102 protein-coding genes and 12 pseudogenes (1 of these 114 cut by a window edge) are annotated in these 113,713 nt (G+C 69.5%); 73 read left to right on the top strand and 41 right to left on the bottom strand.

Features of this window, described 5'->3' with window-relative positions; genetic code table 11:
• Both IE277_RS29500 and IE277_RS29495 read left to right on the top strand, forming a co-directional pair.
• On the top strand, positions 1-47 hold the 3' end of the coding sequence (locus IE277_RS29500) for an NADP-dependent oxidoreductase (protein WP_189956744.1). 853 nt of this gene lie to the left of the window's left edge; the window shows 47 of its 900 coding nt (coding positions 854-900); the start codon falls outside the window, past its left edge; the stop codon is at positions 45-47.
• 320 nt (positions 48-367) lie between these two features.
• Positions 368-661, top strand: a complete 294-nt coding sequence (locus IE277_RS29495; RefSeq protein WP_189956743.1) for a hypothetical protein — start codon at positions 368-370, stop codon at positions 659-661.
• Between the two features lie 8 nt (positions 662-669).
• Here the strand turns inward: IE277_RS29495 and IE277_RS29490 are convergent, their stop codons facing one another.
• On the bottom strand, positions 670-1,362 hold the full coding sequence (locus tag IE277_RS29490) for an NADPH-dependent F420 reductase (protein ID WP_189956742.1): 693 nt from the start codon (positions 1,360-1,362) through the stop codon (positions 670-672).
• 74 nt (positions 1,363-1,436) lie between these two features.
• On the opposite strand from IE277_RS29490, the pseudogene IE277_RS29485 reads away from it, so the two are divergent.
• Positions 1,437-1,787: pseudogene (locus tag IE277_RS29485) on the top strand (winged helix-turn-helix transcriptional regulator); the annotation flags it as partial.
• Positions 1,788-1,897: 110 nt separating this feature from the next.
• On the opposite strand, the gene IE277_RS50130 reads toward IE277_RS29485, so the two are convergent.
• Both IE277_RS50130 and IE277_RS29475 read right to left on the bottom strand, forming a co-directional pair.
• Positions 1,898-2,398 (bottom strand): hypothetical protein, encoded by a 501-nt coding sequence (locus tag IE277_RS50130; RefSeq protein ID WP_189956787.1) that lies wholly within the window; start codon positions 2,396-2,398, stop codon positions 1,898-1,900.
• Between the two features lie 570 nt (positions 2,399-2,968).
• A complete protein-coding gene (locus IE277_RS29475) occupies positions 2,969-3,511 on the bottom strand; it encodes a hypothetical protein (protein ID WP_229882042.1) in 543 nt (180 codons plus the stop codon).
• 523 nt (positions 3,512-4,034) lie between these two features.
• On the opposite strand from IE277_RS29475, the gene IE277_RS29470 reads away from it, so the two are divergent.
• Complete coding sequence (locus IE277_RS29470) at positions 4,035-4,346, top strand: hypothetical protein (protein WP_189956741.1); 312 nt, start codon at positions 4,035-4,037, stop codon at positions 4,344-4,346.
• A gap of 409 nt (positions 4,347-4,755) precedes the next feature.
• Here the strand turns inward: IE277_RS29470 and IE277_RS29465 are convergent, their stop codons facing one another.
• The 3 genes and pseudogenes from IE277_RS29465 to IE277_RS50125 form a co-directional block, all read right to left on the bottom strand.
• A complete protein-coding gene (locus IE277_RS29465) occupies positions 4,756-5,907 on the bottom strand; it encodes a glycoside hydrolase family 16 protein (protein WP_189956740.1) in 1,152 nt (383 codons plus the stop codon).
• A 442-nt stretch (positions 5,908-6,349) separates the two neighbouring features.
• Positions 6,350-6,610 (bottom strand): type II toxin-antitoxin system prevent-host-death family antitoxin, encoded by a 261-nt coding sequence (locus IE277_RS29460; RefSeq protein WP_189956739.1) that lies wholly within the window; start codon positions 6,608-6,610, stop codon positions 6,350-6,352.
• Positions 6,611-6,674: 64 nt separating this feature from the next.
• Positions 6,675-7,659 (bottom strand): annotated as a pseudogene (locus IE277_RS50125) (IS3 family transposase); the annotation flags it as partial.
• Between the two features lie 538 nt (positions 7,660-8,197).
• Here IE277_RS50125 and IE277_RS47670 point away from each other — a divergent pair.
• The 3 genes from IE277_RS47670 (at position 8,198) to IE277_RS49685 (ending at position 10,960) form a co-directional block, all read left to right on the top strand.
• A complete protein-coding gene (locus IE277_RS47670; protein ID WP_229882057.1) occupies positions 8,198-8,344 on the top strand; it encodes a hypothetical protein in 147 nt (48 codons plus the stop codon).
• A gap of 239 nt (positions 8,345-8,583) precedes the next feature.
• Complete coding sequence (locus IE277_RS29445) at positions 8,584-10,149, top strand: cellulase family glycosylhydrolase (RefSeq protein WP_268252667.1); 1,566 nt, start codon at positions 8,584-8,586, stop codon at positions 10,147-10,149.
• Between the two features lie 235 nt (positions 10,150-10,384).
• A complete protein-coding gene (locus IE277_RS49685; protein ID WP_373310914.1) occupies positions 10,385-10,960 on the top strand; it encodes a LacI family DNA-binding transcriptional regulator in 576 nt (191 codons plus the stop codon).
• A gap of 17 nt (positions 10,961-10,977) precedes the next feature.
• On the opposite strand, the gene IE277_RS29435 is transcribed toward IE277_RS49685, so the two are convergent.
• On the bottom strand, positions 10,978-11,805 hold the full coding sequence (locus IE277_RS29435; RefSeq protein ID WP_189956736.1) for an RICIN domain-containing protein: 828 nt from the start codon (positions 11,803-11,805) through the stop codon (positions 10,978-10,980).
• 315 nt (positions 11,806-12,120) lie between these two features.
• On the opposite strand from IE277_RS29435, the gene IE277_RS47660 reads away from it, so the two are divergent.
• The 3 genes and pseudogenes from IE277_RS47660 to IE277_RS29425 all read left to right on the top strand — a co-directional run bounded on the left by IE277_RS47660 (position 12,121) and on the right by IE277_RS29425 (position 14,025).
• Entirely contained in the window at positions 12,121-12,270 is a 150-nt protein-coding gene (locus IE277_RS47660; protein WP_229882056.1) for a hypothetical protein, read from the top strand.
• A gap of 64 nt (positions 12,271-12,334) precedes the next feature.
• A pseudogene (locus tag IE277_RS29430) lies at positions 12,335-12,922 on the top strand (SOS response-associated peptidase); the annotation flags it as partial.
• A gap of 137 nt (positions 12,923-13,059) precedes the next feature.
• Complete coding sequence (locus IE277_RS29425; RefSeq protein ID WP_189956734.1) at positions 13,060-14,025, top strand: hypothetical protein; 966 nt, start codon at positions 13,060-13,062, stop codon at positions 14,023-14,025.
• Positions 14,026-14,170: 145 nt separating this feature from the next.
• On the opposite strand, the gene IE277_RS29420 is transcribed toward IE277_RS29425, so the two are convergent.
• On the bottom strand, positions 14,171-14,626 hold the full coding sequence (locus IE277_RS29420) for a winged helix-turn-helix transcriptional regulator (protein WP_189956733.1): 456 nt from the start codon (positions 14,624-14,626) through the stop codon (positions 14,171-14,173).
• A 76-nt stretch (positions 14,627-14,702) separates the two neighbouring features.
• Here IE277_RS29420 and IE277_RS29415 point away from each other — a divergent pair, with 76 nt between their 5' ends.
• Together IE277_RS29415 and IE277_RS29410 are read left to right on the top strand one after the other, a co-directional pair.
• Positions 14,703-15,671, top strand: coding sequence for a zinc-binding dehydrogenase (locus IE277_RS29415; protein ID WP_189956732.1), 969 nt, complete (start codon positions 14,703-14,705; stop codon positions 15,669-15,671).
• A gap of 72 nt (positions 15,672-15,743) precedes the next feature.
• A pseudogene (locus IE277_RS29410) lies at positions 15,744-16,123 on the top strand (helix-turn-helix domain-containing protein); the annotation flags it as partial.
• Positions 16,124-16,420: 297 nt separating this feature from the next.
• Here the strand turns inward: IE277_RS29410 and IE277_RS29405 are convergent.
• Entirely contained in the window at positions 16,421-16,879 is a 459-nt protein-coding gene (locus IE277_RS29405) for a PPOX class F420-dependent oxidoreductase (protein WP_189956731.1), read from the bottom strand.
• A gap of 177 nt (positions 16,880-17,056) precedes the next feature.
• Here IE277_RS29405 and IE277_RS29400 point away from each other — a divergent pair, with 177 nt between their 5' ends.
• Positions 17,057-18,331: a hypothetical protein gene (locus IE277_RS29400; RefSeq protein ID WP_189956730.1), complete on the top strand. Its 1,275-nt coding sequence runs from the start codon at positions 17,057-17,059 to the stop codon at positions 18,329-18,331.
• 711 nt (positions 18,332-19,042) lie between these two features.
• Positions 19,043-19,747: a hypothetical protein gene (locus IE277_RS29395; protein ID WP_189956729.1), complete on the top strand. Its 705-nt coding sequence runs from the start codon at positions 19,043-19,045 to the stop codon at positions 19,745-19,747.
• Between the two features lie 1,023 nt (positions 19,748-20,770).
• Here the strand turns inward: IE277_RS29395 and IE277_RS29390 are convergent.
• Together IE277_RS29390 and IE277_RS29385 are read right to left on the bottom strand one after the other, a co-directional pair.
• On the bottom strand, positions 20,771-21,466 hold the full coding sequence (locus IE277_RS29390) for a hypothetical protein (RefSeq protein ID WP_189956728.1): 696 nt from the start codon (positions 21,464-21,466) through the stop codon (positions 20,771-20,773).
• A 282-nt stretch (positions 21,467-21,748) separates the two neighbouring features.
• Positions 21,749-22,165 (bottom strand): annotated as a pseudogene (locus IE277_RS29385) (transposase); the annotation flags it as partial.
• Positions 22,166-22,364: 199 nt separating this feature from the next.
• On the opposite strand from IE277_RS29385, the gene IE277_RS29380 reads away from it, so the two are divergent.
• Together IE277_RS29380 and IE277_RS29375 are read left to right on the top strand one after the other, a co-directional pair.
• A complete protein-coding gene (locus tag IE277_RS29380; RefSeq protein ID WP_229882054.1) occupies positions 22,365-23,366 on the top strand; it encodes an IS256 family transposase in 1,002 nt (333 codons plus the stop codon).
• A 425-nt stretch (positions 23,367-23,791) separates the two neighbouring features.
• Positions 23,792-24,301, top strand: a complete 510-nt coding sequence (locus IE277_RS29375) for a transposase family protein (protein WP_189956726.1) — start codon at positions 23,792-23,794, stop codon at positions 24,299-24,301.
• Positions 24,302-24,409: 108 nt separating this feature from the next.
• On the opposite strand, the gene IE277_RS29370 is transcribed toward IE277_RS29375, so the two are convergent.
• Positions 24,410-25,792: a serine hydrolase domain-containing protein gene (locus IE277_RS29370; protein ID WP_189956725.1), complete on the bottom strand. Its 1,383-nt coding sequence runs from the start codon at positions 25,790-25,792 to the stop codon at positions 24,410-24,412.
• A 138-nt stretch (positions 25,793-25,930) separates the two neighbouring features.
• On the opposite strand from IE277_RS29370, the gene IE277_RS29365 reads away from it, so the two are divergent.
• Positions 25,931-26,626 carry a TetR/AcrR family transcriptional regulator C-terminal domain-containing protein gene (locus IE277_RS29365; RefSeq protein WP_189956724.1) on the top strand — a complete coding sequence of 232 codons (696 nt, stop codon included), beginning with the start codon at positions 25,931-25,933 and terminating at the stop codon, positions 26,624-26,626.
• 360 nt (positions 26,627-26,986) lie between these two features.
• Here the strand turns inward: IE277_RS29365 and IE277_RS29360 are convergent, their stop codons facing one another.
• On the bottom strand, positions 26,987-27,553 hold the full coding sequence (locus IE277_RS29360) for an RBBP9/YdeN family alpha/beta hydrolase (protein ID WP_229882040.1): 567 nt from the start codon (positions 27,551-27,553) through the stop codon (positions 26,987-26,989).
• 105 nt (positions 27,554-27,658) lie between these two features.
• On the opposite strand from IE277_RS29360, the gene IE277_RS29355 reads away from it, so the two are divergent.
• The 4 genes from IE277_RS29355 to IE277_RS29345 all read left to right on the top strand — a co-directional run bounded on the left by IE277_RS29355 (position 27,659) and on the right by IE277_RS29345 (position 29,908).
• Complete coding sequence (locus IE277_RS29355) at positions 27,659-28,108, top strand: Lrp/AsnC family transcriptional regulator (protein ID WP_189956776.1); 450 nt, start codon at positions 27,659-27,661, stop codon at positions 28,106-28,108.
• 164 nt (positions 28,109-28,272) lie between these two features.
• Positions 28,273-28,407: a hypothetical protein gene (locus IE277_RS48935; protein ID WP_268252666.1), complete on the top strand. Its 135-nt coding sequence runs from the start codon at positions 28,273-28,275 to the stop codon at positions 28,405-28,407.
• A gap of 25 nt (positions 28,408-28,432) precedes the next feature.
• Positions 28,433-28,963 carry a GNAT family N-acetyltransferase gene (locus IE277_RS29350; protein ID WP_189956723.1) on the top strand — a complete coding sequence of 177 codons (531 nt, stop codon included), beginning with the start codon at positions 28,433-28,435 and terminating at the stop codon, positions 28,961-28,963.
• A 279-nt stretch (positions 28,964-29,242) separates the two neighbouring features.
• On the top strand, positions 29,243-29,908 hold the full coding sequence (locus tag IE277_RS29345) for a nitroreductase (RefSeq protein ID WP_189956722.1): 666 nt from the start codon (positions 29,243-29,245) through the stop codon (positions 29,906-29,908).
• A gap of 178 nt (positions 29,909-30,086) precedes the next feature.
• Here IE277_RS29345 and IE277_RS29340 read toward each other — a convergent pair whose 3' ends face one another.
• The 3 genes from IE277_RS29340 to IE277_RS29330 form a co-directional block, all read right to left on the bottom strand.
• Positions 30,087-32,540 (bottom strand): SpoIIE family protein phosphatase, encoded by a 2,454-nt coding sequence (locus IE277_RS29340; protein WP_189956721.1) that lies wholly within the window; start codon positions 32,538-32,540, stop codon positions 30,087-30,089.
• 235 nt (positions 32,541-32,775) lie between these two features.
• Complete coding sequence (locus IE277_RS29335) at positions 32,776-34,326, bottom strand: RICIN domain-containing protein (protein WP_189956775.1); 1,551 nt, start codon at positions 34,324-34,326, stop codon at positions 32,776-32,778.
• 105 nt (positions 34,327-34,431) lie between these two features.
• Complete coding sequence (locus IE277_RS29330) at positions 34,432-36,663, bottom strand: alpha-L-fucosidase (protein WP_189956720.1); 2,232 nt, start codon at positions 36,661-36,663, stop codon at positions 34,432-34,434.
• A gap of 468 nt (positions 36,664-37,131) precedes the next feature.
• On the opposite strand from IE277_RS29330, the gene IE277_RS29325 reads away from it, so the two are divergent.
• From IE277_RS29325 to IE277_RS29265, 13 genes are all read left to right on the top strand, one after another.
• Positions 37,132-38,196: a sugar ABC transporter substrate-binding protein gene (locus IE277_RS29325; protein WP_189956719.1), complete on the top strand. Its 1,065-nt coding sequence runs from the start codon at positions 37,132-37,134 to the stop codon at positions 38,194-38,196.
• Between the two features lie 43 nt (positions 38,197-38,239).
• Complete coding sequence (locus IE277_RS29320) at positions 38,240-39,802, top strand: sugar ABC transporter ATP-binding protein (protein WP_189956718.1); 1,563 nt, start codon at positions 38,240-38,242, stop codon at positions 39,800-39,802.
• Positions 39,803-39,806: 4 nt separating this feature from the next.
• Entirely contained in the window at positions 39,807-40,841 is a 1,035-nt protein-coding gene (locus IE277_RS29315) for an ABC transporter permease (protein ID WP_189956774.1), read from the top strand.
• A gap of 95 nt (positions 40,842-40,936) precedes the next feature.
• A complete protein-coding gene (locus tag IE277_RS29310; protein WP_189956717.1) occupies positions 40,937-42,271 on the top strand; it encodes an L-fuconate dehydratase in 1,335 nt (444 codons plus the stop codon).
• A gap of 33 nt (positions 42,272-42,304) precedes the next feature.
• The gene (locus tag IE277_RS29305) at positions 42,305-42,742 is read left to right on the top strand and encodes an RbsD/FucU domain-containing protein (protein WP_189956716.1); all 438 of its coding nucleotides are present in this window, start codon (positions 42,305-42,307) and stop codon (positions 42,740-42,742) included.
• Positions 42,739-43,782 (top strand): zinc-dependent alcohol dehydrogenase, encoded by a 1,044-nt coding sequence (locus tag IE277_RS29300; RefSeq protein WP_189956715.1) that lies wholly within the window; start codon positions 42,739-42,741, stop codon positions 43,780-43,782. Before IE277_RS29305 ends, IE277_RS29300 begins: the two co-directional genes overlap by 4 nt.
• Positions 43,779-44,540 (top strand): SDR family oxidoreductase, encoded by a 762-nt coding sequence (locus IE277_RS29295; protein WP_189956714.1) that lies wholly within the window; start codon positions 43,779-43,781, stop codon positions 44,538-44,540. Before IE277_RS29300 ends, IE277_RS29295 begins: the two co-directional genes overlap by 4 nt.
• Positions 44,537-45,178: a bifunctional 4-hydroxy-2-oxoglutarate aldolase/2-dehydro-3-deoxy-phosphogluconate aldolase gene (locus IE277_RS29290; RefSeq protein ID WP_189956713.1), complete on the top strand. Its 642-nt coding sequence runs from the start codon at positions 44,537-44,539 to the stop codon at positions 45,176-45,178. Before IE277_RS29295 ends, IE277_RS29290 begins: the two co-directional genes overlap by 4 nt.
• Positions 45,175-46,212, top strand: coding sequence for a sugar kinase (locus IE277_RS29285; protein ID WP_189956712.1), 1,038 nt, complete (start codon positions 45,175-45,177; stop codon positions 46,210-46,212). Before IE277_RS29290 ends, IE277_RS29285 begins: the two co-directional genes overlap by 4 nt.
• Positions 46,213-46,246: 34 nt before the next feature.
• On the top strand, positions 46,247-47,260 hold the full coding sequence (locus IE277_RS29280; protein ID WP_189956711.1) for an aldo/keto reductase: 1,014 nt from the start codon (positions 46,247-46,249) through the stop codon (positions 47,258-47,260).
• The gene (locus IE277_RS29275; RefSeq protein ID WP_189956710.1) at positions 47,251-47,946 is read left to right on the top strand and encodes a FadR/GntR family transcriptional regulator; all 696 of its coding nucleotides are present in this window, start codon (positions 47,251-47,253) and stop codon (positions 47,944-47,946) included. Before IE277_RS29280 ends, IE277_RS29275 begins: the two co-directional genes overlap by 10 nt.
• A gap of 96 nt (positions 47,947-48,042) precedes the next feature.
• On the top strand, positions 48,043-48,924 hold the full coding sequence (locus tag IE277_RS29270) for an amidohydrolase family protein (protein ID WP_189956709.1): 882 nt from the start codon (positions 48,043-48,045) through the stop codon (positions 48,922-48,924).
• Between the two features lie 213 nt (positions 48,925-49,137).
• On the top strand, positions 49,138-49,701 hold the full coding sequence (locus IE277_RS29265) for an MBL fold metallo-hydrolase (protein ID WP_189956708.1): 564 nt from the start codon (positions 49,138-49,140) through the stop codon (positions 49,699-49,701).
• Between the two features lie 73 nt (positions 49,702-49,774).
• On the opposite strand, the gene IE277_RS29260 is transcribed toward IE277_RS29265, so the two are convergent.
• Positions 49,775-51,667, bottom strand: a complete 1,893-nt coding sequence (locus IE277_RS29260) for an amidohydrolase (protein WP_189956707.1) — start codon at positions 51,665-51,667, stop codon at positions 49,775-49,777.
• Between the two features lie 144 nt (positions 51,668-51,811).
• Here IE277_RS29260 and IE277_RS29255 point away from each other — a divergent pair, with 144 nt between their 5' ends.
• The 4 genes from IE277_RS29255 (at position 51,812) to IE277_RS29240 (ending at position 56,625) form a co-directional block, all read left to right on the top strand.
• Positions 51,812-52,822, top strand: coding sequence for a LacI family DNA-binding transcriptional regulator (locus IE277_RS29255; RefSeq protein WP_229882038.1), 1,011 nt, complete (start codon positions 51,812-51,814; stop codon positions 52,820-52,822).
• A gap of 127 nt (positions 52,823-52,949) precedes the next feature.
• Positions 52,950-54,296: a flavin-containing monooxygenase gene (locus IE277_RS29250; RefSeq protein WP_189956705.1), complete on the top strand. Its 1,347-nt coding sequence runs from the start codon at positions 52,950-52,952 to the stop codon at positions 54,294-54,296.
• Positions 54,293-55,171 (top strand): SDR family NAD(P)-dependent oxidoreductase, encoded by an 879-nt coding sequence (locus IE277_RS29245; RefSeq protein WP_189956704.1) that lies wholly within the window; start codon positions 54,293-54,295, stop codon positions 55,169-55,171. Before IE277_RS29250 ends, IE277_RS29245 begins: the two co-directional genes overlap by 4 nt.
• Entirely contained in the window at positions 55,168-56,625 is a 1,458-nt protein-coding gene (locus IE277_RS29240; RefSeq protein ID WP_189956703.1) for an aldehyde dehydrogenase family protein, read from the top strand. Before IE277_RS29245 ends, IE277_RS29240 begins: the two co-directional genes overlap by 4 nt.
• A 43-nt stretch (positions 56,626-56,668) precedes the next feature.
• Here the strand turns inward: IE277_RS29240 and IE277_RS29235 are convergent, their stop codons facing one another.
• On the bottom strand, positions 56,669-57,730 hold the full coding sequence (locus IE277_RS29235) for an AraC family transcriptional regulator ligand-binding domain-containing protein (protein ID WP_189956702.1): 1,062 nt from the start codon (positions 57,728-57,730) through the stop codon (positions 56,669-56,671).
• Between the two features lie 170 nt (positions 57,731-57,900).
• Positions 57,901-59,862, bottom strand: coding sequence for an RICIN domain-containing protein (locus IE277_RS29230; RefSeq protein ID WP_229882037.1), 1,962 nt, complete (start codon positions 59,860-59,862; stop codon positions 57,901-57,903).
• A gap of 367 nt (positions 59,863-60,229) precedes the next feature.
• Here IE277_RS29230 and IE277_RS29225 point away from each other — a divergent pair.
• The 6 genes and pseudogenes from IE277_RS29225 (at position 60,230) to IE277_RS29200 (ending at position 66,321) form a co-directional block, all read left to right on the top strand.
• Positions 60,230-61,449, top strand: a pseudogene (locus tag IE277_RS29225) (RICIN domain-containing protein).
• A gap of 180 nt (positions 61,450-61,629) precedes the next feature.
• Positions 61,630-62,905: pseudogene (locus IE277_RS29220) on the top strand (non-reducing end alpha-L-arabinofuranosidase family hydrolase).
• Positions 62,906-63,120: 215 nt separating this feature from the next.
• The gene (locus IE277_RS29215; protein WP_189956701.1) at positions 63,121-63,567 is read left to right on the top strand and encodes a hypothetical protein; all 447 of its coding nucleotides are present in this window, start codon (positions 63,121-63,123) and stop codon (positions 63,565-63,567) included.
• Positions 63,568-63,605: 38 nt separating this feature from the next.
• Positions 63,606-64,277, top strand: a complete 672-nt coding sequence (gene cseB / locus IE277_RS29210; RefSeq protein WP_189956700.1) for a two-component system response regulator CseB — start codon at positions 63,606-63,608, stop codon at positions 64,275-64,277.
• Between the two features lie 11 nt (positions 64,278-64,288).
• Positions 64,289-65,524 carry an ATP-binding protein gene (locus IE277_RS48930; protein WP_268252665.1) on the top strand — a complete coding sequence of 412 codons (1,236 nt, stop codon included), beginning with the start codon at positions 64,289-64,291 and terminating at the stop codon, positions 65,522-65,524.
• 173 nt (positions 65,525-65,697) lie between these two features.
• Positions 65,698-66,321, top strand: coding sequence for a TetR/AcrR family transcriptional regulator (locus tag IE277_RS29200; RefSeq protein ID WP_189956699.1), 624 nt, complete (start codon positions 65,698-65,700; stop codon positions 66,319-66,321).
• 69 nt (positions 66,322-66,390) lie between these two features.
• On the opposite strand, the gene IE277_RS29195 is transcribed toward IE277_RS29200, so the two are convergent.
• A complete protein-coding gene (locus tag IE277_RS29195) occupies positions 66,391-67,596 on the bottom strand; it encodes an MFS transporter (RefSeq protein ID WP_189956698.1) in 1,206 nt (401 codons plus the stop codon).
• 180 nt (positions 67,597-67,776) lie between these two features.
• Positions 67,777-71,025 (bottom strand): bifunctional cytochrome P450/NADPH--P450 reductase, encoded by a 3,249-nt coding sequence (locus IE277_RS29190; protein WP_189956697.1) that lies wholly within the window; start codon positions 71,023-71,025, stop codon positions 67,777-67,779.
• 251 nt (positions 71,026-71,276) lie between these two features.
• On the opposite strand from IE277_RS29190, the gene IE277_RS29185 reads away from it, so the two are divergent.
• Both IE277_RS29185 and IE277_RS29180 read left to right on the top strand, forming a co-directional pair.
• Positions 71,277-71,426 carry a hypothetical protein gene (locus IE277_RS29185; RefSeq protein ID WP_189956696.1) on the top strand — a complete coding sequence of 50 codons (150 nt, stop codon included), beginning with the start codon at positions 71,277-71,279 and terminating at the stop codon, positions 71,424-71,426.
• Positions 71,427-71,504: 78 nt separating this feature from the next.
• The gene (locus IE277_RS29180) at positions 71,505-71,912 is read left to right on the top strand and encodes a hypothetical protein (protein ID WP_189956695.1); all 408 of its coding nucleotides are present in this window, start codon (positions 71,505-71,507) and stop codon (positions 71,910-71,912) included.
• Here the strand turns inward: IE277_RS29180 and IE277_RS29175 are convergent.
• Both IE277_RS29175 and IE277_RS47635 read right to left on the bottom strand, forming a co-directional pair.
• On the bottom strand, positions 71,890-75,603 hold the full coding sequence (locus IE277_RS29175; protein WP_444544846.1) for an nSTAND1 domain-containing NTPase: 3,714 nt from the start codon (positions 75,601-75,603) through the stop codon (positions 71,890-71,892). The genes IE277_RS29180 and IE277_RS29175 overlap by 23 nt on opposite strands.
• Positions 75,489-76,073 (bottom strand): hypothetical protein, encoded by a 585-nt coding sequence (locus IE277_RS47635; RefSeq protein ID WP_229882036.1) that lies wholly within the window; start codon positions 76,071-76,073, stop codon positions 75,489-75,491. The genes IE277_RS29175 and IE277_RS47635 overlap by 115 nt, the downstream gene beginning before the upstream one ends.
• Positions 76,074-76,443: 370 nt before the next feature.
• On the opposite strand from IE277_RS47635, the gene IE277_RS29170 reads away from it, so the two are divergent.
• Positions 76,444-77,178 (top strand): glycoside hydrolase family 16 protein, encoded by a 735-nt coding sequence (locus IE277_RS29170; protein WP_229882035.1) that lies wholly within the window; start codon positions 76,444-76,446, stop codon positions 77,176-77,178.
• A 188-nt stretch (positions 77,179-77,366) separates the two neighbouring features.
• Here IE277_RS29170 and IE277_RS29165 read toward each other — a convergent pair whose 3' ends face one another.
• On the bottom strand, positions 77,367-77,558 hold the full coding sequence (locus tag IE277_RS29165; protein ID WP_189956693.1) for a hypothetical protein: 192 nt from the start codon (positions 77,556-77,558) through the stop codon (positions 77,367-77,369).
• A gap of 29 nt (positions 77,559-77,587) precedes the next feature.
• Here IE277_RS29165 and IE277_RS29160 point away from each other — a divergent pair, with 29 nt between their 5' ends.
• The 4 genes and pseudogenes from IE277_RS29160 to IE277_RS47625 all read left to right on the top strand — a co-directional run bounded on the left by IE277_RS29160 (position 77,588) and on the right by IE277_RS47625 (position 79,890).
• Positions 77,588-77,749, top strand: coding sequence for a hypothetical protein (locus IE277_RS29160; RefSeq protein ID WP_189956692.1), 162 nt, complete (start codon positions 77,588-77,590; stop codon positions 77,747-77,749).
• A 103-nt stretch (positions 77,750-77,852) separates the two neighbouring features.
• A complete protein-coding gene (pip, locus tag IE277_RS29155; RefSeq protein ID WP_189956691.1) occupies positions 77,853-78,818 on the top strand; it encodes a prolyl aminopeptidase in 966 nt (321 codons plus the stop codon).
• A gap of 47 nt (positions 78,819-78,865) precedes the next feature.
• A pseudogene (locus IE277_RS49680) lies at positions 78,866-79,060 on the top strand (beta-ketoacyl synthase N-terminal-like domain-containing protein); the annotation flags it as partial.
• A gap of 239 nt (positions 79,061-79,299) precedes the next feature.
• Positions 79,300-79,890 (top strand): X2-like carbohydrate binding domain-containing protein, encoded by a 591-nt coding sequence (locus tag IE277_RS47625; protein WP_373310911.1) that lies wholly within the window; start codon positions 79,300-79,302, stop codon positions 79,888-79,890.
• Here IE277_RS47625 and IE277_RS29145 read toward each other — a convergent pair.
• Entirely contained in the window at positions 79,832-80,815 is a 984-nt protein-coding gene (locus IE277_RS29145) for an acetylxylan esterase (protein WP_189956690.1), read from the bottom strand. The two genes, IE277_RS47625 and IE277_RS29145, sit on opposite strands and share 59 nt — an antisense overlap.
• Before the next feature lie 184 nt (positions 80,816-80,999).
• Between IE277_RS29145 and IE277_RS50120 the strand changes: the two are divergent.
• Positions 81,000-81,246: pseudogene (locus IE277_RS50120) on the top strand (beta-galactosidase); the annotation flags it as partial.
• 524 nt (positions 81,247-81,770) lie between these two features.
• Here the strand turns inward: IE277_RS50120 and IE277_RS29135 are convergent.
• Complete coding sequence (locus IE277_RS29135) at positions 81,771-83,657, bottom strand: alpha-L-fucosidase (protein ID WP_189956689.1); 1,887 nt, start codon at positions 83,655-83,657, stop codon at positions 81,771-81,773.
• Positions 83,658-84,164: 507 nt separating this feature from the next.
• Here IE277_RS29135 and IE277_RS29130 point away from each other — a divergent pair.
• A pseudogene (locus tag IE277_RS29130) lies at positions 84,165-84,518 on the top strand (substrate-binding domain-containing protein); the annotation flags it as partial.
• Here the strand turns inward: IE277_RS29130 and IE277_RS29125 are convergent.
• Positions 84,499-84,588 (bottom strand): hypothetical protein, encoded by a 90-nt coding sequence (locus IE277_RS29125; RefSeq protein ID WP_373310921.1) that lies wholly within the window; start codon positions 84,586-84,588, stop codon positions 84,499-84,501. The pseudogene IE277_RS29130 and the gene IE277_RS29125 sit on opposite strands and share 20 nt — an antisense overlap.
• A gap of 335 nt (positions 84,589-84,923) precedes the next feature.
• Here IE277_RS29125 and IE277_RS29120 point away from each other — a divergent pair, with 335 nt between their 5' ends.
• A complete protein-coding gene (locus tag IE277_RS29120) occupies positions 84,924-85,127 on the top strand; it encodes a hypothetical protein (protein ID WP_189956786.1) in 204 nt (67 codons plus the stop codon).
• Positions 85,128-85,192: 65 nt separating this feature from the next.
• Here IE277_RS29120 and IE277_RS47620 read toward each other — a convergent pair whose 3' ends face one another.
• Entirely contained in the window at positions 85,193-85,792 is a 600-nt protein-coding gene (locus IE277_RS47620; RefSeq protein WP_229882033.1) for a hypothetical protein, read from the bottom strand.
• A 401-nt stretch (positions 85,793-86,193) separates the two neighbouring features.
• Here IE277_RS47620 and IE277_RS29105 point away from each other — a divergent pair, with 401 nt between their 5' ends.
• The 7 genes from IE277_RS29105 to IE277_RS29075 all read left to right on the top strand — a co-directional run bounded on the left by IE277_RS29105 (position 86,194) and on the right by IE277_RS29075 (position 94,381).
• Positions 86,194-87,216: a LacI family DNA-binding transcriptional regulator gene (locus IE277_RS29105; RefSeq protein WP_189956687.1), complete on the top strand. Its 1,023-nt coding sequence runs from the start codon at positions 86,194-86,196 to the stop codon at positions 87,214-87,216.
• Positions 87,217-87,382: 166 nt separating this feature from the next.
• Positions 87,383-88,621 carry a sugar ABC transporter substrate-binding protein gene (locus tag IE277_RS29100; protein ID WP_189956686.1) on the top strand — a complete coding sequence of 413 codons (1,239 nt, stop codon included), beginning with the start codon at positions 87,383-87,385 and terminating at the stop codon, positions 88,619-88,621.
• A 10-nt stretch (positions 88,622-88,631) separates the two neighbouring features.
• Positions 88,632-89,615, top strand: a complete 984-nt coding sequence (locus IE277_RS29095) for a carbohydrate ABC transporter permease (protein WP_189956685.1) — start codon at positions 88,632-88,634, stop codon at positions 89,613-89,615.
• Positions 89,612-90,436 carry a carbohydrate ABC transporter permease gene (locus IE277_RS29090; protein ID WP_189956684.1) on the top strand — a complete coding sequence of 275 codons (825 nt, stop codon included), beginning with the start codon at positions 89,612-89,614 and terminating at the stop codon, positions 90,434-90,436. The genes IE277_RS29095 and IE277_RS29090 overlap by 4 nt, the downstream gene beginning before the upstream one ends.
• Positions 90,437-90,516: 80 nt before the next feature.
• The gene (locus IE277_RS29085; protein WP_189956683.1) at positions 90,517-92,253 is read left to right on the top strand and encodes an amylo-alpha-1,6-glucosidase; all 1,737 of its coding nucleotides are present in this window, start codon (positions 90,517-90,519) and stop codon (positions 92,251-92,253) included.
• 68 nt (positions 92,254-92,321) lie between these two features.
• Entirely contained in the window at positions 92,322-94,175 is a 1,854-nt protein-coding gene (locus tag IE277_RS29080) for an RICIN domain-containing protein (RefSeq protein WP_229882032.1), read from the top strand.
• Between the two features lie 35 nt (positions 94,176-94,210).
• Positions 94,211-94,381: a hypothetical protein gene (locus IE277_RS29075; RefSeq protein WP_189956682.1), complete on the top strand. Its 171-nt coding sequence runs from the start codon at positions 94,211-94,213 to the stop codon at positions 94,379-94,381.
• Between the two features lie 179 nt (positions 94,382-94,560).
• Here IE277_RS29075 and IE277_RS47615 read toward each other — a convergent pair whose 3' ends face one another.
• Positions 94,561-95,109 carry a Rossmann-fold NAD(P)-binding domain-containing protein gene (locus IE277_RS47615; RefSeq protein ID WP_229882031.1) on the bottom strand — a complete coding sequence of 183 codons (549 nt, stop codon included), beginning with the start codon at positions 95,107-95,109 and terminating at the stop codon, positions 94,561-94,563.
• On the bottom strand, positions 95,088-95,801 hold the full coding sequence (locus IE277_RS47610; RefSeq protein WP_229882030.1) for an FAD-dependent monooxygenase: 714 nt from the start codon (positions 95,799-95,801) through the stop codon (positions 95,088-95,090). Before IE277_RS47610 ends, IE277_RS47615 begins: the two co-directional genes overlap by 22 nt.
• Before the next feature lie 124 nt (positions 95,802-95,925).
• Between IE277_RS47610 and IE277_RS29065 the strand changes: the two genes are divergently transcribed.
• Complete coding sequence (locus tag IE277_RS29065; protein WP_189956681.1) at positions 95,926-96,630, top strand: TetR/AcrR family transcriptional regulator C-terminal domain-containing protein; 705 nt, start codon at positions 95,926-95,928, stop codon at positions 96,628-96,630.
• 98 nt (positions 96,631-96,728) lie between these two features.
• Here IE277_RS29065 and IE277_RS29060 read toward each other — a convergent pair whose 3' ends face one another.
• Entirely contained in the window at positions 96,729-97,853 is a 1,125-nt protein-coding gene (locus IE277_RS29060) for an FAD-dependent oxidoreductase (protein WP_189956770.1), read from the bottom strand.
• Between the two features lie 53 nt (positions 97,854-97,906).
• Positions 97,907-98,878 (bottom strand): Clp protease N-terminal domain-containing protein, encoded by a 972-nt coding sequence (locus IE277_RS29055; protein ID WP_189956680.1) that lies wholly within the window; start codon positions 98,876-98,878, stop codon positions 97,907-97,909.
• Positions 98,879-98,946: 68 nt separating this feature from the next.
• Between IE277_RS29055 and IE277_RS29050 the strand changes: the two genes are divergently transcribed.
• Both IE277_RS29050 and IE277_RS29045 read left to right on the top strand, forming a co-directional pair.
• Entirely contained in the window at positions 98,947-99,306 is a 360-nt protein-coding gene (locus tag IE277_RS29050) for an excisionase (protein ID WP_189956679.1), read from the top strand.
• A 697-nt stretch (positions 99,307-100,003) separates the two neighbouring features.
• Positions 100,004-100,609 carry an O-methyltransferase gene (locus IE277_RS29045; RefSeq protein ID WP_189956678.1) on the top strand — a complete coding sequence of 202 codons (606 nt, stop codon included), beginning with the start codon at positions 100,004-100,006 and terminating at the stop codon, positions 100,607-100,609.
• Positions 100,610-100,665: 56 nt separating this feature from the next.
• Here the strand turns inward: IE277_RS29045 and IE277_RS47605 are convergent.
• The 3 genes and pseudogenes from IE277_RS47605 to IE277_RS29040 form a co-directional block, all read right to left on the bottom strand.
• Positions 100,666-101,196, bottom strand: a pseudogene (locus IE277_RS47605) (site-specific integrase); the annotation flags it as partial.
• A 65-nt stretch (positions 101,197-101,261) separates the two neighbouring features.
• Positions 101,262-101,648, bottom strand: coding sequence for a DinB/UmuC family translesion DNA polymerase (locus tag IE277_RS49670; RefSeq protein WP_373310909.1), 387 nt, complete (start codon positions 101,646-101,648; stop codon positions 101,262-101,264).
• A 75-nt stretch (positions 101,649-101,723) separates the two neighbouring features.
• Positions 101,724-102,944 carry a metal-dependent hydrolase family protein gene (locus IE277_RS29040; RefSeq protein ID WP_189956677.1) on the bottom strand — a complete coding sequence of 407 codons (1,221 nt, stop codon included), beginning with the start codon at positions 102,942-102,944 and terminating at the stop codon, positions 101,724-101,726.
• Between the two features lie 68 nt (positions 102,945-103,012).
• Between IE277_RS29040 and IE277_RS29035 the strand changes: the two genes are divergently transcribed.
• Positions 103,013-103,633, top strand: coding sequence for a TetR/AcrR family transcriptional regulator (locus IE277_RS29035; RefSeq protein ID WP_189956676.1), 621 nt, complete (start codon positions 103,013-103,015; stop codon positions 103,631-103,633).
• Between the two features lie 215 nt (positions 103,634-103,848).
• On the opposite strand, the gene IE277_RS29030 is transcribed toward IE277_RS29035, so the two are convergent.
• The 3 genes from IE277_RS29030 to IE277_RS29020 form a co-directional block, all read right to left on the bottom strand.
• The gene (locus tag IE277_RS29030; protein ID WP_229882029.1) at positions 103,849-104,085 is read right to left on the bottom strand and encodes a hypothetical protein; all 237 of its coding nucleotides are present in this window, start codon (positions 104,083-104,085) and stop codon (positions 103,849-103,851) included.
• A gap of 277 nt (positions 104,086-104,362) precedes the next feature.
• Positions 104,363-105,793: a tetratricopeptide repeat protein gene (locus IE277_RS29025; protein WP_189956675.1), complete on the bottom strand. Its 1,431-nt coding sequence runs from the start codon at positions 105,791-105,793 to the stop codon at positions 104,363-104,365.
• A gap of 29 nt (positions 105,794-105,822) precedes the next feature.
• Positions 105,823-106,176 (bottom strand): hypothetical protein, encoded by a 354-nt coding sequence (locus tag IE277_RS29020; RefSeq protein WP_189956674.1) that lies wholly within the window; start codon positions 106,174-106,176, stop codon positions 105,823-105,825.
• Positions 106,177-106,192: 16 nt separating this feature from the next.
• Here IE277_RS29020 and IE277_RS29015 point away from each other — a divergent pair, with 16 nt between their 5' ends.
• Positions 106,193-106,567 carry a hypothetical protein gene (locus IE277_RS29015; RefSeq protein WP_189956673.1) on the top strand — a complete coding sequence of 125 codons (375 nt, stop codon included), beginning with the start codon at positions 106,193-106,195 and terminating at the stop codon, positions 106,565-106,567.
• A gap of 799 nt (positions 106,568-107,366) precedes the next feature.
• Here IE277_RS29015 and IE277_RS29010 read toward each other — a convergent pair.
• Positions 107,367-108,068, bottom strand: a pseudogene (locus IE277_RS29010) (IS630 family transposase); the annotation flags it as partial.
• Positions 108,069-108,289: 221 nt separating this feature from the next.
• Between IE277_RS29010 and IE277_RS29005 the strand changes: the two are divergent.
• From IE277_RS29005 to IE277_RS28980, 6 genes are all read left to right on the top strand, one after another.
• Entirely contained in the window at positions 108,290-108,499 is a 210-nt protein-coding gene (locus tag IE277_RS29005) for a hypothetical protein (RefSeq protein WP_189956672.1), read from the top strand.
• Positions 108,500-109,255: 756 nt separating this feature from the next.
• A complete protein-coding gene (locus IE277_RS29000) occupies positions 109,256-109,474 on the top strand; it encodes a hypothetical protein (RefSeq protein WP_189956671.1) in 219 nt (72 codons plus the stop codon).
• 154 nt (positions 109,475-109,628) lie between these two features.
• Positions 109,629-109,970 carry an ArsR/SmtB family transcription factor gene (locus IE277_RS28995; protein ID WP_189956670.1) on the top strand — a complete coding sequence of 114 codons (342 nt, stop codon included), beginning with the start codon at positions 109,629-109,631 and terminating at the stop codon, positions 109,968-109,970.
• Positions 109,971-109,972: 2 nt separating this feature from the next.
• Complete coding sequence (locus tag IE277_RS28990) at positions 109,973-111,703, top strand: SulP family inorganic anion transporter (protein WP_373310920.1); 1,731 nt, start codon at positions 109,973-109,975, stop codon at positions 111,701-111,703.
• On the top strand, positions 111,700-112,113 hold the full coding sequence (locus IE277_RS28985) for a pyridoxamine 5'-phosphate oxidase family protein (protein WP_189956668.1): 414 nt from the start codon (positions 111,700-111,702) through the stop codon (positions 112,111-112,113). The genes IE277_RS28990 and IE277_RS28985 overlap by 4 nt, the downstream gene beginning before the upstream one ends.
• The gene (locus IE277_RS28980; RefSeq protein WP_189956667.1) at positions 112,110-112,535 is read left to right on the top strand and encodes an ATP-binding protein; all 426 of its coding nucleotides are present in this window, start codon (positions 112,110-112,112) and stop codon (positions 112,533-112,535) included. The genes IE277_RS28985 and IE277_RS28980 overlap by 4 nt, the downstream gene beginning before the upstream one ends.
• Positions 112,536-112,638: 103 nt before the next feature.
• Here the strand turns inward: IE277_RS28980 and IE277_RS49280 are convergent, their stop codons facing one another.
• Positions 112,639-112,977 carry a hypothetical protein gene (locus tag IE277_RS49280; RefSeq protein WP_189956666.1) on the bottom strand — a complete coding sequence of 113 codons (339 nt, stop codon included), beginning with the start codon at positions 112,975-112,977 and terminating at the stop codon, positions 112,639-112,641.
• 46 nt (positions 112,978-113,023) lie between these two features.
• On the opposite strand from IE277_RS49280, the gene IE277_RS28970 reads away from it, so the two are divergent.
• Positions 113,024-113,374 carry a zinc ribbon domain-containing protein YjdM gene (locus tag IE277_RS28970; RefSeq protein WP_189956665.1) on the top strand — a complete coding sequence of 117 codons (351 nt, stop codon included), beginning with the start codon at positions 113,024-113,026 and terminating at the stop codon, positions 113,372-113,374.
• Between the two features lie 123 nt (positions 113,375-113,497).
• On the opposite strand, the gene IE277_RS47590 is transcribed toward IE277_RS28970, so the two are convergent.
• On the bottom strand, positions 113,498-113,713 hold a 216-nt coding region (locus IE277_RS47590), incomplete at its 5' end, for a hypothetical protein (RefSeq protein ID WP_229882028.1).

Below are 113,713 nucleotides of genomic sequence, written 5' to 3'. Positions count from 1 at the left end.
TTGCCGGACGGGCCGGCGGCAAGAAGATCGTGCTCACCCGAGCATGACCCGACCGCGGCACCGCCGGGTCCCGATGTTGGGCCATGGTGCCTGCCAGGCGCGATGGAGAAGACACCTGGCTGAGACAGGAAGGTTTACCAAGCCGCAGCCGGTGGAGCGGTCGCGATGCGCGCCCCATTGCCGAATACTGCCGAACGATCTCCTGTTCGGCGCGGTCCGCGCTGTACGCCGGTCACCGGTGCCGTCCGAGCTTTTCCGGGTCTGCTCGCTCGGCTCACCGAAGGCCGTTGCCGGTGAGTCTCATGGGTTCCACGTACTCGGATGTTCCCATCACCGGGAGCTGAACCTCAGGGAGACCGCGACACCAATGGCGCTCACGCAACAGATGGATCTTGCTGCTGCCATGCCCGCCTACGTCCTGCTCGCCGTGCTCGCGATCGTCGTGGTGCTGCTCACCGTGGTCGCCATCGTGACGCGGGCGGTGATGGCGAAGGCGCCAGCGGAGGATTTACAGCACATCCTTCCCGGCCTGAGCCAGGTTCTGGCTGCGCTGGCCCTGTTCCTCCCCTGGGGACGAGGGACGCGGGGCCCGACCGTGACCCCGCCGGTCTCCGTACGGCCCCCGCGTAGAGGAGGGGGCCGTCGGCATACGCGTGGCTGAGGCCAGGCTCAGAACTCCTGACGAAAAGCCTTTTCGGCGTCTTCTGGTTCCTCGTGTCTCTGTCCGGCGGCATAGGCCAGCGGGGGTGCGACTGCTTGGGCATCGGCTCCCTCGCCGACCCATAGCCCGATGAAGAGCGCGGCGGTCGCTTCCAGGAGTCCGGCTCGTTCGAGACCGCCGCCGGACACGGGTTCGCAGCCGGCATGCCGCACCAACTGGTGTACAAGCGCGAGGGCCGTTTCGTCGTCTCCGGAGACCGGAACGGCCAGTCGCCGTCCGTCGAAGATGGGTGGCGACATGCGCCACACGTCCTCGTGGCAGAGGTTGAACGCCTTGACCACATGAGCTTCCGGAGCCGCCGCGGCCAGTTGCTGTGCGGCCGAGAGGCCGCTCTGTGTCAGAAGCCGGAAGCCCGGACCGACCGGATTGGAACAGTCGATCAGCACCTTGCCGTCCAGGACCGCTCGCAGTTCCCGCACCACGCTGGTCCCTGCGCCGAAGGGCAGTGCAGCCAGCACCACCTGACCGAACTCGGCCGCCGCACGCAGACTGACATGCTTCGTGCTGCCTCCGAGGAGCGCCGCGAGCCGCTCCGCCTTGTGCATGTCCCGTCCTCCGACGGCCACGTCGTGCCCGGCGCGGACCCAGTGCGTGGCGAGCGCGTCCGCCATGTTGCCCGTGCCCAGTACGCCGATTCTCATCACGCATTCCCTCCCAGGACCTTCTTGGACCGTTCGCAACGACGCTAGAGGGCCTGTCAGGCACCATTTGGTACGTGACGACCGACGCCTTCCTCGCCGACTGCCGTGCACGCCTGGCCTTCGACCTGCTGTCCAACACCTGGAACGCCGTCGTACTCTGGGCCCTGCGCGACGGCCCCAGACGCCCGGTCGAACTGCGCGAGCAGATCGGGGGAATCAGCTCCAAGGTCCTCACCGAGACGCTGCGGCGCTTGCGGTCCAACGGATTGGTGGACCGGCAGGCACACCCGGGAGCGCCACCGCGCGTTGAGTACCAACTCACCGCCCTGGGCCGGACTTTGCTGGCGCCCATCGACGCTGTCGGAGCGTGGGCCTTCGAGCATGGGGATGAGGTCATGGCGGCCCGGGAAGCCGAATGCACAGCGGATCCGCAGGCAGCGGAACCAGTGCAGATGGGCGAACGCGCGCTCGACGACCCAGCGTTGGGTGCCGAGCCTGCAGCCGTGCTCGGTACCCCGGTGGGCGATCAGAGGCTTCACACCGAGATCCCAGACGAGGCGGCGGTACTTGTCGTGGTCGTAGCCGCGGTCGGCCAGCACCACATCCGGGCGGCGCCGGGGCCGACAGGCGGGGTGCCGTGTTCGTAGCGGCGGAGGAGTTCGGGTGCGCCGGCGAGGTCCTGGGTGACCCGACCGTGCGCGTGGGCACGGGTGAGGGCATCCGCCATGAACCGGTCGCCGCCTCGGGCAAGGTCGTAGGCAGCATGGAGCGCTTCCTCGTCGAAAGCGTCGGAGACAGTGAAGGTGCGCCCGGTCAACAGTTCACGAACCCGGCTGTGGAGGTCAGGCTCCTGGGAGCCGGGCAGGACCGTGCAGGAGTCGGCGTATTCGGGCCACAAGGTGCCCGGGACGAGGACCGGCCCGTGGTGCGCGTGGGTGAGCAGAGTGTGGAGGGCTGCCGCGATGCGCTCGCCGGTCTGAGGGTGGCCGAGGTGGTGCTGGGCCTCGTTGAGCCACACCACTGTGCGGGGCGCCACGCGATCGAGGCCGGCGAGCGCAGCCTCGGCCCGGGGCGGCGTGGAGGCCGGCGAGCGGCGGCCGAAGGTCAACGCAGCCTGATCGACTCCGCCGGGAGCGCCTCGGCGGAGTCGACACAGCAAAGGGGCTGGCCCGCACTCAGAGGGCTGGCCCTTTGCCAGGCCAGGTCTGGCCCACGCCGGGCAAGGACGTCATGGGTGTCACCCCGGCGCCAGATGGCGCGCGGATCTGGGGGGACTCCCTGCGGGCTCCTGATCAATGGTGCGGCAGGCAATGCGCGCCCTGGTCGGACGCGGGCTTCTCACTCGTTCGGCGGTTGGGAAACGCCGGGGGAGGAGCCACTGGCGAGGCCGGGGGCAGAGGTGTTCGCTGGGCGCCCTCGGGGCGGAAATCCCCAGGTGGATCGGCGAGTGGGCGAGAGGACGCCGGCCTGGGCACCAGGGTGTGACGCCTGGTGTCCGGGCCTGGTGGTGCGTGCATGACGCATTGGTTGTCGGACAATGGTGGGGAATGGTGTCCCCGGCCCGATTCCGGCAGGCCGGGGCCCCATATTGCAGGGTCGGTTTGGATCAGTCGTCCCCGCCGCCGTTGTCCCCGTCTCGGCCGCCGTCTCGGCCGTCTTCGTCGTCGCAGATCACGCGGAAGCTGGCCACGACGCCGTCCTCGACGTGGATGGCCTTGGTGTGGAGGTGGTCGACGCCGAAGCTGGAGCTGTGCGCGCCGACGGTGGCGACGGGGGCTCCGTTGTCGCAGACCGCACCGCGGAAGACCTCCACGCGCCGGTGGCTGTCGTTGCGGACATTGAGGGTCTTGGCGCCGAGGCCGCTGACGACCGTGATGCAGTCACCCGGGTGAGCGGAGTAGGACCGCTCGTTGATCAGGATCCGGCCTTCCTCCCGGCGCCGGCCTTCGTTGCCCTTGCCCTGCCCTTCGTTGCCCTTGCCGGAAGTGGTGCCGGAGGGGGCGGCCGAGGGGGCGGCCGAGGCGGCTGCGACCGGGGCCTGCTGAGGCGCGGGGGCGGAGGCTGCCGAGGCGTAGGTGATGCCGGTCACGGCGAGTGCCGCGGCGGCTCCGGCAGTGGCGGTCACCATGGTGGAACGAGCGAGTTTCATGTCGCTTCTCCCGTCTTGTCTCTCGGAGATGCCGACTCGTCAGCCGGCTGCGATCAAACGTACTCATGGCTGTCATATCGGTCATATCGGGAGGCTCGAGGTAGGGGGCCGATCGGGGTATGTGTGGTCCCAGCTGTTCCTTGGCTGGGGTGTGAAGTGACCGGAGGAAAAGGCAGATTGAATGACTATTAGCCCTTCTGGATGATCTGCTGACGCCTGCTCACCCCATGCCGACCGCGTGTCGCTGCGAAATCCATGAGCTGACCCGTGTTACGGGGCGGGCTACGCCGACGTCGGCTCGCCGGGAGAGCGCAACCGGACGCGGCTGATCGAGATCGACTCGAAGCAGGCAGATCCGCCCGGGTTCACGCTCCCTGAGCTGTGCACCACGGTCCGCCTCAAGAACACCCCCGACGAGGTCAAAGCCGTTCTCCACGGGGACTTCAAGGCTCCCAACCAGGACCAGGTCAATCAGAACCAGACCAACGTTCCCCCGAAGGCGAAGTCCTACGCCGACGGCGACATGTCCCAGGACGACTTCGACGACGCCCTCGACAACCAAGCCAACGACAACAAAAACCAGTTCGATGACACGCAGAACGATTCCGTAGACAAGCTCAAGGAACTCGGCCGGCAACATCCCGACTGGCGGGCACAGATCGTCGCCGCGTTCAAAGCAGCCAGCGACTTCCTCACCAACCAGATCTGGGCCAAGGTGGTGTCCTTCTTCGACGACCTGGTCGCCGACATCGGGAAGTGGCTTGATCAGGTGGGCCAGTGGTTCGTGGACCGGTGGAACGACATCAAGGACTGGTGGGACCAGACCTTCGGGTGATCAACCGGTGATCAGTCGCGGCCGGGCGCGACGCGCTCGGCCAGACCAGCCACACCGATAGCCACAGACCCACCCTCACCGGGCCAAGGAGGAGAAGAGCTATCGGAGCCCGAACTCGGGGGCACGTCGAGGCCGTGGCGATCGACGCGGACACCGGCCGCCTGGGCCTTGTCCCCATGTGACCCTCCGACGGATCGATGAGGACGTCCTCTCCTGCATCCTGGCCCACCGGGTCTGGCGGTTGTGCCCCCTCGCAGGGGCGATGAGGACTCTCGACACCGGACGGCCCCGAAGTGACGGCCGTCAGGAAGAGGTGACGGACCTTCTCGCCCTGGCCGCAAGGTTGTCACGCGCAGTCGGTGTCAGGCTCGCGCAGGGAGAACCGTTCGCGCTGTCCGTCGGTTGCTGATCAGCGGTACACCTTCACGTAGTCCGCCTGCATGGTGATCGGCGTCGAGTCGGTGGGCGCGGGGTGGTATTGGCCGGCGCTGATCGACAGGTTGAGGATCAGGTACGCGGAGAAGTTGCCCCCCACGCCGTGGCCGTCGGAGTAGACCTTCTTGCCGTTGACGTACCAGTCCACCGAGTCGGCGCCGTAGTGGGTGCCGATGGTGACCCACTGGTCGGGGGTGACCGCGCCGGGGTCGGTGTGGTAGTCGGAGCCGGAGGTGACGTGGTTGGTCAGCTCCAGCAGGTTCGGGTTGTCGGTGTGGTACTCGAAGGAGTCGATCTCACTGTTGCCGTCCTTCCAGGTCCACAGGGCCGGCCAGGCTCCGGTCCCGGAGGGCAGCTTGACCCGGGTCTCGGCGTAGTCTCCGGACTTCACCCGGAAGCCCTCGCTGGAGCCCTCGGTGGTGAGCAGGCCGGTGGTCCACGCCTTCTTGCCGTTCTCCAGAGTGTGCGAGGAGGGCTTGGCGGTGAAAGTCGCGACGCCGTTCGAGGTCGTGACGGCGCTCGGGTCCAGCCAGTCGAGTTTGTTGTCGTCCGGGTTGTGGTCGCCGTACCGGTAGGACGTGCTCTTGTCGCCGACCCACTTCGAGTTCCAGGCGATGCCGCCGGAGAAGTCGTCCGACCAGACCAGGGACTGGCCGGATATGGGTGAGCCGCCGCTGTCGGACGAGGGCGTGGTCGTGGCGGACGAGGGCGTGGTGGACGAGGCGTTGCTCACCGTCAGCTTGCGGGACGGCAGGTTCTGCCAGGCCCCGCCCGATTTCTGCCAGAAGCCGAAGATCGTGTACGTGCCGGCCGGCAGCGTGCGCGGGGCGCTGGTGAAGTGCACGCCGCTCGGACATATGCGGACATTTGAGGCATTGCCCGGGAAATCCATATTCTTGCCGGAAGCGTCACGGACGCCGACACCAAGCGTCTTGGCCGTGAAGCAGCTGGAGGAGTGCACGGTCAGCTGGGCCGAGCCGGCGACGCCCGCGGTCATCGCGGTCGGGGTCAGCTTGTCCTGGGTGACGGAGGTGGCGGCGGAGGCCTGAGTGGCGAACGGCAGGAGCAGCAGCGCGGCGGCTGCGCCGACCACGCCGAGGCGGGCAGGAGATATGGAGTGGCGCATGGTGGAGCTTCCTCAACGGCGCCTGCGAGGGGAGTGTGTGGTGGGGACCAGGGCCCCGTCCCCGCAGGACTCGGCGATCCGGCGGCTGAGGCCACCCGGGGCGGACTCCCGAAGGCTAGGCAGATGTACCGTGCGCGTACAACGAGATGTGACCCACACCGACTGATCGACACTGATGGCCGGCGGGTGAGCTGGTGGAGCATCTGATGCGGTTGCTCGGCGCACGCGTCCGAGGCGGATGATGCTGACGCGGTTCTGCTGGTCGCTGATCGCGTACATCACGCGGTAGCGGTCGATGTGGATGCGAAGCAGGTCGGCGCTGCCGAACGCGCAGTCGGCGTGGCGGTCGACGGGGGTGAACACCCGACGTACCCTGTCGGGGTCGCCTTCTGCGAACTTCTCCGCCTGGGTGAGGGTCTCGGCTCGCAGATGACTTCGTAGGTCAATGCCCAGTTCCGCCGAAGACGTGCCGGTACGTCTCGTCATGGGAGACGCCGGCGTCTTCGCTGCGGGCCCGGCGGTTCCGGTGGGCGGCCAGGGCGCGCAGCCCCTGCAGTCCCAGGGAGTCGGCGGGGCTGACCAGTATGGCGACGGTCCGCCCGTGGTCGGTGCTGGCGACCGGTTCCCGGATGGCGCTGCCCTCGCGTGCGATGGCGCCCAGGCAGGCGCAGGCTTGCATGATCGAGCACGTCGTCTCTGTCATGCACACCACCTTGCAGAAGTGTGCAAGGGCCTTCCCTCGAGGAAGTGGACACGCGTTCGGGTGATCATGTGGCCAGCGTGACCTTACCGGACTCCTGCTGGTGCTGGTTTTCGTAGGCCACGGGGCTGAGGTGTCCGTTGGCGGAGTGCCTGCGGCGGGTCTTGTAGCGGGTGAGTCACCGGAAGACGGTGCGTCGGAGGAGTTCCGCGCCCGGGTAGTGGTGGGCGCCGCGTGGTGTCTTCCGTTTGAGTTCGGCATGCAAGCTCTCGCAGGCGGCGTTGTCGGCGGAGGTGCCGACCGCGCCCATGGACTGGGTGACGCCCAACTCACCGCACAGATCGGCGAATTCACGTGATGTGTACTGGGTGCCGTGATCGGAGTGGAAGACCGTGCCGTCCAGACCGCCGCGGGTGGCGGCTGCCATTCGCAGGGCGTCGGCGACGAGTTCGGTGCGCATGCGTCCGGCGATGGACCAGCCGACCACCCGGCGGCTGAAGCAGTCCAGGACCGTGGCCAGACAGAGGGACTGGCCGTCTCCGGTGGGGAGACAGGTGATGTCACCCATGTACGTGACCCCGGGCACCGGGGCGGTGAAGTCCCGCTGGAACAGGTCCGGGACCGGTGTCGCCGACGGCTCGGAGATCGTGGTGCGGACCCGTCCGCACAGGCGTATGCCCTGGATGGAGAACTTGCGCATCACGCGAGCCACCCGTTCTCTCGTTGATCTTCCGGCCGTCGGCGCGAAGCTCGGCGGTGATCCGCGGAGAGCCGTAGGCGCCGCCGGAGTCGGCGTGGACGGCGCGGATCCGTTCGGCCAGGGCCGGTCGGCGGCCTGCCGTGCGGTCCGCGCGTCGGCCCCGCCCTGCCACTTGTAGGAGCTGGAACGGTTCACGCCCAGCACCTGGCGCAACCGCTTCACGCCGAGGTGTCCCGGTGATCATGGACGAACTGGAAGCGGTTCACCAGTTCGTCTCGCCGGCGAAATACTTGGCCGCCTTGCGCAGGATGTCCCGCTCGGTGGCCAGCTTCCGCTCGCTCGCCTCAAGCTCGGCCACCCGGGTCTCCAGCTGCCGGATCCGCTCATCCGGGTCAGCGGACGGTGCCGGCTGTCCTGCCCGGGCCGCCGCCACCAGGCCACCGCCATGCGCTGCCACTACAAGCGTCGCACCTCCGGTCACGAACTTCAGCCACATGACAACCAACACATCAGCCCAGGGCATCCCCATGCCCTCCCCGGGGGCGGCACGCGACCGGGGAGCGCGCGTGCACGAGGTCCTCGTCCCAGGCATGTTGTCGATGCGCTTCGACAGAGCCAGCGCAGAGTCGCGGAACGGCAGTCGGTCCATGTCGAGCGGCGGCAGGGCAGAACTCATGGGACTCGGGCCAACGAAAGTTTTTTTGTGTTCAACCACTTGTTTCGGCGGAAACATCTCGTAAACTTCCCTCCTTAGGTGAAGCGCTTCGACACTCGGAAGGGCAACCGTCCGAGCCGGGTCCTCACCCCGCAGTTGATGTCCGCCTGTACGCACGTCCCGCAGGCGGTGCACCCCCCACAACCATCCCGAAACCGACAGGGATACAAGGGACATGACCGAGTCGCACCGAGCCGCGCTCCACCGCGGCAGCGCACCCAGACATCTGGCGAGCACGCTGTTCGCCCTGGTCTCCACCGTCGTCCTGTTCCTGGGCACCGCGCTGACCGCGCCCGCCGCCGGAGCAGCCCCCAGACGCTGAAGGTCCCGGCCAGGGCCGCGGACGCCCTAGGGCGTGTTGCGAAAGTCCCGTCTGCCGCCCGACGCCTGGCACGCACTCTCGCCGCACCGGGCGAAAACCCACGTACAACCAGTACGAGGGCTTCCGCCCGGCACTCCCCCAGCCTCCGCGGCCGGGGGGACCCCCAGAGCACGCACCGGACGCCGCTCGGCCCGCCCTCCGGGCGGACGACGGGACTTTCGCAACACGCCCTAGCCGAGATGCAGCCCAGCTGGAACCTCGGCAACAGCCTGGACGCCATCCCGGACGAGACGTCCTGGGGCAACCCGCCCGCCACGAAGCAGCTCTTCGACACCATCCGCGCGCAGGGTTTCCGCAGCGTCCGCATCCCGGTGACGTGGACCGACCACCAGTCGTCCAGCGCGCCGTACACGATCGACTCCGCCTTCATGAGCCGTGTGAAGCAGGTCGTCGACTGGGCGCTGTCCGACGGCCTGTACGTGGTGATCAATGTTCACCACGACTCGTGGCAGTGGATCAGCAAGATGCCCGCCGACCACGACAACGTGCTGGCCCGCTTCAACTCGTCCTGGACACAGATCGCTTCGACCTTCAAGGACGAGCCGCGCACCCTGCTCTTCGAGAGCGTCAACGAGCCGCAGTTCGACAACGCCACGGCGCAGCAGAAGACCCAGGCCCTCGACGAGCTGAACGTCTCGTTCCAGAGGATCGTCCGTTCCTCGGGCGGGCAGAACGGGCAGCGTCTGCTCGTACTGCCGACGCAGGGCTGCACTCCGTCCCACTCGCTCATGGACGACCTGTCCGCCACGATCAGCAAGCTCCACGACCCCAACGTGGTCGCCACCGTGCACTACTACAGCTACTACCCGTTCAGCGTGAACATCGCGAACGGCACCCGCTACGACGACAACGCCCAGAAGGATCTGAACGACGCCTTCGCCCGGATGCACGACACGTTCGTCGCCAAGGGCATCCCCGTCTACCTCGGCGAGTACGGCCTGCTCAGCTGGCCCGACCAGAACCACCCGGACCGCATCGAGCGGGGCGAGGCCCTGAAGTACTTCGAGCACGTGGGCTACGCGGCACGCCAGGCCGGTGTGGTCACGGCCCTGTGGGACCCGTTCGCCTTCCTGAACCGCTCGACCCTGCAGTGGCGGGACCAGGAGCTGTTCGACCTGATGAAGTCGAGCTGGACCACCCGCTCCGGCTCGACGTCCTTCGACCGGATCTTCGTCCCCAAGTCCGGTTCCATCAACGACCAGTCGCTCACCCTCAACCTCAACGGCCTGTCGTTCCAAGGACTTTGGCAGGGTGACAGCAAGCTCTCCGAGGGCTCGGACTACACGGTCTCCAGCGACCAGCTCACCCTGAAGTCGGCGGCCCTGACCCGGCTGGTCGGCAACCGTTCCTACGGCGACAACGCCACGATCGAGGCACGGTTCTCCGCGGGTCTGCGCTGGAAGATCCATGTGGCGACGTACGACACCCCGCAGCTGTCCGGCAACTCGGCGAACATCAACTCCCTGACCATTCCCACCCAGTTCCGCGGTGACCAGCTCGCCACCATGGAGGCGCACTACGAGGACGGCGGCAACGCGGGTCCCGCCAGCTGGACGGCGTTCCAGGAGTTCAACACCTCCTTCACTCCCGACTACTCGGGCAACACCATCACCCTCACCAACGCGTTCCTCAGCTCGGTGCGGGACAACTCCCGGGTGAACATCACCTTCTATTTCTACAGCGGCGCCAAGGTCACTTACCACATCTACCGGTCCGGTACGTCCATAGCCGCTTGGGCCGACTGACCGCTCACCACCCCCTGTCGTCCCGGCTGCCGGGCTCGTCAAACCGAGCTCGGCAGCCGGGACTCTTCCGCGTCGGCACTCTCGACAGCTGTCTCGACGCGGACCTGCTCGCCGCGACCGATTTGAGCGGCCGACCGCCGTTACCGCGCGCGCTCCGATGCCAGAATGGCGGCGCGCAGGCGGGTGCACCGCATGGCAGGCGAGCGGCCCGCTCCGGAACCGAGCAAAGGCAGTCGTGGCGCACAACAACGAGGGTGCGGCTCCGGACGGCGAGCAGGCCGCGCAGAGCGGCGGGCCGGCGTCGGTGACCATCGCATACATCGCGGAGTCCGCCGGCGTCTCGCTCCCCACGTTGTCGAAGGTGCTCAACGGCCGCTCGGGGGTGTCCGACGGGACCCGGGCCCGGGTCGAGGAACACCTCCATATCCAAGTCGTGCCGCGCAGTGCGGGCGACCGGCTCGCGCTGCCATGGACGCCGCAGCAGGAGATCGCGCCCCCGCGCCGGCAGCGGCGTCGCATCCTGGCGGCCCGCCGCCATCGAGGCACTGGCCGCCAACTGGACTGGCGTCAAGCCGTTGACCGTACTCACCCCAAAATCCCGCGGACGCAAGCGCACCGAGCACTACGACGACCAGGTCGGCTGGGAGACCGAAGCTCAGCCGTCTTGGGATGTCCACCCGACTGCCCCAACCCCGAGCGCAACCGCTACCTGATCTACGTCGTCAGTCAGCACGGAGTCCCCGTGCTCAGCACGCTCGCCGACACCGTGACCGCCGCCCCGCACATCATTGAGGCCCGCCCACCAGCCTGAAGGAGAAAACAGCCACTTCAGGACCAAACTCCTCCAAACGGAGCCCACGTCGATGCCCGACCAAAGCTGGTCGATCTCGGCATGCCTGTCTTCACCGACGTCGCACCGTCACCACTGCCAGAAGCGGTAGAGCGCGAGTCCGAAGGCTGACTCGTCTTGCACACGGCTACAGCCCCGTCGTTTCCTGACTCGCCCCTGAGCGGCCCCGACCTTCGACCCCGAGGCCAGGCATCGTCGCCGAGGACGGGCTGGTCGTTGCGGAGCCGGAAGGCATTCTCGCTGACCGGCTGGACGCGCCAGGTCTGGCCGCGGGAGCCGTTGCAGGCCCGCAGGTCGATGCCGAGGAACCCGTCGCTGGGGAGATTGGGGTCCGTCTGGATGCAGAGGCCGGTCGTAGCGTCGCGTATCCGCACCCGCACGTTGTCGACCCATTCGGGGATCCGCTTCTCCCTGTTGGGCGTGGGCTGGGTGCGGTGCGGGTAGGCGCGCACGCGCATGCCGTCGAGCTCGCGGGGTTCGCCGGCCAGCATCCGGCCGGTCTGGACGTGCTCCAGCCCGACGGGGTCCGTGTAGGAGTCGGACAGGTTGGACGAGAGGGCCTTGTTCCTGGGGTCAGAGCCGGCCGGGGGCGTCAGGAGCCAGTGCTGACTGTCCGTCGCCTTGCAGGGTGTCAGCGCGAGGTGAGTGACATCACGCGGAGTGGTCGACGCGCCCACATCCAGGCACAGCCCGGTCGCGATGCTGCGGATCTGGTACTGCTCGTTGCCGAACGAGAGCAGCCGCCAGGGCCATCGTGACGCAGCGCGTGCCGGACGAGATGGTGTTTCCAGGCATCCGGTGCGCACGGCGTGTCCTCGGCCACGCCCTGACGTGCCCGGCCGGTGTCCCCCAACCCCTGGGCACAGCAGGTCCGGAGGTCGTCGAGACCGCTCCGAGCTATGTGAAGCCGAACCGAACGCCTGCGCCGCCACGAAGGACCCCGAAAGACGTCGGCGGTCCAGTAAGAGCGTCGAAGCTCGACCGAATCCGGGCGCACCGACGCCTCCGACTCCACCACCTGCCGAGCCGGCCGGCAGGCCGCCCCCATTCCCGCCTGACGCTCACGCGGTGCGCGGGAGCGTCCCCCCACACGGTCGGAGGGACGCGAAACACTGGTGGTCATGGAAGACCCGGAGCAGCAGGACAATGACGAGGACGAAGAGCGGGACGACGACAGTGCCGCGACGACCAGCGGCGTGCGGCCGATCCTCCCCCCGCCCCTTCGGAGCTACGATCCGCTCGGCACCTCCTGCCCGACCTGCGTCTCTTGAGGCGCGCCATAGCCCAGAAGTCGAGCAAGCGTTCGAATATGGTATTTCGGGTGCGTCATGTGACCGGCGGGAGCTGCGGCCGCTGCGCTGGGGCCTGGTGCAGTCCCGGGCGAAGGACGTGAAGATCGGTGCACGGCTGATCAGCGCCAGGGTGGAGACCGTGTACGAGAAGCCGCCCTTCCGCCGCGCGTTCGTCAAACGCCGCTGCCTGCTTCCGGCCGACGGCCCCTACGGATGGCAGCCCGGCAAGGACCCGGCCACGGGCAAGGTCCGCAAGCGGCCGTACTTCATCCACCCCGAGGACGACCAGGTGATGGCCCTTGCAGGCCTGTACGAGTACTGGCGCGACCCGGCCGTCGCCCAGGACGACGACCTGGCTGCCTGGATGATGACCTGCACGATCATCACCATGGAGGCCATCGAGGCCATCGAGGCCAGCGACGCAGCGGGCCCCGTGCACCCCCGCATGCCCCTCGCGCTCACCGAGGACCACTACGAAGCATTTCTCGGCCCCGCGTACCAAGACCCCGACGAACTGCGAGCCCTCCCCGGCCGGCCCGCCGGCGGACATCTGGACGCTCGCCCGGTCTCCACAGTCGTCAACAACGTCCGCAACAACGGCCTGCAGCTCCTCGACGAGGTCGCCGCGTAGGGGAGGGGCGTTGGCGCCGGGTTACGTCCGGCCCGGATGAGACGGCACAGCCAAGCGGGCTTGGCGAAGTCCGGTGCGGTTCGGCAGCGCCCCGAAGAGGCGTACTGAACTTCCAGCGGAGCGCTTAGGCTCGCCTGATGCACATGGATGATCACCTGCCCGTCGACGAGCTCTCCCTCACCTGGGACGCGATACGCGAGGACTACCACAACATCCTCAACGACGAATACGACCAGGCGGCCCTCGACTGCGCGGCGCGGCTCGCCGCCGAACCGGACGGGGAGTCGGCGTATGTCTGGACGATCGGTCTGCTGCTCATGGCCCCCTACGTCGCGTGGGACGAGGGCGACGCCGCCGCGCCGGGGGTCATGGCCGCACTGAAGGCGGCGGACGACGCCCTGCGCGACCACGCGTGTGAGCACGAGGCGCACCCGTACCAGGAGCACGAGGAGGGGTACGACGAGTACCTCGCCGAGCAGTTGCGCGGGCTCGCCGACGAGAGTCTCGACTGGGAGGAGAACTTCCCGCGCGAGGCGTGGCGCTGCCCGCGCAACGTGGCCGGTCTGGCGCGGATCGCCATGGACCTCGTCGAGCCGGGCTCGGCCACGGACATCCCGCCCCGCCTGCCCGTGGGGGCCCAGGAGACCATCGGCACGCTGGCGGCACTGCTGCACGGCTACCCGGAGGCGGGTACGGATGTCTACGAGGAGATCTCCTACCAGGCGATGCAGCTGCGGCACGCGGACGAGGGGGCCCGCCCCGGGCAGCTGCTGGTCGTCGTGGCGCTGAGCTGGTACGTCGCCTTTGAAGAGAATGTGGAACTGGTCGAGGACCTCGTCACGGCGCTGGAGAAGACGCTGCCGCACTACGCGGAGGCGTCCTGCGCGCACGACGGCCATGCGCTCCCGTACAGCACCGGCCCGGACGTCGCGGACCTCGGCATCACGCTCACCACCCCCGGCGGCCGCGCCCTCTACGAACAGCGCCGCGAGCTGGGCGGCCCGGACATCCCGCTGGACGTCCTGCTGTGCCCGGTCGCCTTGACGGAGTATGCGGAGGACTCGCTGACGCGACTGCGTGCCCGGTGCGAAGAGCTCCGCTGATTGAGGGGTTGGATCTTCCCGGTACGGCGCGCGGCCGGGATCTTGGGGAGCGTGGTCGAGGTGACCAGACGCGCGTAATCGTCGGAACCGTCATGAGGAACTGTCCGGGCGATCATGCACCTCTCGTGATGTCGATGGTGGGCCCTTAGCTCCCCGCCACCTGCTGGTGACTCGCAGAAGCCTGAGCGGGTCCGGGTCCCGTTCTGCCGGTGTCGGGTCTCTGCTCCGCCGCGGTGTCGTAGGTGGCGCGGGCCTCGGCGATGGCGGACCGATGCCGCTCGGCCCAACTCACCAGACCGGTCAGCGAAGCGTGGAGCTCCTGGGCCATGGGCGTGAGGCTGTACTCGACCTTGGGCGGCACGGTCGGATACACGGTGCGAACGAGGAGTCCGTCCCGCTCCAGCCTGCGCAGGTTGAGGGTGAGCATGCGTCGGCTGATGCCATTGATGGCACGTTCCAGTTCGGTGAAACGGACCGGGCCGTGGGCGGCGGCGATCAGGATCCCGATGCTCCACTTGCCCGCCACACGGTCGAGCACCTCGGTGACCGGGCAGGCTTCGTCCCTCAGCGCTTCGGTAACACGGGTGTGACTGCGTGACATGAAAGTGCCTCCTTCCGATGAGCAGCAAGGTTATCGATGATGGCTGCTGTTACAAGTCGTAAGCCAAGGGGGCTATATGTCTGTTCGTGCTCTCGTCGTCGATCCGTCCGCATCCGCCGCCGTCCGCCTCGCCGAGGTGCCCGACCCCGTGCCCGGTCCGGGCCAGGTCCTGGTGGACGTCTCCCACGCCTCGTTGAACTATGGCGACCTCAACGATGCCCGCTCCGGGCGGATCCCTGTGGGGGTGGTGCTTGGTTCGGACGCCGCCGGAGTGGTCATTCAGGCCGCAGCGGACGGAACCGGCCCGGCAGTGGGCACCCGTGTGGTGGCCCTGACCGCGGGGGCGTTCGCCGAGCGCGCCGCGATCGACGTGGGTGTGCTTGCCGAGGTGCCGAAGGGATTGGACCTGGCTCAGGCGGTGGCACTGCCTGTCGCCGGAGTGGCGGCGCTGCGCTCGCTGCGGGCGGCCGGGCTCGGACCGGACAAGAGGGTGTTGGTCACCGGGGCCTCCGGCGGGGTCGGCCGGTTCGCCGTCCAACTGGCGGCGCGGGCCGGTGCCCACGTGATCGCGTCCGTGGGCTCGACCGCCCGTGGCGAGGGGCTGGCCGAGTCCGGCGCCGACGAGGTGCTGATCGGGCTGGAGGGACTCCAGCGACCGGTCGACGTGGTCATCGACAGCGTCGGCGGCCCCCAGCTGGTCGCGGCATGGAACCTGCTCGCTCCCGGTGGCAGCGTGCAGAGCGTCGGTTGGACATCCGGGGAGCCGGCGGTCTTTCCCCCGTATGCGACCGTCGGCCCGGCCAAGTCGCTGACCTCCTTCGTCATCGAAGGCGACGTCGGCGCGGACCTGGCCATTCTCACGGAGCTGGCTGCTGAGGGAGCCCTCACCGTCGAGATCGGCTGGCAAGGGTCGTGGGACCGCTTCGACGAGGCAGCCGAGGCGCTTCGCGGGCGTCGGATCCCCGGAAAAGCGATCCTGGAGGTGGCATCCGGCGAGCTGCACGCCCCGGTACCTTCTCCGCAGGACCAACGACTTGGTGCGTGATAGCGGGTGAAGCATCCTTGCTGGTCGGTGGCATGATCCCGCTGCGACGGTCACGATCGATCGGCGGTTCTCGTGCATCGGCTCTTCACGGGCATCTCCCGGCGTCATCTGGCCTGCCTGGTGGAGGGGTTGGCCCGACCGTGGCAGGCCGGTGTTGAGGGTCGCGGTCACGAGGCCCGGGGAGGGCTGCGGAGGCGGGCTGCGGGAGCCGTGCCCGGCATCAGTCGGTCTTCGGCGACCGGCTGGTGGCCACTCTCATCCACCTGCGGCACGACCTCCCGCACTCTGCCCTGGGACTGCTGTTCGGCGTCGACCGTTCCACCATCACCCGGGCCATCGGTGAGATCCGCATCCTGCCGGCCGAGCGGGGCTGCGCGGTCCCCGACCGTCCCGGTCTGCACCTGCGGACCATGGCCGACGTGGTCGCCTACGCTCAGGCCGAGGGCATCGACTACTGGAGGACATGCCCCAGCCGATCATGGTCATCGACGGCATCGAGCCGCTGAACCTGCCCGCCACCCGGCAGTCGATCGGACCGCTGCACGCCTTCCTGCGGGAGTGCATCCTCGATGGGCGGCTGGCGCCGGGTACCGCACTGTCGCAGGTGGCGCTCGGCCGCCGGGATCAACCGACTGAATCGCCACCGCGCAGTCGCCACGAGGTACGACAGACTCGCCGTCCGCTATCACGCGACCGTGCTGGTCGCCGCCATCCACGAGTGGCTATGGCCAGCACGGACCCGATACGTCCTAGCCGTTGATGTCGAGCGCTGTTCCGTACAGCCGGTTCACCTTCAACCGGATGACCACTCGGCGCTCGGCAACCAGCTGCTCCAAAAACGCATCTTCATGCTCCGGTTTCGCGGCCTGCGGGATCATCCCGAGCAGTTCCCGACCAACCGCATCGCCAGGAACCGTCGTGATCTCGGAGACCTCGGCCTCGCCTTCGGCAACGGCGAACGACCACACGTCACCGCCCTGCACATGCAGCGCCGCATGCGGGTCGCGCCGCAGGTGCCCGGCCTTGACGCGGTCGGCCGTCGTCGAGAACCGCACAATGCGGGCCTTGGAGTCCCAGCTGTACAGCATGGTGGTCATATGGGGGTGGCCACTGCGCTTGACGGTGGCGAGCGTGCCGAACCGCTGCTTGCTAAGCAGGTTTGAGAGGGCTTCGTCGGACAGTGGGCGAGGCGCTGGTCCTTGAGTCATGACGTGATCAACACCCATAGCCGCCCAACAATTTCGTGGACGCTGTGACCCCAATCCCCACTTTCACAACACGCCCTAGGTCGGCCCCCGTGGCCAACTCTGTGCTCTGCTCCTGGCGAGAAGTCCGGTGCGGCCCCCGCAGGGCGCGGCCAGCGGCCGGGGCTACTGTGCTGCCTCATGAAGATCGAATCCTTGCTTGAAGACCTGGAGAGCGACGACGCCGCGTGCGTGGAGGCGGCGGCCGCACGGCTGGCTGGGCAGGCCGACACCGTGGTCTCGACGCTGTTGCACAGTCTGGCCGGTGTGCAACGGACTGCTGATCTCCAGCCGGCCATGCGGGCGTTGCGGTACATCGGGCCGCCGGCCTTCGACGCGGTGCTGTCGGCCTGGCGGCGGAAGGAAGTGACGGACTGGCAGGCGGGGCGGTTCCTCGGTGTGTTCGACGAGCGCTCCGCCGATCAGTACGCGGCCCTGGCGGCCGATCCGGACTACCGCAAGTCGGGCAACGGCTTCCAGGGGCTCCTCAGGCTGCGGACGGACTCCGAAGCCGGGCTGCGGGCCCTGGTGGAAAGCTATGCCCGCGGCCGCCTCATCCCTTACAAGGCTTCCGACTACGCCCGACTGCTGCACGATTCCTTCCGGCCGCGGCTGCGCTCGCTGCGCCGAGACCCGGCCGTGTCCCCGAGGACCCGGCGGGGCGCGATGGCGGCGCTGGTGGCGGGCGGCGGCGCCGACGCGCTCGACGACCTCGACCGTGCGGCGATCGAGCGGCTGATCAGGGTGAAGATCCCGCACGAGACCCCGAGGCTGCCGGGGTCGACCCTCAGCGGCTGGTGGATGGCCGTGCCCGGGGCGTCGTACGAGGGTGTCTTCGAGGCCCTGGACCTGTACGACCGGCGTCCCATCACGGTCGCTGCCGGCGTCCATGCGGCGGAGAGCCAGGAGATCCGGGTACCTGGGCAGGACGGCACTGGCCGCACAGTGGGGCGGGCCTTCGTCACCCCCGAGCTGGACGGCTGGCGCCTGGTCTTCGGTCCCTTCGACCTGCTGGTCGGTGACCCCTGGGACGGCATGATCGAGACGGTCGAGCGGGTCAGCGTCCACTGCGGCCAAGCCCAGTTCTTCTTCCTGGACGACGCCGGCGGCTCCGACGTGTGGCTGGTCGCCGAGAACGGCCGGGTGATCCGTCAGTACGCCGCTGAAAGCGACCCCGAATGGGAGGGCGACCCGCTACCGTGGGAGACTCTCGCGGTCGACGACCCGGACTTCGACCCTGAGTACGACGAAGTTCCGTCCAACGCGGGCACCACGGGTGCCCGGTCCGCCTGCGGGTACCTCTCGGTCGACCCCGGTGAGGTCGGCCCGGATACCAGCGTACGCGGCCATGGCTGGCTGGCTCTCACTGCACCGGGCGTCGGCCACGGCGCGTTCCCCGGGACACTCCGCATCTGAGGCCCGGTGCTGGGGGCCCCGGCCCTCGGCACCAGCCCGGCCGTCGGTCCCCTCGGCATCCGGCGAAGCCCGCCCGCGGGACGCCCCGAACCTGATGCGCGGCCTTCGCGCAGCCGCGTCCCACCGGCCCATGCGCCAGCTGACCGGCGATCGGCGCGGGCCATCGCGCCCTGTCCCACTACCCTGCGGGCCACTCATCGCGCTCACCGGGGCCACTACACGGCGCGCGGGCCCACTGGTACTGCAAAGGGTGCTTGTGCTGATTGCCGGCCGGTTACAGGGGCTGTGCCCGCGTTGTGCGTAGTGGCTGATTGCGGGCTCGGTGTTGGCGTCTGCGGCGCCAGTGTGACCAGATGAGGATGTGGTCGAGCGGTGCGGGCCGGCGGTTGGTGAGTCGGGCGTGATCAGGCATCTGATCTCAGCGAGGCTGGGGTGGATGAGCCGGGAGGAGCCGTTTCTGCTGCGTCGGCGTCGAGTTCGCGATGCGGTTCAGCACCCGGGGGAGGCGGTCCGGTGCGGCATGACCTGCTGCTCGGCCAGTCTCCAGCCGTTCTTGCGCTCCAGCGGAGCAATCAGCCCGCGCATGGCAACGTTCGCCCCGTCGCGACGTCCGGGCCGCCCTCTCGCCGCACCGGCCGAGACCCCACATGTACGCCCGGTCCAGCACGGCCCCGTACTTCGGTGGCGGCCTCGACGGATAGGCTGGTGACCATGGGCATGATCCGCAGGCTGCTGGGCGTGACGACCGACGACATCGAACGGCTGCGTGGGCAGCGTCTCGCCGAGCACGCGGCCGGTGTCTCGGCGTTCCTCGCACCCGGCGAAACCCTCCTCGGCACCGCCCAGGCCCACCTGATCGGCGCCCCCACACCCCCGGACCGGCTCATCCCCCGCCTGCCGCCACCGGTATCCGCGCCGGCCGAGCAGGCCGGGGAATCGGGCTTCGCCCGCGCGGCGGGCTGGGCGTACGTGGCCGCGCACCCGTTCCAGACCGCCGGAGAGATCCTCACGGACGCGGTCGCCGATGCCCTGTGGTACATACCTGACAAAATCACCGACCACCTGTCCGTTGACCGGCGCGCCGACTGGTCGACCACGGCCGCAAGGCTGGTCCTGCTGACCCTCGCGGTGCAGCAACTGGACGACTACAGCAGTGACTTCGTCGTAGGGGCGACGGACCGCAGGGTCCTGCTCCTCGGCCGTGCGTACAAGAGTCGTGAGCCGCTGTATCCGCTGCTTCAGTACGCCCCCGGTGAGATCGCGTCCGTGCGGATCGTCCCCACCGCGAAAAGCGCGAAGGGCATGGCGGAGCCGCACGTCGACCTGGTGTTCCACGACGGGTCGTCGGTCACCGCGGCCCCGGACGCCATCGCGGGCACGCGGTTCGCCGAGTTGCTGACGCGTCCGACAGACTGAGCGGGGGCGGGACACACCGGTGGCTGAGCAACGTGGGCAGAGGGGCAGCCCGGCTAGACCGAAGGCGACGACTGGCGCAGCTTTCGCATCGACCGCCTCACCGACCCCACCACCGGCCAACGCGTAGCGGCTCGTGAACTCCTTGCCCCGGAGCTGCGGCCAGAGCGGGGCGGGGCCTGGGCCGAGACCACCATCGCCACTTCCTCGACGGGCTGGATGCCGAGCGAGCCTGGGTGGCCGTCCTACGCGGGCAGGGCCGGCGGAACCACCCGGCGCTCCTACCAGTGCATCTGCCGCTACCCGGCCGCGCGCCTTCCCGTCCTGGCCGGGTGGGCGGACCTTGGGGTGAGCAGCCTGCGCGAGGTCACTGCCGCCGACGTGGCGGCAGCGGCCGGCAGACGGGCTGTCGACTCGCGCCGCCGGTTCGCCTTTGCCTTGCACAGCCTGTTTCGTGCCCTGAAGCAGGAGCGATCGTCTTTCACGACCCCGCGCCCTGGGTTTGACCGGCTACCGGGGCTTGCCGCGCCGGTGTCCCCGACAAGCTCCCGGCTCTGTTCGCCGACGTGCCCTCGACGTTCGGATGGCTGGTCGTGGCCTTGGTCGCAGTCCATGCCCTGAGCGCAGAGGCCATCCGGCCCCTGCTGCTGACCGACGTTGACCTTCCCGCGGCCGACTCACCGTCCGGCGTAGGCCCTTCTGGCGCGCCGTCCTGCTGGCCGGTAGCAGCGGTCCGACGCCGGCCCACTCCGCGGCGGTCATGTCGGTCGGTACCGACCCTCGCGCACCGGGTCGCCGGCAGCGTTTCCGAACCGGTGAGCCAGGCAGTCACACTCCCGCGTGACTGAACTGGACTGCCCGGCCCCCGACACAGAACACCCCGAGACCAGGGCCTCCTGGCGCTGCTCGGTGATTCGACACCAATGAGCTGTTCAGGAGGCCTCGCTCGTACGCACCGCGCACCCCGCGGCCATCCCAGCGCGACTCTCGTTCGATCGACGAACCTGAAGATCGGGACGGCGACAGCTACTCAACGGCTGCACGCCGACGACGGACTGTGCGGATGACCGCGCCGACTGCGACGGCCGAGACCGAGAAGACCATCAAGGCGATCTCCGACGCGACCGCGAACACGACATCGGTCCGGGCGGCACGCACCTGAGTGTCGAAATCCGGATCGACCAGCCCTCCAGGGTCCCGTACCACCTGGACGCGGTCGCCGACCCGGTCGTCTTCACCGCATGAGATGGCATCAGTGGCCGGCGTGGCAGCACCGTCGTAGCGGACCGTGCAGTCATATGTGGTCGACTTCCCGTGGTGGACCTCGATCCGTGTGATGACGGCCGACCGCGATACGCCCCGTGCCTGCAGGACCAGGGCCTGGGACGCCTGCATGGCGCACAGCGGCGTGGTGATCATCGGCGCGAACACCAGCGCCAGGGCCACCCTGCGCAGCACGACCGACGGAGACAGCGACATCACCGCGACCAGCAGCCAGACGATGCCGACCAGGCACAACACGATCGAGGGCACCAGCATCCAGTGCAGAGGTCCCAATGCCCCACCGACGAGCAGCAGAAGCGCGGCAACCGGAACCGACAACGCGGTCAGCACCGGGCGCCGCGGGTATTCCAGATCGCCCGACCGCTTCCTCCCGGCCCGCCTCGTACTCGTCGTCAACACATCCCCCGTCCAGCCACCGATGACGCCTGTCACGATCATTGTCCGAGGGAGCCGGAACCTGCCGCGCGGCGGGGTGCTCACCGGTCGCCGACCGCCTCCTGGGACCGCGTGTGTACCAGGAGGCCCCGACCTGCGCTACGGGCCAGCCCAGCGGACGCCCCACACCGTTCGGGGTTCGAGGACGCGGTGCAGGACCTGATGTTCCGTGACGGCGGCCGCGACGCGGATCCGGATCGCTCAGGGCGGTCCCACCACCCCGCGAACCGACCGCTCCCTCATGAGCCGCCAGAGGCAGACGTCAGTGATTCGGGCTTTCCGTCAGCGGTCCGGATTGTCCGTCCACTCCCGGGGCAGGTGCACATGCCAGTCCAGCGGACACGACGCCGCGTCGGTGGCGGCACGGACGTTGACCGCGACCTGGTAGTCAGCCCGTTCCCCGACCGCTCCGCAGCACTGACGGGCGACCCCGACCGACGCGGTGCCGCACTTGGGAAACGACACATCATCGACGACCCACACCTCAGAGCTGATCGCCTGGCACAGCCGCTGGGCGATCCGCCGCCGCACCGGCAGCTGATCCCACGGCGACTGGTTCACGCATCACTGCGGGGCTTGCGGCAGAGCCCGCAGATGACACTCACCCCACCGCCCTCGATCCCGCCGCGGCACCGAAGCGAACACGTCCGCGGCGAGATCCGACAACTCACCGCGGAGCCGCTCCACTTCCCCCAGCCTCACACCATGAAGACGCCCACCACCAGGCTGGTTCACTCGACGTAACGAAGCACTGCGGGAGTGTAAATGTAACGGCGGATCCTGACGATCACAGGAGAGACATCAAGTGACTGATACCGTCGTGGAGTTGGAGACAGTTGAGCCTGACGAGAGTGCCCTGTTGGGACGGCCTGCGCCTGTGTCCGATGAGCAGCTGGTCGCGATGCTGGTGGAGCGGGCCCGGTCGGAGGGGCTGCAGCTGACCGGGCAGGACGGGCTGCTGCAGCAGCTGACGAAGCGCGTTCTGGAGTCGGCCCTGGAAGGTGAGATCACCGATCACCTCGGCCATGACAAGCACGATGCGGTCGGCCGTGGCAGCGGCAACTCCCGCAACGGGGGCCGGGCCAAGACCGTGCTGACCGACGTCGGGCCGGTCGAGGTCAAAGTCCCGCGTGACACCTCGGGCACGTTCGAGTCACAGATCGTCAAGAAGCGGCAGCGGCGGCTGACCGGAGTTGACGAGATGGTGCTGTCGCTGTCCGCGAAGGGCCTCACGCACGGCGAGATATCCGCCCACCTGGCCGAGGTCTACGGGGCCGAGGTGTCCAAGCAGACCATCTCCACCATCTCCGACCAGGTCATGGACGGCATGGCCGCCTGGCAGAGTCGGCCGCTGGACCGCGTCTACCCGGTCCTGTTCGTGGACGCCATCAACGTGAAGATCCGCGACCAGCCGGTCGCCAACCGGCCGATCTACCTGGTCATGGCAGTGACGGTGGAGGGCGAGCGGGACATCCTCGGCATCTGGGCCGGCGACGGCGGCGAAGGCGCCAAGTACTGGCTGCAGGTGTTCACCGAGCTCAAGAACCGCGGCCTGGACGACGTGCTGATGCTGGTGTGCGACGGACTGAAGGGCCTGCCCGACGTGAAGCTGTGGTCAGACGCCTGGGCGGAGTTCGTCCCCTTCCTTGCCTATGACGTGGGGATCTGCAAAGTCATCTGCTCGACGAACGCAATCGAGTCGGTGAACGCCCGCATCCGCAAGACCGTGCGGGCCCGCGGGCACTTCCCGACCGAATCGGCCGGCCCCAAATGCGTCTACCTCGCACTGATGAGCCTGGACCCAACCGGCAAGGGCCGACGCAGGTGGACCATGCGCTGGAAGGCACCGCTGAACGCCTTCCAGATCGCCTTCGACGGCCGCCTGAGCCCAAGCAGCCGCTGACCACTCAACAACCAAGACCAGCAGTTAAGTTGACACACCCCACGGTTCGCTGTGCTCGCCGTGCGTCCGGTCGGCAGCAGTCCCTGCCCGCCGCCCAGAAGGCGGGCGGCGGGCACTACCGGCGGGACGGGGTCCTGTCGTACGAGGGAGTCATCCGGACTACTGCGTATATATGCGTGCGCCTGGGAGGGCGGGAGAAATCCGGGCGTGACCGGCGCATGAGCGGGCGGACCAGCGCCGGTTGCGCAGGAAGGGGCACTCGTCACCGGGCGCCCGCGCCTGGCTACGAGCCGGCGGATCGTCACCATGCCCTGCAGCCCCATCAGCGCACTGCGCCCTGCAGCCCCATCAGCGCACTGCGGCGCGTAGTGCCTCGTCGATCGCGGCCAGAGGGGTGCCAGGGCCATCTGCGTCAGCGAGAAGGCGTGACGCACGTCATTCTCGACGGCACACTGATCGAATCCGACCGTCTTGCCGGCGTCCGTGAGAACGGCAACGACCTGTGGTTCAGCCAGAAACACAAGGCGTTCGGCGGCAACGTCCAGTTCCTGTCCGCCCCGGACGGCACCCCGCTGTGGGTCTTCGACGTGGAGCCCGGTTCCACCCCCGACATCATCGCCGCGCGTATCCATGCCCTGCCCGCGCTGTACAAGGCGGCGGCCGAAGGTCTGCCGCCCCTGGCGGACAAGGGCTACATAGGTGCGGGCATCGGCATCCGCATCCCCGTCCGCCGTCCAAGAGGCAAGTCCGAAAAGGCACTTCACGGCGACACCCGCATGTTCAACACGTTGCTGCGGCATGTGCGAGCCCTTGGAGAGTGTGCCGCCGCCGAGCTCAAGCAGCGATGGCGCACCCTGCAGTACGTCACACTCAGTCCCAGTCGGATCGGCGACATCGCCCGCGCCGCCCTGGTCCGCAACGGAGTATGGAAGTGATCACCGCTGGAAAACCTCACTGTGGACCGACCAGCAATCCGTAGGTTGAGGTGAAGGCCCTGCCTGACCAGTCGCGTCAGACAGGGCCCTGCGGGTGCGGCGCACTGGTCAGGCCGGGTGGACACGCTGGAACAGCCGCCCGGCGAGGTCGATTCCCACGACCGTGCCGGTCTCGTCGCGGGTGAAAAAGCCGCGCTGCCCCGTCAGGCCGCCGTCGGTGACGATGTAGTCGTCGGCCCCGCCGGGCAACAGCCCGAAGTCGGCCGGTGGCAGGTCCGGCGGCAGCTCGGTGCCCGCGGACGCCCGGAGCTCCGGCTTGATCTGCACGGCGAGCTTCGGCCCGGCCTCGTCCATGCTGATGGTGAGCATCATGGCGTCGATCTCGTAGTCACCGGCGAACTCGCGGATCCGAGCGGGGTCGTAGGGGAGCGGCTGGGGATCCCGGTCGGCAACCCCCAGGTAGTGCTGGAGCGCCCAGCGGACGATGGCCTGGTTGCAGGCCGGCCCGCTGTCCGGGCCCGCGTTGGAGGCCACGGCGACGGCGAAGCCCCGCTCGGGCACCGTGAGCAGCTCCGCGAACTGACCGTTCGCCGAACCACCGTGCCCGACGACGCGAACGCCGTCCACGTCGCGCAGGAACCAGCCGATGCCGACGGCGTCGCCCATCGAGCTGGAGCGCAGCTCGACCGTCGGCTCGGCCATGCGGTGCAGTGTCTCGGCGGACATCACCCGGGCGCCACTCTCCGAGCAGCCGTCGCCGAGGTGGAACCGGGCCCACCGGAGCTGGTCCGCGACCGAGGAGACGATGCCCCCGCCGGGGTTGTTGCCGCGGGAGTCCTTCCACCGCCGCGCTACGGCCAGGGCGCCGTCCTCGCCGACGTTGTGCCCGACGGCGAACCGCCGGGTCATCACCTCGTCGCCGGCGAAGAAGCTGTGGGTCATCCCGAGCGGTTCGAAGAGCAGTGAGGCGACGGCGCATTCATAGGTCAGGCCAGTGACCTTTTCCACGATCCGCCCGGCGAGGTTGTAGCCCAGCTGGCTATAGGAGGCGCGGGCGCCGACCGGCGCGATCAGCGGAATCCCGGCGAGCTGCGCCACCTGCGCGGCCAGCGCGTCGTCGCCGTCGCCGGTGTCGGATGCCGTCCGGACGTTGAGCCCCGCGGTGTGGTTGAGCAGGTTCCTCACAGTGATCCGGGCCGCGGCCTCCTCATCTGGGAGTGCGAACTCCGGAACGTACCGGCGCACCGGCGCGTCCAGCTCGATCTGGCCGGCCTCGACCAGGCGCATCAGCGCGGTCGCCGTGTAAGTCTTGGTGACCGAGCCCAGCCGGAACAGCGTGTCCTGCGTGACCGGCAGCGGGTTCTCCAGGTTCGTCACGCCGTGGCACGCGAAGACCTCCCGGCCGTCCACCCACACCCCGACGGCAACGCCGGGGATGCCGAACTCCGTTGCCTTCGCCTCGACAAAGGCGGCCAGCGACTCCTGTGACATTTCTTGTCCCCCTCTTCCGCTCCCGCGGCTGCATGACTTGCACTGCGTTCAAGTCGAAGGTAGAGCAAGACTTGAACAGTGTGCAAGTGGATTTTTGAACTTTGTGCAAGTCGCGGCCCGATGCCCTACCGTGGCCGCATGCCCCGCCACACGCTGACCCGCGAACAGATCGTCCAGGCCGCCGTCGAGCTGCTGGACGCCGAAGGCCTGGAAGGCCTCAACATGCGGGCTCTGGGCAAGCGGCTGGGCTCCGCGGCCACCGCGGTCTACTGGCACGTCGACAGCAAAGACAATCTCATCGCCCTCGCCGCCGACCAGGCATGGAGCGAGATCGCACTGCCCGACTTGACCGCCACCGGCTGGCGGACCGCAGCCGCCGCGACGGCCAATGGCCTGCATGCGATGCTCACCCGCCACCCCTGGCTGGTGCAGGCCTTCGGCTCCTTCCTGATGTTCGGCCCCGCCAAAGCCCGCTACGACGACCACACCCTCGCCGTCTACGAGGCCGCCGGATTCACCGGGGCGCTCGCCGACCAAGCGGCCGCCACCGTCTTCACCTTCGTGCTCGGCAACGCCCTCGGCCCGGCCGCGGCGGCCTCGCTCTCGAGGAAGCTCAGCGGCGACGGCAACGCCGAGCAGCTGATGCGCGACAGCATGGCCGAAGCCCGCGAGATCGCAGCGCAATTCCCCCGGCTACGCGCCCGCCTCGAAACCCCCACCGCCGGCTACGCCACGGCTCCGGACGACACCTTCGCCCTCGGCCTCCAGGCCCTCCTCGACGGCCTTGACGCCCGACTCGCCGGCCGACGCGCGAGCACCGCGCCCGGCGAGTAGGCGTAGTCATGACTCGCGCAGTCGATCCGCAACCGACGCCTGTGCTTCATCGGTTCGCGGAGACATTTGGATGCTTCGTCTGCGCAGGTAGGCGCGGGTCGGTGGTCGTTGTAGCCCTTGTCGGACGATGGGCCGAGGTCACCGTGGCGTCGGTAGTGGTTGACCTACCCGGGCGCGTGCGCTCGAGAGATGTCCATCCGGGTGCCACGTGTGCGATGGGTCGCGTCCGGCACCGTTCGACGAGCTGGCGGCCTTCGACGGACAGCGGCGCATTCTTGTGCGTCAACGGGCGGACGTCCTTGGCTCGAAGGGGAACCGCTGGGCGGTACCTGGTGGCTATGAGTCCCCCGCGGTGGTTGATCACCGCGGGGTCAGCGAGTCCAGGAGTCGATGGCCGTGCTGCCACGAGCCGAGGCCGCTGGCGGAGTTGATATGTCCGCACGCGCCCGCGAGGTGCCATCGCGCTTCCCACCGCGCCGCGAAGCCGGCGGCTGCCTCGGGGGTGCAGTACGGGTCGTTGGCGCTGCCCACCACCAGAGCCGGGCACGGCAGTGGTTGTGCAGACACCTCGATGAACGTCGCGGCCGCCTGGCGTGGGAACGCCGGCCCGTGCGGGTCCGGCGGCGCGACCAGGAACGCGCCGCCTGTCGGACTCAATGGGTTCTTGATCAGCCAGGTGGACGCCGCCCAACAGCCCAGGCTGTGGGCCACCAGCACAACGCGGCTGTCCTGCCGGGAAGCATCGTCGTACGCCTCCTGGACAGCGTCGACCCAGTCATCCAGGTCGGGGGTGGACCACGAGGAAGGGTTGATCCTCACCGCTGAGGTGCCCCACTGCCGCTCCCACGAGGTCTGCCAGTGCTGTCCGTCCGAGCCGTCGATGCCCGGGACGATGACGTACGCGGCCACTGTCCACCACCATTTCACTCGTCGCTCCCTACGATCACGGGAGTACCTGGCGCAGATTCTGTTGGATGCATCAGGGCAGTGGCAGTGGCACAAGTGATCTCAAAGAAGATGGTGCGGACAACAATGGAATCACTCGACCGGATAGACCGAGACATCCTCGCCCTGCTCCAGACCGACGGCCGTCTGACCGGCGCGGAGATAGGGCGCCGCGTCGGACTTTCGCAGCCTGCGGCCAGCGCACGCATCCAGCGGCTGGAGAAGAACGGCGTCATCACCGGCTACCGAGCCGTGGTCGACCCGGCAGCCCTCGGTCTGAACATTCACGCGGTCATCCGGCTGCGCACCACGCACGCCCAGCTATCGCGCGCCCTGGACTTCGCCTCCCGGACCTCCGAAATCGCCTCCACCCTCAGAGTCACCGGGGAAGACTGCCTCATCTTTGACATCTACTGCCCGCAGGCAGGACGACTCGAAGAAGTTGTCGACGCACTTGCCCGTTACGGCCCCGTCACCACATCTCTCGTGCTCCGCGCCTACCCCCCCAAGCCTCTGACCGACGCCACGTATGTGTGACATCCCCTGAGTTCTCCTGAGCCGCGCTGAGAGCCGAGGCCCGTGGCCAGGGCGTTCTCCCTCCTTGGAGCGCTCTGTCACCAGGTGACGCAACTTCGGATTCCTGACGCGTTCTCGTCGCATCCGACCGATCCGCGGTCCGGCCGAAGGTGAGGAGGCTCGGGTTGGCGCTGGCAGTCATACGCGACCTGCGCGAGTTCGGCGATCCGGCCTCGGCGGAGGAGCTGGAGCAGCACACCACCGGGCCAGTGGCGCGGCTGTCTCCCGGTGTTGGACCGGGTCTCCTGACGGGGTCCTGACAGGTCACGCCGTACGCTCTCGTTCATGTCTGCCGAATCCGTGATTCTGCGCCCCGTCGGCGAGGACGACCTCCTCTTGCTGGAACGCTTCCTCACCGAGCCAGAGACGGCGGGGCCGTTCCAGTGGTACGGCTACACCGACCCGCGGCGGTTCCGGCAGCGCTGGACGGAGAACCGGCTGCTCGGTGAGGACGGCGGTCAGCTCATCGTCACGGCAGGAGACGAGCCGCTGGGGTTCGTCGCCTGGCGGAAGGTCGTCGTCACGGCCTCCACCCACTGCTGGAACATGGGCGCCCAGCTGCTGCCCGAGGCCCGCGGCCGGGGCATCGGCACCCGGGCCCAGCTACAGCTCGTCCGGTACCTCTTCGCCCACACATCCGTGATGCGGATCGAGGCCGACACCGAGGCCGAGAACATCGCCGAGCAGCGGGCCCTGGAGAAGGCCGGGTTCACCCGCGAGGGCGTACTGCGGGGCATCGTCTTCCGGGACGGCCGGTGGCGCGACGGCGTCGCCTACAGCGTGCTGCGCGACGACCCACTGCCCGCCGACGTGTGAGGCGTACACCTCGTTGTGCCCTGTTCTCGCATCGCTCCGGCGAACGGACATGTAGCGCTGTGTAACGCTCAGGGCGCGCGGCCGGTGGCCGAGCAGGTGCCCAGGGCCAGGACTTCGCGACTGACCCGTGGTCCCTTTGGGTTTGCCACGTCACGTCAGTAGTTGGTCGCCGAGGGGCTGCGCAGGTAGAGAACGAGGTGTCTGTCCAGGGACTGGCGATGCTCGGCGCTGACCGGTGAATACGGGTAGGGGCCCGGTCGAGAGAGAGGACGCGAAGACGTGGATGTGTATGAGGCCGTGGACAGCCGCAGGGCCGTGCGGGCGTTCAGCGATGAGCCGGTACCCAAAGAGATACTCGAACGAGTGCTGGCGGCTGCGACGCGGACTCCGTCGAGCGGGAACCTCCAGCCGTGGCACGTGTATGTCGTGACCGGCGAGCCCCTGGCCGAACTGAAGAGGCGCGCGAAGGCCAGGGCACTGGCGGGAGACCCGGGTGACCAGCGGGAGTATCCGATGTACCCGGCCGAACTGAACTCGCCCTATGTGGACCGCTTCTCCGCCGCGGCCGCCCAGCGGTACAAAGCGCTGGGAATCGAGCGCGACGACCCCGACAGGCCCAAGAAGATCGCCGCCTTGAACTCGGAGGCGTTCGGGGCACCGGTCGTATTGTTCTGCTACCTGGACCGGACGATGGGGCCCGGACAGTGGGGGGACGCAGGCATGTATCTGCAGACGGTCATGCTGCTGCTGAGGGCTGAAGGATTGCACAGCTGCCCCCAGGTGATGTGGACCATGTACCGCAAGAGCGTCAGCCAGACAGTCGGTGCCGACGACGGGCTCGTGCTGTTCTGCGGCGTCTCGGTGGGATTCGAGAAGGAAGGCGTGCCGCGGCTGCGTACCGGGCGGGCGGACATGACGGAAACAGTGAGCTTCATCGGAGTGTGACCGCTGGTCAGTCAAGATCTACAGGGGACACACGTCACTGCCGGAGGATGCCAGGCCGCTGGCCGAAGAAGACACGGGTGCTGACGAGGCTGCCCGGCCCGATCCCCCGGCACCAGGCGCGTGTGCCGGTGGGGTGGAACAGCTGGGACTGCCCTGGCGAACTCGATCGGCTCGGATCTCATCGCGGCTCGGGCTCGGGAAGGGGCTGTGCGCACCAGATCGTCTTGCCCTCGGTGGTGTGCCGGGTGCCCCACCCCTGGGTGAGCTGGGCGACGAGCAGCAGGCCCCGGCCGCCCTCGTCGAAGGCGCGCGCCCGGCGCAGGTGCGGGGCGGTGTTGCTGGCGTCGGAGACCTCGCAGATCAGGGAGGTGTCACGGATGAGCCGTAGCCTGATCGGGGGCTCGCCGTATCTGATGGCGTTGGTGACCAGCTCGCTGACGACCAGTTCGGTGACGAACGACATCTCCTCCAGGCCCCAGACGTCCACCTGGTCGACGGCGAATTTTCTGGCGTGCGGCACCTGCGCGGTGTCGGGTTCGACGTCCCAGTCGGCGACGTGCCGGGGATCCAGCGCAAGAGTGCGAGCGAGCAGCAGAGCGGCGTCGTCGGTGCGGCGTTCGGGGAGCATGGCGCCCGTCACCGTGTCGCAGAGGTCCTCCAGCGAGGTGGCCGAGTGGTTCAGGACACGCTGCAGTTCGGTGATGCCCTGGTCGGCGTCGCGCTCGCGGCAGTCCACCAGTCCGTCGGTGTAGAGGGCGAGCAGGCTGCCCTCGGGCAGCTCGACTTCGGTCGCCTCGAAAGGCAGCCCACCGACGCCGAGCGGTGGTCCCGGCTGTGCGGAGCTCGGGAGCCTGGTGCCGTCCGGGGAGATGATCAGCGGCAGCGGATGACCCGCGCTCGCCACCGCGAAGCGGCGGGAGACCGGGTCGTAGACGGTGTACAGGCAGGTGGCCCCGAACTCGCCGGTCGGCTGGAAGTTACCGGCGGGCTGCAGGTCGCTGGAAAGGTGGATGACCAGGTCGTCCAGGTGGGTGAGCAACTCGTCCGGCGGCAGGTCCACGTCGGCCAGGGTGCGGACCGCCGTGCGCAGCCGGCCCATGCTGGCCGAGGCGTGCAGGCCGTGACCGACGACATCCCCGACGACCAGGGCGACCCGGGCACCGGAGAGTGGGATGACGTCGAACCAGTCACCGCCCACTTCCGCGCCGGTCCCGGCGGGCAGGTAGCGGGATGCCACCTCAAGCGCCTCCTGGCTCGCCAGCCCCTGCGGCAGCAGGCTGCGCTGCAGGGTCAGCGCGGTCGTGCGCTCGCGCGCGTACCGGCGGGCGTTGTCGATGGCGATGGCTGCCTTGGCAGTGAGCTCTTCGGCGAGGATCAGGTCGTCGGCGGTGAAGGCCTCGGGCCGGTCACTGCGGGAGAACGCGACGACGCCGAGCAGCGTACCGCGGGCCCGGAGCGGCACGGTGATCCGGCCGGTCAGCCCGTCCGCGGCGATGGACTCGTCGATCAACGGGTTGCCCGGAGGCCAGTGAGCCGGGTCGGCGGCGAGGCCGGGCCCGAAGGCCCATTCGCCGCCCTGGCCGGGTTCGGCCGCGAGCTGGACCGTGGACCTGCCGGTGGCCATGCAGCGGGCGGCGACGGAACCGGGAGCGTGGCTGACCGGCGTCGTGGGCCCGCGAGCCCGGACGGTGTCCTCCTTCGCGCTGTGCCGGGCGGCACGGCTGAGCACGATGGTCTTGCCAGGGGTGAACTCGGACCCGGAGGGCGGCTCCTCTCCGCGCAGCACCTCGTCGAAGAGATCCACGGTGACGAGGTCGGTGAACGCCGGCACCGGGGTCGTGGCCAGTTCCTGGGCGGTGCCGATCACATCGAGTGTCCGGCCGATGCCGCCGCTGGCCTCGTTGAGCATGAGCAGGCGCTGCCGGGCCCAGTACTCGGCGCTCATGTCGAATCCCCAGTTGGCGACCGCGCGGACCCTGCCCTCGGCGTCCCGGACGGGCCATATGCTGGTGGCCCAGGCGTTGGCGTAGTTACTGCCGAGGGGGCGGAAGACGGTGATGAGACGCGCGGGCCTGCCCGTCCTCGCCACTTCGGAGAGCTGGTCGGTGTAGGGCTTGTCGTCCCTTTCGGGAAACAGTGAGCGGTCGAATTCGGGAAACAGCTCGCGGTACTTCTTACCGAGCACCTGCTCCTCGGAGTGCGCGATCACCCGGCCCGAGGAGGCGTTGATCCACAGGAACCGCAGCTCAGGGTCGTAGACGCCCAGAGCGAAGGGGCACTGTTCGAAGGCCAGGTCGGCGATCACCGGGCGCAGCTCCCAGCGTTGGACGGTCACCGCATGGCCCAGCGTCCGGCCGTCGGCGTCGAACAGCGGGTGAGCCGACACGAGAGCGTCCAGCGTGGAACCGTCCCGGTGGCGCAGGGGGGTGAGCCCCGTGTGGTCGGGGCCGCTGACGTAGCTCTCGGGGAAGCCAGGTGGCAGGGGAGCGGCCAGCAGGTCGCTCACGGGGCGCCCGACGGTCTCCTCTGCCGTCCAGCCCAGCAGCAGACGCCCGCTCTCGCTCCAGCCGCTCACCAGGCCGTCCGGGTCCACCACAAGCGCGGCAATGGGGGCGTCTTGCTTGCCGGCCATGTCCACGCGCGACACCTCCGTCCGGACAGCCGGGCCCGTCAGGGCCGGTTCCCAGCCACAGCTTCCAGCCTAGATCGGCTTCCGCTCCACGGCGCCCCGGCCGGTGCGCTCGGGATCGCCGGGTGCCGGAGTGCGCGGCGCCGGCGCCGCCGCCGCGCCCTGCACGACGACAACGGCGTCTCGCCCCTGAGTGCAGCATGCGCGGGCACGGTGGCGGAGCTGGGCGGTGGGGCCGTCACCAGCCTGTCGGCAGACCGGAGAGGAACGAGGTGAGCCGGTCGGCGATGATCCGGTCGTCGTGGGCCGAGTAGTGATAGTTGCAGCCGAGGAAGTCCAGGCCCGAGCTGTCGAGGGACCAGTAGCGGACTCCGCTGTCACCGGCGTCGTTGCGTGCCTTCACCACCTGCTGGACGTGCTCGGCGTACTGGCCGGTGCCGACGGCCACGATGGTGGTTCCGGTCCCGTAGCGCGTGCGCAGCTTCTGGAGGAAGTCGGTGTAGGCGCTGCGGTAGGCGGCCGCGAGGCTTTCGGGCGTCCACGACTCACCGGGGTCGAGGGGGGAGAAGTCGTTGGTGCCGAGGTTGACCACCACGACCTGGGGGCGCCAGGTGCCCGGGTTCTGCCAGACGTCGCCGGAGACGCTCTGCAGGGCACGGTCATAGAAGGTCCGGTAGGTGACGTCCGGGGAGCCTCCGCCGTAGTTGCGCACCATGCCGAGGCCCGAGAAGCCGTTGATCTGGTAGTCGGCGTTCAGTTGCCGGGCGGTGAGGGCGCCGTAGCTCACGTCGGCGTTGGTGGAACGCTTGAGCTGGTCCGAGGTGCAGTCTCGGGAGTTCGATAGGTTGCCGTAGCCCACCGTGAGGGAGTCACCGATGAACTCGATCTGGCGGCTGCGGGCCGCCGGCTTGCTGAGTACGGCACCGCCGGGAGCGGCCACGAAGCCCCCGAACGTGCTGATGTCTCCCGGGGTGTCGTTGCGCTTGACGAGCCGGACGGTGTGCTCACCGTTCTGCAGGCCGTTGATCCAGTGCGTGGTGTCGCCGGGCGTGACGAGTGTGGTGACGGTGGTTCCGTCGACCTGGACGTCGTAGTCGGCGGCCGAGTCGTTGAGTACGATCCCGACACCGGTGCCGCTGACGCGGCCCTCGAAGTACACGCCGGGCCAGCTGTACTGCACGGTGTTTCCGGCGTCCTTGACCCGCCCCGCGGTGTGCACCTGGGCCAGTACTCCCGTCGCGGGGACGAGCTGCCACTGCTGGTTGGCGCCGCCCCAGTCGGTGAACTGCACGACCTTGCCGCCGTCCGCGGTGGAGGCGTTGTCCACCTCAAGGGCCTTGCCGCTGTTGCGGTTGAGCAGCCGCACGTAACCGTCCGGCGAGTCGGCCAGCCGGAACTGCTGGTTGCTGCCGTTCGCGTCGGTCCACTGCACGACGTCGGCATGGTCGGCCGTGGAGTAGCCGGACACGTCCAGCACCTTGCCGGAGTGCTGCGCCTTCAGCCGGTAGTAACCGCCGCCCGAGTCCAGGAGCTGGAACCGCTGGTTGGCCCCGTCGTTGCGGGTCCACTGCTGGATGGCCGCCCCGTCGGCGGTACTCGCCCCCGACACGTCGAGCGCCTTGCCACTGCCCCGGTTGACCAGCGTGTACCACGCACTGGTATCCACCGTGGCGGCCCGCGCCGTCCCGGCCGTGCCCAACCCGGCCAGGAGCGCCGCCAGCAAAGCGGTCACCGCGGCGAGCACCCCCGCACGCCTCCCGCGCCCCCAGCCCCATGGCTTTAATGTCATATGCATGCCATCTCTCTGCATTTCTGTCCCTTTCACCGAGTGAGGCCCGGCAGCGTCGAAGTTCGAGGTATGGACGTTCGCACCGTCGGCGGCGGGCTTCGCCGGCTACAGCGCGGTGAAGCTCCACAGCAGGTTGGTGCTGCTTCCGTATGTCCATTGCTTGGTGGCGGAGCCCGAGTCGACGTTGCCGCCGCCGTCGAGGACCAGGCCGGTGGTGCGGTTGGCGATCGAGTAGCGGTCGCCGCCCCGGTGGGTGATCGTCCACTGCTGGTTGGTGCCACCGTTCCAGGGGGCCTGCCTCGCGGCGGATCCGTCGGCGGTGGCGCCCCAGCCGTCGGCGACCATGCCGTTGGTGCGGTTGACCAGCTTGTAGTAGCCACCGCCGACCGCCTCCGCCTGCCACTGCAGGTTCGAACTGCCGTCCCAGGTCCACTGCTTGAGGTTGGCGCCGGAGGCCACGCCGCCGCCGCTGTCCAGGGCGAGTCCGTCGGTGGCGTTGGTGATCCGGAAGTACGTCGCAGGGTTGAACTGGACCTTCAGCGAGGTGATCTGGTCGTTGTCGCCGGTGACCCGGAGGTCGGGGTTGTCGGCGGTGAAGGTCCAGGAGGTGCCGGTGAAGTTGTCTTCCGCGTAGCCGATCACCTGGTAGCCGGGGGCCGGCCGGAGGGAGGAGATGGTGCGCGCTCCCAGTCCGGCAGTGGTCAGTTCGTCCGCGGTGTAGTCGCCGACGGTGAGCACGGCGGCCTTGCCGGTGTAGTCGACGTCCGCGAACACGACGGCGCCGACGAGCGGTTTCAGGATGGGGATCGCGCCGGAGAAGGCGAGCTTCAGCACGTAGGCGTTGGCGTTGTAGGGCGCCGAGGACGGCAGGGTGACCGTGAGGCCGGAGGAGCTCTGGGTCGGCGTCGGCAGGTCGATGTAGGTGCCGGCGGTGTCGCCGAGGAGCTGCACGGAGGTCAGCGAGGAGAGGTTGATCCGGTCCGAGCTGAGGGTCTTGATCGTCAGTGAGCTGCCGGGCCAGCCCAGGACGGTGGCGTACAGGACGTTGTCGGCCTTGTTGCGCGTGAAGCGGATGTCCTGCGGGGTGCCGGCGTGCGGGGTGGTGAACGCGCCGCCGCCCATCTTCGTCGGGCCCTCGCCGTACGCCGTCCAGGCGCGGGTCGCGTATATCGACTCGCCGAAGCGCTTCAGGTGGTCGCCGATACCGAGGAGGATGTCCTTCTGGGCCTGGGGGATGGTGCCGTCGGCCATCGGCGCGATGTTCAGCAGCACGTTGCCGTTCTTGCTGACCCGGTCGATGAACGAGTGCAGCATCTGCTGGATGCTGTAGTAGCCGATGCCCTGCGTGTAGCACCAGCTGCTGCTGGAGATGCTGTCGTCGGTCAGCCAGTACGGGGTGGTGAGGTCGGCCGGGCCGCCGCGTTCGTAGTCGAAGATCTCGCCCTTGCTGTTCATGCCGTCCTTGTAGGTGGCGACCACCTCACGGCCCCAGCTGCCCGCCTGGTTGTAGTAGTACGCCAGGAAGTTCAGGCGCTGGGTCTCGTCGACGGCGTCCAGCTTCCAGTCCTGCCACAGGATGTCGGGCTGAGCGCGGTCGATGACCTCCTTGAGCTTGTCGAACCAGCGTTGGTTCTCCGCGGCCGAACCCGTCTGCGCGTAGAGCTTCTTGAGGCTGGGATCCGTCTGCACGGGGACGAATTCGTAGTAGCCGTTGAAGTGGTACGCGTGGTGCATGGCCACCAGCAGCTTCAGTCCCTTGGCGCGGATGGCCGTGGAGAACAGGTGCAGCAGGTCGAGTCCCGGGCCCTTGTTCACCGAGTTCCACTCGTTGACCTGGCTGTCCCACATCGAGAAGCCGTCATGGTGCTCGGCGACCGGGCCGGCGAACCTGGCACCGGCATCGACGAACAACTGCACCCACTCGTCGGGGTCGAACTGCCCGCCGGCCGACTTCAGCTTCGGCGCGAACTTCACGAAGTTGCCCGCGAGGTCCTGGGCCCCGTTGATGAAGTTGTGGTACGGCCATGCCGACGGCTGGCCGTAGGTCGCGATGTGGTGCTTGTTCTCGTTGCTTCCGTCCTGGTACATGCTGCGCGGGTACCACTCGTTGCCGAACGCGGGGACGCTGAAGACACCCCAGTGGAAGTAGATCCCGAACTTCGCGTCCTGGAACCACTCCGGGGCCGGCGGGTGCTGGTCGACCGAGTTCCAGTCGGGTGTGTATGTGCTGGGCGCCGCCTGGGCGACGTCGGCGCCGAACACACCTCCGGCAACGGCCGCCGCGGCCACGCAGGTGGCACCGGCCAGGAAGTGGCGTCTGTTGATCGAACTCGACATGGAGACATCCCTGGTGCGAAGGGGGTAGAGGGGAGGGAACACAGGGCGACACGAGTCGGCGTGGCCGCTGTGCATGAGGCGCCGCTTGTTACGCATGAAGGTCCGCCATGTGTCCCTGGGATGTCAACCGGTGTGCAGGGATGAAAGTGGCCGCAGCGTCAGGCGAGTTGCACCATTTATTTGCCTCTGTCATGTATCGAGAGCATGCAAACATGGAATGTCTCGCGGTGCGATGTGGCCAACCAGGGCCATCGGGCGATGGCTATTGATGGGATGCATATTTCCTTCGGCTCCCGGCCCCCTTGCTCGCGGGCGCGCATGAGCTGGGATTTCGGCACTACTTGTACGGAAGTCTGGACAGGCGCCCGATCGTGCCTCTATAAACATCCCATCTCTAGCGCGCGGCGATACGCAGCTGTCGTCGAGGCGCAACATTTCCCGCTACGGGACCGGCGCGAGGAAGCACCGATGAGAGTCAGACACGCCCTCTGTTCCGCCGTCACCGCCCTGTCCGCACTGGCGCTGCTCAGCGCGTGCGGCAGCGGCTCCACCAGTGCGGGTTCGTCGAGTGGCGCACCGCTGGTCGGCGTCGACTACCCGCGCTCCGACACCGACTTCTGGAACTCCTACATCAAGTACACGCCCCAGTCCGCCAAGGAGCTGGGCCTGGAGCTGAAGACCACCAACTCGCAGAACGACGTCGCCAAACTCACCGCCAACGCGCAGACGTTCATCAGCCAGGGCGTGAAGGGCGTCGCGATGGCCCCGCAGGACACCGCCGCCATCGCGCCCACCCTGGCGCAGATGGAGGCGAAGCACATCCCGGTCGTCACCGTCGACACCCGCCCCGACACGGGCAAGGTCTACATGGTCGTACGTGCCGACAACCGTGCCTATGGCGAGAAGGCCTGCCAGTTCCTCGGCGCCAAGCTCGGCGGCAAGGGCAAGGTCGCGATGCTGCAGGGCGACCTCTCCTCCATCAACGGCCGTGACCGCACCGAGGCGTTCAACGCGTGCATGAAGAAGAACTACCCCGGGATCAAGGTCTTCGGGGAGGCCACCAACTGGGACGGCGCGGTCGCGGCGCAGAAGCTGCAGACCGATCTGACCGCCAACCCGGACATCAAGGGCATCTACATGCAGTCCAGCTTCGCCCTGTCCGGCACCCTCCAAGTCCTCAAGCAGAAGGGTCTGTTGGCTGGTCCCAAGGACGAGAAGCACGTCTTCGTCGTCTCCAACGACGGCATCCCCGAGGAACTCAAGGACATCGCCGCCGGTCAGATCGACGCCACCGTCTCCCAGCCGGCCGACCTCTATGCCAAGTACGCCCTCTACTACCTCAAGGCCGCGATCGACGGAAAGACGTTCAAGCCCGGCAAGACCGACCACGACAGCACGATCATCCAGGTCCGCGACGGCCTGCTTGAGGACCAGCTCTCCGCCCCGCTGGTCACGGCCGACGGCGGCACCTACGGCGGGGTCCCGAGCCTGAAGAGCGATGACAAGTCCCTGTGGGGCAACAACCTCGGCTGATCCCTTTCGGCACGCAACGGCCCACGAGCACAAGGCGGTTGAGATGAGCGACGGGGAGCGAGCAGTCACCCCCGCGCCCGCCCCGGCGGACGACGGACGGGTCCTGGTGGACCCGCCCGTCGTCGAGGCGACGGGCATAGTCAAACGATTCGGTCCGACGGTGGCTCTGAACGGCGCCCGGATCACCGTCCGGCCCGGCGAGACCCACGCGCTCGTCGGCCGCAACGGAGCAGGCAAGTCGACCCTGGTGTCGGTCCTCACCGGCCTGCAGACCCCCGACGAGGGAACGGTGACCTTCGGCGGCGAGCCCGCCCCTCGGCCCAGCGACCGAGACGGCTGGCGGGAACGTGTGGCCTGCGTCTACCAGAAGTCGACGATCATTCCCGCGCTGACCGTCGCCGAGAACCTCTTTCTGAACCGGCACGACCACGGACGCAGCCGGCTCATCAGCTGGCAGGCCACCCGTCGCCGCGCACAGGATGTGCTGTCGACCTGGTCGGTGGACGTCGACCCGCACGCCCCGGCCGGTGAACTGAGCGTAGAGCAGAGGCAGTTCGTCGAGATCGCCCGCGCGTTGTCCTTCGGGGCACGGTTCATCATCCTCGACGAGCCGACCGCCCAACTCGACGGCGCTGCCGTCAACCGGCTGTTCGGCCGCATCCGGGACCTGCAGCGCCAGGGCGTGACCTTCCTGTTCATCAGCCACCATCTCCAGGAGATCTACGAGATCTGTGACATGGTGACGGTGTTCCGCGACGCCCGGCACGTCATCACGGCCCCGGTCGCGGAACTGCCCCGCGCCGAGCTTGTCGCCGCCATGACCGGCGAGGCGGCGGTCGACCGGCAAGGCGAACGGGCGAGCACCCTCACCCCCGGCGCCACGGCCGCGCTGAGTGTCCGGGCTCTGCGGGGCGACGCGTACGACGACGTCGGTTTCGAGGTGGCCGCCGGGGAGATCGTGGGACTCGCGGGCGCCGCCGGCAGCGGGCGCACCGAGGTCGCCGAGACCGTCGTAGGGCTGCGGGCGCCGACGGCGGGCGAGGTGGAGATCGCCGGAAGCCGGCCACGGCCGGGAAGTGTGCCCGCGGCGCTCGCCGCCGGCGCCGGGTTCGTCCCCGAGGACCGCCACCATCAGGGTTTCGTCCCCGATATGTCGATCGCCGACAACGCCACACTGTCCGTACCCAAGCGCCTCGGGCCGGGCGGGTTCCTGAGCCGCGGCCGCCGGGACCGGCTCGCCGAGGGCATGATCGAGAACCTCGCGATCAAGACTCCCGGGCCCGAACTGCCCGTCTCCGCCCTGTCCGGAGGCAACCAGCAGAAGGTCGTCATGGCCCGCGCCCTGGCCGACGATCCGCGTCTGCTGGTCCTGATCAACCCGACCGCGGGCGTGGATGTGCGCTCCAAGGAGTTCCTCCTCGGCAAGGTCGAGGAGACCGCGCAGGCCGGCACGGGGGTGCTCATCGTCTCCGACGAACTCGACGACCTGCGCATGTGCGACCGGGTCCTGGTGATGTTCCAGGGCCGTGTGACCTCAGAGATCGCCCGCGGCTGGCACGACCACGACCTCGTGGCCGCGATGGAAGGAGTGGACCTGCATGCCTGAGGTGATGCCTGAAACCGTACTCGCGGACACGGCCACCGCCGAGCCGCGGGCCAAGCGGACGGCCTTGCTCGGCGGCCGGATACCCCTCGCGCGACTGCGTGATCTGGCACTCGTACCGGCGATCGCGGTCATCGCGATCGTCGGCCAGATCGTCAACCCCGTCTTCCTGCAGGCGGACAACCTCATCAACGTCCTGCAGACCATGTCCGAGATGGCCCTGCTGGTCCTGGCCCAGGCGATGATCCTGATCGTCAAGAAGATGGATCTCTCCCTGGAGTCCACCATGGGCCTCGCGCCCGGTGTGGCGGCCTGGCTCGTGGTGCCGACCGGCGCCGGACACGGCCTCGGGCTCCTGCCCGGCGCCTGGGCGGTCCCGGTCACGCTCGCCGTGGGCGCGCTGGTCGGCGTGGTCAACGCCCTGCTGATCATCCGCTTCGGCCTCAACGGCTTCATCGTCACCCTCGGCATGCTGATCGTCCTGCGCGGTGTCCTCACCGGCATCTCCGGCGGTCAGACCTTCTTCCAACTCCCGCCTTCGATGCTGTACTTGGGTACCGCGGAATGGTTCGGGATGCCCGCGTCCATCTGGATCTGCCTGCTGCTGTTCGCCGTCGCCATCGTCGTCCTCGGCTGGACCAGCTTCGGCCGTTCGCTGTACGCCATCGGCGGCAACGTCGACGCCGCGAAGGCGGCCGGCATCCGCACCGACCGGGTGCTGTGGATCGTCATCGTCACCGGCAGCGTGCTCGCCGCCCTCGCCGGGCTGATGCTGTCCGGACGACTGGCCTCCGTCGCCTCGGCGCAGGGCAACGGCTACATCTTCACCGTCTTCGCCGCCGCCGTCATCGGCGGGATCAGCCTCAATGGCGGCAAGGGCACCATGTTCGGGGCGTTCAGCGGCATCCTGCTGCTGTTCATGATCCAGAACGTGCTCACGCTGGCAGGCGTCCCCGCCCAGTGGATCGGCGCCCTCAACGGCCTGATCATCCTGGTCGCGCTGACCATCTCCCGCATCACGGGCGGCAAGGTCCAGGAGTGATCCGGTCGGTCGTCCAGGCCACCCCGACACCCTCCGCCGCCTCACACCTCGTCGCAAGGGGCCGTACCGCCCCTGCCCTCACAGGAGTTGCCGCCATGTCATCCGCCCTGCCCGCTTCCCCGGCTGTTGCCCGCATCACCGCCCTGGACGTGCTGGACGTGCGTTTCCCGACGTCCGAGCACCTGGACGGGTCGGACGCGATGAACCCGGAACCCGACTACTCCGCCGCCTACGTCGTCCTGCGCACCGACGCCGGCGACGGCCTGGAGGGCCACGCCCTGGCCTTCACCACCGGCCGCGGCAATGATGTACAGGCCGCCGCCATCGCGGCTCTCGCCCCGCACGTGGTGGGCCTCTCGGTCGAGGAGGTCTGCTCCGACCTCGGCGCGTTCTCCCGCACTCTGGTCCACGACCCCCAACTGCGCTGGCTGGGCCCGGAGAAGGGGGCCATCCACATGGCCACCGGAGCGGTCGTCAACGCCGCCTGGGACCTGGCCGCCAAGCGTGCGGGCAAGCCCGTGTGGCGCTTCCTCGGCGAGATGTCCCCGCAGGAGCTGGTCGCGCAGGTCGACTTCCGCTGGCTCAGTGACGCCCTCACCCCCGAGGAGGCCCTGGAGATCCTGCGCCGCGCCGAAGCCGGCCGTGAACAGCGCATCGGCCACCTGATCGACCAGGGCTACCCCGCCTACACCACCACCCCCGGCTGGCTCGGCTACTCCGACGAGAAGCTGGCCCGCCTCGCCCGCGAGGCCGTCGCCGACGGCTTCACCCAGATCAAGCTGAAGGTCGGCGCGTCCCTGGAGGACGACGTACGGCGCATGCGCACCGCCCGCGAGACGGTCGGCGACGGCATCCGCATCGCGGTGGACGCCAACCAGAGATGGGACGTCCAGGCCGCGATCGACTGGATGCGCGCCCTGGCCCCCTACCAGCCGTACTGGATCGAGGAGCCCACCTCCCCCGACGACATCCTCGGCCACGCCGCCGTCCGCAATGCCGTCACCCCCATCAAGGTCGCCACCGGCGAGCACATCGCCAACCGGGTCGTCTTCAAGCAGCTCCTCCAGGCCGGCGCGGTGGACATCGTGCAGATCGACGCCGCGCGGGTCGGCGGCGTGGGCGAGAACATCGCGATCCTGCTGCTCGCCGCCAAGTTCGGGGTGCCGGTCTGCCCGCACGCCGGCGGCGTCGGCCTGTGCGAGATGGTCCAGCACCTGTCGATGTTCGACTACGTCGCCGTCTCCGGCACGACCGAGGACCGCGTCATCGAGTACGTCGACCATCTGCACGAGCACTTCGTCGAGCCGGTGCGCATCGTCGACGGCCACTACCTGACGCCGACGCTGCCGGGACTGAGCGCGCAGATGCACCCCGAGTCCCTCAAGGAGTTCTCGTACCCCGACGGTCCGGTCTGGTCCTCCCGTGTCTGACGTCCCGGACCTCTGGAAGGAGAGGAAACTCCCGTGCTCCTGACCGAACTACTGCATCCCGGCATCCTCGAATCGCTGGCCGGAGCCGGTCACGGCGCCCGCGTCCTGCTCGCCGACGGCCACTACCCGGCCAGCACCGCCACCGGCGCGCGCGCCAGAACCGTCCACCTCAACCTGGCTCCCGGCCTCCTGGACGTCACCACCGTGCTCGACGTCCTGCTGCGCGCCCTGCCCGTCGAGTCGGCCCACGTGATGGTCCCGCCCGAGGGCGAACCGGAGCCACCGGCCATCGCCGAGTACCGCTCGATGCTGGCGCCCCTCCCGGTCGACACGCTCGGGCGCTTCGAGTTCTACGACGCCGCCCGCTCACCCGACCTGGCGCTGGCGATCGTCACCGCCGACACCCGTACCTACGCCAACCTGCTGCTGACCATCGGTGTCCGCGCTGAAGGGACCCTGACGACACGATGACACTCGCCGTCCGTTACACGGCCGCCCGCACCCTGGACACGGCTGTCGCACCCAGTACGCCGCCCGGACCCGGCGAGGTGGAGCTGGCCCCCGCCTACGTCGGTATCTGCGGCACCGACCTGCACATCTTCCACGGCGACATGGACGCCCGGGTCGCCGCGCCCGCCGTCCTGGGACACGAGATGTCCGGCCGGATCGTACGCGTCGGTCCGGGCGTCGAGGACTGGCAGCCCGGCGACGCGGTGACCGTGATGCCGTTGCGCTGGGACGACACCTGCCCGGCCTGCCGCTCCGGGCATCAACACATCTGCCAGCACCTGGACTTCATCGGCATCGACTCCCCGGGCGCGATGCAGCAGCGCTGGACCGTGCCCGCCTCGACACTCCTCCGGCTGCCCGACTCCCTGCCCCTGGACCTCGCCGCACTCGTCGAGCCCACCGCCGTCGCCGTGCACGACGTGGGCCGCGCTCAGGTCGCCGAGGGTGAGAAGGCCGTCGTGGTCGGCGGCGGCCCGGTCGGCGTCCTGATCGCGCTGGTCGCCCGAGCCGCGGGCGCTGACGTCCGGGTCGTGGAGCTGAACGCCCACCGCCGTCTGCTGGCCGAGGAGTTGGGTCTGACGGTGTGGAGTCCGGGTGACGACGACGTGCCGGCGCTGGTGCGGGAGTGGACCGGGGACGCGGGCGCGGACGTCGCCTTCGAGGTGTCCGGCGCGGCGGGCGGCGTGGACACGGCGGTCGACGTGCTGGGTGTGCGCGGCCGTCTCTGCCTCGTCGCCATCCACCCCCGGCCGCGCGAGGTCAACCTGCACCGCTTCTTCTGGCGCGAACTGACCTTGGTGGGCGCCCGGTTGTACGACCGCGGCGACTTCGAGAAGGCGGTGACCCTGGTGGCGGACGGGACGATCCCGGCCGAGCGGCTGATCAGCAAGGTAGTGCCCCTCACCCAGGCGCCCGCCGCCTTCGAGGCCCTGGAGGGCGGCGGTGACGTGATGAAGATCCTCGTGGACTGCACCGACGACGCCCAGGGAGGCGCCGTATGACCGCCTTCGACCTCACCGGGAAGCTCGCCGTCGTCACCGGAGCCCGGCGCGGCATCGGCCGGGCCATGGCCCGCGCGCTCGCCGAGGCGGGCGCGGACGTGATCGGCGTCAGCGCCTCGCTTGAGGAGTCCGGCAGCGCGGTGGAGAAGGACGTCCTCGCCGCGGGCGGTACGTTCGAGGCGATCCGCACCGACTTCGCCGATCCCGGGGCCGTACGTGCCCTGGGCGCGGACCTCGCCGGGCGCGAGCGGCCGGTGGACATCCTGGTCAACAACGCGGGCACGATCCGCCGCTCTGCGGCCGCCGAACACCCGGACAGCGACTGGGAGTTGGTGCTCCAGGTCAACCTCAACGCGCAGTTCGCGCTGAGCCGTGCGGTGGGCGCGTCGATGGTGGCCCGCGGCCAGGGGAAGATCATCTTCACGGCTTCCCTGCTCAGCTTCCAGGGTGGCATCACCGTTCCCGGCTACACCGCCGCCAAACACGGCATCGCGGGTCTGACCAAAGCGCTGGCCAACGAGTGGGCTCCGCACGGCGTCAACGTCAACGCCATCGCGCCCGGCTACATCGCCACCGACAACACCCAGGCCCTGCGGGACGACCCAGTGCGCAGCAAGGCCATCCTGGACCGTATCCCGGCCGGCCGCTGGGGGGATGCCGACGACCTGGCGGGCGCCACGGTGTTTCTCGCCTCGGACGCCGCCGCCTACGTCCACGGCGTCGTCCTGCCCGTGGACGGGGGATGGCTCGGCCGATGACCGCCAACGACCTGGCCTCCGTGCTGGCCGGAGCCCGCGTGATGCCGGTACTGACGGTGCGGCGCGTCTCGACCGCCGGCCCGCTGGCCGACGCGCTTGCGGCGGGTGGTGCCCGGTGCGTCGAGGTCACGTTCCGCACACCGGACGCCGAGCGGGTGCTCAAGGAGATGGCCGCCCATGGTGGTCTGGCCGTCGGCGCGGGCACCGTCCTCACGCCTGAGCAGGCGAAGCGGGCCGTGGCGGCCGGGGCCCGCTTCGTGGTCTCGCCCGGCTTCGACGCGGAGGTCGTCGCCACGTGCCGCGAGCTGGGCGTGCCCGTGGTGCCCGGCATCGCCACCGCCACCGAGCTGATGCGCGCTCTGAAGGCGGGCCTCGACACCATCAAGCTCTTCCCCGCCGAGCCGCTCGGCGGTCTTCGGATGCTGCGGGCGCTCGCGGCTCCCTTCCCCCAGGCGCGCTTCGTACCGACCGGCGGTATCGACGCCTCCCGCCTGGCCGCCTATCTCGCCCACCCGGCGGTCCTCGCCGTCGGCGGCAGCTGGATGGCGACCACCGACCACCTCCGGCGGGGCGACCACAAGGAGATCCGTCGGCTGACCGCGGAGGCCGTGGAGGCAGCGGAGAGGAGCATGACGTGATCGACGTGGTGGCCCTCGGCGAGGTGATGCTGCGTTTCGACCCGGGGGAGGGGCGGATCCGGACCGCCCGCTCCTTCCAGGTCTGGGAGGGAGGCGGCGAGTACAACGTCGTCCGCGGACTGCGCCGCTGCTTCGGACTGCGCACGGCCGTTGTCACCGCCCTCGCCGACAACGCGGTCGGCCGGCTCGTCGAGGACCTGATCCTCCAGGGCGGTGTCGACACCTCGCTGATCCGCTGGGTGCCCGACGACGGCATCGGCCGCACCGCCCGCAACGGCCTCAACTTCGTCGAACGCGGCTACGGCATCCGCGGCGCGCTCGGCGTCAGCGACCGCGCGCACACCGCCGTCTCCCAGCTGTGCAAAGGGGACGTCGACTGGGACGCCGTGTTCTCGGCCGGGGTGCGCTGGTTCCACACCGGCGGTATCTTCGCCGGCCTGTCCGACACCACGGCGGACGTCGCGGACGAGGCCATGGCCGCGGCCCGCCGCCACGGTGTCACCGTCTCCTACGACCCCAACTACCGCCCCAGCCTCTGGGCCGGCCGCGGTGGCGCGGACCGGGCCCGCGAGGTCGACCTGCGGCTCGCCCGGCACGCCGACGTCGTGGTGGGTGCCCTGGGCCTGGCCGGGACCCACCCAGGGCAGGCGCGCATCGGGGCCGAGGAGGTGACGGGCGCACTCGCCGAGGTGGCCGTTCTGTTGCCCGAGGCGAAAGTACTGGCCACGACCCTGCGCGACGTGCCCTCGGCCGGGGTCAACGACTGGTCCTCGGCCGCCTGGTCCCTCGACACCGGCTTCGTGCCCGGCCCCCGGATGACCGGCCTGTACGTCCTGGACCGCATCGGCTCCGGCGACGCCTTCGCCGCAGGTCTCATCCACGGACTGCTCGCAGGCACCGGCCTGGAGCGCGCCCTGGCCTACGGCACCGCCCACGGCGCGCTCACCATGACCACGCCCGGAGACGTCTCCATGGCCTCGCTCGCCGAGGTCGAGGCGCTGATCACGGGAGGGTCGGCCCACGTCAGACGCTGACCGGCACCCGTCATCCGTATCCCAGGAGCACCACTTGCACCAGCGAAAGATCCAGAACACGTCCGTCTCGCTCACCGAACTCGGCTTCGGGGCGTCCGTGATCGGCAACCTCTACCACGTCACCCCGGCCGACGACGCGAGGGCCGCCGTCGACGCGGCCTGGGAGGCCGGCCTGCGGTATTTCGACACCGCACCGCACTACGGCCTCGGCCTGTCCGAACGCCGTCTGGGCGCCGCCCTGCGGGGCCACCCGCGTGACGCCTACGTCATCTCCTCCAAGGTCGGCAGACTGCTGGTGCCCAATGCGGAGCTACGCGGCGTCGACACCGAGGGCTTCGTCGTACGGGACGACCTGCGCCGCCAGTGGGACTTCAGCCGGGACGGAGTGCTCCGGTCCATCGAGGACACCCTGGAGCGCACCGGCCTGGACCGCCTCGACATCGTCTACCTGCACGATCCGGACGACCACTGGAGGCAGGCGGCCGAGGAGGCCATGCCCACGCTCGCGGAGTTGCGCGACCAGGGCGTGATCGGCGCGATCGGCGCCGGCATGAACCAGTCGGCGATGCTCGCGCGTTTCCTGCGTGAGACCGCGGCCGACGTGGTGATGCTGGCCGGGCGCTACACCCTCCTGGACCAGTCGGCGCTGGACGACGTGCTGCCCACCGCGCGGGAACTGGGCAAGAGCGTGGTAGCGGTGGGTGTCTTCAACTCGGGACTGCTGTCCCAGGACCGGCCCACCGAGGGTATGAAGTACGACTACCAGGACGCCCCACCGGCTCTGGTCGCCCGTGCACGGGCGATCGCCGCGGTCTGCACGGCCCACGGCACCACGCTGCCCGCCGCCGCGATCGCCTTCCCCTACACGCATCCCAGTATCATCAACGTCACCCTCGGCATGCGGAACCCGGAACAGGTCGTACGAAACGTGGAACTCCATCGTCAGCACATCCCCGACGGGCTCTGGGCCGATCTCCGCGCTCAGGGGCTGATCAGGTCGGACGTGCCCGCGGAGCACGGCCGGGGGAGGGAGCCACGTTGTCTCTGACGGACAAGGCCATCGAACGCATCCGTGAGCTGATCCGGACCGGCGCCCTGCCCCCGGGCTCCAAGCTGCCGCCTGAGCCTGACCTGGCCGCCCAGCTGGGGCTCTCCCGCAACCTCGCCCGCGAGGCGGTCAAGGCGTTGGCGGTCGCGCGGGTCCTGGAGGTCCGGCGGGGCGACGGCACGTATGTGACCAGCCTGCAGCCGAGCCTGCTCCTGGAGGGGCTCGGCGGGGCCGTGGAACTGCTCCAGGGCGACTCGGTCGCCCTGCGGGACCTCATGGAGGTGCGGCGGCTCCTGGAGCCGGTCGCCACGGCCCTTGCCGCCACCCGGATCTCCGACGCGCAACTGGCCGAGTTGGGAGGGCACTTGGACGCCATGCGCGAGGCTCGCGACGACGTGGAACAGCTGAACGCCCACGACGTGGCCTTCCATCGCGCCGTCGTCTCGGCCACGGGCAACGAGACCCTGCTCACGCTCCTGGAAAGCATCTCCGGACGCACACTGCGCGCCCGCATCTGGCGCGGTCTGGTCGATGACAAGGCCTCGGGCCGCACCCTCGCCGAGCACGAGGCGATCTTCAACGCCCTGTCCACCCGTGATCCCGCCCTCAGCCAGGCCGCCGCGCTGCTGCACGTGAGCAACACCGAGCAGTGGCTGAGGGAGCACCTGCGCGATCCCTTGGTCTGACGTCGCTGCCCCGCCGATCAGCACCGATCGCTGGGGGCGGAACAGGGCCGCTTCACACCGCATGATCTTCTACCGCACCCCTCGACCGGAAAGACCATGACCAGGATCGACGCACACCATCACATCTGGCGGCCGATGTCCGCCTCCCGTCCGACGACGGGTTCCGGCCCCCGCCGCCGCGCACACAGCTGGCTCGACGCGCCGGAAATGGCCTCCGTGCGGCGGGACTTCACCCTGACGGACCTGGCACGGGAGACCTCGGCGGCGGGCATCGACCGCACGATCCTGGTCCAGGTCCTGCCCGAGGCGGACGAGACCGCGGAGTTCCTGGCCCTGGCCGCGCGGACCGACCTGGTGGCAGGTGTCGTCGGCTGGGCCGACCTCACCTCGAACCGCCTCTCCGACACCCTGGCCGCCCTACGGTCGGCGCCCGGTGGTGAACTCATGGTGGGCATACGCCACCTGGTGCAGAGCGAGCCGGACCCCGACTGGCTGACCCGGCCCGACGTGCACCGGGGCCTGCACACGGTCGCCACCGCGGGTCTCGCCTACGACCTGCTCACCCTTCCGCACCAACTGCCCGCCGCCATCGCCACCGTAAGGGCGCTGCCCGAGCTGACCTTCGTCCTCGACCACCTGTCCAAGCCCCCCATCGCCTGGGGCGAACTCCAGCCGTGGGCGTCGGGGATCCGCCAACTGGCCGCGCAGCCCAACGTGTTCTGCAAGCTGTCCGGCATGGTCACCGAGGCCGAGCGGGACCACTGGAGCACGGTCGCCCTGCGCCCGTACGCCGACGTGGCGCTGGACGCCTTCGGCCCGGAGCGGGTGATGTTCGGCTCGGACTGGCCGGTGTGCCTGCTGGCCGCCACGTACGAGGAGGTCGTCGCCGTAGCCGAAGAGCTGACCGCGGGCCTCACCGAAGCCGAGCGCTCCGAGGTCTTCGGCGGTACGGCGGCCCGCGCCTACCGACTGAGGTAGGAAGACCTGTGAGAGTCCGTTCGGCCTACGGGCAGTCAGGGCTCGACATCGACGTGGACCCGCGCGCGAAACCGTCGCCTGTCCATCGCTGCGCGAACGCGTACGCTCCGGACAGACGGACCGGTCTCCGTGCCCTGCTCACCGGCTTCCCGGCGATCCTTCCCCGTTGACCGGTCCGCACGCCTCACACACCCTTCACCCGAGGAATCTCTGATGACCGCCGCCTTCCACGTCCTGACCACCGGTTACGCCGATACGCGGGTGGCCGGCACCGTCACCCTCCTCGTCGACGGCGAGACGGTCGCGATCGTCGATCCGGGCATGGTGGCGGACCGCCGACTCATCCTGGATCCGCTCGCGCACCATGGACTGAGCCCGGAAGACGTCACCGACGTGATCTTCAGCCACCACCACCCGGACCACACGCTGAACGCGGCCCTGTTCCCCGCAGCCCGCTTCCACGACCACATGGCCATCTACCAGGACGACATCTGGGAGGACCGCGACGCCGACGGATACCGGCTCTCCCCGTCGATCGCGCTCATGACGACCCCCGGCCACACCGCGCAGGACGTCAGCACGCTGGTCACGGCCGCCGAGGGCCTCGTGGTCCTGACGCACCTGTGGTGGACCGCCGAAGGACCGTCCGACGACCCCTTCGCCCCCGACCGCGAGCAGTTGCGGGCGGCCAGGGAGAAGGTCCTGGCCCTCGGCCCGGTCCTGATCGTGCCTGGACACGGAGCACCGTTCGTGCCGTCGTCGTCCACGCCGGTCTAGCCTGCCCGACATCGTCGGCCTCGACCACTACGGGTATCACGCGCCCCGGCACTGGTCGCCTTTCCTGCGCGGGTCAGTGTCCTCGGCAGCAGGAGCCACCCGGTGTCCGGCCGGCGCCCAGCACGCCCATGCGCTGGACCGCCTCGGCTCGGGAGCGTCCCGCCTGGGACTGCGCGTCGTGGGCCACCCGTCCGGAGACGAGCGTGTACCGGACCGAGGTGGCGCGGATCTCCTTCACCGGCACCCTGGTGATGTCCCGGTCGAGGACGATCAGGTCGGCCCGTCGGCCCGGCCGAACGGTTCCCGCACCGCCGTCGTGCAACTGGTACGCCGCGCCTGCGGTATGCATGACCAGCGACTGGGTCCGGGTCAGGCCTTCCGCCGTGTTGAGCGGGGGTTCGTTCTCCTCGGGGTTGCTGCGGTCGATCGCGGTGGCGATCTGGGTGAAGGGCAGCAGCGGGTCGACCGGCCAGTCCGAGCCGCCGGCCAGCCAGGCCCCCGCCCGGGCCAGGCTGCGCGCCGGGTACAGGCGTGCGTACCGCTCCGGCCCGATGTAGGGGCGCAGCGAGTCGCGCGTGAAGGCCGACGGCATCGCCCACTGCAACTGCATGCTCGCCACCACTGCGGCCCGGGCGAAACGACCGTAGTCGTCGGGGTGCACCAGTTCGAGGTGGGTGATGGTGTGCCGTCGGCCGCGGCGACCGGGGCGGGCGACGGCCTCGTAGGCGTTCAGAGCCGTCCGTACGGCGCGGTCGCCGATGGCGTGGGCGTGCATCTGCCAGCCGTCCGCGTCCAGGGCTCGGACGAGGGTCCGGTAGTCCCGGTCGCTGACGTGCAGGTCGCCGCGGTGATCGGTCGGTCTGCCCTGGGCGTCCAGGTACGGGGTCAGCAGGGCGGCGGTCTGCGCCGGGAACTCCATCACGCCGTCGAGGAACACCTTGGCGGTGGTCAGCCGCAGCGTGGACGATCCGGAGAAGCGTCGGCGCACATTCCGCAGGTACTCCGCCGCGGCCCGGGGCTTCTTGGCGAGTTCCGCGTCGATCAGCAGCGCGGGGGTGATGTGCTGCGGCAGCAGGCCCTTGTCGATGAGGTCGGCGTAGGTCTTGAGGGTGTCCTCGCCGCTGGCGGCGTCGAGGAAGGACGTGATGCCGGCCGCCAGGAGCGTGCCGGCCATCCTGGCGTGGGCGGCATCGATCCGATCCTGGCTCGGCGGAGGAACCACCCGGGAGACGAGCCCTTGGGCGTCGTCCTTCAGCAGGCCGGTCGGCTCCCCGGCGCCGTCGCGGACGATCTGCCCGCCCGGCGGGTCGGCGGTGGTGCGGTCGACTCCCGCGAGGGCGAGCGCCCTGCTGTTGACGAGGCTGTTGTGGAAGTCCGAACCCTGCAGGTAGACCGGGCGCCTGGTGTTCAGCGAGTCGAGCAGCTTCTTGTCGGCCACCGTGCCCGCGGGCAGCAGGCCGGCCGGGTTCCAGTCGGTCACCTGGAGCCAGCCGTCCGGTTCTTGCGCCGCCGTCGCGTCCAGCATCTCCTGGAGCTTCGCGCGGAGCTGGGGGACCGTCATGGTCGCGTTGCCCAGCGACGGGTTCAGGGACTGCATGGCCGCGCCGAGCGGGTGCATATGCCCGTCCTGGATGCCCGGCATGACGGTACCGCCGTCGGCGTCGACGACGACGGTGCGGCGGCCGACGCGACGGCGAATCTGCTCGTCGGACCCGACCTCGAGGATCTTCCCGTCGCTGCCGATGGCCACAGCCTGTGCTGACGCGTGTCCAGGGGTTCCGGTGAACACCCTTCCGTTCAGCACCACGGTGGCCACCCGCACCGGGGACGCTCCGGTCGCCGCCCGCGCGGCCGCACCGGAACCGGCCACCGCGAGGGCGCCTGCCCCGGCCGCGGCCAGGAACGTCCGCCGGTGCAGCGGGCCGCCCGAAGGCCCTTCGAAGGCTCCGTCGAAGACATCTGGCATCTGATCGCTCCTCACCCGGCGACCGGTTCCGGCTGCCGACGCCCGGTAGGCTGAGTGATTAAGTTCTTAACCACAAGTGGTCATGTAGCAGTTGGGGTGCGGATGGAAGGCTCTCGTGCCTGGCGGCGTCCCACGCTCGGCGCCGTGGCCGCACGGGCAGGTGTCTCCACGGCCACGGTGTCGAACGCGCTCAACGGCACAGGGCGGCTGTCCGAGGTGACCAGGCAGCGCGTGCTGGCCGCGACACGCGAACTCGGTTACGCCCCGGCCAGTACCGCCCGTGCCCAGGCCAGAGGGGGCACCGGGGTGCTCGGTCTGACCATGACGACGTACGGCGACCTACCTGTCCCGTACACCGTGATCCCGTACTACGCGGACCTGACGCTGGGAGCCATGGCGGCGGCGCATGAACGTGGTTATCTGCTGCTGGCGATGCCGAGTTCGATGTCTCCGTGGATGTGGCTCAACACGCCGATGGACGGCGTCATCCACGTCGGACCGCGCGCGGAGGATCCGGTGCGGTCCATTCTGCGGGAGCGTGGCATACCGATGATCAGCGAAGGCCGGCCACCCGCGCCGCACCGGTGCGACGCTTGGGTGGACGCCGACCACGAAGCGGGCCTGCGTCTGCTGCTCGACCACCTGACGGAGCGCGGCGCCCTGCGGATCGGGCTCTCCCTGCCCCTGCACGACGACGCCTACCCGCGCTTGATCGCAGACGCCTACCGGTCCTGGTGCGTCGAACACCGCATGCCCTCCCTCGTGGAGGAGTACGCCTCGCTGCCCGACTACTTCACGGCCGAACAGGACGCGGTCAGCCGACTGCTCCGCCACGATCCGCGACCGGACGCCGTCATCGGCGTCTACTCCGACTCCGGTCACAACATCCTCGCCGCCGCTCGCCGCCATGGTCTGCGGGTGCCGCGGGATCTGCTGGTGGCGTGCGTCAGCGAGGATCCGGATTACGCGAGCACCACCCCGCCCGTCACCACCGTCAGCCTCCGCCCGGACCGGGTGGGAGCCGAAGCGGTCGACCTGCTGATCGCTGTCATCAACGCCCGCAGCGGTGTGGACCGGCGTCGGCTCGTACAACCGGTGCTGATCCCTCGCCGGTCCACACGGCACGCGGTGCGACGGAGGAACGGCACACCGTGACCGCGGCAGCAGCGGCCTGTCTCTGGCCGCTGAGGTCCCCTCTGTGGCCGCAGAGGTCAGTTCCCGTCGGCCGCGCGGTGCATAGGTTCCCCGCAACACCTGATGCGTCGGCGAAGGGAACGGACCGGTGAGTGAGCACCAGTACGACACCTGTGTGATAGGTGCGGGACCCGCGGGACTGGCGGTCGCGAGGGCGCTGGCCGAGCGGGACCTGCCGTACACGCACATCGAGCGACACACGGGCCCGGGCGGGCTGTGGGACATCGACAACCCGGGCAGCCCGATGTACGAGTCGGCCCACTTCATCTCCAGCAAGACCCTCTCCGGCTTCGGCGGCTACCCCATGCCGGACCACTTCGCGGACTATCCGCCGCACCACCAGATCCTGTCCTACCTGACGTCGTTCGCCGAGGCCTACGGACTCAAGGACCGGATCGAGTTCGGCACCGAGGTCCGCGGCGTGGACAAGAACCCGGACGGCACCTGGACGGTCACCCGGGCCGACGGCCGGGCCGGCACACACCAGCAGGTCGTCGTGTGCACGGGGGCACAATGGCACCCCAACGTCCCCGACCTGCCCGGCGACTTCACCGGAGAGATCCGGCACACGGTCACCTACCGCGGCAGCGACGAACTGCGGGGCAAGCGGGTGCTGGTGGTGGGCGCGGGGAACTCCGGGCTGGACATCGCCTGCGATGCGGCCCGGTCCGCCGACCACGCGGCCATCAGCATGCGCCGTGGTTACTGGTTCATCCCCAAGCACCTCTTCGGCCGACCGGTCGACACCATCGCCGCGGGCGGACCCCACCTTCCGATGTGGCTCCAGCAGAGGCTCTTCGGCGGCCTGCTCCGGATCATCAACGGAGATGCGCGCAGACTCGGTCTGCAAAGGCCCGACCACAAGCTGTTCGAGACCCACCCGGCCATCAACTCGCTGCTGATCCACCACCTCCAGCACGGGGACATCACGGCCCGGCCCGGCATCGCCCGCACCCACGGCCGGACGGTCCGCTTCACCGACGGCACCAGCGACGACTTCGACGTGATCCTCCTGGCCACGGGATACGTCCACAAGGTCCCCGTCGCGCAGCGGTACTTCGGCGACGAGCAGCACCCCGACCTCTATCTGTCCTCCTTCTCCCGCGAGCACGAGGGCCTGTTCGGCGTCGGCTTCGTGGAGACCAACTCCGGGGCCTACCGGCTCTTCGACAGCCAGGCCCAGTTGATCGCCTCCTTCATCCGGGAAGCGAGGACCGGAACGCCGGCGGCCGAGCGGTTCGCCCACATGATCCGCTGCGACCGGCCCGACCTGTCCGGCGGACTGAAGTTCGTCGACTCGCCACGCCACACCGGCTACGTCCACAGCGATGCCTTCGTGAAGTACCTCGGCAAGGTGGCCGAAGGGATGGGCTGGCGTACCGCGGGCCGGCCGCCCCGGGCGACGTCCGTGCGGCAGGAGGCGGTGGCGTCATGACGTACGACTTCCATGACAAGGTCATCCTGGTGACCGGCGGCGCCGGAGGCATCGGCCAGGCCCTTTGTCACCGCTTCGCGGCAGGCGGTGCCCGCCTCCTCGTGGTCGACATCGACGAGGTGCGGGCCAAGCGGACCGCCGCCGAGCTGCCCGGGAGCGGACATGCCGGGCTGGGCTGCGATCTGCTGGACGGCGGCGCCGTGCGGCGGATGCTCGACGGCGTCGCGGCCACCCATGGCCGTATCGATGTCCTGGTGAACAACGTCGGCATGACCAGCGCCGAACGGTTCGATGTGCGCAGCGTCGAGAGCATCGAGCGGGAGATCGACGTCAATCTGGTCGCCCCTCTGGTCACGACCCGGCTCGCCGTCCCGCTGCTGCGGGCCTCCGGCGACCCGCGCGTGGTCACGACCGTGTCCCTCGGCGGGATCTTCCCGCTGGGCGAGACCCCGATCTACACCGCCTCGAAGTTCGGTCTGCGCGGCGCGATGCTCGCCATCGGGCTGGACCTGCGGGGCAAGGGCATCCGGGCCGGCTCGGTGCTGCCGTCGGCGACCGACACCCGGATGCTGCGGCAGGAGGCCGTGGACGGCGGGAACTCCATGCAGTTCCAGGACGCGCCGCAGCAGCCGTCCGACGTGGTCAGGGCGGTGGTGAGCCTGCTGGACAAGCCCCGTCTGGAGTCCTACGTCAGGCCCGGCGAGTCCCGGCTGGTGCGGTTCGCGATGCTGGCGCCGAATCTGCTGCCCAGGCTCTTCCCGCTGTTCCGCAAGCGCGGCGAGCGGGGCATGGCCCGCTATCTGGAGGACCTGCGCCGCAGGGGACTGGCCCGTCAGGCCGGCGGCGGCCGGTGGGAACTGGTGGAGGAGGCATGAGCGAGCGGACGGACAGCACGGGTGCCGAGGTGACGCTCGACGTCGTCAATCCCGCTACAGGTGAACTGATCACGACCGTGGCGGCGGCGAGCGAGCAGGACGTCGTGCAGGCGGCCGAGCGGGCGTACAAGGTCTTCGAGAGCGGTGTCTGGGCCGGTCGGTCCCCGCGGGAGCGAGCCGCTGTTCTGCTGCGCCTGGCCGGCCTCATGGAGCGCGACGCAGGGTTCCTGGCCCGGCTGGACTGCGAGGACGCGGGCAAGCCGATCACGGAGTGCCGTACGGGAGACGTGCCCGCGGCGATCGAGTCGATCCGGTGGTTCGCCGAGGCGGCCGACAAGGTCTTCGGCCGCGTCGCCCCCACCGGTCATGACAGCCTCGGTCTGGTGAGCCGGGAACCGGTCGGGGTGGCCGCCGCGATCCTGCCCTGGAACTACCCGCTGGCCATGGCCGCCTGGAAGGTCGGCCCCGCGCTCGCCGCGGGCAACTCACTGCTGCTGAAACCCGCCGAGGCCACCCCGCGCTCCAGCCTGCACCTGGCCGCGCTGGCGGCCGAGGCAGGCCTGCCGGACGGTGTCCTCACCGTCCTGCCCGGCCACGGCACCGTCACCGGTACGGCGCTCGCTCGCAACCCGCTGGTGCGCGCGGTGTCGTTCACCGGATCCACCGCCACCGGACGCCGCGTCCTGGCCGCCGCGGCGGAGACCAACTTCAAGCGGGTCTCCCTGGAGATGGGCGGCAAGAGCCCCCAGATCCTCATGCCGGACGCGCTCGCGTACGGCGACGAACTGATCGACGACATGACCGAGGCCGCATTCCTGACCATGGGGCAGAACTGCACCGCCGGCTCCCGCGTCCTGGTCCACCACAGCATCGCCGAGGAGGTGCTGGACCGGTTCACCGCCGCCGCGAGGAGCCTCACCGTCGGCGACCCCGCCGACGCGCGCACCCAGGTGGGGCCGCTCATCAGCCGCGCCGCCTTCGACCGGGTCGCGGCGGCGGTGGACGCGGCCCGCTCCGCCGGAGCCCACATCCACACCGGCGGTCTGCCGCACGGTCTGCCACCGCACGGCGCCTACTACCCGCCGACCGTGATCAGCAGAGCCCCGGCCGGCAGCGACGTGCTCGTCAAGGAACTGTTCGGCCCTGTGGTCACCGTCCAGACCTTCACCTCGGAGGACGAGGCGGTGAGCTTGGCGAACGCCACCGAATACGGGCTCGCCGCCTCGGTGTGGACCCGCGACCTCGACGCCGCGTTCCGGCTCGCGCGGGGTGTCGAAGCCGGGGTGGTCTCCGTCAACGCGTACAGCGAAGGCGACATCACCACTCCCTTCGGCGGGTGGAAGCAGTCGGGGTTCGGTGGCGTGGAGAAGTCCACCGACGCCTTCGCGCAGTGGACCAGGGAAAAGACCGTCTGGATCCGCATGCGTCGACAGGGTGGCCCGGTGGCCGGGTGAGGCCAGGGGCAGGAGGGGCCGGAACGGTGGGACGGGGCGCGCCCTACTGTTCCGGGGCCTCCCCGCGCAGCCGGGCCGGGTTCACCCCGTGCCAGCGGTGCACTGCCCGCCGCAATGCTCGCACCTCGGAGAAACCCGCCTGGCGGGCGATGTCCCGCAGGGTCAGCTCGCGGCGGCGCAGCAGCAGCTCGACCCGCTCGCGGCGTACCCCGTCGACGATCGCCTCGTACGTCGTACCGCACTCGGCCAGCCGACGGCGCAGGGTGCGTTCGCTGGAGGCGTGCCGTCGGGCCTGCTCGACGAAGGGCGGCACGTCGGGAAGGCTCTGCGCGATCGAGATCTCCAGTACCTCCAGCAGGTCCTGCTGGTCGCGCCTCGACGCCGCCTGCTCTCCCAGGAGCTCCACGACGGCGGTGTAGGTGACCGGATCGCGGCCGGGCATCGGCCGCCCGGCCCATGCCGTGGGGAACACCAGGCGGTTCCCCACGGCGCCGAAGCGTACAGGGCAGCGGAACAGCTCCGTGAACGGTCCGGTGTCGCGTGGGGCGGGGAAGGCGAACTCGACGCTCTGTGGGGCGAACTCCTCCCCGGAACTCAGCCGCGTGAGGGCGACGACGCTGGCGAACGCCTCCTCCGCCAGGAAGACCGCGACCGTCGGATCGAGGGCGGGATCGGGCAGTTCGGCCCGCAGTACGTAGCCGGTTTCCTCCTGCCCGGCCGACCAGACCACCATCGCCCCGGACAGGTTCTGGAAGCGCACGCCCGTCTCGATGGCCTGCCGCAGGGTGTCGGCGGCCATCTGGGCGAATCCCAGGAGGCCCCAGGAGGTCAGGTGCTGCGCGGCGCCCACCCGCAGGCCCAGGTGAGCGTCGCCGGTGAGTTCCAGCGCACGCCGGATGACGGCACTGCCCTGGCGGTAGGAGACCCGCAGCGCAGCCGAGCGCATCATCGCCTCCTCCAGTCCGACGCGGTTCAGCTCGGGCCGGAGGTCGACCCCGTACCCGTCGGTGACCGGGGTGAGGCAGCGCAGGATGTTCGGCGGGATGGTCGCCGAGGTGCTGCGGCTGGTTCCCGGCGACTGCGTCGGGGCGGGGCCGTCGGGCATGGCGTTCCTTGTCCGGGTGTTGCTCGCTGCACACAGGAGAAGGGCTGTCTGCTTGATGCTGCTCAGGCGAGGATACGGCTCGTGCTCATGAGCCGCTCCAGGAACTCGTCCGGAGGGGGCCGGCAGGAGTCCGAGGAACCGGGGGCGCCCTCACCGTCCGCCTGGCCGGCTCACAGCGCCACGATCTGCCAGTCCTGGTTGGACCCGCCGGTGGCGGGCCACTGGATGACCGGGGCGCCGTCCGAGGCGGAGGCGTCCTTGACGTCGGCGCACCAGCCGTTGCGGACGTTGACGAGCTGGCGGTAGCCGCTGGTCTGGGAGGGCACCAGCTTCCACGACTGGTTGTCGCCCCCGTCGTCGGTCCACTGGTCCAGGCCCGCGCCCTGGCCGGAGCCGCCCGGACTGTCCAGGACCTTGCCGCTGCGGACGTTGGAGAGCCGGTAGGAGCCGTCAGTGTTGGGCAGCGGCTTCCACTGCTGGTTGGTTCCGCCGTTCCACGGCCACTGGTCGACGGCGGCACCGTCGGCGGTCGCGCCGTCGCCGACCTCCAGCACCTTGCCGCTCTTGCGGTTCACCAGCCGGACGCTCCCCACGTCCGCGCTGAAGGGCCGGTCGTAGACCTCCAGGTTGCGGATCGAGGCCCAGGCGCCGGAGGGGAGACCGGTGACGGTCACCCGCACATATCGTGCCTGCGCGCGGAAGACGGAGACCTGCACCTGGCTGGTGCCGGTGGTGGCGGTCAGGTCGGCCAGGGTGGTCCAGTCGGCGTTGTCGGTGGAACCCTCGATCCGGTACCGGTAGTTGGTGGCAGCGGACTCCCAGGCGATGCGGGTGCCGGTCAACGACCTCTCCGAGCCCAGGTCCACCTTCAGCCACTGTCCCGTGTCGCCGCTGCTCGCGCACCAGCGGGTGGCGGTGGAGCCGTCGACCGCCTTGGCCGCGGTGTTGCCCTGGGAGGTCTCCTCGCTGCTGGCCGTCGCCGCCGTGCCGGCGGCGATGTCCGCCGGCTGCACGGAGCGGTCCAGCGTGACCCCGACGACGCTGTCCTCGGGAATGCGGGTGCGGTTGACGCCGGTGATCGTCACCCTGCCGTCCGTGCCGGCGGTGTACGACAGGCCGGCACCTGTGGCGACGTCGAAGACACGGGGGACCTGCGCGTCTCCGATGGACGGCGTGGTGAAGCCGGTGCCGCCGTAGCCCGGCAGCAGGTGGATGTAGAAGGTGTTGTCCTTGTACGTGAAGCCGTACTGGCCGTCCACCGGCTCCCATGGTCCGCCGCGCGTGCCGTAGACGGCCTTGCCGCAGGACGACAGGAAGGAGCCGACTCCACGGACCATGGCGGCCTGGTCGGCGGGGACCACCCCGGTGCGGTCGGGGCCGATGTTGAGCAGGCAGGTCATGTTCCGCACCCAGGCGTTGACCAGGACGTTCATGGTGGCGGAGAAGCTCATCACCTTGGAGCCGGCGTTGTATCCCCAGCTGCCGCCGATGGTGAAGCACTTCTCCGCCAGCTTTCCGGTGCGGATCGCACCGGTGGGGACCGACGAGCCCTCCTCGCTGGTGTAGTCGCCGATCCAGCCGGAGCGAAGGGTGCTGACGATGTCGGGCTGGTGCTTGCGGACCAGGCCGGTCAGGCCCAGCGGCTTGCCGGTGGCGGGATCGGAGTCGCTGGAGGCGGTGTCCACCGGCCAGGCGTTGGCGGCGTCGCGGTACTTGCCGGGTTCCCAGAAGAAGGCGGCGTCCGCGTCCGTGCCCTGCTGGCCCAGCCAGCCGCCGTCCCACCAGAAGTCGTCGATCTTGCCGTACCGGGTGACCAGCTCCTTGACCTGCTGGTACACCTCGTTCTTCATGACCCGCGCGTTCTCCTTGTGCGCGGGATCGGTGGTGTAACCCCAGCTGTTGGGCAGGCAGTTGGTGCCGTTGACGTCGTAGTAGCCGGGGTAACGCCAGCTCAGAGGGGAAAAGTAGATACCGACCCGGAGCCCGGCGTCGCGTACGGCGGTGACGTACTCGCTGATCAGGTCCCGCCGCATCGGAGCCTGTCCGGCGTGGAAGGCGTTCGGATGGGTGGACGGCCACAGCGCGAAGCCCTCGTGATGGCGGGCCGTGAGGAAGGTGTACTTGGCGCCCATGTCCTTGGCCCGTCGGACTGCTGCTCGATGCCCAGATCCGACTTGGGGATGCGCAGCGGGAGCAGGGGCAGCGGTAGGGAGACAGAGGCGGGTGCGGACGGGATGCGGAGGCAGCGGCAGCGTGCGCGGGTTTGGCCAGCGCCGGCGAGACGGCTGCTGCAACCGTTGTGGCGGCCATGCCGGTCAGCACTCTGCGGCGACTGATCGGTTCGGACAAGGTCGTCTCCTGACTGGTCACAGAACCGCACGGACAGTGGTGCGGCTCAGGTAGGAGCAGGGGTAAGGAAGGGCCCGGTGCCTACTGTCCTGCGTCGGAAACGAACAGATTCCAACATTCAGACGCCCTGCCGTTGGGAGCCAAGTGCCCATGCTCAGACGTGCGTTCACTTCTGTGCTCGTCCTCCTCCTGGGTGTCGTCACGCTTCTGGCCGTCGGGGGGCCGGCCCAGGCCGCCCCGGTCACCGTGACCAACGCGACGCAGTTCACCGACACCACGGGATCCGTGGTGCACGCCCATGGCGGTGGGGTGATCAAGGTCGGCTGAAGACCTGGGAGTTCCGTCGCAACGTCCTGACCCGGGCCAGCGACCCGGAGCTGGCGGTCGCCGACATCGAGCGCCCGAAGGTGATCTACAACAGCACCACCGGCAAGTTCGTGATGTGGATGCACAAGGAGAACGGCACCGACTACAGCCAGTCCCGCGCCGCCGTCGCCGTCTCCGACACCGTCGACGGCGACTACACCTGGCGGGGCAGCTTCCGGCCGCCATCCGGCACCACGTCCCGGGACATGACCCTGTTCAAGGACGACGACGGCACGGCGTACCAGATCACCTTCGCGGCCGGCAACGCCGACCTGCACGTCTACAAGCTCACCGCTGACTACACCGGCTACGACACCCTGGTCGCCAACCCCTGGCCCGGCAATTACCGTGAGTCGCCCGCGCTGTTCAAGCGCGACGGCGTCTACTTCATGCTCACGTCCGGCACCAGCGGCTGGAATCCCAACCAGCAGAAGTACGCCACCGCCACCAGCCTCGCCGGTCCCTGGACCGCCATGGCCGACGTCGGTGACGCCACCGCCTATGGGTCGCAGACCGCGTTCGTGCTGCCCGTCCAGGGCACGGCGGGCACCTCGTACCTCTACCTGGGCGACCGCTGGGGCAACTCCATGGGCGGCACCGTCAACGACTCCCAGTACGTCTGGCTGCCGCTGACCTTCCCGACCCGGACCACCATGAACCTGCCCTGGTACCCGCAGACCGCCATCGACACCGCCGCCGGCACGGTCACCGGCGTCGACGGCGGCCCGTACTACAGTCTCATCGCCCAGCACAGCGGTAAGTGTCTCGATGTGGCGAACGCGTCCACGGCCGACGGCGCGTACGTCAACCAGTACCACTGCACCACGGGCACCAACCAGCAGTGGCGGTTCCAGGACCGGCCAGGCGGCTACTACAGCCTCGTCGCCCGGCACAGCGGCAAGTGCCTGGACGTGGCGAACGCCTCCACCGCCGATGGCACCCGCCTCATTCAGTGGCCCTGCGGTACCGGCACCAACCAGCAGTTCCAGCGGCCCGCGGTGTGAGACGGGCGTGCCCGGCGGACATTCCGTGTCCACCCGGCAGCCACTTCAGGCGAGCCTGGGCCCTGCCTCGGGGGCACGCTCCGCCGCACGGCCGGCCGCGCCCAGCGAAGGAGACACAGATGAAGGGCACGCTCAGGGCATGCAGGGTCCCGTGGTGGGGGCGTGGGGAGGCGTGTGGGGGTGCTCGCCGCGGTGGCCGCCGTGCTGGCGGCGCTGCTGACGGGGTTGGGCACGGCCGGGACGGCGCATGCTGCCACCGTGGCTACGAACGCGTGGTATGTGCTGGTCAATCGGGGCAGTGGCAAGGCGCTCGATGTGTCGGGTGCGAGCACGGCCGACGGGGCGGCCGTCCAGCAGTGGACCCGCCATGACGGCGCCAATCAGCGGTTCCGGTTCGTCGACTCGGGCGACGGCTACTACCGATTGAAGGCGCAGCATTCGGGCAAGGTGCTGGACGTCTACAACTACTCGACCGCGGACCATGCGGACATCGTCCAGTGAAGTGACGCGGGCGGCACCAACCAGCAGTTCCGGCTGGCGGACTCCACGGACGGTTATGTGTGACTGATCAGCCGAAACAGCGGCAAGGCCGTCGAGGTGGACAACGCCTCCACCGCGGACGGCGGCAAGGTCGTGCAGTTCACCGACTGGGGCGGGGCCAACCAGCAGTGGCAACTGGTCCGCGTCGACAGCGGCAGCGGCGCGCTGCCGTCGACGTTGCGGTGGTCCTCCAGTGGGGTCCTGGCCGGGCCGAAGCCGGATGCCCAGCACCCGGACGTGGCGGCGACCAAGGACTTCTCGGTGGTGCGGTACAACAACCAGTGGCTGACCTTTGCGACCACCGCCGGCCCTTCCGGCTGGGGCCTGGTGCAGTTCAACTTCGACGACTGGTCCCAGGCCGCCTCCGCACCGCACACGTACCTCGACACCTCGCCCATGGGCCCCGGCTACCGGGCCGCACCGCAGGTGTTCTACTTCGCGCCGCAGAACCTGTGGTACATGGTCTACCAGACCGGTCCGCCCGCCTACTCCACCAGCACCAACCCCGCCGACCCGCGCTCCTGGTCCGCGCCGCGCACCTTCATCTCCCAGGAGCCGCCGATCGTCACCCAGAACAAGGGCGACGGCACCTGGATCGACTTCTGGGTCATCTGCGACACGGCCAACTGTCACCTTTTCTTCCGTGACGACAACGGTCACATCTACCGCGCCCAGACCGACCCGGCGAACTTCCCGAACGGATTCGGAAACACCCAGATGGTGGTGTCGGACACCAAGAACAACCTGTTCGAGGCGTCCAACGTGTACAAGGTCGCCGGCAACGACCAGAACCTGACCATCGATCCGTGCCGACTGCAGTACGTCTACCAGGGCACGGACCCCAAAGCCGGGGGGCGACTACATCCGTCTGCCCTGGCGGATGGGCCTGCTCACCCAGACCAACTCCACCTGCTGACCATCTGAACCATCACCGAGCAGCCACGCACCCCGCCGGGAACACACGCGGTGGGGTGCGTGGCTGTTCAGCGAAGCTTTTCAGCAGTGCGGCAGTGACGTATCGATGTCGATGTGGCACCGATGGGTGGTCGTTACAAACCCGTAGCATGCTCGCGTGAGGCGGTCCCGGTGATTCCGCCGTGTGGTTGGGCAGCCCGGTGGAAGGAGCAGGGAATGCGGCTTCGCTGCGCGCCGTTCGCCGTGCTGGCCGCGTGTCTGACCGGGTGCGGCGGGCCGGCCGGCGGTGTCCGGGTCGAGGGCCCGGCGCTCACAGCCATCCCCTGGTCGGGGCCGGCGTACATGACGGACTGGTACGGCAGGGCCTGGCAGCACCCCACGGAGGTCGACCCGGTCGGGCGTATCGTCCTGAGCCGATTGACCTGGCGGGACTGGGGCTCGCCGCAGGCGCGGGCCACCGGTGAGGCGACCGATGAGACCTGCCTGTCCGGCTGCCCCGGTGGCCATCCCCCGAGCTTCCGGGTCACGGTCCTCCTGAGCGATCTGGTCAAGCGCGGGGGTGTGGCGTTCTACGGCCATATGAGGCTCATCCCCCTGCATCCCCCCGCGCCGTCCTGGACGGAGGGCCGCGACGACACGGACCTGGACGTACCGAGCACATGAGAAGCGCAACGGGAGACGACCATCGCGGAGCGAACGCAATGCAGGAGGTTCTGCTGGTCGAGGACGACGAGTTGACCCGGGAGGCCACGCGGCTCACCTTGGAGGAGCGCGGCTACCGGGTGCGCACCGCGGCCGACGGTCTGACGGGCCTTACGTTGTTCCGGGAACACCACCCGGACGTGGCCGTGCTCGACATCATGCTGCCCGGTCTGAACGGGGTGAGCCTCGCCGGCCGCATCCGGGAGGAGTCAGGAGTGCCGGTGCTGCTGATCTCAGCCCGCAACGACCCGGTGGATGTGGTGATGGGCCTGGAGGCGGGCGCCGACGACTACGTCACCAAGCCCTTCGACGGTTCGGTCCTCGTGGCCCGCATCCGCTCCCTGCTGCGCGGCACGGCAACCGTCGAGCAGTCGGGGCCGGAGGGCCCCCGGCTGCGCTTCGGGGACCTGGAGTTCTGCCCGGTGTCCCTGACCGTGCACCGGGGCGGAAAGCCGCTCGCCTTGACCGCGACCGAGATGAAACTGCTGAGGGAGTTCGCCGCCGCGCCGGGGACCGTGCTCTCCCGGGACCTGCTCCTGGAGCGGGTCTGGGACTACGCCTGGTCCGGCGACACGCGGATGGTGGACGTCCACGTACAGCGGCTGCGATCCAAGATCGGCCGGGACCGGATCGAGACGGTCCGCGGCTTCGGCTACAAGCTGCGCCCGTGAGACGGCCTGCCGTGAACGTGGGAACGAAGGTCGCTATGGCCGTCGCCGCCGCGGCTGTGTGCGTTGCCGGTGCGATCGGTGTGCTGGTGCACCGGATCACCGCGGCCGACCAACTGACCACCGCCCGCTCCGACCTGGACCAGCAGCTGGTGAGCGCAGCCCACGACCTCGCTGCCGGACGCAGATCGCCCGCCCGGACCGACCCCCCTGATCTGCCCCCTCCCGTGGCACGGGCCGTGCGCGGCGCCGTCCGCGTCACCTGCCTGCAGCGCGGTGACGAACACGCGGTGCTGTGGGCGGCGACCCGGATCTCGGACCGGAAGGTGCTCGCCCTCTCCCGTTCCTATGCTCCCGAGGAGCGGTCCCTGGCCGCGCTCGACCGGACGCTGCTCGCCACGGGCGCGGCAGCCGGTGTGGTGGTGTCCCTGGCGGGACTGCTGCTGGGGGTGCGGATGGGCCGCCGGGCCACGGCCGCCGCGCAGACGGCGGAACGCATCGCGGAAGGCGACCTCGACGCCCGGGTCCGTCCGGACGGGCATGACGAGATCGCCCGGCTCGCCTCTTCCGTCAACACCATGGCGGACGCGCTCGGTGCCCGCCTGGAGGCCGAACGCCGGGTGACCGCCGACATCGCGCACGAGCTGCGCACGCCGGTCGCGGGTATGGTGACCGCGGTCGGCCTGCTTCCGCCCGGCCGGGCGACGGACCTGGTGGCGGGCAGCGTGCACAAACTGCGCGGACTGGTCGAGGACGTGCTGGAGGTGGCCCGGATGGACGCCCAGGTGGCGGCGGTGGACACCGAGCCGCGCGAGATGAGCGCGATGGCACGGCGTGCGGTCGCCGGCCTCGACGACGTACGGGTCCACATCACGGCGGACGCGGTCCTGACGACCGACCCGCGCCGCGTCGAACGCATCCTGGCCAACCTGGCCGCCAACGCCCTGCGGCACGGCGCCCCGCCCGTGGAGGTGGAGGTCGACGGCCCCTGCGTCCGGGTCCGCGACCACGGCCCCGGGTTCCCGTCCGATCTGCTCGCCGTGCTGCACGCCTCCGGCCCGCAGCGCTTCCGCACGGGCTCCCGGACCGGCGGCACCGGCCTCGGTCTGACGATCGCGACGGGCCAGGCCCGTCTGCTCGGCGCCCGCCTGACCTTCCGCAACCGTCCGGACGGCGGCGCGGAGACGGAACTGCACCTCGCCGACATCCAGCGGACCGGTCCGGACGACGGTGCGCCCCCGGGTCCATGACCTGCCGGGCTCTGCACGGGACCTCGGCGCGCCGGTCATCCATGCATCCGCCGACCGCAGGGTGCCGTGCAGGATCCCGGCCCGTTCTCGCTGGCCGGCCAAGCCGTGCTGTGTCAAGGAAGGCGACTTGATCAATCGACTCATTCGATAGACTAGGTCGCTATTATGTACGCATGGCTCACGTGACCGCGGCGGAGCGCCGCCCCCAGCTGATCAAAGCGGCCATCGATCTCATGACCAGGGAGGGCGTCGCCGCCGGGAGCACTCGTGCCATCGCATCCGAGCTCGGCGTGGCTCAGGCGACGGTCCACTACACCTTCGGTACGAAGGAGGACCTGTACCGGGCCGTCATGGAACAGCTCACCCATGATCTGGTCACGCAGGTCAAGGCGTCGGCGCCCGCGGACGCCGGTTTCGAGGAGACGCTCACCGCTCTGGTGGCCGCCCTGTGGCGTACCGTGCGGGAACAGCCGGCCAGCCATCAACTGCTCACCGAGCTGAGTATGTTCGCACTGCGGACGCCGAGCCTGCGCGAGGCGTTGGAGGGCCATTACCGCGAGGTGACGGAGGTGACGGCACTTCTGGTGACCGAGGCGGCCGAGCGCACCGGCCACCGACTCGCGCTGCCTGCCTCGACCATTGCGCGGTTCTTCCTGGCCGGCTTCGACGGACTCACCATGCAGCACCTCTCCCTGCCCGACGAGGAAGCCGGACTGCCCGGCCTGCAGGCCCTGGTCTCCAGTGTCGTGGCCCTGGCCGGCGGCAAGCTGGACCTCGTACGCATTCCCTCTGTCTGACGCGCACGAAGCGGCCGCCGTCCCTGGCTCAGTGCCGGGGCGGCGGCCGCTTCGGGGAGTGGGCGGGGATCAGTCGGTGTCGGCCACGGAGGCGGGCGCGGGTCGCCGTTCCTCGGTGACAGCTGCGCTGGCGACCGTCATCCTCAGCAGGGGCAGCGAGGCGATGAAGGTGCCGAGCGCCAGGAGAAGGCTGAGTACCCCGGCCCCCGCCCCGTCCAGGACGGCGCCGACGGCCAGCGGTCCGATCCCGGTGCCCAGCGCGCCCGCCCCGCTCAGCGAGGCCACCAGGCGGCCGGTCGGGTCGAGGAGCGCCGCGGCGGCCAGGGTCTGCACCAGCACGGCCAGCTGACAGGTCTGCCAGAGAACGGCCGCGACCACGAAGAGTACGGAGTCGTGGGTGAAGATCAGGACAGCCATCGCCAGGGCCTGCGCCGCGACGAACGAGGCCATCGAGCGCATGCGGCCGAAGCGCTGTGCGGCGGCGGGGCCCGCGACGGCGCCGACCAGGGCGACGACACTGGAGATCGCCAGGACGGCCGATACAGCCGTATGGGACATGGCGGTGTGTGCTCGGCCCAGCACCGAGGCGTACGACCACGCGCCCTGGGTGACGGCCCACAGCAGCGCGGTCCCGGCCAGCAGGATCACCGAGGGCCTGGCCTCCGCGCTGGCCTGCGCGGCCTCCGTGCCGGTGGACGCGTTCCCCGGCGTCGTCGGACCGTCCGGCAGTGGGCGGACCAGCGGCCAGGCGGCGAGGCAGCACAGCGCCATGATCAGGAATCCGGCGCCCTCTCCCATGTCGTGGTTGGCCGCGGGGACCGCCATGATCAGCAGCGCTGTCACACCGACCACGCCGGAGATGGTGACGGCGGACGCCTTGTCGGCGTCGTCGGTGGCGGCGAGCGCGGCCGTCGCCGCCGCGTACACCGCGCCGAGTCCGGCGCCCAGTACCAGGTTCGCCAGGATCAGCGTCGGCACGTCCGTCGCCGTCGTCGCCCCGAGGAAGCCGGCCGCGGCGAGGGCGAGGCCGGTGCGGGTCATCCGTACCCGGCCGGGCCGCGCGGCGCGCCTGGCCAGCAGCAGGGTCACGACCGCGGTCGCCAGCAGCTGGGTGGCCGCCACGAGTCCGGCGCCGGAGTCCGACATCCGGAACCGTGACGCGAAGTCGTCGACGAAGACGGGCATCACGTTGGCTCCGCCGTTGCCCAGTGTCACTCCGGCGATGAGCGCAACCGCGACGCCGAAGCTCAGGGCGGATGCCTTCTGCGCTTTCACCGGCACCCCCGCAACGGGTAGTCGGGGACGACCGCGGATCCTCGGCGGATCGCCGAGCGTGCATCAACCATCAGAACCTCACCGGTAGGAGGGCGTGCATAGGGGGCGTGCAGGGGGGGCGCGCAACGACGGCCACGGACGCGTCGGGCACCCGTGGCCGCGGGGCAGGTACGGCCGTGGTCAGCCGGCCCAGACGTCCTCGACGTAGCTGCCGGACTCGATGAGGGCGGCCAGCCAGGCGGAGGCTTCCTTGTCGCCCGCGCCGGTGTACTCGCGGTAGACGGCCATGAACGCCTCCCGCACCGCCGGAGCCATGCGGCGGCCGTCGCCGCAGATGTAGACCCGGCCGCCCGCCTCCAGCGCGGCCCAGACCTCGTCACTCTCCCTGGCGATGCGGTCCTGGACGAAGCGGGCGCCGTTCTCGGGCGCGCGGGCGAAGGTGGGGCGCATGCTGACGGCTCCCGCCGCCTCGGCCGCTTCGAACTCCTCGCGGTGCAGATAGTCGACGTCGGGGTGGTCACAGCCGAAGTAGCACAGCAGTGTTCCGGTGGACCGTGTGTGGTGTCGGTCGAGGACGGCACCGCGGAAGGGCGCCAGGCCGGTACCGGCGCTGACCAGGATCACCGGCACGGACCGGTCCTCGGGAAGGCGGAACGACTCGCTGCACGGGAGCACCCGGGCCTGGACGGTGTCGCCGGCCTGCACCGTCTGCACGTAGTGGGAAGCGATGCCGCGGAAGGTGCCCTCGCCGAAGCGGTGGGGTGCGGCGAGCAGGGAGACCATCAGGTCCGCTTCACCGGGCGACGCCTCGGCGGACGAGGAGATCGAGTAGTGGCGCGGGCGCAGGACGGGCAGCAGCTCCAGGAAGCGCTCGAAGGGCAGCTCGCAGGCGCGGTAGCGTTCCAGCAGGTCGAGGACGCTGCGTCCGGCGGCAGTCACCTGCTCACGGAAGACCTCCGGGTCCGCGGCGGCCAGTTCGGCGAGGGGGCGCTTCTCGGGCGGGCAGGCGGTGTGCCCGGCGAGCACGGCGACCTGCTCCTGGGTCGCGGGGTCCTGGAGTTCCACGAAGTCGGTCAGCAGACGGCGCAGGGTCAGCGGTCGGTCGACAGGCAGGGCGCTGCGGCTGCGGCGCCGGGCGCGCAGCCGTACCGTGCGGTCCAGGTCGAGGCCGAAGCGGTCCACGACGCGCTGGACGAGGGCGTCCGGGTTACTCGGAAGAACGGCCAGGTGGTCGCCGGTGCGGTAGGTGACGCCGTCAGGCAGCCGCAGCCGCAGGAAGCGCTTGGAGCGGCCCAACTCGTTGTCCATGTCGACGAGTTCGTAAGCGTCGAGCACCTCCATCGGCTGGACGCCGTGCCGGGCGGCGAGTTCGCCGGTGACGGAGTCGGTGGCGTCCTGGAGCTCGTACAGGCCCACGTCCTCCGCCGGCCCGGTGGCCGCCTCCGCTCCTGCGACCGAGTCGCCGTATCGCTCCAGCAGGGCGGTCCACAGGTCGGCCGTCCACCGGTCCACCGTGCCCGCGAAGTCCCCGGAGGTGTCGGCCGCGCCGCGCTCCAGCAGGGGTGTGGCCCCGGCCGCCGCCAGCCGCTCGTCGATGAGGGTGGGGACGCGCTGATAGGTGGCCGCCCAGTTGCGGTCGCCGACACCGAGCACGGCGTACCGGACACCCTTGAGCGAGCCGGGTCCGAGTTCCTCCAGCCATGTCACGAACTCCGCGGCGTCGTCCGTGGGCCTGCCGTTGTAGGAGGCGGCCACGATCACCACCGGCCCGTCACCGGCGGTGAGCCTGCCCACGGCGTCGTTCAGCGGGGCCACGGTCGGGGCGAACCCGTGCTCGTCGCCGTCCGCCGCGAGATCGCGGGCGATGCCCGCACAGGTGCCCAGGTTGGAGCCGTGCAACAGGGTGAGTGTGGTGCCGGTGGCACGCCGGGCGGCGGTCCGGTCCTGGCCGACGGTGCCATTGCCCGCGACGACGACGGGCATACGGCGCTCGTCGCTGGTACGCCGCGCGAGCTTCAGGGTGAACCCGTCGGGCTTGATGGTGAGCGACTGCTTGATCTTCAGCTGGTAGTCGGCGTGGTCGATCAGCCGGTAGCGGTGGACCAGCAGGCCGAGCAGCAGCGTGGCCTCGTGCAGCGCGAACTGGCGGCCGATGCAGGCGCGTTCCCCGTTGCCGAACGGCTTGAACAGGTGGACCGGGCGGGCCGCCTCCCGCTCCGGGGTGAAGCGGTCGGGGTCGAACAGCTCGACGTTCTCACCCCAGGCGGGGTCGCGGTGCAGGGCCGGGGTGAGCACCATCAGCGTCTCGCCCTTGCGCACCGGGTACGTGCCGCCGATGACGGTGTCCTCCAGGGGCTCCACGGCGAAGGCGGGCGCGGTCGGCCACAGCCGCAGGCTCTCGTTGAGTACCTGGCGGATGTACGTCAGCTTGCCGATGTCCCCGTAGTCGGGCTCGGGGGTGTCCGTGTCACCCCACAGCGCGTCCACCTCGGCCTGGGCGCGGGCCAGCACCTCCGGGTGCTTGGTCAGGTAGCAGAGGGCGAAGGACAGGGCCCCGCTGGTGGTCTCGTGCCCGGCGATCAGGAACGTGATCACCTGGTGGCGGATGTTCACGTCGTCCAGCGGCTCGCCGGTCGCCTGGTTGGGGGTCCCCCCGCTCGAACGAAGTTGAGAGTGGGGGAGGGTGTGCAGCATCCGGCCCAGCAGGTCGTCGGTACCGGTGTCGCCGGAGGCCCTGCGCTGCCGGATCACCTCGTCGACCAGGTTCGTCATCAGCTCCGCGTCCTTGCGGAACTGATCGGCCTGCTTCCACCGGAACAGCTCCGTACCCGGAATCGACTCGCCCTTGGCCTGGGTGAAGGCGAGCGCCCGTGACATCGCCGCCACGAAGGGGTGGGGCTCGTCGCGCCGGAAGGACTCGAAGTCGTAGTCGAACCCGCACAGGCCGATCGTGTCGAAGGTCAGCCGCGTCATGTCCTCGGGCACGTCCACCGGCTGCGCCCCGGCAGCCGTGTCCCACTTGGAGATCAGGGACCGGGCGACGCGGAGCATCGTGGCGTGGTAGCCGCGCATCGCGCCGAGCGAGAAGGCCGGCATCAGGATGTCGTGCGCCTTCTGCCAGTTCGCCTCGTGGTGGAAGGCGGTGAACAGGCCGTCCCCGGCGATCTGGCGGATCTCGACCAGGTCCGGGTGCACGTTCTTGCGGAACCGGGTCTCGTCCGACAATTCGGTCACCAGGTCCAGGCCCCCGACGAGGACGGTCTCGGTCCCGAAGACGCGGACCCGGAACACCGGCCCGAGTTCCTTGACCTCCTTCATCAGGTGCACCAGGCCGTCGGCACCCCGCGGGATGCCCAGAGCGTGACCTATCAGGGGAAGCGCCGGGCGCTCGGGGATCGCCTGGGCCGTGTCGACGGACGCGTGAGTCATGAGCGTGCCTTTCGTTCCGCAGCAGCAGTGGCTTGAGACTCAAACTACAGCCGACTTTGTCAGCTGACAATGTCATTCGATTGTGTTGAGTGACACGGTCGACCGACAGAACCGGATCGAGACACAGGACGTCAGCCCGGGGATCGGTCGACATACGACCTGGTCGTTTGGCCGAGCACCATCGGCGACAGCGGGGTCTCTGCTTCCCGGGCAGCCGGATCCGCAGCCACCACGGCGCCGGAACCGGGCACGTGGAACAGCGCATCGGCCTGGCCTCCGCCGGACGCATCGACCTTGCGCCGTCGATCACCGACCGCATCCCCCTGGCCGACGCGGCCGATGCCGTCGCCCGACCGGAGAAGAGGATCGGCGACCCGATGCGCTTCGTACGCACGCCCTGACCACTCCGGTGTGACGAGTGGGCCCTCCGGGGGCTCGACAGATGATCCGCGAGCGCATCCGCGTCCGCCGCCGGGCGAGTGCTGACCGACCCGAAGCAGGCCCCGCGCGTCGCACCCGTCAAGGGCAAGGCCCCGGACTCGTGCGGCTACACCTCCGGTGACGGGTCGGCCATACTGACCCTCAACCCCTCCGCACGCTCCTATGCCGCCGAACTCTCCGCCGCGCACAGCCTGGTCCGCGACCCCGCGGTGGCCGGTATGAGCGAGGTGAAGGTCACCGAGGCCGACGGGCTGGGGCAGGCAGCCTTCCGCGAGACCGCGCAGGTGATGAAACCGCCGCAGAACGTCGCCTTCGTGGTGTGGCACGCCGGTTCCCGCACCTGGGTGCTCACCCTCGCCGAATCCGGCAGCGGCAGCGGCAAGGCGCTGGACACCGACCCGCTCATGGACGTGGCCCGGCGTCTCACCCCCCGACTCCCCGCCTGACCCCGCAGCTCCGCTGATAGGGCGCTCCCGGCACGTACGTCCGCCACTGCTCCCGCGTCAGATCGGTGCCCGCCCGGGCGCAGACCCGCTCCACCGCACGCGCGGGATCGACGACGTACCGCTGGAGCGGGACGTGCGCGCTGCCTGCGTACAGGGTTCTGCCGTCGAGGGAGAAGGCCAGGGACTCGATGCCGTCGCCAGGCGTCGTCAGCCCAGTGCCCAGAGGCTGGCGCGTCGCCACGTCCCACAGCTGCACACTGCCCGCGTCGCCGCCGACCGCCAGCGTGGCGCCGTCGGGGCTGAGGGCGAGCGCGCTGACCGCCTCCGGGAGGGCGCCGAGCGGTGCCGGGAAGACGTCGCGCAGTATCGTGACGCGTCGGCGGACATTCCCGTCCCACAGGGCGACCCGGCCCAGCTGGTCGCCGACCGCGAGCAGCGAGCCGTCGGCCGCGAAGGCCGCCGCGCCCACCTGCTCGCCCGTCACGAGGTCGCGCCCCGTGATCCTGCCCGACGGCAGCGCGGCGAACCGTCCGTCGCCGACCAGCAGGCCGCCGTCGGGGCGGACGGCGAGGTGGTAGCTGGCAAGGTCCGGCAGCACTGCCGTCCTGTGGTGGGCCGCGGTGTCCCACGCCTCGTAGGTCAGGCCGCCGGAGCTCGGAGTACGGGCTGCGTACAGGGTGCGCCCGCCGGGTCCGAGGGCGGCGATCACCACCGGGTCTCCGGGCAGGTCCAATGTGCTGCGGGCGCGGCGGCGGGCCACGTCCCACACCGTGAAGGGCTGCGCCACCGCCTCCTGGCCGTGCGCCGAGACGCCGTACACGAGCGCCGTGCCGTCCGTGCTGAACGCCATCCGGGCGAAGGGGTCCTGGGGGACGGCCGGGTCCCGGGAGACCGGCACGTTCAGCGGGGGCAGGGTGCTCAGCAGACGGTCGTCGGCGGTGGCGCGCAGCTGGAAGAGGTAGCGGCTGCCGGACCGCTCGGCCGTGGCGTACGTACGGCCGTCGGGGCTGAAGCGGACGACGTCCAGCCGGGTGCCGCGCCAGGACGGGGTGAGCGCCGGGCCCAGGTCGAGGGTGTGGACAGTGCCGCCCTCCAGGTAGCGCAGGGTCGGCCCGCCGGGGTCCCAGGCCAGGCCGTCGTACGGGTGCTGGTTGTGCAGCGGGTGCCGGAACACCGGGGCGTCCGGGTCCGTGAGCCGCCAGAGGCGGATCTCAGCGCCGTCGGCCGTCGCCAGAAACGTTCCGTCGCCGTTGAACGAGGCGGAGCCCACGCCCTTGTCGTCGATGGCGGCGAGCTGCCGGCCCGAGTGGACGTCCCAGACGGTGAGCCCGTTGCCGGTGACCGCGGCGAACCGGCCGTCGGCGCCGAAAAGCAGCAGGGTTTGTGATGCCTCGTCGTCGCAGACGTCGCGGGCCTGCTCCCACGGACCGTGGACGGTGCGATGGGCGCTGGTGTCCCACACCTGCGGGGTCCCTCCCGTGGGACAGACCGCGACCAGGCGGCCGTCGGCGCTCGCGGCCGGGGCTGTCAGGGCGGTCACCCGGTCCCGGAACAGCACCCTGCCGTCGGTGACCGCGAGCAACCGCACCTGCTCGTCCTCGTGGGTGAGGTACGCACGTCCGTCGCCGGTGAAAGAGACGGTCGTGGTGAACGGCAGCGGGTCCCGGGCGCCGGTCCAGTGTCCGGCGGAGGTGTCCCACAGGCGTATGCCGTCGCGGGTGCGCAGCGCCAGAGTACGGGCGTCCGGGGCGGCGGAGTCGACCACGGCGTCGGCCGGGAACCGGCCGGTGGCCAGACGGCGGTGCGTCGGCACGTCCCAGGTGCGCCAGGTGCCGGTGCCGGCACTGAGCAGCGTGTGACCGGCGCCCGCCAGATAGTGGGCCACGGTGGTGCCGAACGCCGGGCTGGTGAAGGCGTCCGTCTCCGGCTGGGCGAGGGAGCCGAGCAGGGCCCTGCGGGTCTCGGGGAGCCGGGCGGTGCGCCATGCGGCGATGCCGAGCAGCAGGGCGGTGCGTGGGTCGGTGGTGCGCAACGCGTCGGCGGCATCGGCTGTGCGGCGCGCCGCTTCCTCGGTGCGCCGACGCTCGTTGTCGCGATGCTGGGTCCAGGCGACCAGGCCCGCGACCAGTGCCACCGCGAGCACCGCGGACAGCACGCCGGCGAGCAGCCGGGACCGGCGCGCGGTGCGGGCGGCGGTCCGCTGCTCGGCGGCCCGGGCGTCCAGCGCGGCCCGCAGGAACGCCCCCTCCGTCGCCGTCAGCGCCGGATCCGGGGAGGGATCCGGGAACAGCTCCGCCACGCGGGCCAGCCGGGTGCCCCGGTACAGGGTGCCGGGGTCGCGGTCGTGCTCCAGCCACACCCGGGCCGCCTCGGTCAGGCGCCGGTGGTGGCGCAGCCGTTCCCGGTCCTCCTCGATCCAGCCGTGCAACCGGGGCCAGCAGGTGAGCAGCGCCTCATGGGCGAGTTCGACGCCCTCCTCGGTCACGGTCAGCAGCCGGGCGCGGGCCAGCCGCTCCACCACCGCCGGGACGTCGGGGTCGGCCCACTCGGCGAGCTCGACGCGGGTGAGCGGGCGGCGGGTGTCGGGGGTGCCCTGCCCCGGCTCGACCATCCGCAGCAGCAGCCGCCGCGCGGCACATGCCTGATCGGCGGTCAGGCTCCCGTATGCCTCCTCCGCGCTCGCGGCGATCGCACCGCGCACCCCGCCCGCGGCCTCGTACCCGGCCAGGGTCAGCATCCGGCTCTTGCGGCGGCGCCAGGTCTCCAGCAGGACGTGCGAGAGCATCGGCAGCCCGCCGGGCTCGTCCAGAACCTCCTCCACCAGGCGGGCGGTCAGCTCCCGCTCCACCAGCAGCCCGACCGCCTGGGCTGGTTTGACCACCGCCTCGCGCAGTTCGTCCGCCGTCATCGGGCCGAGCAGCAGTCCGGCGCCGGCCAGGGCGTCGGCAAGGTCCCGGTGCTCGGCGCACCGCACATAGAAGTCGGCGCGCACGGCGACCAGCACACGCAGCCGGCTGTCCGGGTCCCTGGCGGCCAGCAGCAGGTCGATGAAACGGTCACGCTCCCGCAGGTCGTGGCAGAGGGTGAAGACCTCCTCGAACTGGTCCACGACCACCCAGCTCTCCGGGTCGCCCTCGGCAGGGGCCAGCAGACGGCCGTAGGAGGCGGCGGGGCGGGGTCCGGGGGTGAGGATCCGCAGCACCGCCGGATATCCCCGCGCCGCGATCTCCTCCCGCAGGCGGGGGATCAGCCCGGCGCGCAACAGCGAGGACTTGCCGCTGCCGGAGGCGCCGAACAGCACCGCGAGCCGGTGGTCGCAGACCAGCCTCCCCAGTTCCTCGACCATGCGGTCACGGCCGAAGAACAGCTCCCGGTCGTCGATCTCGAACCGGGCCAGACCCCGGTAGGGCGGCGGCTCGTCCTGCGTCTCCTCGCGCATGGTGCCCGCGAGCTCCGCCTCGGCCTCCTTCCAGCGCCGCTCCCACTCCGCCGGGTCGGCCCCGCAAGCACGCACGAACCCCTGGACGACCGCCAGGGACGGCAGACGCTCACCGGCCGCGGCCTTGGCCAGCGTCGTCACGGAGAACCCGGCGGTCCGCGCCATGGACCGGTACGGCGGCCCGCCGGCGGTCCGGCGCAGCTCGCGCAGGGCGTGAGCGAACCGCTGGACAGGTCCGTCCGCGGGGTCCAGCGGTCTTTCCGGACGTCCCATGAGCGCACACCTCCACGCACCTCCGCGCCCCTGGCGAAACACGTCACGAAAGCGACACCAGGAGACCCGACCCTACGGAGCACCTCCTTGCACATCGGTGGACTTGAGGTGAATGAGAGGTGGCCGACACGTATTGATCCCGGTGGCGTGCCGGTGCACATGTGACCGGCGGCGGTGGCGCGGAGCCGGGGGAGGAGGCGGGTGCCGGACCGCTCGGCCGCGGCGTACGTACGGCCGTCGGGGCGGAAGCGGACGGCGTCCAGCGGAGTGCCGCGCCGGGCCGGGGTGACCGACCGGGCCGAGGCCGAGCAGTGTGTGACCGGTGTCCGCCGGGTCTTCTTCCCGGCCGGGGGGAGCGCGGTGCTGTGGTGTGCTGTGGTGTCGCCGTCGCCGTCGCCGTCGCTGACGTCCAGGCCGAGGTAGACGTCGATGTCGCCGGTGTCGATCATGTGCAATGTCCTCCGGTCGTACTCACTCGGCCCTGCCACTGCACTGATCGCCACCTCCACATGACATGCCAACTCCACATGACATGCCAACTCCGAAGGCCGGTAGACCTGTTGCAGGGTTACCAAGACGGCAGTGGGGGCTTGTGATCGCCTTTCTGGCCGCTCCCATGCCTTCATGGCGGCCGGCAGGTACAGGCGACTGCCTGGCCGCCGACGGGCCAGTTGCCACCAACTCGTTCAACTTCCAAAGGAATACGCCGATTCTTGCGACACATCTTGTCAATGAGCGAACGGACTCCTAGAGTCCAGCGATACGTGGAGCGTGGGAACGCTCCCAGTGCCCTTCGTTCATCCAAGCAATGGAGCCGCGATGACCCCCCCGCCTCGCAGGCCGAGCCGCAGACACATACTCGGTGCCGCACTGGCTGTGCCGCCCGCACTGATGCTGGGTGCGCAGACCGCACGGGCCGCTTCCTGGGGCACCCCCGTGACCGTCAACTCCTGGAACAAGATCAACGCAAGGTGGACTGCCAACAACGAGCTGGAGACGTACAGGCCGGACTGCGTCTGGTACGAGGGCGACACTCTGGTGATCAAGGCGTACAACGCGGGGGGCGGGGTCTACTACTCAGGCCGCGTGGAGTCGACGGCGCTGTACGGGTACGGCACGTACAGCTTCACCGCGAACATGCCCAACGGGCAGGGGCTGCTACCAGCAGTATGGGCGGCGTACTTGAATCCGTGGCTGCCGGAGTTCGACGCCGCTGAAATCGTGGGTCAGAACCCGGGCGTCGTCTACCAGACGTCTCACGACGTCAATAACGTCCAGCAGCAGTTCTCGAAGACGAACTCCTCCGGCTGGACGAACACATACCACACATACTCGTTCAGCTGGTTCCCGGACCATGTCGACTTCGCCGTGGACGGCGCCATCACGGGCACCACCTGGTACAGGGCCCCGGCCGGGACGGGCATGCGCTTCATCGCCAACATCGCGGTCGGCGGTGACTGGCCAGGCAACCCGGACTCCTCCACGTGGGCCACCGCCGACGGCGCCCGTTACCTGAGGGTCTCCTCCATCACCCACACGCCGTACTACCCGTGAGGTGAACCCGCGAAGGCCCTCTGGAGCGAGCCGGTATCGACCCGGAGACCCTGCGCGAGCGCGGTGGCGGAGCGTTCGCGGGACTCCTGCAGCAGGAGGTGCGGCCACGGACCGTACAAGGCTCCCGAGTCTGTCGACGGGTGTCTGCTGACCGGCACCTCCTGCAGCGTGGCCGGCGGGCGTATCGCCTACGTCGGGCCGCCATGCGCCACTGGCGGCTCCTCCGAGGCTGCCTGACCGACGATGCCCCGCCAATGGACGTCCGCGCCCGCTGCGCGATCGCCTTGCTGTTCGGCCTGTCCACTGAAGGTCTTTGCCACCTGACGCCTGAACACCTCAAGTTCGGTGACAATCACGCTCCCCTGGTCCTGGGCAGCCACCCTGTCCTCCTGCCTCCAGGACGGACGACATGACCCAGAAACTCAACCGGCGAGGCATCACGATTCGCACTGCGCGCAACGGGGCAACGGCCGCCCTCGCTTCCGATCTCCCCGGCCCGAACCTCGCCGACGTGACCGGGTTGCATCGCCACGCCGCGCTACGTTGGGTCACCTACGCCCGACGCGACTGAGCCGAGTACTTCGCCATGCGAGCTGAGGACAGAACAGGAGACGTCGTTCCAGCCGTCGACCAGCCTCGCGAAGCTGCTCTTCGCGCCTCCAGGAAGAGACCTCATGGCCCAGCCGTTCCCGCCCATCGAACCGTACGCGCACGGCCTCCTCGATGTCGGTGACGGAAACCAGATCTACTGGGAGACCAGCGGGAATCCCGGTGGAAAGGCGGTCCTGTGCGTGCACGGCGGCCCCGGCAGCGGAGGGCGCCGCGGCAGTCGCAAGATGTTCGACCCGAAGGTCTTCCGGATCGTCCTGTTCGATCAGCGTGGCTGCGGTGAAAGCCGTCCTCACGCCTCCGACCCGTCCGTCAGCCTCGATCACAACACCACCGACCACCTCATCGCCGATATGGAGCGGCTACGCGAGCACTTGGGCATCGAGCGCTGGCTCCTCTACGGCGGCTCCTGGGGCTCCACACTGATCCTTGCCTACGCTGAGCGCTGTCCCGAGCGGGTCTCCGAGGTCGTCATCGTCGGCGTCACCATGACTCGGCCGGAGGAGACCGACTGGCTTTATCACGGTGTCGGACGCCTGCTGCCAGGCCCCTGGGAGACATTCCGCGACGCATTGCCGGAGGCGGACAGGAGCGGCAATCTCGTGGCCGCCTACAACCAGCTGCTGAACAGCTCTGATGAGGCGGTCAGGGTGAAGGCGGCGCGGGACTGGTGTGCCTGGGAGGATGCTGTCATCGCCCACGAGGTGCTTGGTCACCCGGGCGCCTACAGCGACAAGACTGACAACGCGTTGATGGCTTTCGTTCGGATTTGCGCGCACTACTTCGCGAACGATGCCTGGCTTGAAGATGGACAACTGCTCCGTGACGCACACCGGCTGGCCGGTATCCCAGCGGTGCTGATCCATGGCCGACTCGACCTCGGCAGCCCGTTGAAGACCGCGTGGGAGTTGTCCAAAGCGTGGCCGGACGCGGAGCTGAAAGTGATTGACGACTCCGGACACACAGGCAGTCCCGCGATGCAGGATGCGATCCTGGAGGCTATCGCGCGGTTCGGTAAGAGTGAACGGTGATTGGCACGGCTGGGCTGTGCGCTCCTCGCCCGACTCTGGGCTCCCACGAGTACGCGTTCGCGCTCACAGGAGGGGCGAACGTCATGGCGGAACCCAGCATCTTCGTGGAGTTCAGCAGGCAGCGGGGGCTTGCGCCGGATGGTCGGCGCAAGCCGTTCGTGGCGGGTGCGGACGGCACGGGCTGGGGCGAGGGTGTGGCTGTGCTGTTGCTGGAGCGGCTGTCGGACGCGCGGCACAACGGTCGCCTGCCGTCAGGCCATCGCCGCTGGTCGCAGGACTCAAGTGCGGGGCGCTCGGAGCGGATTGAGGTGCGCCGAGACGGTTGTGGCTGTATTGGTGATCTGGTCCATGCCCGGGTGCGGATACCGCTGTGTGGTGACCAGGGATCCGTGCCCGGCGATCTTGCGCAGGACATGTACCGGTACGCCGGCGTCGTACGGCTCGATCGGCGGGCACAACTCGCGCACCTCCGTGCCTCCTTGTGCTCGGACCGACTCGCCCACAGGAATGTCACAGAAGCCGGCAACCATCAGTCCGCCGGCGCCCGAACGGCGCTGCGTTCCTCGGGCTTCGTCAGGGCGGCACCGATCTGGTCAAGGGCCGGGACTACACCCTGTCCGGCCATCGCCTGACGCTGAAGGCGGCCGCAGTCAACCGGCTGGCAGGAGACCGCTCCTTCGGTGTCCGCGCACGGCTTCAGGCGCGGTTCTCACGAGGCGTCCCGTGGTCGATCAGCGTGATCACATACCGCCCGCCCGCTCTGTCGGACCACCGGAACGAGCGGCTCCTTCCGGATCCCCACCCGGTTCAGCGGGTGATGTGCTGGCCACGATGCAGGCCACCTACTCCGACGGGTGAACCCACCTTCCACTTCCGGAGCGGCGCCACCGCGACGTACTACGTGACCAGGCCTGGAAGCTCGGTCACCGGCACCACGGCCTGGCCGCCCCCCCGCGGTGACACGTTCCGTCGGAGAAAGGGGCCGGTCCTTGAGCCGGGCCGGCCCCTGTCCGCTACTGCTGTGGAGCGAGCCCGCGTTCGCGCAGCCACTTCAACTGCACCGCGGTATTGAAGCCGAAGCCGCCGCCGTGGTCGGCGAAGGGCCAGGCGGTCATGGTCCGGTCCGTCCCCGCGTAGTGATTGAAGGCGGCGTAGACGGTGGGAGGCGGGCACGTAGGGTCCATGAGGCCGACGCTGAAAAGCGTCGGCGCCGTCGCGCGGCGGGCGAAGTGGACACCGTCGAAGTAGTCGAGTGTGGCGAAGGTCGTCTGGACACGGTGCGGACTGTGCCAGCGCAGGTATTTGGTGAGTTCCAGGTACGGGCCATCCGCGCTGGTCCGGGCCGCGTGGCGGAAGTGACACAGGAACGGCACGTCCGCAAGCACTGCCGCCACCTGGTCCGGGGCGAGTCCGCCGACCGCGATGGCCAGGCCGCCGCCCTGGCTGCCGCCCGCCACGACGACCCGTCCGGCATCCAGACCGGGCAGTTCGGCGACCGCGTCCACGGCGCGCACACAGTCCGTCATGAGGCGGCGGTAGTAGTAGTTGTCCGGTGAGTCGACGCCGCGGGTCATGAAGCCTTCGACCCACTGTGTGCCGTCGCCCTCACCGCGGTCCGGGGTGTCGTGACCCTGACCCCGGCTGTCGACGACGAGTTGGGCGTACCCGGCCGCCGACCACAGCAGGTGGTCGGTGGGCAGCCCGCGGCCGCCGCAGTAGCCGGCGAACGTGACGACGACCGGCAGCGGTCCCTCGGCGCCGCGCGGGCGCAGCAGCCAGGCAGCCACCGGCTCGCCGTTCCAGCCGGGGAAGCGTACGTCGTCCACCTCCACGGTGCTCAGCAGATACCGATCGGTGACAGGCTCGGCCTTCACCGCGCCGCCTCGGGCGCGGGCTTCGGCCAGGGTCCGCTGCCAGAAGGCGTCGAAGTCCTTCGGCGCCGACACCTCCGGCCGGTAGTCGAGGAGTTCGTCAGGAGTTTGATCAGACAGAGACATGGTGGTCCTTGCGGTGGGGAGGGCACCAGACTTCGGCGCATTCGAAGCGCATCGACGCTGTCATGTGCATACGAACCTGTCAACTGGCGGCATAGATACGTCTAGTTCATGGGATCTTGCAGTAGGTGAAACGCCATCATCGGTCTCGACTCCGCTGATCCTGACCCCTGAAGTCGAAGCGCTTCGACTCGATGCGGACTTCACCCACCCCGCCTTCCGGTACTACGCCGAGCGCGTCACCCGAACCATGCTCGCCCGGTACGCCGCGCACCGGGCGGTCATCGGCTCCCAGGTGGACAACGAGCGGCCTGCGGCTGCCGCACAACCACGGTGTCTTCCAGCGGTTCGTGGACCACCTGCGCCCCCGGCATGGGAACGTGGAGACCCTCAACCGCGAATGGGGCCCGGTCTACTGTTCGCACCGGCTGGCTGCCGCTCCGCGCCGCGCCCGGAAGTCCACTCGCAGTGCCTGAGGGCGGGACCGCGACACACTGGGTGGACGGACTCACGGTCACCGACGCCGAGGCGCTTGCCGAGTAGTCACTCCCGCACTTCGGCCGCTGGCCCGCGATCACCACCCGCCACCCCCGGCGTTGGCCGTGTCACCTGCGTTGGCACCGTCCCCGGACGCGGCACGGCCCGCGTGCCGGCCGAGTGGCTGGCGTCCACACCCCACAGCGGATGGTGCACCCTGTCCGCGTCCGTGACCATGATGACCGGCACCTGCCCGGACGGGCGACGCACGCGCACGTGGTGCACAACTGGAGCTGGCAGGAGGCCGACGTCCGCACACCCCGCGAGCTGACCGACGTCCTCGACGGCAGCGCGGTTCCCGCCGGCACATCGGTGAGCCTCGGCGCCTGGGACGTCCGGTTCTCGTCGTCTACTGAGACCTTCCCGGAAACGGGGGCTTCGGCCGACGCGACCGGAGCCCCCTGGGCCGGATGTCCAGTGCTTACGTGCCCGGTTCCGTGGAGAAGGGCCGGTCGTAGACCTCCAGGTTGCGTACGGACGCCCAGGCCCCGGAAGGCAATCCGGTGACCGTGACACGCACGTACCGTGCCCGGCTCCGGAAGAGGGCGACCTGGACCTGACGTGTGCTGGTGGTGGCCGTGTTGTCGACCAGCGTCGTCCACCCGCGGTTGTCGAGGGAACCCTCGATCCTGTACCGGTAGTTGGTCCCGTCCCGTTCCCAGGCGATGCGGGTGCCGGTCACAGAGCGGGGCGAGCCCAGATCGATCGTGAGCCAGTGTCCGGTGCCGCCGTCGTTCGCACACCACCGGGTCGAGGTGGAGCCATCGACCGCCTTGGCGGCGGTGTTGCCCTTGGACGACTCCGCGCTGTCGGCCGACGCCGTGCGGCCGACGGCGATGTCGGCCGGTTGTACGGACCGGTCCAGCGTGACGCCGACGACGCTGTCCTCGGGATGGGTGGTGCGGTCGATGCCGTTGATCGTCACGCGGCCGTCGTCGCCGACGGCGTACGCCAGGCCGGCGCCGGAGCGCACATCGAAGACCCGTATGACCCTCGCGTCTCCGACCGACGGGGTGGTGAACGAGGTGCCGCTGTAACCGGGCAGCAGGTGCGCGTAGAACGTGTCGTCCTTGTAGGTGAAGCCGTACTGGCCGTCGACCGGGTTCCACGGACCGCCGCGGGTGCCGTAGACCGACCGGCCGCAGGACGCCATGAAGGTGCCGATCCGCCGCAGCAGGCCGGCCTGGGCGGCGGAGACCGTGCCGTGCCGGTCGGGGCCGACATTGACCATCGCGGTCATGTTCCGCACCCAGCAGTTGACGAGGATGTCCATGGCGGTGCCGTAACCCATCACGGTGGCATCGGCGTTGTAGCCCCAGGTGCCGTCGACGGTGAACACCTTCTCGACGAGGCCGGTGCGGATCGCCCCGCTCGGAACGGAAGGGCCCTCGTCGCTGGCGTAGTCGCCCGTCCAGCCGGAGCGTGAGGTGGCGACGATGCCCGGCTGGTGCTTGCGCACCATACCCATCAGGCCCAGCGGCCTGCCGTCGCCGTCCGTCTCGCCGTAGGCGGCGTCCACCGGCCACTCGTTGGCGGGGTCGCGGAACCGGCCGGGCTCCCAGAAGAACGCGGCGTCCGCGTCACTGCCCTGCTCCGCCAGCCAGCCGCCGTCCCACCACAGGTCGTCGATCGGGCCGTACCGGGTGACCAACTCCTTGACCGACTGGTACACCTCCGTCTTCATGACCCGCGCGTCCTCCTTGTGCGCGGGATCGGTGGTGTAGTTCCAGGGGTTGGGCGCGCAGTGGGTGCCGCGGACGTCGTAGTAGCCGGGATAGCGCCAGTTGATCGGCGAGTAGTAGAGGCCCACCTTGAGCCCGGCCGCCCGTACCGCCGCGACGTAGTCCCTGACGAAGTCGCGGCCCAGCGGCGCCTGACCGGAGTTCCAGCTGTTGGGATGGTTCAGCGGCCACAGTGCGAAACCGTCGTGGTGGCGGGTGGTCAGCGTCACGTACCTCGCCCCGAAGTCCTTGGCCAGCTGCGCCCAGGCCGCCGGGTCGTAGGCGTCCGCGGTGAACTGCTCGCCTGTGGCGTCCGTGACGTACTTCCGGTAGTCCGCCGGAGTGACCGGGGCGGCGTGCATCCACCATTCGCCCTTGGCCGGGCCCGAGTACACGCCCCAGTGGATGAACATGCCGAGCTTGGCGTCCTGGAGCCACTGGACCGAGGAGTCCGGTTGCTGCTCGACGCCCATGTCGGTCCTCGGGATCCGCAGGGGCGGCAGGGGCAGCGGCGCGGCCGTCACGGCGTACGCGGGTGTCGCCACCGGGATGGAGCCGACCGCGGCGGCCGCCGTCGTGACTGCCATGGCGATGAGGACCGATCTGCGTGACGTGGAATCCGGCAACGTGAGTTCCTCCTGTTCAGCCGTTTTCTCTGAGACATCGGATGAATTAACGAACGCGAGTGTCGCGCCTGTCTAGACTTGTGACACATGTTCCCTTCGGAAACGTGGTAGTTGGCCGACAAGAGACTTCGCCGACAAGGCCTAGACATGGGAGGTGTGGGGTGCGGTGGTCCCGGCCCGCCCCCTCGGCGAGATCAAGTCACGCGGGCTTGACGGAAGGTTCCGCATGGCGGCGGCAGCAGGCGAGGGGATGGGGAAAGGCGATGGTGCCGGACAACTCGGGAAGACCTTCGGCGGGCGACCAGGGTGGGCGCGGTTCGGGACTCGCCTCGGTGACGATCGCGTACATCGCCGAGTCCGCGGGCGTCTCGGTGCCGACCGTGTCGAAGGTGCGAGTGGCACGCCGGAACCGGGTCGGGCTGCCCGTCTCGGAGTTCGGCCTCCGTAACCCGATTCTCCGCTCTTGCGGAGGCGGACCTGCCGACGGCGTCCGACCTCGTGGTGAAGACACAACTCACGCGCGAGCACGGGTACACCGCGGCGGTCGAGCTGCTGTCCCTCACCGACCGCCCCACCGCCGTCTTCACCGCGAACGACATGCAGGCGCTCGGCGCCTACCAGACCGCGCGCGAGCTCGGCCTGCGTGTCCCGCACGATCTCAGCGTCGTGGGCCTGGAGATCGCGACCACCCTGACCGTCAGGGAGAGCACGGCCCCGCCGCAGAGGGGTGAGGCCGGGCCGGAACTCGGGGTGTGCCCTGGTTGCCCGGAGGAGCGGGCAACCAGGGCGAGCGGCCGATCGGTCAGGACGTCGTGCCAGTGACCGAGGTTCCGGACTTGGTGACGTGGTACGTGGCGGTGGCGCCGCTCCAGAAGTGGAACTTCAGCGTCACCGGTGCGTCAAGCCGCTGCACTCAAGGAAACTTTCGTCAATAGAGCGCACTGGCCCTTGAGTTGTAGGGAAGGTCTGGCGTCGATGCGCTTCAACCCCGCAACGATCCGGCGTTCTTGAGCGTGGACAGCAGGCCGTTCCGGCGAGAGTCTCTGGACGTCGAGCAGGGCCCGGTCAAGCCGATCCCCGTCGACGTCTGGTGTCCTTCATCCAACGCCCTCGCCCCGGGGCGGACGGTCTTCGTGGCCCGTTCCCCCGCGCCCGGCTGCACGTACGTCACGCGGGCTCGCGCCGAGCTCGCGGCGGCAGGCCTTGTTGAAGGCCTGGAGGTCGGCGATGCCCACGGCCGCGGCGATGACGGTGACGACCGGTGACAGCGACGAGCCTCCCTACCCCACAGGTCTTGCCGCGCTGCAGGACGGGTGGCGCCTGTTCCAGGCCTCCCAGCTGCTGCCGCCGCGGTCCGGCCACGAGTACGACGTCTCCTTCCTCAAGCACGAGTTCTTCTTCGAGAAGCTGGAGGAAGGCGCTCACACCTGACCCATGGTGTTGCTTTGATGCGCGTCACTGTCCAGGCGTTCCTGCTTCCGGGCCCGGCGATCACCTCATCGCACCTCTCGTGGGTGCGGCGCCAGAGTGATCCGGTCGATCAGCGGCGCGTCGCGGGAGCGGCGGAGCACCCCGGGGAAGGTGTCCGAGGCGTAGCCGGTGCCGTCGAAGTTCGGCAACTCCGCGGAGCGGAAGGTGATCGTGTTCTGTCTCTTCTTGAGGGTCACCGTCACCTTGTTGATGCCGCCGGCGAGAGAGAGCCGGCCGCTGTGGCCGAACCGTCCAGGAGGTTCTTGGCGTTGGCGGTCGTCGCGGCGGAGGAGACTGCCACGCCGTCGAGGTACATGGTGACCCGGCGGGCGGCGATGTCGAGGGTGACGGTGACCGTCCGTCAGCCGTCGGCGGACAGCGGCGCATAGCCGCGCATAGCCGGACACCTGAGCCTGCGCGCCGCCTCCGCCGGTGGTCACGGCGGTGCGGAGCACGCTGCCGTTGCACGGCGTCGTGAACAGGTACTTGGTGGTGTCGGTGTCCAGGTCGAAGATCCGCTGCCAGGGCGCCTTGTCGCCGCTCCACTTCACGCGGGCCGAGACCGTCAAGTCGCTCGCGTCGCACAGTACTTCGGGGCGGCGGGCCGAGCTGTCAGCGGATGGCATGGATCGCGTCCTCAATCCTTGAGCTTCGGTATGTATCGAACCGGTTCGATTTTCGATGCCACGGAGGAGCTTCCCGGGCGATGGTGTGGCGGCCGAGTGGCCGGGATGGGAGCGGAAGGAGCCGGGGGCGTCGGAAGGATCACTTCATCGAACCGGTTCCGGGAAGCTAGCACCGGGACAGTCGACCAGCAATCCCTTCGACGCAAGGTCTTCCCGGTCCCCTGTAGGGACGGGAAAGTCCCGCCGGGGGTGTTGACAGGTGTAAGGGACACTTCCTACCTTCGCTTGCATGCGAACCGGTTCGACGACCGGCTTCGCTTCGCGTTCCATCCCGACACTCTCACTTCCGGCGAGCACTCTCTCCATCAAGGAGTCGAACCGGTTCGAGCAAGGAGCCGTCCGTGAACATCGGTGAGATCGCCCGGCGGGCCGGTGTCTCGCGGAGCACCGTGTCCTACGCGTTGAGCGGCAAGCGCCCGGTGTCCGACGACACTCGCCGGAAGATCCAGGAGGTCATCGACGAGCTGGGCTACCGGCCCAACGCCAGTGCGCGCGCCCTGGCCAACGGCCGGACCAGCACGATCGGCCTGGTGTTCCCGCCGGCCGGGAACCACTACACCGGCATGCAGCTGGACTTCATCGGCAGTGTGGTGGAGGCCGCCGCGGCCTACGACTACGACGTGCTGCTGTCCCCGAGCGGGGTGGACAGTGACCGCTCGTTCCAGCGGCTGCTGGGGGAGCGGCGGGTCGACGGCGCGATCCTGATGGAGATCAGGCTGCAGGACGACCGGGTCGATCACCTGGCCGCCCTGGACTTCCCCGCCGTCGCCATAGGCCGCACCGCCCACCCGGAGGACGGCTGGTGGGTGGGCCTGGACCACACCGCGCTGGCGGCGGCCTGCGTCCACCACTTGGCGGACCTCGGCCACCACCGGGTCGCCTTCGTCAACCGTCCCGAGCAACTCCTGCGGGCCGGGTACGAGTCCGCGCACCGCGGCCTGGACGGCTTCACCAAGGCCGCGGCCGAGCGGGGGCTGGCGGTACGGACGTACTGCTGTGGCGACGACGCCGCCTCGGGCCAGGCCTGCGTGGAGCGGATCCTGCGCGACGACCCGGCCACCACGGCTCTGGTCACGCTGAACGAGGCCGCGCTGGGCGGCCTGTACCGAGGGCTCGCCCAGGCCGGCCGCCATGTGCCGCGTGACTTCTCCGTCACCGGGGTCGTCGCCGGCCGGTGGGCGGAGACGGTGACCCCGCAGCTCACCGCGGCCGACGTACCGGCGGAGGAAATGGGCCGCCGCGCCGTCGACCTGCTGGTGGAGCGGCTCGGCCACCCCGACGCGCCGCCCCGGCACCACCTCCTCGCACCGCCCATCTCCCTGCGGGCCAGCACCGGGCCCGCAGGAGCCGGTACGACGTCCTGACCGCACCGACGTAACCCCTCCTCACGTCACGTAGCTCTCTTCATCTCTGGAGCTCCGCACCTCACCGGAGGCTCGAACTGATCGGCAGCGCGGTTCGCCGTGCCCGTTCTTCCCCGTCACCCCGTGTCCTCGGCACCCGCATGTCCAGAACAAAGGAACCCCTGCGATGAACAGCTCCTCCAGACAGCGCCGTCTGACCGCCGCGGCCGTGACCGCACTGGTCATGGCCGTCACCGCCACCGCCTGCTCCTCCGGCTCGGGCAGCAGCGGCGCCGGGAGCGGCACGTACACCATCTGGGACCCGTACCCGCAGTTCGACAAGGCCTCGGCCTGGACGAAGCTGCTGGACCAGTGCGGCACCAAGGCCGGAGTGAAGATCAAGCGGACCGCCTTCGACACCAGCGACCTGGGCAACAAGACGCTGCTCGCGGCCCAGCAGGGCAACTCGCCGGACGTCCTCATCGTCGACAACCCGGTGGTGTCGACCCTGGCCGAGGCAGGCGTGCTCACCACGACCGACGACACCAAGCTGGACACCTCGAAGGCCGACCCCAACCTGCTCGCCGCCGGCCAGTCGGGCGGCAAGACCTACGGCACGCCGATCGGGGCCAACACCCTTGCCCTCTACTACAACAAGAAGGTGCTCAAGGAGGCCGGCGTCGACATCGCCTCGGTCAAGGACTGGACGTCGCTGACCGCGGCGCTGGAGAAGGTCAAGAAGGCGGGTAAGAAGGGCATCACCTTCTCGGCGATCGGCACGGAGGAGGGCAGCTTCCAGTTCCTGCCCTGGCTATGGGGATCAGGCGCCAAACTCACCGCACTCGACTCCTCCCAGGCCGTGTCCGCCCTCTCCCTGTGGAAGGACTGGCTGAAGAACGGCTACGCCCCCAACTCGGTGCTCAACAACACCCAGACGACCAGCTGGCAGGAGTTCGCCGGCGGTGACTACGCGTTCAGCGAGAACGGCACCTGGCAGCTCGCCAATGCCAAGAAGGCCGGCCTCGACTACGGCGTCCTGCCCATCCCCGGCGCGAACGGAGGCAACGCCGCGGCCCCGACCGGCGGCGAGTTCGTGACCATCCCGGTCCAGCAGGACACCGGCCGCTACACCACCTCCCAGAAGCTGGTCACCTGTCTGACCAGCACCGCCAACCTCTACAACACCGACACCACCCTGTCCTACGTGGCCCCCACCGGCGAGGTCCAGGGCAAGCAGGTGGCCGCGAACGCCGACCTGAAGCCGTGGGTGGCCGCGGTGAAGGCAGCCAGGGGCCGCACCAGTGACGACCTGGGCACCAAGTACCCCAAGATCTCCGAGCAGATGTGGAAGGCCGTCCAGTCCGTTCTGAGCGGTTCCAAGTCGCCCAAGGACGCCCTCACTTCGGCGCAGGCCGCGGCCAAGTGATGTGAGCCCGATGAAGCAGACGACACGTCCGCCGGACCTCCGGCCCGCAGGCGTCCGGGACGGGGCGGCCACCGCCGCTCCGCCCCCGGCTCACAGCCCGAAGCGCCGCCGGCCCACCTCCACGCAGTGGGCCGCCTGGGCCTTCCTCGCCCCGGTGACCCTCTACCTCGCCCTCTTCTATGCCTATCCGCTGTACCGCAACATCGACCTGAGCCTGCGCAACTACACCGTCCGTTCCTTCGTCCAGGGCGACGCCCCGTTCACGGGCCTGGCCAACTACCGCAAGGTCCTCGACGACCCGACCTTCGCCCCGGCCCTGCTCCACACCGCGGTCTTCACGGCGGTGTGCCTGGTCTTCCAGTACGCCGTCGGCCTGGCCCTCGCGGTCTTCTTCAACCAGAACTTCCGTCTGTCGGCCACTCTGCGCGCCCTGTTCCTCGTACCCTGGCTGCTGCCGCTGATCGTCTCGGCCTCCACCTGGTCGTGGATGCTGAACAGCGAGTCGGGCGTCGTCAACGCCGCCCTGCACGCCCTCGGCATCGGGCCGGTGAACTGGCTGACCTCGCCCTCGTGGTCGCTGACCTCGGTGATCATCGCGAACATCTGGATCGGCGTCCCCTTCAACCTGGTCGTGCTCTACAGCGGCCTGCAGTCCATCCCCACGAGCCTGTACGAGGCCGCCGCCATCGACGGGGCGAACGCGTGGCAGCGTTTCTGGCGCGTCACCTTCCCGCTGCTGCGCCCGGTGTCCGCGATCACCCTGCTCCTGGGGCTGATCTACACGCTCAAGGTCTTCGACATCATCTGGATCATGACCAAGGGCGGCCCGGCGGACTCGTCCACCACCTTCGCCACCTGGTCCTACCAGCTCGGCTTCGGCAACCTCCTGCCGGCCTTCGGCCCCGGCGCGGCCGTCGGCAACCTCCTCGTGGTCGCCGCACTGGTCTTCGGCCTGGTCTACGTCCGGGTCCAGAGAAAGCAGGCCCTGTCATGAGCCGAAGCCGCAGGCGTACGTGGGTGAAGACCACGATCGGTGTCGTGCTGACCGGGATCATGCTCTTCCCGGTCTACTGGATGCTCAACGTCTCCCTGACCCGCGACCAGGACATGCGCAAGAGCCCGCCGGACCTGCTGCCTCTCCACGGCACCCTGGCCGGCTACCGCACCGTCCTCGACGAGCAGTTGCCCTACCTCGGCACCAGCCTCGTCATCGGCCTGGGCACTGTCGTGCTGACCGTCGCCCTGTCCGCACCCGCCGGTTACGCCCTGGCCAAGCTGCGCCCTCGCGGCGGCGGCATCCTGAACTTCGTCCTGCTGGCGGCCCAGATGATCCCCGGCATCATCATGGCGATGGGCTTCTACGCCATCTACCTGCAGCTCGGCCTGCTGCAGTCCGTCCCCGGCCTGATCGTCGCCGACTCCACCCTGGCCGTCCCCTTCGGCGTCCTCATCTTCACCGCGTTCATGTCCGGCATCCCCGGCGAACTGCTCCAGGCCGCCACGACGGACGGCGCCGGGCCACTGCGCACCTTCTGGTCCATCGTCCTGCCGATCAGCCGCAACGCCGTCGTCACCGTGTCCCTGTTCGCGTTCCTGTGGTCCTGGTCCGATTTCGTCTTCGCCAGCACCCTGGTCAACGGCGGCGCCCACGAGCCGATCACCCTCGGCATCTACCACTACATCGGCAACAACAACCAGCAGTGGAACGCCATCATGGCCACCGCCGTCGTCGCCTCCCTGCCGACCGCGGTCATCCTCGTCCTCGCCCAGCGCTACGTCGCCGCCGGTGTGACCGCCGGTGCCGTCAAGGACTGAGTCCCCCAGCCCCGGTGTGCGACGGCTGACCCCATGCGTCAGCCGGCCGCTGCCCCTTGCCCAGAAACGAGTCACGCCACATGACCGCCGCCCGAACCGGCCCGGCCTTCTCCGTCCACGACATCCCGTTCAGCACGTACGGTTCCTGGTTCGACATCTCGCCCGTCGTGGCGGAGAAGACGTACGCCGAGGACCTCCACCTCGTCTCGCACCAGAACGGCATGCACGCCGTGCTGCGCCTGGTCCCCCTGAACACCACAAAGGACGACCGCGCCGAGACCCGCGTCGAAGCGACACCGGGCCTGCTCAGCTGGATCGGAGCGAGCGGACACATCGACCTCGCCTACGAGTCGCCGGACACCGTACGCCTGCGGGGGAGCGGCCTGGGCATCGGCGTCCTCGCCGCCGCGCACGCCCTGACCCCGTTCAGCGGAACGTACTTCTTCCACGACCCGGCGGCGGACGCGTACGTCTTCACGTCGTACGAGACCGGACGCCGGTACCGCGTCACCCTGCTGTCCGGCATCATCGCCGAGGCGGAAGGAGCCCAGGCGCTGGGCAGCGCAGATCGTGGACTCGCCATGACAGGGGAGGGGGACGGCGCCTGGGAGATCGCGATCGAGGAACTCGACACCTCCCGTTCCCCGTACGCGACCTCGGCGACCTTCGACAACATCGTGGAGTCTGCGCGGGGCGCGTTCGCGGACTTCGTCGACGCGGTGGCCCCCTGGCGTTCGTCCGCCACACCGGCCGCCGAACTGGCTGCCTACGTCGTCTGGTCGGCGACCGTACGCCCGGCGGGCCTGGTCACCCGGCCCGCTGTGCTGATGTCCAAGCACTGGATGGACAAGGTCTGGAGCTGGGACCATTGCTTCAACGCCCTCGCCCTGGCGCCTGGTTGCCCCGAACTGGCCGTCGACCAGTTCGCCCTGCCCTTCGATCACCAGGACGACAGCGGCGCCCTGCCCGACTCCGTCACCCACTCCGAGGTCCTGTACAACTTCGTCAAGCCGCCCATCCACGGCTGGGCCTTCGGCCACCTGCGCCGCCGCCTGCCGACACCCCTCGACCAGGCCCAACTAGCCGAGGTGTACGCCCGGTTGAAGCGCTGGACGGACTTCTGGCTCACCGCGAGACGGGCCCCCGGCGCCGAACTGGCCCACTATCAGCACGGCAACGACAGCGGCTGGGACAACGCCACCACCTTCGACCCCGAGCGCGTCGTGGTCACTGCCGATCTGGCTGCCTTTCTCGTACTTCAGCTGCACGAACTCGCCGACTTGGCAGGAGAGTTGGGCAAGGCGGACGAGTCGCGCCGTTGGACGGCCAAGGCCGCGGAGACACTGACGGCGCTCATCGACCAGCTCTGGACCGGCGACCGGTTCGTCGCCCGGGGAGTCGCCGGCGGGGACACCTGGAGCAGCGCCAGCCTCCTCGACCTGATGCCCATCGTGCTGGGCGAGCATCTGCCCGGTGAGGTCAGCAGCGCGCTCGCCGACCACATCAAGGCCCACCTCACCCCGTACGGCCTGGCCACCGAACTGCCCACCTCGCCGCACTACCTCGCCGACGGTTACTGGCGCGGCCCGATCTGGGCCCCCGCCACCGTCCTGGTCGAGGACGGCCTGCGCCGCGCCGGGCACCACCGGCTGGCGGACGACATCAGCGCCCGTTTCCGCGCCCTGTGCGAGACCTACGGCTTCGCCGAGAACTTCGACGCGCTCACCGGAACGGGTCTGCGCGACCGCGCCTACACCTGGACCGCCAGCAGCTACCTCCTGCTGGCCGAGGCATACGCGCACCGAGCCGGCCGCTGAGCGGCCACCTCCCGCACCGCCCCGGGGCCGCACGGACTCCGGTCATCCTCACCCACAGGAGCCGCACGATGAAGTCACCGACAACCCTTCCCGGAACCACGACACGTACCAGGCGCCGAGCGGTCGCGTCCGCCGCCGTCCTCATGGCAGCCCTGGCCTCGACCCTGGTGCCCGCCGCCCCTTCCCAGGCCGCCGACACCAGCGTCACCGTCGACTTCGCCAACGCCGGGGGCGCGCCCACCTACCGCGCCTCCGGCATGATCTACGGGATGACCCCGAACGGGTCGCTGCCGCAGGACCACTTCTTCAAGGACATCAAGTGGCACTTCATGCGGGCCGGCGGCGCCCAGCTCAACAGCGGTGGCTACGGCACCAGCCTCGCCGACTACCAGACCCGCTGGAACGCCACGCTCGCCCAGTACAAGCACACCGCGGCCCTCGGCGGCACCTTCGTGCTGCTCCCGCACGACCTGTGGGGCGCCGACAGCACCACCAGCCAGGGCTGGCCCGGCGACAACGGTGACTGGACGAAGTTCGACAACTTCGTCACGCAGCTCATAAACGACGTCAAAGCCAACAACATGACGGTCCAGTGGGACCTGTGGAACGAGCCCGACGGCAGGGGCTTCTGGGCTCCCTCGCAGAGCCAGTACCTGCAGATGTGGTCGCGCTTCTACGCCCGGGTGCGGGCGGCCTTCCCGGGCCAGCTCATCGTCGGCCCCAGCATGGCGGGCCAGCCGACCTCCTCCAACACGTGGTGGACCACGTACCTGAACTACGTCAAGGCGAACAACGTCGCCCCCGACATCTACAGCTGGCACGACGAACCCGCCGACCCGGTCCCCGGAGTCTCCAGCGCCAACGCCACACTCGCCGCCGCCGGCCTGACCAACACCCGCCCGTACCAGATCAACGAGTACGGCGCGTTGTCCCAGCAGAACCCCGGCGGCGGCGCCTGGTTCATCGGCCGCCTGGAGCGCGCCGGCGCCGACGGGCTGCGCGGCAACTGGGCCTCGGGCACGAACCTGCACGACTACGAGGCCAACCTGCTCACCAAGAACAGCGCCGGGCAGTACCTGCCGCTCGGCGAGTGGTTCATGTACCGCTACTACGGCTCGCAGACCGGCAACATCGTCAACTATGTCCCCGGCAGCAACAACGACGGCCTGGCGACCAAGGACAACAACGCCAAGAATGCCAAGGTCCTGATCGGCAGCAACGGGAACACCGGCAATGTCACCGTCAACCTCACCGGCCTGAACACCACGTCGGTGGTGGAGAGCGGCAAGGTCCGCGCCGTCGTCCAGCGCGTCCCGTACAACAACGGCGCCGCGGTGGCCGGACCCGAGACGGTCTCCGACACCACCCTGTCCGTGAGCAACAACGCCGCCTCGGTCACCCTCCCGTACACCAACGCCAAGGACGGCTACACCGTCACCCTGCTGCCGCCGTCCGACACCACCGTCTCCACGGTCGCCGTCAGCGAGAACAGCGGGCAGTGCCTGGACGACACCAACCTGAGCACCGCGGGCGGCACGCAGTACCAGCAGTACCTCTGCGAGGGCGGCTACCAGCAGATGCTCGACCTCAAGCCGGTGAGCGGCAAGACCAACACCTACACCGTGGTCAACGAGCTCAGCGGCAAGTGCCTGGACGTCTCCGGGGCGTCCACCGCCGAGGGCGCCGCCGTCATCCAGTACACCTGCAACGGCGCCACCAACCAGCAGTTCACCCTCAACCCCGTCAGCGCGCTCGGCAACAGCAAGGACTACCAGCTGGCCGCCGTCCACAGCGGCAAGTGCGTCGACGTCAGCAATGTCTCCACCACGGCCGGCGCCCTGATCCACCAGTGGACGTGCGACCCGGCGAGCGCCCTCGCCACCAAGAAGAACCAGATCTGGCGTCTCATCGGCAAGTCCTGACCGCCCTGGCCCGGCGGTCGCCTGGACAGGGGTCGGTGACCGCCGGGAAGCACTCGCAGTACGCGTTCTGCAAGGCCGTCGGGGACGGCCGAAGCCACACGTGCCACCTGTCCTTCCTCAAGGACCAGACCCTGGACTTCACCATCTACGGCAACAACTTCCATGGCAGCATGACCGACGGGGTCGGCTACGACTTCCCTGCCTGACGAGAGTCGGGGTGCTGGCGGATTGAGCGGGGCCGGGAGGCGAGCGGCGACCTTTCCGCCCCGCGGTGACGACAGCTCGGCAGTCACCCCCGCAGGAAAGGCAACCGAGAGCGCCCTGTGCGGCCAGATCGATGGTGCACAGCTTCACCGTCGCCCTGCGCCGCCTCGCAGTCAGGTGGTCACCGCTGGCGGCGTGCTCCCCGAGGGCCGACCCGTCCGCTCACGACGCCGAACGCAGCAGCCTTGGGCAGTTCGGCCGCGTAGTCGGGCAGGTCGACGCTGCTGATCTGCTTGCCCATGTCCAGCATCTTGTTCAGGAGCCAGCGCCGGTTCAGCAGCCCGTTGCGCACCCATAGCCCGGTCGCGGTGCCGGGCGCCAGGAACGGGCCGGTGCGGTCGCCGCCCTTCTGGCAGCCCTGGGCGTAGTCACGCAGGGTGTGCTCGTAGCGGGCGAAGGCGGTGCGGTGGTCGCCGCGGGCCCGGGCCAGTTCGCCGGCCAGGACGTACGCCGCCACCACGGCGGTGCCGGTGCCCATCCCGCCGATGGTGGCCCCGCAGGCGGCGTCGCCGAGCAGGGCGATCCGGCCGGTGGACCAGGTGGGGACGTCGGCTCGACTGATCGAGTCGAAGTACAGCTCGGGGGCCTGCCCCAGGCTCTCCAGCAGCCGGGGCACCTCCCAGCCGAGGCCTGCGAAGGCGTCCCGGATCAGCGTCTTCTGCTGTGCCACGTCATGGCGGTCGTAACGGAGTTCGGTCGAGGCGAAGACGAAGAAGGCACCCGCCCGGGTCGGGTCGCGGTGGTCGGCGCCGACCGCGGCAAGCCGCCGGGGACGTTGAGGCCGACAGAACCGGGCGGCAGGTCCAGATAGTTGGGCAGCTGCCAGGTGGCCGCGTAGTAGCCAAGGTGGCGGACGTAGTGCTCCTCCGGGCCGAAGGCGAGTCGACGGATGTTGGAGTGCAGCCCGTCGGCGCCGATCACCAGATCGAACTCGCGTGGTGCGCCCTGCCGGAAGGCCACGCGGATTCCTGTGGGTGTCTCCTCCAGGGCGGTGATCGAGTCGTCGAAGAGGTACTCGGTGCGCGGGAGGCTGCGCTGGTACAGCACCTGGGCGAGTTCCCCGCGCGGGACCTCGACGTCCCCGCCTGCGAAGTCGGCCGGCAAGTGGAGGAGCTGACGGCCGCGCCCGTCGATGAAGGTGATCGGGCTGCCGCCGGTGTCGAGCGCGCGCAGCTCGTCGAGCACACCCATCCGCTCCAGCACGGTCAGGTGGGTCTCGCCGCGGAAGTCGACCGCCTGGCCGCCGCCACGCAGGGCGGGGGCCAGCTCGACGACGGTGGTCTCGAAGCCGTACCGCCCCAGCCAGTAGGCCAGTGCGGGACCGGCGATGCTCGCGCCCGAGATCAGGACCTTCGTGCTCATGTGAACCACTCCATCCGAGGCTGTCGAGTAACTGCGTCCAGCGGACACTGTTTATTGCTGTGTACGGTAGACGCAGTTAGATCGCCTCGCAAGGGGCGGCCTGAACCACAGGACGGAGCGGGAATTGCGTGAGGAAGCGAACGGGGCGGTGCGGCTGCTCTGGGGATCGCCCGCCAAGCCGTCCCGGGGGCCGAAGCCCGCGCTGAGCCTGGCGCGGATCGCCGCGGCAGGCGTTGAGATCGCGGATGCCGAGGGCCTCGGCGCCGTCTCGATGCAGAAGGTGGCCGGGCTGCTCGACTTCACCAAGATGTCGCTCTACCGCTACGTGCCCGGCAAGGCGGAGCTGGTCGCGCTCATGGTGGAGGCCGCGGTCGACGAACCGTCACAGGCTGTGGATGCGCTCGGGTGGCGTGATCAACTAACGGACTGGGCAAAGCAGTTGGCGAGGTCGTTCACCGAACATCCGTGGTTGCTCGACGCCACCGTCGGACCGCGGGTGATGGGCCCCAAGGAACTCGGCTGGCTGGAGCGGGTGGTCGCGGCCCTGGACGGATACGGGTTGACCGGCTCCGAGCGGATGGACGCTGCGGTGCTGCTGGCCGGGCACGTCCGGGGCATCGCCGAGCAGGCCCGCGCGGCCCGGCCGAACGGCTCGCCCGAGGCGGAACTCCTGGTCGCCCTCGGCCCCCTGGTGCACCAGCACGCCGACCGCTTCCCCGCGCTCGCCGCGGCCATGGCCTCACAGGACGGCCGAGACCAGGCGCTGGACTTCGGCCTGGAGCGCATCCTCGACGGTCTGGAGGCCCTGATCACGCGCCGCACCCGGTAACTCGGGGAAGATCAGGCGCAACCGGTCGTCCCGCGAGACCCGAACCGCGGTGATCGCGCTGGATGGGTGGCCGGTTGCCTGGTCACATTCGGTTGCCTTCAGCCTGGTTGGAAGAACGCGAGCATTTTCCGGCTGGCGTCCGGCGACGCCAGGATTTCCTGGATGCGCGCGGACTGCCGACCGGCAGCGCTGGTACGTTCGAACATCTCGCGCTCATATTCCTTGACGGCGGCGGGAAAGTCGTCCGGGTGCGCAGCCAGCGCGAGGCCGAGCAGGGCGCCGTCGAGCAGCGCCATATTGGCACCCTGCCCCACCGGCGGCATCAGGTGCGCGGCATCGTCGAGCAGCGTGACGCCTGGCCTCGACGGCCAAGTCAGGCCCGCCGGGAGCGTGGCGATCGCCCGCGGCAGGACCGCGTCGTCGCAGGCTGCGATCAGCGCGGTGAACCGTGAGTCCCAGCTGGCGAACAGGCCCATCAGCCGCACCCGGGCGGCGGCTGGGTCGCCGAACGGGATTGCGCTGGTCGCGAACCAGTCCTCGGCTGTGTTGTAGAAGCTGAGGTAGATGCGCACGCGGCCGTCGCCGCTGCGCTGCGCCGACAGTGATTGTCCGTTGCCGAGCGCCCAGTAGTTGCCGCGCCCAACCATCGCTGCGAGGTCGGGGTGGGTACGGTCGATGTCAGGAATACCGAGCTCAACGACGCTTTGGCCGGTGTGCGCTGGTTTGGCGTCGGTGAGCAGCGCACGGACCCGGGAGTTCGCGCCGTCGGCGCCGACCAGCAGGTCGTACGTCGCACTGCTGCCGTCGGCGAAGTGCAGCAGACCGTTGTCGACGGATTCCAACGCGTGTCCCCAGCGCACCACGTGTTCGGGCAGAGAGTCCAGCAGCAGGTCGCGTAAATCGGCACGGTCGACCTCAGGTCGCTCCAGCGGGGCGTCGTCGGGCGTGTCCTCCTGCAGCAGCAGGGTGCCGTCCGACTCAAGAAGACGCAGGTCCTGGCCTGCACGACGGGCAATGGCGTGAAACCGGCCGATCAGACCGGCCTCGCGCATCGCCTGCTGCCCGGTCCCGGTGTGCAGATCGAGCATGCCGCCCTGGCCGCGCGCGCCACGCGACGGTTCCCGTTCGTACACGACGGCGTCGATGCCTTTCACGTGCAGCACACGGGCAAGGGCCAGGCGGCCCAAGCCGGCTCCGATGATGGTGATGGTCGCGCTCGCCATGCCCCCGTCTTCGCCTGTCCCGCCGACCGGCTCCGGCGCACTGATCAGCCGGTTCACCGGCGGAGCCGAGGTGCGAGCACCGTACGCACGGCCTTGGCCACCTTGTTCTCGGCCGACCCGTCCTCTTCTTCGGGTTCCGGTTCCAGGATGCGCTGGAGCTGCAGCAGCAGCTGGTTGGTCGACCGCCAGAGCGGGACGAACATGCCGACGACCGGCCCGACGCCCTGGATCGGGCTGTCGGACAGCTCGGTGACCTTCCTGGCGACCGTGACCGTTGCCGGGTCCCGCAGGATCAGGTGCACCTCATCGTCGACCAGCCGGATCTCCATCTTGCGCGCGGCGGCCTCCTCCGGGTTCGCGTCCGTGGTCGTCTCCGGATCCAGTTCGTCGATCTTGGCGGCGACCGCGTCCGCGTCGACCCCGAGTTCGCGCAGCACCCGAGCCGCCATGCTGTTCTCCGCCCGCAGCATCGCCTCAAGTAGGTGATGACTGCCGACCGCTGCGCCACCGGCCAGCGCGCTGGCGGTGGACACGGTGTCCTCGGTGGCGGGCGTGCCGGCCGGCCACGGGCTGGCCGAGAGGTCCTGTGCTCCCTCCACCGATGCCAGCACCGCGGCACGAATCCTGCTGATCGGACTGATCCGTTCGGCAAGCACCTTCGCGCCGACGCCCTCACCCTCCCTGATCAGGGCGAGCAGGATGTGTTCCGTACCGATGTCGTTGTGGTGCAGTTGCTGCGCCTCACGCAGGGCCAGTTCCAGCGTCTTCCTCGCGCTCGGCGCGAACGGGATATGGCCGCTCAGCTCCTTGGTGCCGGGCTTGACCGCCGTGGCGATGTCGGCCTGCGCCGTCTCCTTGTCGTACCCGAGCTGGTGCAGCACGTTCGCCGCCGTGCTGTCGGGTACATCGAGCAGCCCCAGCAGGATGTGCTCCGTGCCGATGTGGTCGTGCTTGAGCAGCCGCGCCTGCTCCTGGGCCGTGACGACCACCTTGCGGGCTTTCACCGTGAACCTTTCGAAAGTCATGGTTCTATGGTCGCAACCCTGTCAATACACTGTTATTGACAGGGTCACGGTATCGAAGGGAGGGTTCGATGGAGACACCGTCGGACTGGGAGGACCGTCTCGCGCGCTGGCAGAACGAGCTGGAGCTGTTCGAGCAGCTGGACGAGACACCCTGGGTCACGCTGGCCAAGGCGGAGGCCGAGACCGGCGTTTCCCGCTCCGCCCTGCGGTCCTGGTACCGCAACGGTGAGATCCGGTCCCGGCTGGTGGACGGCCCGAACGGGCCGCAGCGCCTGGTCCAGCTGAACGCGGTGATCGAGCGCGCCGCCGCGTCACCGCGCATTCAGCGCAGGGCGGAACGAGAAGTCAGCCTGGAAGCCCAGGTCACCCTGCTACGGCACCGGGTCGACCAGCTTGAGCTGCGGCTGGCCGCACTGGAACGGAAGTGACTGCTTGCAGCGACGGTCTCCTCGTGGATGACCATGGGTATGGTGACCCACTCGACCGGGCGTGAGACAGGTCGAGTGCGGCAAGACGGTCGAGGACCGGTTCGAGCCGACGGGCGCTTTCCGGCTGCCGATCGAAGGTGAGCTGCTGACCGGAGAGCCGAACGTCGTCAGATCCTCGGCTCTCAGGGAAAGAGCTGTCACCCGTGCCCGCTGAAGTCCCAAGGCGTCGTTCAGCGAAGTGTGTGGGTTCGCAGATTCCTGGGTGCGTTCGAGAGGGAACTTGGCTGTACATGGGCTCTGATTCCGGCGAGGTTGTGCGGGTCCGGCTTCATCAACCAGGGTGGGCGGCCTGGCCGCGTCCGGGAGGCCGGCACACGCCGTGCGAGCTGTTTCACCGAGTCCTCAAGGCCGATGGAACCGGGTGGCCAGGACGGCCACGCCCCGTCGACGACGAGCAGGAACCCGTCGCTCCAGCTCCGCGAACGCGTCGGCCCGAGACCCGGTGACATGTGCCACCGTATGGGCCTGCACGTGTTTGCGCTCACTGGCCCCGACGGTGGTCTCGAGGACCACCGCCCATATCGTCATGCTCTCCGCCCTGTCCGCTCGCGTTCCCTGTACCGGCCAAGGATGACCCATGCCCCCAAGTCAGGGGATTCCGGCCCCGGCGGTTCCGGGTCGGCCCATACTGAGGAGTATGTCGATCGACGGAACCGCGGCCCACCGCGCCCGCGCCGGAACGCTGCCTCCGCTCGTCGAGCGCGCCGTCTCGGCCGCGCGTCGGCACGGCTTCGGCCACTCCTGCCGACCCGAGCAGGGCCGTCTGCTGCAGCTGCTGGCCGGCGGAGCCCGTCGGCGCATCGCCGAGACCGGCACGGGATGCGGGGTGGGCCTCGCCTGGCTGGCCGACGGGGCGGAACCCGGCGTCGAACTCCTCAGTGTGGAGCTGGATCCCGCGCGGGCGAAGGTGGCGGCGGACGTCTTCGCCGATGTGCCGCAGGTGCGGGTGCTGTGCGCGGACTGGACCGAGATCTACGCCCACGCGCCCTACGATCTGCTCGTCCTCGACGGCGGCGGTCAGGCCAAGGGGAGCGGGGCGGCCGACCCCGAGCGGCTGCTGGAGCCCGGCGGCGTGCTCGTCGTCGACGACTTCACACCCTCCCGGACGTGGCCGCCCTCGTACGCCGGGCGTGCCGACACCGCCCGGTTGCACTGGCTGGAGCATCCGGCCCTGCGCACCGTGGACCTGCCGCTGGCGGCCGACCTGAGCACGGTGGTCGCTGTCCGGCGCATCGACCGGTGAAACGCCAAATGGCCCTGTCCGTCGCTGAGTTGGTCACTATCGCGGGACCTGATCCGAGCCGGCTGCGACGGCGGGATCCGTAGTCCGAAGTCACCGCGGTGACGCGGCCGGTTGAAAGGGTCGATCGGCGACTCGACGCTCACGTCGAAGCGGCGGGCGATCTCACCGGCATACCGCTGCTCAAGGAACGCGAAGTATCCGTCGATCGTGTTCATCTTCGTGCGAACCGTCGAGCGCGCCCGCTTTCCCGGCCCGGCGAAGTAGTGATCCACATGCCGCGGCTGGAGCCGCCACGGGACGAGGCTGAAGTGCTCACAGACCTCGATCACCGGCTTGACCAGCTTGTCGATGGTTCTGGGCATCAGCCCGGCGGCATCGCGCGCCCGCTGGTACTCCGCGAGGGTGTCCACGAAGAAGCCGTGCTCGTCCTCCGCACCACTTTCTGCCGCCCGACGCCGCTGCAGCGTCAGCACGTCCGCCAAGCCCGGCTCACCGCCGACTGCGCCAGACCCCTCTTTGGGGGCAGGAACCACCACCAAGTGACGAGTCTCGGAATCCACCGTAGACACGCAGATTACGAAGTCCACTCGCATAATCTGCGAGTAACTACAGCAATCTCACGCGACCGAGGGGTGGTGCGAACACAGGTCCCCTACCTGCTGAAATGTAGATTTCCCTCCCCGAGGCCCAACAGCGAACCCACTCGCACTCCACTTGCTTGCGCGGTGCCCGCCAGTACTGCAGTGTGAGCCGTGGGTTCTGGAAGCACTCGCTTCCGGGCGGTCGTAGACCGATCCGCGTAATGAACTGTGAGTGTAAGCGCGCTAGCCACCTGGCCGTCCGTTCTCAATTTCCTCCCGTCGGCGGATCGGGAAAGGACGGCGACACGAAGACACCTGGTGGGATGGCGCCACCGATTCCGGGCTTCGGCGGTGACGGAGCGACCTCGGGAACCGCCACTGGCGGCTGTGCCACCGGAATTGACACAGGTGTCAGCGTTCCCGGCCCGCGGTCGTTCCCGACCGCCGACCTCGTGCACGCCCGCATCGTGGAGGTGACGAAGCAGCTTCTTGCCGGACTGATCAGGCCCACAGGCCGGTCAGCGGAAGCTTTCTCAGAGAACGGCACCGGCTTTGACCACGTGCCGCAGGTGCCGCTCGGGGCGGGTGAGGACGGCCAGGTCCGCCAGCGGGTCGCCGTCCACCACGAGCAGGTCGGCGTGCGCGCCCGGCGCGAGGGTGCCGATCTCGCCCTCCATCCGCAGCAGGCGGGCCGCCGTGCTCGTGGCGGAACGGATCACATCCGCAGCGGGCTGGACCTGGGCGCGCAGGGTGAACTCCTCCAACTGGGCTGGGTGCAGCGGCCCGAGCAGGTCACTGCCGTAGACCAGGTTGACGCCCGCGCGATGGGCCTTCTCCAGGGCGGCCAGCCCATGGTCGCGGACCTGGGTGAGCTTGCGGTAGGACGATTCCGGAAGGCCGGACTGCCGGCTGAGTTTCGCCGTCTGCTCGTAGGCGATCAGGGTGGGTACCAGGAAGGCGTCTCGCTCCAGCAGCAGGTTGATGGTTGCGTCGTCGATCAGGTTGCCGTGTTCGACGCAGCGCACACCGGCCCGCAGGGCCCGATCGATGGCGCGCGGGTGGTAGGCGTGCGCGGTGACGTACCGGTTGTGGTTCTCCGCTTCCTGCACGGCGGCGCGTATCTCGTCCTCGCTGTACTGGACGGCCGCGATCTCGTCGTGCGGCGAGGCCACCCCGCCGGAGAGCAGCACCTTCAGATGGGCGGCGCCCTTGCGGAACTCGTCCCGGGCCGCCCTGCGGACGGCGTCGACGCCGTCCGCGATCCGGGCGAAGTTGGGACGGCTCTCGCAGCAGGGCATCGAGTCGTCACCGAGCGGGCGCAGGTCGCCGTGGCCGCCGGTCTGGGAGAGGGCCTTTCCGCCATGGATGAGCCGCGGGCCGAGTGCCAGCCTTTCGGCCAGGGCTCGGGCCATGCCGTGGTCGGCGCCGCCGACGTCGCGGACGGTGGTGAAGCCGCGGCGCAGCATCCGTTCGGCCTCCGCGAGAGCCCGGACGGTCAGGTATCCGGGGGTCCAGGAGGCGACGGCGGCCAGGTCGAGGGAAGTGACCAGCAGGTGGACGTGGGCGTCGATCAGGCCGGGCAGCACGGTGGCGCCGGCCGCGTCGAGCACCCGCACGTCCTGCCCGGCGCCGGGCGGGCGGCCGGTACCGGTGGCGGCGATCCGGCCGTCGGCGACCTCGATCCAGGCCGGGTCGGTACGGGTGCCGGTCTCGGGGTGGAGCAGGTGGGCATCGGTGATCAGCAGTCGGCTCATGGCGGTGGTCCTCTCACGACCTCGTTTCAATACGACTCGTATTGAATACACCATGTATCGTGATTGCTGTGAATCCCTCCCCGGTCGAACCCCCGACGCCCCGGCCCCCGCGGCGCCGCGTCCACACCAGAGCCCGCATCCTGTCGGCGGCGGGCGAGTTGTTCCTGTCCGCGGGATACGCGCGGACGAGCATCGAGGACATCTGCGCCGCCGCCGGCTACACCCGCGGAGCCTTCTACTCGAATTTCGCCACCAAGGAGGACCTGCTACTGGCGCTCTTCGACGAACAGGCAGCCGAACGGATGACCGAGCTGGAGCACCTGGCCGCCGCGGCCGAACAGTTGGGGCCCGAGGAGCGGGCGCGGCGGCTGGTCGAGGCACTGCTGCGGGTCGAGGCCGCCGAAACGGGGTGGATTCTGCTCTTCCTGGAGTTCCGCCTGCTGGCCGCCCGTACATCCGAACTCGCCAAGCGGGTCGCCGTGCACGACCGCACAGTGACGGCGGCGCTGGCGGCCCTGCTGGAGCGGGTCCTGCCGGAGCTGGTACCACCCGGAGCCTCCGCGGAGCAGGCCGCCGAGGTGATCCTGGCCGCACGCGAGGGCCTGCTCGCCCGCACCGCCGCGGGTGGCCCGACCTCCGAGCAGTTGCTGAACGCGGCAACGGCGGTGTTGGCCGGGCTGCTGGGCTGACACGGCGAAAGAGGCCGCCCCGTCACGTACGGACGCCGCCCGTTCGCCCGATCCGGAACCCGGTCCGACCGGACAACTCGGCTGACCAACGACCTCGTGCACGGTTGGCCGTGGCCCGTCGAAGGGTTGGCATTGTCGGTGTTCACGCTCGAAGTCCGTGCTCGAGGGTGGCTGTCTGCTGGTGTGAGAGCAGACCGGCGACGGCTTGGACGATGTCACTCATGTGCTCGCGTCGGCCAAGGTGTCGGGCGAGAGCCCCCCAGTTCCTCAGGTGTGCGATGGCTGTGCTCGACGCGGATGCGCCGTGAGGAATGTGCCTTGGGCTGCTGCTCGTGCCGCTCCTCGTACCAGGCCGGAGTGTTCTTCTCGAACTTGGGATGTGGTGGTGTCACCACGCGTCCGCCGGTCTGCGCGCCCATGCCCTGATAGCCGGCATCCGCGAGGATCTCCATGAGCGGTCCTGCTCGTCCGGTCCTTCCGGTCGTGCCCTGCCTCCGGGCCGGACAGGCGCCGGGCTCGCCGCCGGCGGCGTCCGCTGCGGGCCCCAGACGGCCAAGCGCGGGCCCCGCCCCGGCCCCGGACAACAGCCTGTGCCCGCCGAACTCATCGGCCTGTTCCTCGAACCCGCAGGGGCCGCAGTTCGTCGAGTAGGTCCGCGACGTGGCGGGCTTCCACCGGGATCCGCCGGAGCGCGCAATCGTGTTCTGCGTCGGACGAGAAGTCGCAGATTCAGGCCCTGGACCGCTCGGCCCCGCCGCTGTGCGAGGTGCCGAGGCGTAGTCGTGCTTCGGCTGCGCGGGGATTGTCGATCTGCTCGTACAGGGTGGCTGATTCGGTCCAGGCCTCTCGGGCCTTGGTGGTGTTTCCGAGGGCGGAGTGGATGTCGCCGGTGGCGAGCAGGCTCTCGGCTTCGTGCAGGGTGTACCCGTAGGCGCGGGCCAGGGCGAGCCGACGTGATGCGTAGCTGTGAGCCTTGTCGTACTCGCATGTGAGGAGGTAGACCTCGGCGATGTTCGCCAGTAGCACGGTAATCCGGAAGCTGTCGGCTTCCGGTGTGTCGAGGATCTCCAGGGAGCGGAGAAGACTGGCGAGTGCCAGGTCGTAGTGCTTCCTCGCGAAGTGGATGGTGCCGATGTTGCAGTGCGTGGCGCCGATGCGGCCGTGGTCTCCTTCCTTCTGGTAGATCGTCAGTGCCGCCCCGTAGGAGTCGAGCGCCTCAGCGTGTTTGCGCTGCTCGCCGAGGACTTTCCCCAGGCCGTTGAGCCCGTAGGCCTTGGCGCGCTCGTCGCCCGCCTGATGACACAGGTCCACCGCCCTGCGCATGCAGGCTTCGGCCTCGTCCAGGTTGGCGCCATGGCCGCGACGCGCCCGCTCGGCGTAGGCCCATCCCAAGTTGCACAGGGCCCGCGCCTCTGCGGGGCGGTTGCCCGCCTTTCCCGCTGATTCCGCGGCCATCTGACTCACCCGGACGCTGTCGTCGATTCTGCCGCTCTCGGAGGAGAGGCGGTTCAGGTAGCGACCCGTGTGCCAAGCTGCGTCGTAGAGCCCGCAGCCGGCGGCGGTGCTCAAGACGTGTTCCAGGTTGGTCTCGTCGATTGCCAGCCATGCCAAAGCCATGTCGTGGGAATCGAACAGTGCCGGATCGCTTCCGCAGGGCACCGTGGGTGGGTCTGCTTCCTTCTGGAGCGCGGTGATGGCGTTGCAGACACTGTGCGTGTGCCAGGACGTGATCCTGGCGAGCGCCGCTTCGCCGGCCGCCTCGCCGTCCTGTCCTACGAGGTCGACGGCGTAGACACGGAGCAGGTCGTGTAGTTCGTAGCGTCCGCTGAGTCTTTGTTGCAGCAGGTGCTCGTCCAGGAGCATTTCCAGCGTGGCACTGGTCTCGGCGAGGGTGCTCTCGGCCGGCGCGGCGGCGGCCTCTGCGCTGAAATCCGGGCCCGGATGGAGTCCGAGCAACCGGAACAACTGCTGTGCTGCGTGCGGGAGCGCCTCGTAGGACACGTCGAACACGGGGCGGATCGCGCGGCCGCCGGCGCGGATCGCCTCCAGCCGCCAGGCCTCCAGCCGGTTGGCCAGGTCCGCAAGGCTCCAGGCGGGTCGGGACCGTAGCCGGGCCGCGGCGAGCGCCAGGGCCAGCGGGAGGTGATCGCAGTACTGCACGATGCGGGCGGCTGCTGTGGGTTCGGCCGCTACACGGTCGTGCCGGCGATCCGCATGAGCAGGTCCAGTGACTCGGCTTCGGGGAAGGTGTCGATCAAGTGGGGGGCGATGCCGTCGAGGCCGGCCAGGCTGCGGCGGCTGGTGATGAGGACCAGGCAGGTGGGACTGGATGGGATCAGGTCGCGGACCTGGTCCTCGTCGGCCGCGTTGTCCAGCAGTACCAGCGCGTTGCGCTCGCGCAACCGGTCGCGGTACATCACCGCTCGTTCGTCGAGGCTCGCGGGGATCTGCTGGGCGGGAACGCCGAGCTGACGCAGAAAGGTCTCAAGGACCGTGGATGGGTCGGTGGGTGGGAGTTCGGGGTCGAAGCCGCGCAGGTTCACGTGGAGCTGCGTTTCGGTGAAGTGGCCACAGCGGACGAGTTCGTGGGCGGCCGCTGATCGCGAGCTGGGTCTTGCCCACGCCGGCCATGCCCTCGATAGCGGAAACCACCACCGCGTTGGCCACATCACCATCGCGGGACTGCGTCGCGGCCTCTATGAGCCGGGCGAGCTCCTCCCGGCGCCCCGTGAACGTCGCGAGATCGGCAGGAAGCTGGCCGAACACCCCGACCGGACCGCCGCGTTTCGCCAAGCCGTGCACTCTGACGCACGCCGCACGCCAACGGGCCGTTCCGGGCTCGTCCACGCCCAGCGACCGGACGATCGCCACCACCAGATCCAGATCCAGGCGCCGCCGCCGGGACTTGAAGGCATCCACGAGCGTGGAGGGTGACACCACCCGCGCCGGCCGCATCAGCGGACCGACCCGCTTCGCCAACACCCGGTACGAAGGCATCCCCGCCCACGCCCGCAACTCACCCAAAAGAGCGACGAACTGCGCCAGATCCTCAGCCCCGCCCGGATCCGGCATGGACCCTCGCTGCTCAACCAGGATGCGCCCATGAAGTTGTGCCCCTGACAAGCGAGTCTAGGAGCGGGGTGTACGGGTTCGTGCGGGAAACAGGACTTCACCCGGCTCCTTGCGACAGCCTGGGCTTACCGACCTCGTCTTTGCACTGTGCTTCAGAGAAAGGCAAAGCCGTGATTCTTCGTAGCAAGCTCGCCGCGCTCGCCATAGCCGGAGGCGTTCTCGCAAGCGGCGCGCCGCCGCAGCGGTGCCGGCAAGTGCCACGGCGGTCACAGCCGCCACGGGCGCCACCCGTACGCCGTCGATGGCGGCGATGCAGGCGCTGGTGAGACACGTCTACAACTCTCCCAACCCGAAGGCGGCCCTTGACGCTCTCGCCCTCAAGGAGAAGGGGCTGTTCACACTCGCCACCAGGCCGTACGGCGCACCAAAGGTGCACCGCATCTCCACCGCGAGCCCAAACCCAAACACGGGGCGCGTGGCCGCCGCGTACACCGGCTGCTGGGGCCACTCCGATTCAGTCGAGTGGGACAACTTCTGGGGCTGGAAGTTGTCGGATAGTTACCAGACGACCAACATCCAATTGGTACGGCCTCAGTACGTACAACGCAGTTTGGGAAGGCCGCGGGGCGATCCAGTTCAACTGGACGACGGGCACCGGGGACCAGCACACCGACTGCCTTGTGAAGTGCGGGTGGAAGCGGGGATGAGACAGCAGCCACCTCCGGACCGGCTCGGTCTTGTGGGTGCCGTAGTTGTCCACGATCAGATGCACGTCGAGGCCGGCCGGGACCTCACGGTCGAGCTCGGCAGGGAACTTCTTGAACTCCGCGGTGCGGTGGCGGCGGTGGAGCGAGCCGATCACCTTCCCGTTCGCCGCATCCAAAGCGGCGAACAGGGTGGTGGTGCCCGCACGCAGGTAGTCGTGGCTGCGCCGCTCGGGCACCCCGGGCACCCCGGGCATCATCGGCAGCACCGGCTGTGACCGGTCCAGCGCCTGGATCTGCGACTTCTCATCCACACACAGCACCAGCGCCCTCTCCGGCGGATCGAGGTACAGACCCACCACGTCGTGCACCTTGTCCACGAAGAGCAGGTCGGTGGACAGCTTGAACGACTCGCTACGGTGCGGCTCCAGGCCGAACGCCCGCCAGATCCTCGACACCGTCGACTGAGACATTCCGGCCCTACGGGCCATCGAGCGGGTTGACCGGTGCGTAGCATTCCTCGGTTTCGTCTCGAGGGTGAGCCGCACCAGTTCGGCGACCTGCTCGTCGGTGACCGTGCGCACTCGGCCGGGCCGGGGCGCATCGCCCAGCCCGTCCAGCCGGTGGGCGACGAACCGGGCCCGCCACTTGGAGACCGTCTGGGCCCACAGTTGGCCACAAGGATCTCCCATGAACGGTGACAGAGGCATCCGAGGAGCGAGTCGGCTCAGAGCAAAGGCTGTTGGGGCGCCGTGTGGCGTGCACATCATCGACAGCAGAAGGCTGACTCGGCACATCAAGGTCGTCCACGGCCGCCCGGTGCCGCTACGAGACGCAGACACCACCAGCTGGTCCACATCGACCGACAGGAGAACACATCATGCCCGGAGACTTCAGCGGCGGTGCCGTCAAGGTCATCACCACCGCCGCTCTGGCGGGAGCCACGTTCCTCGCACTTGCCGCGCATGCCCATGCCGCGGCTCCCAAGCCGTCGGCAGTCAGTGTCAGGGCCAACGCTGTGACGCCCGCCGCCTCGGCCACCGAGTACGGTCTCCTCGCTGTCCAGCCTGACGTCAGGGCCGGCCAGTAGTTCACCCCGGTCACCACCGCCCGTCCGGTCCGACCCGCGCCCCCGCACCGTGCCTGGCCAGGGTGTCCAGCACCGCCAGGCCATGGCCGTCCCACGGGACGCGGTGCGGGTCGGGCGGGACGGGCGGTCCTCATCGCCGGGACCGGCCACCGTGAGTGGCTGCGGATCGCGGCGCGCCTGGAGCAGTCGGTCCTGGTGAGGCGTATCCGTTCTCCGCAGGTGGAAGGGTACTTATCCATTTCTGGCGGAACCGTTTGGTCCGCGCCGATGCGTGGAGAGACTGGTACGCCTCACCGCACGAACGGTGCACCGACCGCGCTTGCGAGCCGATCCACGCCCGAGATCACCGAAAGGATCAGCCATGCCAGATTGGTCTGGAGGAGTCGCGCCCAAGGACCTCGTCGGGGACGTGGGCCCTGACGTGACGGTGCCTGTTGCCGAGGAAGCCGCCAGCGAAGCCTCGTCTGGGGAAGCTGCAGCCCAGAAAATCCCTGACATTGACGCGGAAGTGAACAGCGAGTAGCCCTTCCGGGTCGCAGGCCCACCCGCGGTAAAGGGTGGGGCCGGGCGGCCCTTTCCTCCCGCCGTCTGATGACGGCACGCGTCTCGCCCAGGGCCCGGTGGCCGCCGCCCGGCTTCTGCCAGGTGCGGCTGCCCATTCAGTCGTGCCCGTCACGCACCCCTCCCACGCCTGCGTGTCCAGTCAGGTCTGCGCGGCTGGGTGCCACAGGCCTTTTTCCGGCGCATGCTGGTGTCATGGACGGGCGGCCTCCGGTGGTTGTGCTCCCGCCCGCGCAGGACGGCGGGCGGCGGGTGACGATCCGCAGTGAGCCCATGGGTGCTGCCTACAGCCTGTTCGACGTGCTCGAATTCCTGCACCAGGCGGGCCTGCCGACCGCCGACACCGCGATCGACGACCCCGCGCTGATCGAGTGGCGCGGCGGCGGGCCATACGACTGGCCCAACAGGACATAGGTACCCACTCCCGCAAACCACAACAAGCCAGATAGCTGAATTGCAAAATTTCGCAATTGGTTAGATGCTGTGTCTGTTGTGCTCGCACGTAGCCGTGGGCACGGCTTCTGTGTGTCACGCCCCGGTGGGGCTGTGTGAGGGAAGCTGAGGGGTCGTGTCGGTTCCGCTGTACCAGGCGAAGGCCGAGTTCTTCCGGATGCTGGGGCACCCGGTCCGGATCCGGGTGCTGGAGCTGCTGCAGGATGGGCCGATGCCGGTGCGGGAGCTGCTGGCCGCCATCGAGGTGGAGCCTTCCAGCTTGTCCCAGCAGCTGGCGGTGTTGCGCCGCTCGGGGATCGTCACCTCCGTCCGTGAGGGCTCGACCGTCGTCTACGAGCTGGCCGGCGGCGATGTCGCGGACCTGATGAAGGCCGCGCGGCGAATCCTGACCGAGATGCTCGCCGGGCGGAACGAGCTGCTGGCCGAGCTGCGGGAAGCCGAGGTCACCGCCCGATGAACATGACCCTTGCCCGGACGGTCCGGGCGCGGATCACGTCGCTGTTGCCCTCCCGCTCCGATCTGGCGCAGGTTGGGCGCGATCCGCGCCGGGACCTGCTCGCCGGACTCACGGTGGCCATCGTGGCGCTGCCCCTCGCCCTGGGTTTCGGGGTGTCGTCCGGTCTCGGTGCCGAGGCGGGCCTGGCGACCGCCGTGATCGCCGGCGCGCTGGCTGCCGTGTTCGGCGGTTCGAATCTGCAGGTGTCGGGGCCGACCGGCGCGATGACGGTGGTCCTGGTGCCGATCGTCGCCCAGTACGGTCAGACCGCCGTACTCACGGTGGGTCTGATGGCCGGCGTGATGCTCGTCGTCCTCTCCATGCTCAGGGCCGGTCGTTATATGCAGTACGTGCCGGCGCCCGTGATCGAGGGCTTCACCCTCGGCATCGCCGCAGTGATCGGGCTCCAGCAGGTGCCGAACGCGCTCGGCGTGCCCAAGCCCGACGGTGACAAGGTACTCGTCGTCACCTGGCATGCGATCGACGAATTCATCAAAACCCCGCACTGGACCGCCGTCGGCCTCGCCGCTGCCGTGGTCGTATTCATGCTGGCCGGTGCACGGTGGCGGCCGACGGTGCCGTTCTCCATTGTCGCCGTGATCGCCGCCACGGTCGTGGCCCAGGTCGCCCACCTGGACGTGAAGCCGATCGGCGACCTACCAGCGGGACTTCCCGCGCCCTCCCTCTCCTTCCTCCACCTCGGCTCGCTCGGCTCGCTGCTCGCCCCAGCGGTGGCGGTGGCCGCGCTGGCCGCGCTGGAGTCGCTGATGTCCGCGGCCGCCGCCGACGCGATGACGGTGGGGCAGCGGCACGATCCGGACCGGGAGCTGTTCGGCCAGGGTCTGGCCAACATCGCCGCCCCGCTGTTCGGCGGCGTCCCGGCCACCGGCGCGATCGCCCGTACTGCTGTCAATGTCCGCACGGGCGCGGGCTCCCGGCTGGCTGCCCTCACCCATGCCGCCGTCCTGGCGGTGATCGTCTTTGCGGCGGCGCCCCTGGTGTCGAAGATCCCGCTGGCGGCTCTGGCAGGCGTGCTGCTGGCCACCGCGATCCGCATGGTCGAGGTCGGCTCGCTGAAGGCGATGGCGAAGGCGACGCGGTCCGACGCGGTGATACTCGTCCTGACGGCGGCGGCGACGCTGGCTCTGGACCTGGTGTACGCCGTCATCATCGGCCTGGTCGTCGCCGGCGCTCTCGCGCTGCGGGCGGTGGCCAAGCAGGCCCGCTTCGACCAGGTGCCCCTCGACCGGGGCGATCACAGCGCCGAGGAGCATCAGCTGCTGGCCGAGCACATCGTCGCCTACCGGATCGACGGTCCGCTGTTCTTCGCAGCCGCGCACCGCTTCCTGCTGGAGCTGACCGAGGTCGCCGACGTCCGGGTGGTGATCCTGCGGATGTCGCGGGTGTCGACGATGGACGCAACCGGTGCCCTGGTCCTGAAGGACGCGGTGGAGAAGCTGCACCGGCGCGGGACCCTCGTCCTGGCCTCGGGGATACGTCCCGGTCAGCGGCAGGTCCTTGACTCCGTCGGCGCGCTGGAGCTGCTGCGGCGCGAGGGAGGGGAGTACGCCACCACACCGGGGGCGATCCGTGCCGCCCGCGATCACCTGGAGACGGCCGGAGTCCTGCCCGCTGTCCCCGCCCAGAGGACGAGCCCGATGAGCGCCGACAGCAGCGAGGAAACCATCCGATGAGCGCACCCTCCAGCACCCCGCGCATGGTCGAGGTCTCCGGCGCGGAAGCGGTGTGGCTGCTGGAAGCCGCGGAGCTGGGGCGGCTGGTGTTCGTGCAGCGTGAGGTGACGGTCGTACGGCTCGCCCGGCACGTGTGGGAGTACGGCCGGCTCATCGTGCGGACCCCCATCCAGCCTGCCGCCGTTCCGCTGAGCGCGACCTACCAGGCCGACGACATCCAGGAAGCCCTCGGCACCGGCTGGACGGTGACCGCGTCCGGACCGGCCGAGGTGATCACCGATCCGGACGAGGCCGCCCACTACCTGCGCACCTTGTCCGGCTGGACGCACGGCCCGCACGACACGCTCGTGCGCGTCCACCCGCAGACGGTCACCGGTTTCCGCCTTGTCCGGGGAACGGGGAAACAGTGACCACGCAGCTGGAGGCGCTGCCGCACCGCCACGTGCTCACCCTGCCCGCCGTACCGGGGGCGGTCCGCGTGGCCCGTCAGACTGCTGAGCAGATCCTGCTGGAGTGGGACATCGGGCTGCGGCATCCCACCGTGGATCCGGCCCTGCTGATCCTGAGTGAGCTGGTCACCAACAGCGTGCGGCACGCCGCCGTCCTGTCCCCGCGGCTCACCGTGTTCTACGCCGCGGGCAGGGACTGCCTGGCCTTCGCCGTCCATGACCGCCACCCCTATCAGCCGCCGCTCTTCGGCGCGGTGACCGGAACGGGTGCCGGTGGTCTGGGCACCGTGATGGAGCTTGTCCTCGGCCTGGGAGGTACCGCGGTCGTCCGCGCGGACGCCGACGGCAAGGGCAAGAGCGTCTGGATCACCTTGCCCCTGTGACCTCAGCCTGTCCCATCCCGCAGCAGCACAAGGAAGTTCCCCGTATGACGATCGACTGGCGTTACACCATCGAGCAGGATCTCGGCGTCCTCTCCGTCGCCGGCTATCTCGGCCCGGAGGCGGTGCGCCGCTTCAGCGGTGCGACGGCTGGGTCGTCGCCCGGGGCACCGGGCCGGTCGTCCTGGACCTGTCCGAGCTGCGTGGCTGGTCCGCCGAGGGCCAGCTGGCCATCACCGACGCCGGCCGCCGCCTCGCCGATGCCGGGCGGAGCCTGGAACTGGCCGCCATACCCGCCGACGGCTCGCTCGTCCCGGCCGGCGACTGCCCCGACATCCCCGTCCACTGCGACCTGACCGCAGCCCTCGCCGCCCACGGACGAGTACCGGACGCGGTCGCACAGGGGCAGCAGGAGTGGCGCACCGACGGCTGGCCCGCCTGACACCCGCCTCACATTCGTATCGGCTCACTGAAAGAAAGACACTGGACCCATGAGTGAAAACCTTCCCCCTTGCCCCGAATGCTCCTGCGTGTACTCGTACGAGATGGGCGCGCTGCTCGTCTGCCCGGAGTGCGGCCACGAGTGGTCGCCGTCCGCCGCAGCGACCGACACCGGCGGGGACAGGGTGATCAGGGACTCGGTCGGCAACCTGCTCGCCGACGGCGACACCGTGACGGTGGTCAAGACGCTCAAGGTCAAGGGCAGCCCGTCCGGAATCAAGGCGGGCACCAAGGTACGCAATATCCGCCTCGTCGACGGCACGGACGGCCACGACATCGACTGCAAGATCGACGGATTCGGCGCCATGCAGCTGAAGTCCAGCGCGGTCAAGAAGGTCTGAACCGGCCTCCGGCCGCCGGGCCGGCGACGCCGTTCAACCGCGGTCGCTGTCCTGAGCCGACCACGAGAGATGGCCGCCGAAGGACAGCGAGAGCATTGCTGATGTTAGCAATGAGCGAGGTCATCACCGCTGAATATGGGCGGCCTGGCTCCTCGGTGCGCGTTCGGTCCTGCCGGTGCCGCGCGCGAGGATGGGGCGCATGTCGTTGACGAGTGGGTGGACGCGATGCCGAGTGGACCGGCGGCCGACCAGGCCGTGTCGTGCCGTGCCGTGCCGGGGAGAGGGCCGCATGGTGAGCACGCCGCTGTACCAGCTGAAGGCCGAGTTCTTCAAAACGCT

Source organism: Streptomyces alanosinicus, assembly GCF_014650595.1.
Classification (GTDB): Bacteria; Actinomycetota; Actinomycetes; order Streptomycetales; family Streptomycetaceae; genus Streptomyces; species Streptomyces alanosinicus.
This window is presented reverse-complemented; position numbering and strand designations above follow the sequence as displayed.

What these genes read in the sequence shown, in the direction of transcription:
- IE277_RS29495 (WP_189956743.1), top strand. Translation starts at nt 368, where the DNA reads ATGGCGCTCACGCAACAGATGGATCTTGCTGCTGCCATGCCCGCCTAC.
- IE277_RS29490 (WP_189956742.1), bottom strand. Translation starts at nt 1,362, where the DNA reads ATGAGAATCGGCGTACTGGGCACGGGCAACATGGCGGACGCGCTCGCC.
- IE277_RS29475 (WP_229882042.1), bottom strand. Translation starts at nt 3,511, where the DNA reads ATGAAACTCGCTCGTTCCACCATGGTGACCGCCACTGCCGGAGCCGCC.
- IE277_RS29470 (WP_189956741.1), top strand. Translation starts at nt 4,035, where the DNA reads ATGTCCCAGGACGACTTCGACGACGCCCTCGACAACCAAGCCAACGAC.
- IE277_RS29465 (WP_189956740.1), bottom strand. Translation starts at nt 5,907, where the DNA reads ATGCGCCACTCCATATCTCCTGCCCGCCTCGGCGTGGTCGGCGCAGCC.
- IE277_RS29460 (WP_189956739.1), bottom strand. Translation starts at nt 6,610, where the DNA reads ATGACAGAGACGACGTGCTCGATCATGCAAGCCTGCGCCTGCCTGGGC.
- IE277_RS47670 (WP_229882057.1), top strand. Translation starts at nt 8,198, where the DNA reads ATGACCGAGTCGCACCGAGCCGCGCTCCACCGCGGCAGCGCACCCAGA.
- IE277_RS29445 (WP_268252667.1), top strand. Translation starts at nt 8,584, where the DNA reads ATGCAGCCCAGCTGGAACCTCGGCAACAGCCTGGACGCCATCCCGGAC.
- IE277_RS47660 (WP_229882056.1), top strand. Translation starts at nt 12,121, where the DNA reads ATGGAAGACCCGGAGCAGCAGGACAATGACGAGGACGAAGAGCGGGAC.
- IE277_RS29425 (WP_189956734.1), top strand. Translation starts at nt 13,060, where the DNA reads ATGCACATGGATGATCACCTGCCCGTCGACGAGCTCTCCCTCACCTGG.
- IE277_RS29420 (WP_189956733.1), bottom strand. Translation starts at nt 14,626, where the DNA reads ATGTCACGCAGTCACACCCGTGTTACCGAAGCGCTGAGGGACGAAGCC.
- IE277_RS29415 (WP_189956732.1), top strand. Translation starts at nt 14,703, where the DNA reads ATGTCTGTTCGTGCTCTCGTCGTCGATCCGTCCGCATCCGCCGCCGTC.
- IE277_RS29405 (WP_189956731.1), bottom strand. Translation starts at nt 16,879, where the DNA reads ATGACTCAAGGACCAGCGCCTCGCCCACTGTCCGACGAAGCCCTCTCA.
- IE277_RS29400 (WP_189956730.1), top strand. Translation starts at nt 17,057, where the DNA reads ATGAAGATCGAATCCTTGCTTGAAGACCTGGAGAGCGACGACGCCGCG.
- IE277_RS29395 (WP_189956729.1), top strand. Translation starts at nt 19,043, where the DNA reads ATGGGCATGATCCGCAGGCTGCTGGGCGTGACGACCGACGACATCGAA.
- IE277_RS29390 (WP_189956728.1), bottom strand. Translation starts at nt 21,466, where the DNA reads ATGATCGTGACAGGCGTCATCGGTGGCTGGACGGGGGATGTGTTGACG.
- IE277_RS29380 (WP_229882054.1), top strand. Translation starts at nt 22,365, where the DNA reads ATGCTGGTGGAGCGGGCCCGGTCGGAGGGGCTGCAGCTGACCGGGCAG.
- IE277_RS29370 (WP_189956725.1), bottom strand. Translation starts at nt 25,792, where the DNA reads ATGTCACAGGAGTCGCTGGCCGCCTTTGTCGAGGCGAAGGCAACGGAG.
- IE277_RS29365 (WP_189956724.1), top strand. Translation starts at nt 25,931, where the DNA reads ATGCCCCGCCACACGCTGACCCGCGAACAGATCGTCCAGGCCGCCGTC.
- IE277_RS29355 (WP_189956776.1), top strand. Translation starts at nt 27,659, where the DNA reads ATGGAATCACTCGACCGGATAGACCGAGACATCCTCGCCCTGCTCCAG.
- IE277_RS29350 (WP_189956723.1), top strand. Translation starts at nt 28,433, where the DNA reads ATGTCTGCCGAATCCGTGATTCTGCGCCCCGTCGGCGAGGACGACCTC.
- IE277_RS29340 (WP_189956721.1), bottom strand. Translation starts at nt 32,540, where the DNA reads ATGGCCGGCAAGCAAGACGCCCCCATTGCCGCGCTTGTGGTGGACCCG.
- IE277_RS29335 (WP_189956775.1), bottom strand. Translation starts at nt 34,326, where the DNA reads ATGACATTAAAGCCATGGGGCTGGGGGCGCGGGAGGCGTGCGGGGGTG.
- IE277_RS29330 (WP_189956720.1), bottom strand. Translation starts at nt 36,663, where the DNA reads ATGTCGAGTTCGATCAACAGACGCCACTTCCTGGCCGGTGCCACCTGC.
- IE277_RS29325 (WP_189956719.1), top strand. Translation starts at nt 37,132, where the DNA reads ATGAGAGTCAGACACGCCCTCTGTTCCGCCGTCACCGCCCTGTCCGCA.
- IE277_RS29320 (WP_189956718.1), top strand. Translation starts at nt 38,240, where the DNA reads ATGAGCGACGGGGAGCGAGCAGTCACCCCCGCGCCCGCCCCGGCGGAC.
- IE277_RS29315 (WP_189956774.1), top strand. Translation starts at nt 39,807, where the DNA reads ATGCCTGAAACCGTACTCGCGGACACGGCCACCGCCGAGCCGCGGGCC.
- IE277_RS29310 (WP_189956717.1), top strand. Translation starts at nt 40,937, where the DNA reads ATGTCATCCGCCCTGCCCGCTTCCCCGGCTGTTGCCCGCATCACCGCC.
- IE277_RS29300 (WP_189956715.1), top strand. Translation starts at nt 42,739, where the DNA reads ATGACACTCGCCGTCCGTTACACGGCCGCCCGCACCCTGGACACGGCT.
- IE277_RS29295 (WP_189956714.1), top strand. Translation starts at nt 43,779, where the DNA reads ATGACCGCCTTCGACCTCACCGGGAAGCTCGCCGTCGTCACCGGAGCC.
- IE277_RS29290 (WP_189956713.1), top strand. Translation starts at nt 44,537, where the DNA reads ATGACCGCCAACGACCTGGCCTCCGTGCTGGCCGGAGCCCGCGTGATG.
- IE277_RS29270 (WP_189956709.1), top strand. Translation starts at nt 48,043, where the DNA reads ATGACCAGGATCGACGCACACCATCACATCTGGCGGCCGATGTCCGCC.
- IE277_RS29265 (WP_189956708.1), top strand. Translation starts at nt 49,138, where the DNA reads ATGACCGCCGCCTTCCACGTCCTGACCACCGGTTACGCCGATACGCGG.
- IE277_RS29260 (WP_189956707.1), bottom strand. Translation starts at nt 51,667, where the DNA reads ATGCCAGATGTCTTCGACGGAGCCTTCGAAGGGCCTTCGGGCGGCCCG.
- IE277_RS29245 (WP_189956704.1), top strand. Translation starts at nt 54,293, where the DNA reads ATGACGTACGACTTCCATGACAAGGTCATCCTGGTGACCGGCGGCGCC.
- IE277_RS29240 (WP_189956703.1), top strand. Translation starts at nt 55,168, where the DNA reads ATGAGCGAGCGGACGGACAGCACGGGTGCCGAGGTGACGCTCGACGTC.
- IE277_RS29235 (WP_189956702.1), bottom strand. Translation starts at nt 57,730, where the DNA reads ATGCCCGACGGCCCCGCCCCGACGCAGTCGCCGGGAACCAGCCGCAGC.
- IE277_RS29230 (WP_229882037.1), bottom strand. Translation starts at nt 59,862, where the DNA reads ATGGGCGCCAAGTACACCTTCCTCACGGCCCGCCATCACGAGGGCTTC.
- IE277_RS29215 (WP_189956701.1), top strand. Translation starts at nt 63,121, where the DNA reads ATGCGGCTTCGCTGCGCGCCGTTCGCCGTGCTGGCCGCGTGTCTGACC.
- cseB (WP_189956700.1), top strand. Translation starts at nt 63,606, where the DNA reads ATGCAGGAGGTTCTGCTGGTCGAGGACGACGAGTTGACCCGGGAGGCC.
- IE277_RS29200 (WP_189956699.1), top strand. Translation starts at nt 65,698, where the DNA reads ATGGCTCACGTGACCGCGGCGGAGCGCCGCCCCCAGCTGATCAAAGCG.
- IE277_RS29190 (WP_189956697.1), bottom strand. Translation starts at nt 71,025, where the DNA reads ATGACTCACGCGTCCGTCGACACGGCCCAGGCGATCCCCGAGCGCCCG.
- IE277_RS47635 (WP_229882036.1), bottom strand. Translation starts at nt 76,073, where the DNA reads ATGATCGACACCGGCGACATCGACGTCTACCTCGGCCTGGACGTCAGC.
- IE277_RS29170 (WP_229882035.1), top strand. Translation starts at nt 76,444, where the DNA reads ATGACCCCCCCGCCTCGCAGGCCGAGCCGCAGACACATACTCGGTGCC.
- IE277_RS29160 (WP_189956692.1), top strand. Translation starts at nt 77,588, where the DNA reads ATGACCCAGAAACTCAACCGGCGAGGCATCACGATTCGCACTGCGCGC.
- pip (WP_189956691.1), top strand. Translation starts at nt 77,853, where the DNA reads ATGGCCCAGCCGTTCCCGCCCATCGAACCGTACGCGCACGGCCTCCTC.
- IE277_RS29145 (WP_189956690.1), bottom strand. Translation starts at nt 80,815, where the DNA reads ATGTCTCTGTCTGATCAAACTCCTGACGAACTCCTCGACTACCGGCCG.
- IE277_RS29135 (WP_189956689.1), bottom strand. Translation starts at nt 83,657, where the DNA reads ATGGCAGTCACGACGGCGGCCGCCGCGGTCGGCTCCATCCCGGTGGCG.
- IE277_RS29120 (WP_189956786.1), top strand. Translation starts at nt 84,924, where the DNA reads ATGCCCACGGCCGCGGCGATGACGGTGACGACCGGTGACAGCGACGAG.
- IE277_RS47620 (WP_229882033.1), bottom strand. Translation starts at nt 85,792, where the DNA reads ATGCCATCCGCTGACAGCTCGGCCCGCCGCCCCGAAGTACTGTGCGAC.
- IE277_RS29100 (WP_189956686.1), top strand. Translation starts at nt 87,383, where the DNA reads ATGAACAGCTCCTCCAGACAGCGCCGTCTGACCGCCGCGGCCGTGACC.
- IE277_RS29095 (WP_189956685.1), top strand. Translation starts at nt 88,632, where the DNA reads ATGAAGCAGACGACACGTCCGCCGGACCTCCGGCCCGCAGGCGTCCGG.
- IE277_RS29090 (WP_189956684.1), top strand. Translation starts at nt 89,612, where the DNA reads ATGAGCCGAAGCCGCAGGCGTACGTGGGTGAAGACCACGATCGGTGTC.
- IE277_RS29085 (WP_189956683.1), top strand. Translation starts at nt 90,517, where the DNA reads ATGACCGCCGCCCGAACCGGCCCGGCCTTCTCCGTCCACGACATCCCG.
- IE277_RS29080 (WP_229882032.1), top strand. Translation starts at nt 92,322, where the DNA reads ATGAAGTCACCGACAACCCTTCCCGGAACCACGACACGTACCAGGCGC.
- IE277_RS47610 (WP_229882030.1), bottom strand. Translation starts at nt 95,801, where the DNA reads ATGAGCACGAAGGTCCTGATCTCGGGCGCGAGCATCGCCGGTCCCGCA.
- IE277_RS29060 (WP_189956770.1), bottom strand. Translation starts at nt 97,853, where the DNA reads ATGGCGAGCGCGACCATCACCATCATCGGAGCCGGCTTGGGCCGCCTG.
- IE277_RS29055 (WP_189956680.1), bottom strand. Translation starts at nt 98,878, where the DNA reads ATGACTTTCGAAAGGTTCACGGTGAAAGCCCGCAAGGTGGTCGTCACG.
- IE277_RS29050 (WP_189956679.1), top strand. Translation starts at nt 98,947, where the DNA reads ATGGAGACACCGTCGGACTGGGAGGACCGTCTCGCGCGCTGGCAGAAC.
- IE277_RS29045 (WP_189956678.1), top strand. Translation starts at nt 100,004, where the DNA reads ATGTCGATCGACGGAACCGCGGCCCACCGCGCCCGCGCCGGAACGCTG.
- IE277_RS29040 (WP_189956677.1), bottom strand. Translation starts at nt 102,944, where the DNA reads ATGAGCCGACTGCTGATCACCGATGCCCACCTGCTCCACCCCGAGACC.
- IE277_RS29030 (WP_229882029.1), bottom strand. Translation starts at nt 104,085, where the DNA reads ATGGAGATCCTCGCGGATGCCGGCTATCAGGGCATGGGCGCGCAGACC.
- IE277_RS29005 (WP_189956672.1), top strand. Translation starts at nt 108,290, where the DNA reads ATGCCCGGAGACTTCAGCGGCGGTGCCGTCAAGGTCATCACCACCGCC.
- IE277_RS29000 (WP_189956671.1), top strand. Translation starts at nt 109,256, where the DNA reads ATGGACGGGCGGCCTCCGGTGGTTGTGCTCCCGCCCGCGCAGGACGGC.
- IE277_RS28990 (WP_373310920.1), top strand. Translation starts at nt 109,973, where the DNA reads ATGACCCTTGCCCGGACGGTCCGGGCGCGGATCACGTCGCTGTTGCCC.
- IE277_RS28985 (WP_189956668.1), top strand. Translation starts at nt 111,700, where the DNA reads ATGAGCGCACCCTCCAGCACCCCGCGCATGGTCGAGGTCTCCGGCGCG.
- IE277_RS28970 (WP_189956665.1), top strand. Translation starts at nt 113,024, where the DNA reads ATGAGTGAAAACCTTCCCCCTTGCCCCGAATGCTCCTGCGTGTACTCG.